Origin of the sequence: Escherichia sp. E2748, assembly GCF_005781125.1 — a bacterium.
GTDB lineage: Bacteria > Pseudomonadota > Gammaproteobacteria > Enterobacterales > Enterobacteriaceae > Escherichia.
The window spans coordinates 1-115,343 of record NZ_VATP01000022.1; the positions used below are offsets into that span (position 1 = coordinate 1).

At 50.3% G+C, this 115,343-nt stretch carries 100 protein-coding genes, 1 tRNA gene, 1 rRNA gene, 2 other RNA genes and 2 pseudogenes (1 of these 106 running past the window's edge); 65 read left to right on the plus strand and 41 right to left on the minus strand.

Annotation, left to right across the window (positions count from 1 at the left end):
* The first annotated feature begins 183 nt into the window (after positions 1-183).
* Positions 184-299: ribosomal RNA gene (gene rrf / locus FEK42_RS17455) — 5S ribosomal RNA — on the plus strand.
* 416 nt (positions 300-715) lie between these two features.
* On the opposite strand, the gene mobB is transcribed toward rrf, so the two are convergent.
* Together mobB and mobA are read right to left on the minus strand one after the other, a co-directional pair.
* On the minus strand, positions 716-1,234 hold the full coding sequence (gene mobB / locus FEK42_RS17470; RefSeq protein ID WP_130209950.1) for a molybdopterin-guanine dinucleotide biosynthesis protein MobB: 519 nt from the start codon (positions 1,232-1,234) through the stop codon (positions 716-718).
* Entirely contained in the window at positions 1,216-1,800 is a 585-nt protein-coding gene (gene mobA / locus FEK42_RS17475; RefSeq protein ID WP_130209952.1) for a molybdenum cofactor guanylyltransferase MobA, read from the minus strand. Before mobA ends, mobB begins: the two co-directional genes overlap by 19 nt.
* Positions 1,801-1,869: 69 nt before the next feature.
* Between mobA and FEK42_RS17480 the strand changes: the two genes are divergently transcribed.
* The 4 genes from FEK42_RS17480 to FEK42_RS17495 all read left to right on the plus strand — a co-directional run bounded on the left by FEK42_RS17480 (position 1,870) and on the right by FEK42_RS17495 (position 5,430).
* Positions 1,870-2,139, plus strand: a complete 270-nt coding sequence (locus FEK42_RS17480; RefSeq protein WP_001295263.1) for a YihD family protein — start codon at positions 1,870-1,872, stop codon at positions 2,137-2,139.
* 76 nt (positions 2,140-2,215) lie between these two features.
* Complete coding sequence (gene srkA / locus FEK42_RS17485; protein WP_138211902.1) at positions 2,216-3,202, plus strand: stress response kinase SrkA; 987 nt, start codon at positions 2,216-2,218, stop codon at positions 3,200-3,202.
* A 16-nt stretch (positions 3,203-3,218) separates the two neighbouring features.
* A complete protein-coding gene (dsbA, locus tag FEK42_RS17490) occupies positions 3,219-3,845 on the plus strand; it encodes a thiol:disulfide interchange protein DsbA (RefSeq protein ID WP_064527999.1) in 627 nt (208 codons plus the stop codon).
* A gap of 154 nt (positions 3,846-3,999) precedes the next feature.
* The gene (locus tag FEK42_RS17495; RefSeq protein ID WP_135493135.1) at positions 4,000-5,430 is read left to right on the plus strand and encodes a DUF945 family protein; all 1,431 of its coding nucleotides are present in this window, start codon (positions 4,000-4,002) and stop codon (positions 5,428-5,430) included.
* A gap of 40 nt (positions 5,431-5,470) precedes the next feature.
* Here the strand turns inward: FEK42_RS17495 and FEK42_RS17500 are convergent, their stop codons facing one another.
* Entirely contained in the window at positions 5,471-6,403 is a 933-nt protein-coding gene (locus FEK42_RS17500; RefSeq protein ID WP_130223070.1) for an acyltransferase, read from the minus strand.
* 363 nt (positions 6,404-6,766) lie between these two features.
* Between FEK42_RS17500 and polA the strand changes: the two genes are divergently transcribed.
* Positions 6,767-9,553, plus strand: coding sequence for a DNA polymerase I (gene polA, locus FEK42_RS17510; protein WP_130209966.1), 2,787 nt, complete (start codon positions 6,767-6,769; stop codon positions 9,551-9,553).
* A gap of 390 nt (positions 9,554-9,943) precedes the next feature.
* On the opposite strand, the gene yihA is transcribed toward polA, so the two are convergent.
* On the minus strand, positions 9,944-10,576 hold the full coding sequence (yihA, locus tag FEK42_RS17515; RefSeq protein ID WP_130209968.1) for a ribosome biogenesis GTP-binding protein YihA/YsxC: 633 nt from the start codon (positions 10,574-10,576) through the stop codon (positions 9,944-9,946).
* A 296-nt stretch (positions 10,577-10,872) separates the two neighbouring features.
* On the opposite strand from yihA, the pseudogene FEK42_RS17520 reads away from it, so the two are divergent.
* From FEK42_RS17520 to hemN, 3 genes and pseudogenes are all read left to right on the plus strand, one after another.
* A pseudogene (locus FEK42_RS17520) lies at positions 10,873-11,039 on the plus strand (hypothetical protein).
* 118 nt (positions 11,040-11,157) lie between these two features.
* On the plus strand, positions 11,158-11,667 hold the full coding sequence (yihI, locus tag FEK42_RS17530; RefSeq protein WP_130209972.1) for a Der GTPase-activating protein YihI: 510 nt from the start codon (positions 11,158-11,160) through the stop codon (positions 11,665-11,667).
* A 188-nt stretch (positions 11,668-11,855) separates the two neighbouring features.
* Positions 11,856-13,229, plus strand: a complete 1,374-nt coding sequence (hemN, locus tag FEK42_RS17535) for an oxygen-independent coproporphyrinogen III oxidase (protein ID WP_135493134.1) — start codon at positions 11,856-11,858, stop codon at positions 13,227-13,229.
* Positions 13,230-13,419: 190 nt separating this feature from the next.
* Here the strand turns inward: hemN and FEK42_RS17540 are convergent, their stop codons facing one another.
* From FEK42_RS17540 to glnA, 4 genes are all read right to left on the minus strand, one after another.
* Positions 13,420-13,530 carry a YshB family small membrane protein gene (locus tag FEK42_RS17540; RefSeq protein ID WP_064527982.1) on the minus strand — a complete coding sequence of 37 codons (111 nt, stop codon included), beginning with the start codon at positions 13,528-13,530 and terminating at the stop codon, positions 13,420-13,422.
* A 113-nt stretch (positions 13,531-13,643) separates the two neighbouring features.
* Complete coding sequence (gene glnG, locus FEK42_RS17545) at positions 13,644-15,053, minus strand: nitrogen regulation protein NR(I) (RefSeq protein ID WP_088563506.1); 1,410 nt, start codon at positions 15,051-15,053, stop codon at positions 13,644-13,646.
* 11 nt (positions 15,054-15,064) lie between these two features.
* Positions 15,065-16,114, minus strand: a complete 1,050-nt coding sequence (glnL, locus tag FEK42_RS17550; protein WP_000190577.1) for a nitrogen regulation protein NR(II) — start codon at positions 16,112-16,114, stop codon at positions 15,065-15,067.
* Between the two features lie 286 nt (positions 16,115-16,400).
* Positions 16,401-17,810: a glutamate--ammonia ligase gene (gene glnA / locus FEK42_RS17560; RefSeq protein ID WP_001271717.1), complete on the minus strand. Its 1,410-nt coding sequence runs from the start codon at positions 17,808-17,810 to the stop codon at positions 16,401-16,403.
* Between the two features lie 372 nt (positions 17,811-18,182).
* On the opposite strand from glnA, the gene typA reads away from it, so the two are divergent.
* The 9 genes and pseudogenes from typA (at position 18,183) to fabY (ending at position 26,651) form a co-directional block, all read left to right on the plus strand.
* The gene (typA, locus tag FEK42_RS17565) at positions 18,183-20,006 is read left to right on the plus strand and encodes a ribosome-dependent GTPase TypA (RefSeq protein WP_001514692.1); all 1,824 of its coding nucleotides are present in this window, start codon (positions 18,183-18,185) and stop codon (positions 20,004-20,006) included.
* 216 nt (positions 20,007-20,222) lie between these two features.
* Positions 20,223-20,933 (plus strand): GntR family transcriptional regulator, encoded by a 711-nt coding sequence (locus FEK42_RS17570; protein WP_000147433.1) that lies wholly within the window; start codon positions 20,223-20,225, stop codon positions 20,931-20,933.
* A gap of 7 nt (positions 20,934-20,940) precedes the next feature.
* Positions 20,941-21,921: a TIM barrel protein gene (locus tag FEK42_RS17575; RefSeq protein ID WP_135493133.1), complete on the plus strand. Its 981-nt coding sequence runs from the start codon at positions 20,941-20,943 to the stop codon at positions 21,919-21,921.
* A gap of 101 nt (positions 21,922-22,022) precedes the next feature.
* Complete coding sequence (locus tag FEK42_RS17580) at positions 22,023-23,288, plus strand: MFS transporter (RefSeq protein WP_138211903.1); 1,266 nt, start codon at positions 22,023-22,025, stop codon at positions 23,286-23,288.
* A gap of 103 nt (positions 23,289-23,391) precedes the next feature.
* Positions 23,392-23,626: pseudogene (locus FEK42_RS17585) on the plus strand (aldose 1-epimerase); the annotation flags it as partial.
* A gap of 139 nt (positions 23,627-23,765) precedes the next feature.
* Positions 23,766-24,365: a glucose-1-phosphatase gene (gene yihX, locus FEK42_RS17590; protein WP_130209984.1), complete on the plus strand. Its 600-nt coding sequence runs from the start codon at positions 23,766-23,768 to the stop codon at positions 24,363-24,365.
* Positions 24,359-25,231 carry a virulence factor BrkB family protein gene (locus tag FEK42_RS17595; RefSeq protein WP_130209986.1) on the plus strand — a complete coding sequence of 291 codons (873 nt, stop codon included), beginning with the start codon at positions 24,359-24,361 and terminating at the stop codon, positions 25,229-25,231. Before yihX ends, FEK42_RS17595 begins: the two co-directional genes overlap by 7 nt.
* A complete protein-coding gene (gene dtd / locus FEK42_RS17600) occupies positions 25,228-25,665 on the plus strand; it encodes a D-aminoacyl-tRNA deacylase (RefSeq protein WP_000560983.1) in 438 nt (145 codons plus the stop codon). Before FEK42_RS17595 ends, dtd begins: the two co-directional genes overlap by 4 nt.
* 44 nt (positions 25,666-25,709) lie before the next feature.
* A complete protein-coding gene (gene fabY / locus FEK42_RS17605) occupies positions 25,710-26,651 on the plus strand; it encodes a fatty acid biosynthesis protein FabY (protein ID WP_001297068.1) in 942 nt (313 codons plus the stop codon).
* Positions 26,652-26,658: 7 nt separating this feature from the next.
* On the opposite strand, the gene FEK42_RS17610 is transcribed toward fabY, so the two are convergent.
* From FEK42_RS17610 to FEK42_RS17620, 3 genes are all read right to left on the minus strand, one after another.
* On the minus strand, positions 26,659-27,114 hold the full coding sequence (locus FEK42_RS17610; protein ID WP_135493132.1) for a helix-turn-helix domain-containing protein: 456 nt from the start codon (positions 27,112-27,114) through the stop codon (positions 26,659-26,661).
* Positions 27,071-27,421 carry a type II toxin-antitoxin system HigB family toxin gene (locus FEK42_RS17615; protein WP_130209990.1) on the minus strand — a complete coding sequence of 117 codons (351 nt, stop codon included), beginning with the start codon at positions 27,419-27,421 and terminating at the stop codon, positions 27,071-27,073. The genes FEK42_RS17610 and FEK42_RS17615 overlap by 44 nt, the downstream gene beginning before the upstream one ends.
* 94 nt (positions 27,422-27,515) lie before the next feature.
* Entirely contained in the window at positions 27,516-28,424 is a 909-nt protein-coding gene (locus tag FEK42_RS17620) for an alpha/beta hydrolase (protein ID WP_135493131.1), read from the minus strand.
* Positions 28,425-28,626: 202 nt separating this feature from the next.
* Here FEK42_RS17620 and FEK42_RS17625 point away from each other — a divergent pair, with 202 nt between their 5' ends.
* Positions 28,627-28,845 (plus strand): CopG family transcriptional regulator, encoded by a 219-nt coding sequence (locus tag FEK42_RS17625; RefSeq protein ID WP_130209994.1) that lies wholly within the window; start codon positions 28,627-28,629, stop codon positions 28,843-28,845.
* A 213-nt stretch (positions 28,846-29,058) separates the two neighbouring features.
* Here the strand turns inward: FEK42_RS17625 and fdhE are convergent, their stop codons facing one another.
* Genes fdhE through fdnG form a run of 4 tightly spaced genes read right to left on the minus strand, consistent with a single transcriptional unit; the run spans position 29,059 to position 34,582 of the window.
* Positions 29,059-29,988 (minus strand): formate dehydrogenase accessory protein FdhE, encoded by a 930-nt coding sequence (gene fdhE, locus FEK42_RS17630; protein WP_000027708.1) that lies wholly within the window; start codon positions 29,986-29,988, stop codon positions 29,059-29,061.
* Positions 29,985-30,620: a formate dehydrogenase cytochrome b556 subunit gene (gene fdoI / locus FEK42_RS17635; protein WP_130209996.1), complete on the minus strand. Its 636-nt coding sequence runs from the start codon at positions 30,618-30,620 to the stop codon at positions 29,985-29,987. Before fdoI ends, fdhE begins: the two co-directional genes overlap by 4 nt.
* Positions 30,617-31,519, minus strand: coding sequence for a formate dehydrogenase O subunit beta (fdoH, locus tag FEK42_RS17640; RefSeq protein ID WP_000331381.1), 903 nt, complete (start codon positions 31,517-31,519; stop codon positions 30,617-30,619). Before fdoH ends, fdoI begins: the two co-directional genes overlap by 4 nt.
* A gap of 12 nt (positions 31,520-31,531) precedes the next feature.
* Positions 31,532-34,582: a formate dehydrogenase-N subunit alpha gene (gene fdnG / locus FEK42_RS17645; RefSeq protein ID WP_130209998.1), complete on the minus strand. Its 3,051-nt coding sequence runs from the start codon at positions 34,580-34,582 to the stop codon at positions 31,532-31,534.
* A gap of 193 nt (positions 34,583-34,775) precedes the next feature.
* Here fdnG and fdhD point away from each other — a divergent pair, with 193 nt between their 5' ends.
* The 4 genes from fdhD (at position 34,776) to FEK42_RS17665 (ending at position 41,457) form a co-directional block, all read left to right on the plus strand.
* Complete coding sequence (fdhD, locus tag FEK42_RS17650; RefSeq protein WP_135493130.1) at positions 34,776-35,612, plus strand: formate dehydrogenase accessory sulfurtransferase FdhD; 837 nt, start codon at positions 34,776-34,778, stop codon at positions 35,610-35,612.
* Positions 35,613-36,046: 434 nt separating this feature from the next.
* Positions 36,047-37,882, plus strand: a complete 1,836-nt coding sequence (locus FEK42_RS17655; protein WP_138211904.1) for an ATP-binding protein — start codon at positions 36,047-36,049, stop codon at positions 37,880-37,882.
* 1 nt (position 37,883) lies between these two features.
* Positions 37,884-40,190: a hypothetical protein gene (locus tag FEK42_RS17660; protein WP_135493129.1), complete on the plus strand. Its 2,307-nt coding sequence runs from the start codon at positions 37,884-37,886 to the stop codon at positions 40,188-40,190.
* 211 nt (positions 40,191-40,401) lie between these two features.
* A complete protein-coding gene (locus FEK42_RS17665) occupies positions 40,402-41,457 on the plus strand; it encodes a YiiG family protein (RefSeq protein ID WP_135493128.1) in 1,056 nt (351 codons plus the stop codon).
* Positions 41,458-41,538: 81 nt separating this feature from the next.
* Here the strand turns inward: FEK42_RS17665 and araD are convergent, their stop codons facing one another.
* The 9 genes from araD to yiaK all read right to left on the minus strand — a co-directional run bounded on the left by araD (position 41,539) and on the right by yiaK (position 49,594).
* Positions 41,539-42,234: an L-ribulose-5-phosphate 4-epimerase gene (gene araD, locus FEK42_RS17670; RefSeq protein ID WP_135408284.1), complete on the minus strand. Its 696-nt coding sequence runs from the start codon at positions 42,232-42,234 to the stop codon at positions 41,539-41,541.
* Positions 42,228-43,088: an L-ribulose-5-phosphate 3-epimerase gene (locus tag FEK42_RS17675; protein WP_135493127.1), complete on the minus strand. Its 861-nt coding sequence runs from the start codon at positions 43,086-43,088 to the stop codon at positions 42,228-42,230. The genes araD and FEK42_RS17675 overlap by 7 nt, the downstream gene beginning before the upstream one ends.
* Complete coding sequence (gene ulaD, locus FEK42_RS17680; protein WP_135491269.1) at positions 43,081-43,743, minus strand: 3-keto-L-gulonate-6-phosphate decarboxylase UlaD; 663 nt, start codon at positions 43,741-43,743, stop codon at positions 43,081-43,083. Before ulaD ends, FEK42_RS17675 begins: the two co-directional genes overlap by 8 nt.
* Positions 43,740-45,236 (minus strand): L-xylulokinase, encoded by a 1,497-nt coding sequence (gene lyxK, locus FEK42_RS17685; protein WP_138211905.1) that lies wholly within the window; start codon positions 45,234-45,236, stop codon positions 43,740-43,742. Before lyxK ends, ulaD begins: the two co-directional genes overlap by 4 nt.
* A gap of 3 nt (positions 45,237-45,239) precedes the next feature.
* Complete coding sequence (yiaO, locus tag FEK42_RS17690; protein WP_131161465.1) at positions 45,240-46,226, minus strand: 2,3-diketo-L-gulonate TRAP transporter substrate-binding protein YiaO; 987 nt, start codon at positions 46,224-46,226, stop codon at positions 45,240-45,242.
* 12 nt (positions 46,227-46,238) lie between these two features.
* A complete protein-coding gene (gene yiaN / locus FEK42_RS17695; RefSeq protein WP_130258798.1) occupies positions 46,239-47,516 on the minus strand; it encodes a 2,3-diketo-L-gulonate TRAP transporter large permease YiaN in 1,278 nt (425 codons plus the stop codon).
* Positions 47,517-47,518: 2 nt separating this feature from the next.
* Complete coding sequence (yiaM, locus tag FEK42_RS17700) at positions 47,519-47,992, minus strand: 2,3-diketo-L-gulonate TRAP transporter small permease YiaM (protein ID WP_130210018.1); 474 nt, start codon at positions 47,990-47,992, stop codon at positions 47,519-47,521.
* A gap of 124 nt (positions 47,993-48,116) precedes the next feature.
* Positions 48,117-48,584, minus strand: a complete 468-nt coding sequence (locus FEK42_RS17705) for a YhcH/YjgK/YiaL family protein (RefSeq protein WP_135493125.1) — start codon at positions 48,582-48,584, stop codon at positions 48,117-48,119.
* A gap of 11 nt (positions 48,585-48,595) precedes the next feature.
* Positions 48,596-49,594 (minus strand): 3-dehydro-L-gulonate 2-dehydrogenase, encoded by a 999-nt coding sequence (yiaK, locus tag FEK42_RS17710; RefSeq protein ID WP_130260104.1) that lies wholly within the window; start codon positions 49,592-49,594, stop codon positions 48,596-48,598.
* Between the two features lie 214 nt (positions 49,595-49,808).
* Between yiaK and yiaJ the strand changes: the two genes are divergently transcribed.
* Together yiaJ and FEK42_RS17720 are read left to right on the plus strand one after the other, a co-directional pair.
* Positions 49,809-50,642, plus strand: coding sequence for an IclR family transcriptional regulator YiaJ (gene yiaJ / locus FEK42_RS17715; RefSeq protein WP_130260105.1), 834 nt, complete (start codon positions 49,809-49,811; stop codon positions 50,640-50,642).
* Between the two features lie 101 nt (positions 50,643-50,743).
* Positions 50,744-51,217, plus strand: a complete 474-nt coding sequence (locus tag FEK42_RS17720) for a 4Fe-4S binding protein (RefSeq protein WP_135493124.1) — start codon at positions 50,744-50,746, stop codon at positions 51,215-51,217.
* Positions 51,218-51,358: 141 nt separating this feature from the next.
* On the opposite strand, the gene avtA is transcribed toward FEK42_RS17720, so the two are convergent.
* Both avtA and malS read right to left on the minus strand, forming a co-directional pair.
* Positions 51,359-52,612: a valine--pyruvate transaminase gene (avtA, locus tag FEK42_RS17725; protein WP_130260106.1), complete on the minus strand. Its 1,254-nt coding sequence runs from the start codon at positions 52,610-52,612 to the stop codon at positions 51,359-51,361.
* A gap of 174 nt (positions 52,613-52,786) precedes the next feature.
* Entirely contained in the window at positions 52,787-54,817 is a 2,031-nt protein-coding gene (malS, locus tag FEK42_RS17730) for an alpha-amylase (protein WP_138211906.1), read from the minus strand.
* A 320-nt stretch (positions 54,818-55,137) separates the two neighbouring features.
* Between malS and FEK42_RS17735 the strand changes: the two genes are divergently transcribed.
* Positions 55,138-55,962 carry a protein bax gene (locus FEK42_RS17735; RefSeq protein WP_032337158.1) on the plus strand — a complete coding sequence of 275 codons (825 nt, stop codon included), beginning with the start codon at positions 55,138-55,140 and terminating at the stop codon, positions 55,960-55,962.
* Between the two features lie 128 nt (positions 55,963-56,090).
* Here FEK42_RS17735 and xylR read toward each other — a convergent pair whose 3' ends face one another.
* The 4 genes from xylR to xylF all read right to left on the minus strand — a co-directional run bounded on the left by xylR (position 56,091) and on the right by xylF (position 61,117).
* Complete coding sequence (gene xylR / locus FEK42_RS17740) at positions 56,091-57,269, minus strand: D-xylose utilization transcriptional activator XylR (protein ID WP_130210034.1); 1,179 nt, start codon at positions 57,267-57,269, stop codon at positions 56,091-56,093.
* Positions 57,270-57,346: 77 nt separating this feature from the next.
* Complete coding sequence (gene xylH, locus FEK42_RS17745) at positions 57,347-58,528, minus strand: xylose ABC transporter permease XylH (RefSeq protein WP_130210036.1); 1,182 nt, start codon at positions 58,526-58,528, stop codon at positions 57,347-57,349.
* On the minus strand, positions 58,506-60,047 hold the full coding sequence (gene xylG / locus FEK42_RS17750; RefSeq protein WP_131161471.1) for a D-xylose ABC transporter ATP-binding protein: 1,542 nt from the start codon (positions 60,045-60,047) through the stop codon (positions 58,506-58,508). Before xylG ends, xylH begins: the two co-directional genes overlap by 23 nt.
* Positions 60,048-60,124: 77 nt before the next feature.
* Positions 60,125-61,117, minus strand: coding sequence for a D-xylose ABC transporter substrate-binding protein (xylF, locus tag FEK42_RS17755; protein ID WP_130210040.1), 993 nt, complete (start codon positions 61,115-61,117; stop codon positions 60,125-60,127).
* A 366-nt stretch (positions 61,118-61,483) separates the two neighbouring features.
* Here xylF and xylA point away from each other — a divergent pair, with 366 nt between their 5' ends.
* The 4 genes from xylA to yiaA all read left to right on the plus strand — a co-directional run bounded on the left by xylA (position 61,484) and on the right by yiaA (position 65,321).
* Positions 61,484-62,806 carry a xylose isomerase gene (xylA, locus tag FEK42_RS17760; RefSeq protein ID WP_135493123.1) on the plus strand — a complete coding sequence of 441 codons (1,323 nt, stop codon included), beginning with the start codon at positions 61,484-61,486 and terminating at the stop codon, positions 62,804-62,806.
* Between the two features lie 69 nt (positions 62,807-62,875).
* Positions 62,876-64,330 carry a xylulokinase gene (gene xylB, locus FEK42_RS17765; protein ID WP_131161473.1) on the plus strand — a complete coding sequence of 485 codons (1,455 nt, stop codon included), beginning with the start codon at positions 62,876-62,878 and terminating at the stop codon, positions 64,328-64,330.
* A 166-nt stretch (positions 64,331-64,496) separates the two neighbouring features.
* Complete coding sequence (gene yiaB / locus FEK42_RS17770) at positions 64,497-64,838, plus strand: inner membrane protein YiaB (RefSeq protein ID WP_135493122.1); 342 nt, start codon at positions 64,497-64,499, stop codon at positions 64,836-64,838.
* A gap of 45 nt (positions 64,839-64,883) precedes the next feature.
* Positions 64,884-65,321, plus strand: a complete 438-nt coding sequence (gene yiaA, locus FEK42_RS17775; protein ID WP_135410550.1) for an inner membrane protein YiaA — start codon at positions 64,884-64,886, stop codon at positions 65,319-65,321.
* Between the two features lie 36 nt (positions 65,322-65,357).
* Here yiaA and FEK42_RS17780 read toward each other — a convergent pair whose 3' ends face one another.
* Complete coding sequence (locus FEK42_RS17780; protein ID WP_135493121.1) at positions 65,358-66,353, minus strand: acyltransferase; 996 nt, start codon at positions 66,351-66,353, stop codon at positions 65,358-65,360.
* 174 nt (positions 66,354-66,527) lie between these two features.
* Between FEK42_RS17780 and FEK42_RS17785 the strand changes: the two genes are divergently transcribed.
* The 5 genes from FEK42_RS17785 (at position 66,528) to yidD (ending at position 70,917) form a co-directional block, all read left to right on the plus strand.
* A complete protein-coding gene (locus FEK42_RS17785; protein WP_135493120.1) occupies positions 66,528-66,827 on the plus strand; it encodes a YsaB family lipoprotein in 300 nt (99 codons plus the stop codon).
* A gap of 94 nt (positions 66,828-66,921) precedes the next feature.
* The gene (glyQ, locus tag FEK42_RS17790) at positions 66,922-67,833 is read left to right on the plus strand and encodes a glycine--tRNA ligase subunit alpha (RefSeq protein ID WP_001168544.1); all 912 of its coding nucleotides are present in this window, start codon (positions 66,922-66,924) and stop codon (positions 67,831-67,833) included.
* A 9-nt stretch (positions 67,834-67,842) separates the two neighbouring features.
* Complete coding sequence (gene glyS, locus FEK42_RS17795; protein WP_135408262.1) at positions 67,843-69,912, plus strand: glycine--tRNA ligase subunit beta; 2,070 nt, start codon at positions 67,843-67,845, stop codon at positions 69,910-69,912.
* Between the two features lie 323 nt (positions 69,913-70,235).
* Positions 70,236-70,388 (plus strand): type I toxin-antitoxin system toxin HokA, encoded by a 153-nt coding sequence (gene hokA, locus FEK42_RS17800; protein WP_001135725.1) that lies wholly within the window; start codon positions 70,236-70,238, stop codon positions 70,386-70,388.
* 157 nt (positions 70,389-70,545) lie between these two features.
* A complete protein-coding gene (yidD, locus tag FEK42_RS17805; RefSeq protein WP_135493119.1) occupies positions 70,546-70,917 on the plus strand; it encodes a membrane protein insertion efficiency factor YidD in 372 nt (123 codons plus the stop codon).
* A 53-nt stretch (positions 70,918-70,970) separates the two neighbouring features.
* On the opposite strand, the gene cspA is transcribed toward yidD, so the two are convergent.
* Positions 70,971-71,183: an RNA chaperone/antiterminator CspA gene (cspA, locus tag FEK42_RS17810; RefSeq protein ID WP_000014594.1), complete on the minus strand. Its 213-nt coding sequence runs from the start codon at positions 71,181-71,183 to the stop codon at positions 70,971-70,973.
* 281 nt (positions 71,184-71,464) lie between these two features.
* Positions 71,465-71,755, minus strand: coding sequence for an HTH-type transcriptional regulator (locus FEK42_RS17815; protein ID WP_130216258.1), 291 nt, complete (start codon positions 71,753-71,755; stop codon positions 71,465-71,467).
* Between the two features lie 419 nt (positions 71,756-72,174).
* Between FEK42_RS17815 and FEK42_RS17820 the strand changes: the two genes are divergently transcribed.
* Positions 72,175-72,885: a DUF3053 domain-containing protein gene (locus tag FEK42_RS17820; protein ID WP_130210058.1), complete on the plus strand. Its 711-nt coding sequence runs from the start codon at positions 72,175-72,177 to the stop codon at positions 72,883-72,885.
* Between the two features lie 48 nt (positions 72,886-72,933).
* On the opposite strand, the gene ghrB is transcribed toward FEK42_RS17820, so the two are convergent.
* On the minus strand, positions 72,934-73,908 hold the full coding sequence (gene ghrB / locus FEK42_RS17825) for a glyoxylate/hydroxypyruvate reductase GhrB (RefSeq protein ID WP_130210060.1): 975 nt from the start codon (positions 73,906-73,908) through the stop codon (positions 72,934-72,936).
* Between the two features lie 103 nt (positions 73,909-74,011).
* The gene (locus FEK42_RS17830; RefSeq protein ID WP_000747625.1) at positions 74,012-74,671 is read right to left on the minus strand and encodes an OmpA family lipoprotein; all 660 of its coding nucleotides are present in this window, start codon (positions 74,669-74,671) and stop codon (positions 74,012-74,014) included.
* A 152-nt stretch (positions 74,672-74,823) separates the two neighbouring features.
* Between FEK42_RS17830 and bisC the strand changes: the two genes are divergently transcribed.
* Positions 74,824-77,157 (plus strand): biotin sulfoxide reductase, encoded by a 2,334-nt coding sequence (gene bisC / locus FEK42_RS17835; protein WP_135493118.1) that lies wholly within the window; start codon positions 74,824-74,826, stop codon positions 77,155-77,157.
* Here bisC and FEK42_RS17840 read toward each other — a convergent pair.
* Positions 77,126-77,566, minus strand: coding sequence for an N-acetyltransferase (locus tag FEK42_RS17840; protein ID WP_130210064.1), 441 nt, complete (start codon positions 77,564-77,566; stop codon positions 77,126-77,128). The two genes, bisC and FEK42_RS17840, sit on opposite strands and share 32 nt — an antisense overlap.
* A complete protein-coding gene (gene tag, locus FEK42_RS17845) occupies positions 77,563-78,126 on the minus strand; it encodes a DNA-3-methyladenine glycosylase I (RefSeq protein WP_138211907.1) in 564 nt (187 codons plus the stop codon). The genes FEK42_RS17840 and tag overlap by 4 nt, the downstream gene beginning before the upstream one ends.
* Positions 78,127-78,283: 157 nt before the next feature.
* Here tag and FEK42_RS17850 point away from each other — a divergent pair, with 157 nt between their 5' ends.
* The 19 genes from FEK42_RS17850 (at position 78,284) to FEK42_RS17945 (ending at position 96,891) form a co-directional block, all read left to right on the plus strand.
* Positions 78,284-78,982 carry an autotransporter outer membrane beta-barrel domain-containing protein gene (locus tag FEK42_RS17850; protein ID WP_138211908.1) on the plus strand — a complete coding sequence of 233 codons (699 nt, stop codon included), beginning with the start codon at positions 78,284-78,286 and terminating at the stop codon, positions 78,980-78,982.
* A 228-nt stretch (positions 78,983-79,210) separates the two neighbouring features.
* Complete coding sequence (locus tag FEK42_RS17855) at positions 79,211-80,413, plus strand: MFS transporter (protein ID WP_135491247.1); 1,203 nt, start codon at positions 79,211-79,213, stop codon at positions 80,411-80,413.
* A gap of 322 nt (positions 80,414-80,735) precedes the next feature.
* The gene (gene lpfA, locus FEK42_RS17860; protein WP_138211909.1) at positions 80,736-81,269 is read left to right on the plus strand and encodes a long polar fimbrial major subunit LpfA; all 534 of its coding nucleotides are present in this window, start codon (positions 80,736-80,738) and stop codon (positions 81,267-81,269) included.
* 63 nt (positions 81,270-81,332) lie between these two features.
* Complete coding sequence (gene lpfB, locus FEK42_RS17865; RefSeq protein ID WP_135493115.1) at positions 81,333-82,019, plus strand: long polar fimbrial biogenesis chaperone LpfB; 687 nt, start codon at positions 81,333-81,335, stop codon at positions 82,017-82,019.
* A gap of 28 nt (positions 82,020-82,047) precedes the next feature.
* On the plus strand, positions 82,048-84,621 hold the full coding sequence (gene lpfC / locus FEK42_RS17870) for an outer membrane usher protein LpfC (RefSeq protein WP_135493114.1): 2,574 nt from the start codon (positions 82,048-82,050) through the stop codon (positions 84,619-84,621).
* 14 nt (positions 84,622-84,635) lie between these two features.
* Positions 84,636-85,697 (plus strand): fimbrial protein, encoded by a 1,062-nt coding sequence (locus FEK42_RS17875; protein WP_135493113.1) that lies wholly within the window; start codon positions 84,636-84,638, stop codon positions 85,695-85,697.
* A 4-nt stretch (positions 85,698-85,701) separates the two neighbouring features.
* Positions 85,702-86,232: a long polar fimbrial protein LpfE gene (lpfE, locus tag FEK42_RS17880; protein ID WP_135493112.1), complete on the plus strand. Its 531-nt coding sequence runs from the start codon at positions 85,702-85,704 to the stop codon at positions 86,230-86,232.
* Positions 86,233-86,489: 257 nt separating this feature from the next.
* Complete coding sequence (gene eptB, locus FEK42_RS17885) at positions 86,490-88,181, plus strand: kdo(2)-lipid A phosphoethanolamine 7''-transferase (protein ID WP_130260123.1); 1,692 nt, start codon at positions 86,490-86,492, stop codon at positions 88,179-88,181.
* Between the two features lie 91 nt (positions 88,182-88,272).
* Positions 88,273-88,349: transfer RNA gene (locus FEK42_RS17890), tRNA-Pro, on the plus strand.
* A gap of 34 nt (positions 88,350-88,383) precedes the next feature.
* A non-coding RNA gene (locus tag FEK42_RS17895) (RtT sRNA) lies at positions 88,384-88,518 on the plus strand.
* Between the two features lie 35 nt (positions 88,519-88,553).
* Positions 88,554-88,687, plus strand: a non-coding RNA gene (locus FEK42_RS17900) — RtT sRNA.
* Positions 88,688-89,348: 661 nt separating this feature from the next.
* Positions 89,349-90,956, plus strand: coding sequence for a dipeptide ABC transporter substrate-binding protein DppA (dppA, locus tag FEK42_RS17905; protein WP_016262652.1), 1,608 nt, complete (start codon positions 89,349-89,351; stop codon positions 90,954-90,956).
* A 150-nt stretch (positions 90,957-91,106) separates the two neighbouring features.
* Positions 91,107-92,126 carry a dipeptide ABC transporter permease DppB gene (gene dppB, locus FEK42_RS17915; protein WP_000938857.1) on the plus strand — a complete coding sequence of 340 codons (1,020 nt, stop codon included), beginning with the start codon at positions 91,107-91,109 and terminating at the stop codon, positions 92,124-92,126.
* Between the two features lie 9 nt (positions 92,127-92,135).
* The gene (gene dppC, locus FEK42_RS17920) at positions 92,136-93,038 is read left to right on the plus strand and encodes a dipeptide ABC transporter permease DppC (RefSeq protein WP_000084683.1); all 903 of its coding nucleotides are present in this window, start codon (positions 92,136-92,138) and stop codon (positions 93,036-93,038) included.
* Between the two features lie 10 nt (positions 93,039-93,048).
* Positions 93,049-94,032, plus strand: a complete 984-nt coding sequence (gene dppD / locus FEK42_RS17925; RefSeq protein ID WP_001196445.1) for a dipeptide ABC transporter ATP-binding protein — start codon at positions 93,049-93,051, stop codon at positions 94,030-94,032.
* Entirely contained in the window at positions 94,029-95,042 is a 1,014-nt protein-coding gene (gene dppF / locus FEK42_RS17930) for a dipeptide ABC transporter ATP-binding subunit DppF (RefSeq protein ID WP_130260125.1), read from the plus strand. The genes dppD and dppF overlap by 4 nt, the downstream gene beginning before the upstream one ends.
* Before the next feature lie 222 nt (positions 95,043-95,264).
* A complete protein-coding gene (locus FEK42_RS17935) occupies positions 95,265-95,588 on the plus strand; it encodes a helix-turn-helix transcriptional regulator (protein WP_130260126.1) in 324 nt (107 codons plus the stop codon).
* Positions 95,573-95,884: a HipA N-terminal domain-containing protein gene (locus FEK42_RS17940; protein ID WP_130210092.1), complete on the plus strand. Its 312-nt coding sequence runs from the start codon at positions 95,573-95,575 to the stop codon at positions 95,882-95,884. Before FEK42_RS17935 ends, FEK42_RS17940 begins: the two co-directional genes overlap by 16 nt.
* On the plus strand, positions 95,884-96,891 hold the full coding sequence (locus FEK42_RS17945; protein ID WP_135493111.1) for a HipA domain-containing protein: 1,008 nt from the start codon (positions 95,884-95,886) through the stop codon (positions 96,889-96,891). Before FEK42_RS17940 ends, FEK42_RS17945 begins: the two co-directional genes overlap by 1 nt.
* Before the next feature lie 16 nt (positions 96,892-96,907).
* On the opposite strand, the gene FEK42_RS17950 is transcribed toward FEK42_RS17945, so the two are convergent.
* On the minus strand, positions 96,908-98,179 hold the full coding sequence (locus FEK42_RS17950; protein ID WP_130210096.1) for an amino acid permease: 1,272 nt from the start codon (positions 98,177-98,179) through the stop codon (positions 96,908-96,910).
* A 474-nt stretch (positions 98,180-98,653) separates the two neighbouring features.
* Here FEK42_RS17950 and FEK42_RS17960 point away from each other — a divergent pair, with 474 nt between their 5' ends.
* Both FEK42_RS17960 and FEK42_RS17965 read left to right on the plus strand, forming a co-directional pair.
* Positions 98,654-98,761 carry a type I toxin-antitoxin system toxin Ldr family protein gene (locus FEK42_RS17960; RefSeq protein WP_002431793.1) on the plus strand — a complete coding sequence of 36 codons (108 nt, stop codon included), beginning with the start codon at positions 98,654-98,656 and terminating at the stop codon, positions 98,759-98,761.
* A gap of 356 nt (positions 98,762-99,117) precedes the next feature.
* On the plus strand, positions 99,118-99,225 hold the full coding sequence (locus tag FEK42_RS17965; RefSeq protein ID WP_074399497.1) for a type I toxin-antitoxin system toxin Ldr family protein: 108 nt from the start codon (positions 99,118-99,120) through the stop codon (positions 99,223-99,225).
* Positions 99,226-99,310: 85 nt separating this feature from the next.
* Here the strand turns inward: FEK42_RS17965 and bcsG are convergent, their stop codons facing one another.
* The 3 genes from bcsG to bcsE are packed head-to-tail and all read right to left on the minus strand — an operon-like array spanning position 99,311 to position 102,746.
* The gene (bcsG, locus tag FEK42_RS17970) at positions 99,311-100,990 is read right to left on the minus strand and encodes a cellulose biosynthesis protein BcsG (RefSeq protein ID WP_135493109.1); all 1,680 of its coding nucleotides are present in this window, start codon (positions 100,988-100,990) and stop codon (positions 99,311-99,313) included.
* Positions 100,987-101,178 (minus strand): cellulose biosynthesis protein BcsF, encoded by a 192-nt coding sequence (bcsF, locus tag FEK42_RS17975; RefSeq protein WP_135493108.1) that lies wholly within the window; start codon positions 101,176-101,178, stop codon positions 100,987-100,989. The genes bcsG and bcsF overlap by 4 nt, the downstream gene beginning before the upstream one ends.
* Positions 101,175-102,746 carry a cellulose biosynthesis c-di-GMP-binding protein BcsE gene (bcsE, locus tag FEK42_RS17980; RefSeq protein WP_130210104.1) on the minus strand — a complete coding sequence of 524 codons (1,572 nt, stop codon included), beginning with the start codon at positions 102,744-102,746 and terminating at the stop codon, positions 101,175-101,177. Before bcsE ends, bcsF begins: the two co-directional genes overlap by 4 nt.
* A gap of 273 nt (positions 102,747-103,019) precedes the next feature.
* Between bcsE and bcsR the strand changes: the two genes are divergently transcribed.
* From bcsR to hmsP, 7 genes are all read left to right on the plus strand, one after another.
* Positions 103,020-103,208 (plus strand): cellulose biosynthesis protein BcsR, encoded by a 189-nt coding sequence (gene bcsR, locus FEK42_RS17985; protein WP_064527810.1) that lies wholly within the window; start codon positions 103,020-103,022, stop codon positions 103,206-103,208.
* An 11-nt stretch (positions 103,209-103,219) separates the two neighbouring features.
* Positions 103,220-103,972 carry a cellulose biosynthesis protein BcsQ gene (gene bcsQ / locus FEK42_RS17990; RefSeq protein ID WP_135410540.1) on the plus strand — a complete coding sequence of 251 codons (753 nt, stop codon included), beginning with the start codon at positions 103,220-103,222 and terminating at the stop codon, positions 103,970-103,972.
* Positions 103,969-106,587, plus strand: a complete 2,619-nt coding sequence (gene bcsA / locus FEK42_RS17995; protein ID WP_130210108.1) for a UDP-forming cellulose synthase catalytic subunit — start codon at positions 103,969-103,971, stop codon at positions 106,585-106,587. Before bcsQ ends, bcsA begins: the two co-directional genes overlap by 4 nt.
* A 10-nt stretch (positions 106,588-106,597) precedes the next feature.
* Entirely contained in the window at positions 106,598-108,937 is a 2,340-nt protein-coding gene (gene bcsB, locus FEK42_RS18000; RefSeq protein WP_135493106.1) for a cellulose biosynthesis cyclic di-GMP-binding regulatory protein BcsB, read from the plus strand.
* Between the two features lie 6 nt (positions 108,938-108,943).
* Positions 108,944-110,050 (plus strand): cellulose synthase complex periplasmic endoglucanase BcsZ, encoded by a 1,107-nt coding sequence (bcsZ, locus tag FEK42_RS18005; protein WP_135493143.1) that lies wholly within the window; start codon positions 108,944-108,946, stop codon positions 110,048-110,050.
* The gene (gene bcsC / locus FEK42_RS18010) at positions 110,032-113,505 is read left to right on the plus strand and encodes a cellulose synthase complex outer membrane protein BcsC (RefSeq protein ID WP_135493105.1); all 3,474 of its coding nucleotides are present in this window, start codon (positions 110,032-110,034) and stop codon (positions 113,503-113,505) included. Before bcsZ ends, bcsC begins: the two co-directional genes overlap by 19 nt.
* A gap of 82 nt (positions 113,506-113,587) precedes the next feature.
* Positions 113,588-115,343: the 5' portion of a biofilm formation regulator HmsP gene (gene hmsP / locus FEK42_RS18015; RefSeq protein ID WP_130210114.1), read on the plus strand. It continues 233 nt past the right edge of the window; 1,756 of the gene's 1,989 nt are visible here — the first part of the coding sequence; its start codon is at positions 113,588-113,590; its stop codon lies off the right edge, out of view.

The following is a 115,343-nucleotide window of genomic DNA, read 5'->3' on the forward strand; positions in this document are numbered from 1 at the left end:
CCGAAGATGTTTTGGCGGATTGAGAGATTTTTCAGCTTAGATTCAGAGTCCGAAGGATTTTGCGCTGAGACAAGGCGGCAAATGAAGCGAAGGAAGGAGCATACTGAAGTATGTGACTGACTTTCGCGAATGCAGCCGACGCAGTATCAGTGCAAAAGACACAGGACAGAGCACAGGAATTTGCTTGGCGGCCTTAGCGCGGTGGTCCCACCTGACCCCATGCCGAACTCAGAAGTGAAACGCCGTAGCGCCGATGGTAGTGTGGGGTCTCCCCATGCGAGAGTAGGGAACTGCCAGGCATCAAATAAAACGAAAGGCTCAGTCGAAAGACTGGGCCTTTTGTTTTGTCTGTTGTTTGTAGGTGAACGCTCTCCTGAGCAGGACAAATCCGCCGGGAGCGGATTTGAACGTTGCGAAGCAACGGCCCGGAGGGTGGCGGGCAGGACGCCCGCCATAAACTGCCAGGCATCAAATTGAGCGAAAGGAGGCTGATGGCAAACGCAAAAACTGCCTGATGCGCTACGCTTATCAGGCTACGTGGTTTATGCAATGTATTGAATTTGCATGATTTTGTAGACCGGATAAGGCGTTCACGCCGCATCCGGCATGAACAAAGCGCACTTTGTCAGCAATCTGAAGGCCATCCACCAGGATGGCCTTTTTGCGTTGGTGCAGAAAAAAATGCCGGATGCGACGCTGGCGCGTCTTATCCAGCCTACTTTTGCATCCACTCCACCACAAAATCAGCCAGCCCCTCAATATCATTAATATCCAGTAACGCGACATCAAGATTAAGCGGCACATCACTGGCTACAGCAATAACATGTCTGTCTATCACTAATTCTTCTGGTCGATGTCCGGCACCATCGCGAAACAGCACAATCTTCGCGATCTCTTCATGCTTGAACCCTTCAACCAGAATCAGATCCAGCTTTGAGGTATCCATGCGACTTGCAAGAAAATTCAGATCCAACGCTTCTTCGTCTGGCGTCTCCGTTATTAGCGCCCAACGCTGCTGGCTGGCAACGATGGTTTGCGCCGCGCCAGCCTTGCGCAGCTCATAGCTATCTTTGCCCGGTTTATCGACATCCATATCATGATGCGTATGTTTAATCAGCCCCGGGCGGATCCCTCTGGCGCATAATACCGGGATAAGTTTTTTCAACAGCGTCGTTTTTCCGGTGCCGCTCCACGCGGCAAAGGCGAGTAGCGGTATCATTGTTTTTCCTGCCATCGGGCAAGCTCCTCTGGCGTATTCACGTTCACAAATGCTTCTTTACGGTCGCTAAAATCAACCGCGTGACCGCCAGCAAGATTCATAAATGCCATTACCCGGCGTTCTCCTGCTTGCAGATATTCCTGCAACAACGGCTCAATAGCGCGATTTACCAGAGCAATAGTTGGATGATCGCGTTCACCGTCATGGACCCACACAACAGGTGCATCTTTGCGCTGATGATTAAGCCGGGAGACTAAATCCTGGGGAATATAAGGCGTATCGCACGGACAAAACAGAAACCACTCACCTGCTTCCTGCTGCATTACCGAAAGCATTCCCGCCAGCGGGCCAGGATAATCCGCCAGTGAATCCGCTATTACTTTCAGACCACTTGCCTGATAGATTTCCTGATGACGATTGGCATTAACCACGACGTGAGACAGCTGCGTCATAAGCGCGTCAGCGACATGTTGCCATAATGGTTTGCCGTTTAATTCAAGCAATCCTTTATCTACGCCGCCCATTCGTCTGGCTTTACCGCCCGCCAGTATAACGCCTGTTATCGTCGTCATCAGATTCACCGATATCGCCTCTTTTATTGTGGGATTGACCCTGCTAACGTGTCTGTCTCAAGAGTAAGGAGCATTACTATGAAATGTAAACGTCTGAATGAAGTTATTGAACTCCTCCAGCCAGCCTGGCAAAAAGAGCCAGACCTTAACCTGCTGCAATTTTTGCAGAAACTGGCGAAAGAGTCAGGTTTTGACGGCGAACTGGCGGATTTGACGGATGACATTCTGATCTATCACCTGAAAATGCGCGATTCCGCGAAAGATGCGGTGATCCCAGGGCTGCAGAAAGATTATGAAGAAGATTTCAAAACGGCGCTATTACGTGCGCGTGGCGTAATTAAAGAGTAAAAGCTTGTAAGCGCTACCAACAAAATCATTGTGAAATGATATCCTTCATCATTCGTAATGTTTTCCGGATGATGGGATGAACAACAGCGCTTTTACTTTCCAGACACTACACCCGGATACCATCATGGACGCTCTGTTTGAGCAAGGGATCCGGGTGGATTCCGGTCTTACCCCGCTTAACAGCTATGAAAACCGAGTCTATCAATTTCAGGACGAAGATCGTCGGCGTTTTGTCGTCAAATTTTATCGCCCTGAACGTTGGACAGCAGATCAAATCCTCGAAGAGCATCAATTTGCGCTGCAACTGGTAAACGACGAAGTTCCTGTCGCGGCCCCTTTGGCTTTTAACGGCCAGACCTTATTGATTCATCAGGGATTTTATTTTGCCGTTTTCCCAAGCGTCGGTGGTCGTCAGTTCGAAGCCGATAATATTGATCAGATGGAAGCGGTTGGGCGTTATTTAGGGCGCATGCACCAGACGGGGCGCAAACAGCTTTTTATCCATCGCCCGACCATCGGTCTGAATGAATACCTCATTGAACCACGCAAGCTGTTTGAAAATGCTACGCTGATACCTTCTGGGCTGAAAGCGGCCTTCCTTAAGGCAACGGATGAGCTTATTACCGCCGTTACAGGACACTGGCGGGAGGACTTCACCGTTCTGCGATTACATGGTGACTGCCATGCCGGAAATATTCTCTGGCGCGATGGCCCAATGTTTGTCGATCTGGATGATGCGCGTAATGGCCCTGCAATTCAGGACCTGTGGATGTTGCTGAATGGCGATAAAGCTGAGCAGCGGATGCAGTTAGAAACTATTATTGAAGCTTATGAAGAATTTAGCGAGTTCGACACCGCTGAAATCGGACTGATTGAACCTTTACGCGCCATGCGTTTGGTTTATTATCTTGCCTGGCTAATACGGCGTTGGGCTGATCCCGCGTTCCCGAAAAATTTCCCGTGGTTAACCGGGGAAGATTACTGGCTGCGACAGACGGCGACTTTTATAGAACAGGCAAAAGTTCTACAAGAACCCCCTTTGCAATTAACACCTATGTATTAATCGGAGAGAGTAGATCATGAAAAAGATTTGGCTGGCGCTGGCTGGTTTGGTTTTAGCGTTTAGCGCATCGGCGGCGCAGTATGAAGATGGTAAACAATACACCACGCTGGAAAAGCCGGTTGCTGGCGCGCCGCAAGTGCTGGAGTTTTTCTCTTTCTTCTGCCCACACTGCTATCAGTTTGAAGAAGTTCTGCATATTTCTGAGAATGTGAAGAAAAAACTGCCGGAAGGTGTGAAGATGACTAAATACCACGTCAACTTCATGGGCGGGGAGCTGGGGCAATCTCTGACACAAGCGTGGGCTGTGGCGATGGCGCTGGGCGTAGAAGATAAAGTGACTGTACCACTGTTTGAAGGCGTACAGAAAACACAGACCATTCGCTCTACGGCCGACATTCGTGATGTCTTCATCAACGCAGGTATTAAAGGCGAAGAGTATGATGCAGCATGGAACAGCTTTGTTGTTAAATCTCTGGTCGCACAGCAAGAAAAAGCGGCTGCAGATGTACAATTGCGTGGCGTTCCAGCGATGTTTGTTAACGGTAAATATCAGCTGAATCCGCAGGGTATGGATACCAGCAATATGGATGTTTTTGTTCAGCAGTATGCCGATACAGTAAAATATCTGTCTGAGAAAAAATAATTTATTGTAATTTACATAAGGCCCGTGAATATTCACGGGCTTTTTTGTTGTTTAATCAATATAAATACTTTCTGATAATTCACCTCGTTTCTGGACATTTTAATATCAAGCGCGGATATTAAAAGTTTTGCTGTTTTATCAGGGAATAATAGAAATGATACGTAAGTCAGCCACAGGTGTTATTGTTGCATTAGCCATTATCTGGGGCGGTGGAACATGGTATGAAGGGACTCAAATCCAGTCTGGCGTCGAAAAATTTATTAAAGATTTTAACGACAGTAAAAAGAAGGGAGAGCATGCCTATGATATGACCGCCAGCTATAAAAACTTTGATAAAGGTTTTTTTAGCTCTCATTTTCAAATGCTTATTACCTTTGATAAAGGTGCGCCAGATCTCAATATCAAGCCAGGACAAGGTATTGCATTTGATGTGGATGTCGATCATGGCCCCTTGCCCCTATCAATGTTAAAAAGTGGCAATATCTTACCTGCTATGGCGGCAGCAAAAGTTAAATTAGTCAATAATGAACTGACACAACCGCTATTTATTGCCGCAAAAGATAGAGCGCCCGTCGAAGCAACATTGCGATTCGCCTTTGGCGGTTCTTTCTCTACAACTCTGGACGTTGCCCCAGCAGCGTATGGAAAACTCTCCTTTGGTGAAGGTCTGTTTACTTTTAATGGTGATGACAGTTCATTGTCTAATCTCGATGTTGAAGGCAAAGTCGAAGATATTGTTCTGGAATTATCGCCAATGAATAAAGTCACGGCGAAAAGTTTTACCATTAATTCTCTGACGCGATTAGAAGAAAAGAAATTTCCGGTTGGTGAAAGCGAGTCGAAATTTAATCAGATTAACATTGTCAATCACGGTAACGAAGTTGCCAAACTCGACGCTTTCGTCGCGAAAACCACACTAGAGCGCCTAAAAGATAAAGATTATATCAATGTCAATCTGACCTACGAACTTGATAAGTTAACAAAAGGGAATCAACAACTCGGTAGCGGTCAGTGGTCATTGATTGCTGAATCTATTGATCCCTTAGCAGTTCGCCAGTTTATCATCCAGTACAACATTGCGACGCAGAAGCAACTTGCAGCACACCCTGAGTTAGCAAATGATGAAGATGCACTGGAAGCAATGAATACTGCATTGTTCAAAGAGTATTTACCGTTATTACAAAAAAGTGAGCCGATCATTAAACTACCTGTAAGCTGGAAGAACGCTGTCGGTGAACTAAATGCTAATCTGGATATTAGTATTGTCGATCCAGCCAAATCTTCATCATCCACAAACAAAGATATTAAATCGTTCAATCTGGATATGAATGTACCGATTAATGTCGTCACTGAAATAGCTAAACAGCTTAATTTATCTGAAGGAATGGATGCTGAAAAAGCTCAAAAGCTGGCTGATAAACAAATCGGCGGAATGGCAACATTAGGTAAGATGTTTCAGTTAATCACAGTTGACAACAATATTGCCTCGCTGCAACTGCATTATTTGCCAGGTAAAGTTGTTTTTAACGGTCAGGAGATGAGCGAAGAAGAATTTATGTCTCGTGCCGGACGTTTAGTGCATTAAAATGATAACTCGCCTCTGCTAATACGGAGGCGAGTTATAACTACTTATCCTGATGCCGTGATGACATCAGTGAAGTCAGAAGTCGGTCTTTTTCCTGCCACAGTGTGTTCAGCCACTGCTGAAAATGACGTTTGAAGCTTTTGTCATTGATATAGTCGCCATGCAACTCTTCAGCAATGGGTTGTAAATCCACATGCACGACAATCCGCGTCAGTTTGCCACTTAACATATCGAAGAATGGCTGGCGGTTATTGTCCGGATAACACAGCGTAACATTGAGTAGTTTATCGAATTGTTTACCCAGTACATTCAGTGCCATCGCGATACCGGCGGCTTTGGGAGGCAGGAGATTTTTAAATGTCGAGTGGGTTTGCTGGTGTTTCTGTTCAGTAAAACGGGAGCCTTCAACAAAATTCACAATCGTGGTGGGATGCAGGCGAAACTTTTCGCAAGACCGACGAGTGGTTTCAACATCTTTACCGCGCCGTTCCGGATGACGTATCAAATAAGCGCGGGAATAGCGCTTCATAAACGGCATATCCAGCGCCCAGCACGCCAGGCCCAGGAAAGGCACCCAGGCCAGTTGCTGCTTGAGAAAATATTTGTTCATTGGAATATGCTTACGAAACAACACGCATAGTACAACAATATCAGCCCAACTGCGGTGGTTACAAATAAGCAGATACCAGTTCTTCTTACTTAGCCCTTCCAGTCCGCGAACTTCCCATTGCAGGTGTGGGTTAAGGTGCAGTAATAGCGCTAATCCTTCACACCAGCAATACATCATAAAATCACAAAAAAGCGATACCTTTCGCCAAATCACTGGCACTGGTAACAATAGTTTTACGATCCCGGCAATGATGATCGGGACAGAACAAAAAATGGTGACCAAAATGGTCAATACGATACTCACCAAAAGTGTTATCGCAGCGAGTATTCTCGTCATAATTAAATTATTCAAAAGGTTAGCCATAGACAGTGCGCTAAAGAAGCGCAAGGCGCAGATTTTAGCAGAAAACGGCCCAAATAACGGATGATCCTTAAATAGAAAAATAATTCATATCTATCCACATTAGAAAAAATCCCTATTACTCAATCACCAGCAATGCTTTTATTTTTAACTTTATGAAAAACAACAACAAACCTAATGCTGTAACAAGCATGATAATAAATTAAAAGTGATGTAAATAATTTATACACAAAGTTATCCACATGACGATTTGCGAGCGATCCACAAGATCTACAAAAGATTTTCACGAAAAGCGGTGAAAAACTCATGTTTTCATCCTGTCTGTGGCATCCTTTACCCATAATCTGATAAACAGGCACGGACATTATGGTTCAGATCCCCCAAAACCCACTTATCCTTGTAGATGGTTCATCTTATCTTTATCGCGCATATCACGCGTTTCCGCCGCTGACTAACAGCGCAGGCGAGCCAACCGGTGCGATGTACGGTGTCCTCAACATGCTGCGTAGTCTGATCATGCAATACCAACCGACGCATGCAGCGGTGGTCTTTGACGCCAAGGGAAAAACCTTTCGTGATGAACTGTTTGAACATTACAAATCACATCGCCCGCCAATGCCGGACGATTTGCGCGCGCAGATCGAACCCCTGCACACAATGGTAAAAGCGATGGGGCTACCTCTGCTGGCCGTTTCTGGCGTAGAAGCAGACGACGTTATCGGTACTCTGGCGCGCGAAGCCGAAAAAGCTGGGCGTCCGGTATTGATCAGCACCGGTGATAAAGATATGGCGCAGCTGGTGACGCCAAATATTACGCTTATCAATACCATGACGAATACCATCCTCGGCCCGGAAGAGGTGGTGAATAAGTACGGCGTACCGCCAGAACTGATCATCGACTTCCTCGCGCTGATGGGCGACTCCTCTGATAACATTCCTGGCGTACCGGGCGTCGGCGAAAAAACCGCGCAGGCACTGCTACAAGGTCTTGGAGGCCTGGATACGCTGTATGCCGAGCCGGAAAAAATTGCTGGATTGAGCTTCCGCGGCGCGAAAACAATGGCGGCGAAGCTTGAGCAAAATAAAGAGGTGGCCTATCTCTCTTACCAGCTGGCGACGATTAAAACCGACGTTGAACTGGAACTGACCTGCGAACAACTGGAAGTACAACAACCGGCGGCTGAAGAGTTGTTGGGGCTGTTCAAAAAGTATGAGTTCAAGCGTTGGACTGCTGATGTCGAAGCGGGCAAATGGTTACAGGCCAAAGGGGCAAAACCAGCCGCGAAGCCGCAGGAAACCATTGTTGTCGACGAAACACCCGAAGTGACTGCAACAGCGATTTCTTACGATAACTACGTCACTATTCTGGACGAAGAAACTCTAAAAGCATGGATTACGAAGCTGGAAAAAGCGCCTGTATTTGCGTTTGATACCGAAACCGACAGCCTCGATAACATCTCCGCCAACCTGGTAGGGCTTTCTTTTGCTATCGAACCTGGCGTAGCGGCCTATATTCCGGTTGCTCATGATTATCTTGATGCGCCCGATCAGATCTCCCGCGAGCGCGCACTCGAGCTGCTAAAACCGCTGCTGGAAGATGAAAAGGCGCTGAAGGTCGGGCAAAACCTGAAATACGATCGCGGTATTCTGGCGAATTACGGCATTGAGCTGCGGGGGATTGCGTTTGATACTATGCTCGAGTCCTACATTCTCAACAGCGTTGCCGGTCGCCACGATATGGACAGCCTCGCGGAACGTTGGTTGAAGCACAAAACCATCACTTTTGAAGAGATTGCTGGTAAAGGCAAAAATCAACTGACCTTTAACCAGATTGCCCTGGAAGAGGCTGGACGTTACGCCGCTGAAGATGCAGATGTCACCTTGCAGCTGCATCTGAAAATGTGGCCGGATCTGCAAAAACACAAAGGGCCACTGAACGTCTTTGAAAACATCGAAATGCCGCTGGTGCCGGTGCTTTCACGCATCGAACGCAACGGTGTGAAGATCGACCCGAAAGTGCTGCACAATCATTCTGAAGAGCTCACCTTGCGTCTGGCTGAGCTGGAAAAGAAAGCGCATGAAATTGCAGGTGAAGAATTTAACCTTTCTTCCACCAAGCAACTGCAAACTATTCTTTTTGAAAAACAGGGTATTAAGCCGCTGAAGAAAACGCCGGGTGGTGCGCCTTCAACGTCAGAAGAGGTACTGGAAGAGCTGGCGCTGGACTACCCGCTGCCAAAAGTGATTCTGGAGTACCGTGGCCTGGCGAAGCTGAAATCGACCTACACCGACAAGCTGCCGCTGATGATCAACCCGAAAACCGGGCGCGTGCATACTTCCTATCACCAGGCAGTAACTGCGACGGGGCGTTTATCCTCAACCGATCCTAACCTACAAAACATTCCGGTGCGTAACGAAGAAGGCCGCCGTATCCGCCAGGCGTTTATTGCGCCGCAGGATTATGTGATTGTCTCGGCGGACTACTCGCAGATTGAACTGCGCATCATGGCGCATCTTTCACGAGACAAAGGCTTGCTGACCGCATTTGCAGAAGGAAAAGATATCCACCGGGCAACGGCGGCAGAAGTGTTTGGTTTGCCACTGGAAACCGTCACCAGCGAACAACGCCGTAGCGCGAAAGCGATTAACTTTGGTCTGATTTATGGCATGAGTGCTTTCGGTCTGGCACGGCAATTGAACATTCCACGTAAAGAAGCACAGAAGTACATGGACCTTTACTTCGAACGCTACCCAGGCGTACTGGAGTATATGGAACGCACTCGCGCGCAGGCGAAAGAGCAGGGATACGTTGAAACCCTGGACGGACGTCGCCTCTATCTGCCGGATATCAAATCCAGCAACGGTGCGCGTCGTGCCGCGGCTGAACGTGCAGCCATTAACGCACCAATGCAGGGAACCGCTGCGGATATCATCAAACGGGCGATGATTGCCGTTGATGCCTGGCTACAGGAAGAGCAACCACGCGTGCGTATGATCATGCAGGTACACGATGAACTGGTGTTTGAAGTTCATAAAGATGATGTCGATGCGGTAGCGAAGAAGATCCATCAGTTGATGGAAAACTGTACTCGCCTGGATGTGCCGTTGCTGGTGGAAGTGGGTAGTGGCGAAAACTGGGATCAGGCGCACTAAGATTTGCCTTAACAAGCCTTTTTTTCGTAACTAAGCAACATAACCAGCCACGATTTGTGATGGGTATTAGAAATTCCTATGCAACAACTGAAAAAAAATTACAAAAAGTGCTTTCTGAACTGAACAAAAAAGAGTAAAGTTAGTCGCGTAGGGTACAGAGGTAAGATGTTCTATCTTTCAGACCTTTTACTTCACGTAATCGGATTTGGCTGAATTTTTTAGCCGCCCCAGTCAGTAATGACTGGGGCGTTTTTTATTGTGCGAAAGAAAAGACCCGTATTGCCGGATACATTGTGCTTAACAGGCCTACGGTAGAAAATAGCTCATTGAATTTGCATGATTTTATGTGCCAGATACGCGATATCCGGCACATGCATAAGGGCTAGAAAATTATTCGCCGTCCTGCGTTTCTTCTACAGGCTGCATCTCGCTGAACCAGGTATCCAGTTTCTGGCGAAGCTTATCCACGCCTTGCTTCTTCAGAGAAGAGAATGTCTCTACCTGCACATCACCGTTAAACGCCAGCACTGCTTCACGCACCATATTCAATTGCGCTTTACGTGCACCGCTCGCCAGTTTGTCCGCTTTGGTCAGCAACACCAGTACGGCGATATTGCTGTCCACCGCCCACTCAATCATCTGCTGGTCGAGATCTTTCAGCGGATGGCGAATATCCATCAGCACGACCAGGCCTTGTAGACTCTGACGTTTTTCGAGGTACTCACCGAGCGCGCGCTGCCATTTGCGCTTCATCTCTTCAGGAACTTCCGCGTAGCCATAGCCAGGCAAGTCGACCAGACGTTTGCCCTCAGCCACTTCAAACAGGTTGATAAGCTGGGTACGTCCTGGTGTTTTCGAGGTACGCGCCAGGCTTTTCTGGTTAGTCAGCGTGTTCAGCGCGCTGGATTTACCTGCGTTGGAACGGCCTGCAAAAGCCACTTCGATCCCGGTATCGGAAGGTAAGTGGCGAATATCAGGCGCACTCATCACAAAATGCGTCTGTTGATAATTCAAATTAGTCAAAGCGGTCGTCTCCGTCAGTCAAAGCTTTGTGGCGATTATACCTGAACCACAATAAAAGACGGATTTTTCGGCGTGAACGGTGTAAGTAAATACCATGTACTTTGTGAGACATTGCCGATTGTTTTTATGCGAAATCGAAGAGAAATTTCTGCGACACATGTCAAATAGGCTAAATAAATCATGTGATTAGTTTTATACAATAATCTGAAAATGAGTAAATACTGATGATAGTTTATTGTTTGTTTAACACAGAAGCGTAAAGTAGCACCCATAGAGCGAGGACGCTAACAGGAACAATGACTCAGGATGAGGGTCAGGAGCGCCAGGAGGCGAAGACAGAGGATTGTCAGGAAGACAAACGTCCGGAGACGTCACTAAAGGGAAATGGAATCAACACGGAATGTTCCGGCTAATGGAAAAACAGGGTGTGTTGGCGGCCTGCAAGGATTGTAAGACCCGTTAAGGGTTGTGAGTCAGGAAAAAAGGCGACAGAGTAATCTGTCGCCTTTTTTCTTTGCTTGCTTTCTGTTAGATTCCGCCGCAAATCTATACTAAATAAAACGGCTAAAAGACGAATTGATATGAAACCATCATCTTCAAACTCACGCAGCAAAGGTCATGCAAAAGCGCGTCGTAAAACCCGCGAAGAGCTGAATCAGGAAGCTCGTGATCGCAAGCGCCAGAAAAAACGCCGTGGTCATGCACCAGGCAGCCGCGCAGCGGGCGGTAGCGCTACTTCGGGTAGCAAGGGCCAGAATGCACCGAAAGATCCACGTATTGGCAGTAAAACCCCTATTCCATTGGGCGTGACTGAAAAAGTCACCAAACAGCACAAACCGAAGAGTGAGAAACCTATGCTTTCACCGCAGGCGGAGTTGGAGTTACTGGAGACAGATGAGCGTCTGGATGCGCTGCTGGAACGTCTGGAAGCAGGCGAAACCCTGAGTGCCGAAGAGCAATCCTGGGTAGATGCCAAGCTGGATCGTATTGATGAGCTGATGCAGAAACTTGGCCTCTCTTATGACGACGACGAAGAAGAGGAAGAAGACGAGAAGCAAGAAGACATGATGCGTCTGCTGCGGGGCAACTAACGGATTGCCTGCGTGGGCCTTCCCGTTCTGCTGATAACCCTTCCGGTTATATGTTATCTGGTGTGGTTATTCGTTAAACTACAGCGGTTGTCGCGGCGACAAAAGTGGCTGCGCAACCGGCTGATGACCCGAAACGGGCATCCGCCGGTACGCCGTAGCCGCCAGAGACGCCATCGGAAGGAGTGAGCATGTCTGTACAGCAAATCGACTGGGACCTGGCCCTGATCCAGAAATATAACTATTCCGGGCCACGATACACCTCGTACCCGACCGCGCTGGAGTTTTCAGAAGACTTCGGCGAACAGGCGTTTTTACAAGCCGTGGCGCGCTACCCTGAGCGTCCCTTATCTCTCTACGTACATATTCCGTTCTGCCATAAACTTTGCTACTTCTGCGGTTGCAACAAGATTGTGACTCGTCAGCAGCACAAGGCCGACCAGTATCTGGACGTGCTTGAGCAAGAAATCGTCCATCGTGCACCGCTTTTTGCCGGGCGCAAGGTGAGCCAGCTGCACTGGGGCGGTGGAACGCCAACATACCTGAATAAAGCGCAAATCAGCCGCCTGATGAAGCTGTTGCGCGAAAACTTCCAGTTCAATGCCGATGCGGAAATCTCGATCGAAGTCGATCCGCGCGAAATCGAACTGGATGTACTGGAGCATTTACGCGCGGAAGGCTTTAACCGCCTGAGCATGGGCGTGCAGGACTTCAACAAAGAAGTACAGCGTCTGGTTAACCGCGAGCAGGATGAAGAGTTCATCTTTGCGCTGCTTAACCATGCGCGTGAGATTGGCTTTACCTCCACCAACATTGACCTGATTTACGGCCTGCCGAAACAGACGCCGGAGAGTTTCGCCTTTACCCTGAAACGCGTGGCGGAACTGAACCCTGACCGTCTGAGCGTCTTTAACTACGCGCATCTGCCAACTATTTTTGCCGCCCAGCGCAAAATCAAAGATGCTGACTTGCCGAGTCCGCAACAAAAACTCGATATTCTGCAGGAAACCATCGCCTTCCTGACACAATCGGGCTATCAGTTTATCGGTATGGATCACTTTGCCCGCCCGGATGACGAGCTGGCGGTGGCCCAACGTGAAGGCGTGCTGCATCGTAACTTCCAGGGCTACACCACCCAGGGCGATACCGATCTGCTTGGGATGGGCGTTTCCGCCATCAGCATGATTGGTGACTGCTACGCGCAGAACCAGAAAGAGTTGAAGCAGTACTATCAGCAAGTGGATGAACAAGGCAATGCGCTGTGGCGTGGTATTGCGCTAACGCGCGATGACTGTATTCGCCGCGATGTGATTAAGTCGCTCATCTGCAACTTCCGTCTGGATTACGCCCCCATTGAGCAACAGTGGGATTTGCACTTCGCTGATTACTTTGCGGAAGATCTCAAGCTGCTCGCCCCATTAGCAGAAGACGGGCTGGTGGATGTGGATGAGAAGGGAATTCAGGTGACGGCGAAAGGTCGCTTGCTGATCCGCAACATTTGCATGTGCTTTGATACTTATCTGCGCCAGAAAGCGCGAATGCAGCAGTTCTCACGGGTGATTTAAATAGTGAATGGCGCTTCGTTTACTACGGTGATAAACGAAAGCGCCATCAATACACTGAGAACAAGGTTGCCTGATGCGCTACGCTTATCAGGCCTGCAAAACCTGTTGAAATTATTGCTTTTGTAGGCCGGATAAGGCGTTCACGCCGCATCCGGCATGAACAAAGAGCACTTCATCAGCAATCTGAAACTCAGCTAAACAGCCCAATCATCGCGGCACACAGCACGGCAGCAACGGCAGTTTGCGGCGTGTGGCTGTTAACTGCGCCACTTGATAGCAGATTAATTATTGATTCCAGCATAATGACACTCCCCCCGTTTTTCGGGCATGATCATACTGAACTTACCGGAACAGTAAAGCGCAAAATAACAGCAATTTGCGCTCAATAATCAATCTTTACATGGCGAGCCTGAATCACTCCATTCCAAGCTCTTTTAACTTACGCGTCAGGGTGTTACGCCCCCAGCCAAGTAAGCGCGCTGCTTCCTGTTTATGTCCCTGCGTATGTCGCAACGCGGTAGTCAGTAATGTCCGCTCCAACTCTGGTTGCGCTTCAGACAGCAAGTTTTGATGACCGGAACGTAGCGCCCGATCTGCCCACTGTGCTAACAGCGTTGCCCAACTGTCCGGCTGCATTTGTGAAGTGCTTTCCGGTACGGTTGATTCAAACAGTTCGCCAGGCAAATCCTGAATCAGCACTTCCTGTCCGGCAGCCATTACCGTTAGCCAGCGGCAGGTGTTTTCCAGCTGGCGCACGTTGCCTGGCCACGCCAGACGCGTCAGAGCGGCTTCAGTTTCCGGATGCAGCAACTTTGCTTCTACGCCCAGCTCGCGAGCGGCAACTTGTAAAAAATGGCGTGCCAGACGGGGAATATCTTCTCGACGCTCACGCAGCGGCGGCAGATGAACACGGATAACGTTCAGGCGGTGGAACAAATCCTCACGGAACTTGCCTTCCTGCACCCGCTGTTCGAGATTCTGGTGGGTCGCAGCGATAATCCGCACATCCACTTTCACCGGCGCATAGCCGCCAACGCGATAAAACTGACCGTCTGCCAGCACGCGCAGCAAACGCGTCTGCACATCCAGCGGCATATCGCCAATTTCATCGAGGAATAATGTGCCGCCATCGGCCTGTTCAAAACGCCCCTGACGAATGGTATTCGCACCGGTAAACGCGCCTTTTTCGTGACCGAACAGTTCTGATTCGATCAAATCCTTCGGGATAGCCGCCATATTGAGCGCGATAAACGGCGCTTTGGCGCGCGGGCTGTGGCGATGCAGGGCATGAGCGACCAGTTCTTTACCGGTGCCGGATTCGCCATTAATCAGCACGCTAATCGAAGAACGCGAAAGCCGACCGATAATCCGGAACACGTCCTGCATGGCTGGCGCTTCGCCGATGATATCGGTCGTTGGGCCGTTAAGCTGAACATTACGCGGCTGCTGCTGTTCCTGGTAATGGCTGATGGCGCGCTCGACCAGCGCCACGGCTTCATCGATATCAAACGGTTTAGGCAGATAATCAAACGCCCCTTGTTGATAGGCGCTGACGGCAGCATCCAGATCGGAATGTGCGGTCATAATGATGACCGGAAGCATCGGATGGCGCTGTTTAATCTGCTTGAGCAGCGCCAGCCCGTCCATTCCCGGCATACGGATATCCGACAGCAGCACATCCGGCGTTTTGCTCGCCAGTGCTTCCAGCACCTCCGCGCCGTTCTCAAACGTCGTACAGGTTAAACCTGCCCCAGCGAGCGCACGTTCAAGCACCCAACGGATGGAACTATCGTCATCGACTACCCAGACTATCCCTCGTTGCATAAACGTCACCTTTATTTCCTGATAGGCAGGTAAACCGAGAACTCGGTATGGCCTGGCCAACTGGTAAATTCAATTTTGCCTGAATGCTGATCAATCAAATTACGGGCGATGGATAAGCCAAGCCCGGTGCCACCTTCGCGGCCGCTGACCATCGGGTAAAACAGCGTATCCTGCAAATGAGGCGGAATGCCCGGCCCGTTATCTTCCACATCAATTCGCGCCGCCAGCCGATAGCGCTCGCCGTGTAAGGTCAGTTGAAACGCGGTGCGGGTACGCAGAATGATTTCACCCCCCTCCGGCCCCAGCGCCTGTAGCGCATTGCGCACAATATTCAGCAGCACTTGCTCAATTTGATCCGGGTCGTGCGCCAGTTCCGGCAGGCTGGGGTCGTAATCACGAATCAACCGCACGTTGTCCGGCAGTTCCATCGACACCAGCGTCACCACGCGTTCAGCCACTTTGTGAATACTTTCGGTGACGCGTGTGCCAGGCAGCTGCGGCCCCAACAGACGGTCGACCAGATTTCGTAGCCGGTCCGCCTGTTCGATAATCACTTTGGTATATTCCAGCAGTGACGGGTCAGGTAATGCTTTGCTGAGCAGCTGCGCCGCGCCACGTAAACCGCCAAGCGGATTTTTAATCTCATGCGCCAGGCCACGTACTAAATCACGGGCAGCAACCTGCTGGGCGTGTTGTAGCTGTTCCTGACTTAAGCGGCGCTGGTTATCCATCGGTGCCATCTCCAGCAGGATCATGCCGTCTGGCATGCGCTGAGCCGTCACAGAAAGGATATGCGAGCGACCGTCGATGACCAGCGTCACTTCGTTATCGGTAAAACCTTGTCCCGCCTCCAGACTTTCTTGCATCAGCTCGATATTTAATGAGAAGTAGCTCAACAGTTCCGGTAATGGCGTACCAAACAATTTGCGGGAGCTTTGGGCGAGCAGTTGTTGCGCGGCGGGGTTGGCGTAATGGATCGCCAGATTGTCATCAATTAACAAAATACTGTTAATCAGCGAGTTGAGGATCTGCCCAGCATCGGGCTGCGTGCCTGTTGCCATAAAGCAGTCTCCTGAACAGGTTGCACCATTTTAGTGCATTATAGCTTTTTACGGATAAAAAGCGCGAAGCATCACAGAAGTTACGGAGAAAAAAGCCCATGCAGAGATGGGCTACAGATAGCTGACAAACTTCACGTTGAAGAGCGACTTCACCTGCTCCGGCCTACCACATCATCACCGTGTAGGCCGGATAAGACGCATTTGCGTCGCATCCGGCGTGATGTGCTTGCCATCGATCCCAAGCCTGCCAGAGACAGGCGAAAAGTTTCCACGGCAACTAAAACACTTAGACGCTGTAGTACAGCTCAAACTCTACCGGATGCGGAGTCATACGCACGCGGTCATCTTCTTCGCGACGCAGAGCGATGTACGCATCGATCGCTTCATCAGTGAACACACCACCGGCTTTTAGGAACTCGCGGTCCAGATCCAGTTCGTTCAGTGCTTCTTCCAGAGAGCCTGCAACCTGTGGGATCTCTTTCGCTTCTTCTGGCGGCAGGTCATACAGGTTTTTGTCCATGGCTTCGCCCGGATGGATCTTGTTTTTGATGCCATCAAGACCGGCCATCAGCAGGGCAGCAAAGCACAGGTACGGGTTAGCCGCCGGGTCCGGGAAACGGACTTCGATACGACGTGCTTTCGGAGAAGAAACCACCGGAATACGGATAGACGCAGAACGGTTACGCGCAGAGTAAGCCAGCATGACCGGTGCTTCGTAGCCCGGGACCAGACGCTTATAAGAGTTGGTGGTCGGGTTTGCCAGGGCGTTAATCGCTTTAGCGTGTTTGATTACGCCGCCAATGTAGTACAGCGCCTGTTCAGACAGACCTGCGTATTTGTCGCCCGCGAACAGGTTAACGCCGTTTTTAGACAGCGACATGTGGCAGTGCATACCGGAGCCGTTATCACCGAACATCGGTTTTGGCATAAAGGTCGCGGTTTTACCGAAGCGGTGCGCCACGTTGTGCACGACATATTTGTAGATCTGAATTTCGTCGGCTTTTTTGGTCATGGTATTGAAGCGGGTAGCCACTTCGTTCTGACCTGCAGTCGCTACTTCGTGGTGATGGGCTTCAACCACCAGACCCATCTGTTCCATCACCAGACACATTTCAGAACGAATATCCTGAGCCGAGTCTACCGGTGGAACCGGGAAGTAACCGCCTTTCACTGCCGGACGGTGACCTTTGTTACCACCTTCGTATTGGGTGGAGGAGTTCCATGCGCCTTCGATATCGTCGATAGCAACGTGAGAACCGGAGATAGATGATCCGAAACGGATGTCATCGAACAGGAAGAATTCAGGTTCTGGCCCGAACAGTACGGTGTCGGCAATGCCAGTAGAACGCAGGTAATCTTCAGCGCGCTTCGCGATGGAGCGCGGGTCACGGTCATAGCCTTGCAGGGTGCCAGGTTCAAGGATGTCGCAACGGATAATCAGGGTAGAGTCGGCGAAGAACGGGTCAATCACTGCGGTGGATGCGTCTGGCATCAGCACCATGTCGGATTCGTTAATGCCTTTCCAGCCGCCAATCGAGGAGCCGTCAAACATTTTGCCTTCTTCGAAGAATTCAGCATTCACCTGATGAGCAGGGATAGTGACGTGCTGTTCTTTACCTTTGGTATCGGTGAAGCGCAAATCAACAAACTTCACTTCGTGCTCGTTCAGCATCGTCAGTACGTGTTCAGCGGACATACTTTAACTCTCCTGGATTGGTCATTGTCGTCGTGGTAACGAAATCTGCAATTATTTTGGCCGTGTCGCCGTAAAAAAGATAAAGCGAAATCTGTGCCAACTTTTAAATTGCCCCTAAAAGGCGTTATCATGCTTAACATCGTGCAAAAGGGCTGCACCATGATGTGAATGTTGCACCAATATAGTGCTTCAATGGAAACATTAAGCACCATGTTGGTGCAATGACCTTTGGATAACCCTTTTTATGCTCCGTGAAAGCGATCACAAAGGGACTCTGCAATACTTGTTTGCGGAGGATGTTTGTGATCCTGTTTTGTAGTGCGATTAATCCGTGTACAATAACGCGCTATTTCTAATGCCTGAGGCAAAGTTGTGATCGAAAAATTGCGTAATATCGCCATCATCGCGCACGTCGACCATGGTAAAACCACCCTGGTAGACAAGCTGCTCCAACAATCCGGTACGTTCGACTCTCGTGCCGAAACCCAAGAGCGCGTGATGGACTCCAACGATTTGGAGAAAGAGCGTGGGATTACCATCCTCGCGAAAAACACCGCTATCAAATGGAATGATTACCGTATCAATATCGTTGATACCCCGGGGCACGCCGACTTCGGTGGTGAAGTTGAACGTGTAATGTCCATGGTAGACTCAGTGCTGCTGGTGGTTGACGCATTTGACGGCCCGATGCCGCAAACGCGCTTCGTAACCAAAAAAGCGTTTGCTTACGGCCTGAAGCCGATTGTTGTTATCAACAAAGTTGACCGCCCTGGCGCGCGTCCTGACTGGGTTGTGGATCAGGTATTCGACCTGTTCGTTAACCTCGACGCGACCGACGAGCAGCTGGACTTCCCGATCGTTTACGCTTCTGCGCTGAACGGTATCGCGGGTCTGGACCACGAAGATATGGCGGAAGACATGACCCCGCTGTATCAGGCGATTATTGACCACGTTCCTGCACCGGACGTAGACCTTGACGGTCCGTTCCAGATGCAGATTTCTCAGCTCGATTACAACAGCTATGTTGGCGTTATCGGCATTGGCCGCATCAAGCGCGGTAAAGTGAAGCCGAACCAGCAGGTCACTATCATCGATAGCGAAGGCAAAACCCGCAACGCGAAAGTCGGTAAAGTGCTGGGCCACCTCGGTCTGGAACGTATCGAAACCGATCTGGCGGAAGCTGGCGATATCGTGGCGATCACGGGCCTTGGCGAACTGAACATTTCTGACACCGTTTGCGACACGCAAAACGTTGAAGCGCTGCCGGCACTCTCCGTTGATGAGCCGACCGTTTCTATGTTCTTCTGCGTTAACACCTCGCCGTTCTGCGGTAAAGAAGGTAAGTTCGTAACGTCTCGTCAGATCCTGGACCGTCTGAACAAAGAACTGGTACACAACGTTGCGCTGCGCGTAGAAGAAACCGAAGACGCCGATGCGTTCCGCGTTTCTGGTCGTGGCGAACTGCACCTGTCTGTTCTGATCGAAAACATGCGTCGTGAAGGTTTCGAACTGGCGGTATCCCGTCCGAAAGTTATCTTCCGTGAAATCGACGGTCGTAAACAAGAGCCGTATGAAAACGTGACTCTGGACGTTGAAGAACAGCATCAGGGTTCTGTAATGCAGGCGCTGGGCGAACGTAAAGGCGACCTGAAAAACATGAATCCAGACGGTAAAGGCCGCGTACGTCTCGACTACGTGATCCCAAGCCGTGGTCTGATCGGCTTCCGTTCTGAGTTCATGACCATGACTTCCGGTACAGGTCTGCTGTACTCCACCTTCAGCCACTACGACGACGTTCGTCCGGGTGAAGTAGGTCAGCGTCAGAACGGCGTACTGATCTCTAACGGTCAGGGTAAAGCGGTTGCGTTCGCGCTGTTCGGTCTGCAGGATCGCGGTAAGCTGTTCCTCGGTCACGGTGCAGAAGTTTACGAAGGTCAGATTATCGGTATTCACAGCCGCTCTAACGACCTGACTGTAAACTGCCTGACCGGTAAGAAACTGACCAACATGCGTGCTTCCGGTACTGACGAAGCCGTTGTTCTGGTTCCGCCTATCCGCATGACTCTGGAGCAAGCTCTGGAGTTCATCGATGATGACGAACTGGTAGAAGTGACTCCGACCTCTATCCGTATTCGTAAACGTCACCTGACGGAAAACGATCGTCGTCGCGCCAACCGCGCACCGAAAGACGATTAATTTCGCTTTTCAGTCATAAAAAACCTGCCAGCGATGGCAGGTTTTTTTTTGCCTGTCGTGAGCGCTCACCAATGCGAGTATCTCCCTTATAAGTCTGTGGTTACGTCAATAGAGAGCTTTGTCACAATTATCTGCAAAGTCATACGCCGTTAATTGCTTTCTTTTTTGGCGTAAGCGTAAGATGCCTCATCTGGTTTAAACCAAAAGGATTAAACAATGACGGGAAATCAATCCACCGTAGAAAATGCAAAAGAGAAACTGGATCGGTGGTTGAAAGATGGCATCACCACGCCGGGTGGAAAACTCCCTTCAGAAAGAGAGCTGGGAGAGCTACTGGGCATTAAACGTATGACGCTGCGCCAGGCGTTGCTGAACCTCGAGGCAGAATCCAAAATCTTCCGTAAGGATCGTAAAGGTTGGTTCGTGACTCAGCCGCGATTTAATTACAGCCCGGAGCTGTCGGCGAGCTTTCAGCGGGCCGCAATTGAGCAAGGGCGGGAACCTTCCTGGGGGTTTACCGAGAAAAGCCGTACCAGCGACATTCCCCAGACGCTTGCGCCACTGATTGCAGTGACGCCATCAACCGAACTCTATCGTATTACCGGCTGGGGGGCGCTGGAAGGACATAAAGTTTTCTATCACGAAACATATATTAATCCTGAAGTTGCCCCAGGTTTTATTGAACAACTTGAAAACCACTCATTTTCTGCAGTCTGGGAAAAGTGCTACCAAAAAGAGACGGTAGTAAAAAAATTGATTTTCAAACCCGTCAGAATGCCGGGCGATATCAGCAAGTATCTTGGCGGTTCTGCGGGTATGCCTGCGATCTTAATTGAAAAGCATCGCGCCGACCAGCAAGGCAATATTGTCCAGATAGATATTGAATATTGGCGATTTGAGGCCGTAGACCTCATCATTAATCTGTAGGTGTTTTATGGTGACAACAAATAACGCAAGAAAGATTCTACAACGTGTCGATACTCTTCCTCTTTATTTACATGCCTATGCCTTTCATTTAAATATGCGGCTGGAAAGAGTATTGCCTGCTGATTTACTTGATATCGCGAGTGAAAATAATCTGCGGGGCGTCAAAATTCATGTTCTGGATGGCGAGCGTTTTTCTCTTGGCAATATGGACGATAAAGAACTCTCTGCCTTTGGTGATAAAGCCCGCCGTCTGAACCTTGATATTCATATTGAAACTAGCGCCTCAGATAAGGCATCTATTGACGAAGCCGTCGCCATCGCGTTGAAAACCGGGGCATCGTCCGTACGTTTTTATCCACGTTATGAAGGTAATTTGCGCGACGTATTATCTATCATCGCTAACGATATTGCCTATGTACGGGAAACGTATCAGGACAGCGGCCTGACTTTTACGATCGAGCAGCATGAAGATTTAAAAAGCCATGAGCTGGTGTCGCTGGTCAAAGAAAGTGAGATGGAATCTCTTTCCTTACTGTTTGATTTTGCGAACATGATCAATGCAAATGAGCATCCCATGGACGCTTTAAAAACGATGGCGCCGCATATTACCCAGGTGCATATCAAAGATGCATTGATTGTTAAAGAACAGGGTGGTCTGGGCCATAAAGCCTGTATTTCAGGTCAGGGAGATATGCCATTCAAAGCGTTATTAACGCACCTTATCTGCCTGGGCGATGATGAGCCGCAGGTGACGGCATATGGCCTGGAAGAAGAGGTTGATTATTATGCTCCGGCGTTCCGCTTTGAAGACGAAGATGATAATCCGTGGATCCCTTATCGCCAGATGAGTGAAACACCGTTGCCAGAAAAACATTTACTGGATGCGCGGTTACGTAAAGAAAAAGATGATGCAATTAATCAGATAAATCATGTGCGTAACGTACTACAACAAATCAAACAAGAGGCAAGCCATCTTCTGAACCACTAATAAGTTTTAACTCATACGCAGTTAATAAAACCATTCCATAAGAATGGTCGATATCTTATTGCCTTTAAAACAGTGATTTTAAAAATCGCTTAGGGGATGTTATGCTCACGAAAAAGAAATGGGCGTTATTTAGTCTATTAACACTGTGTGGCGGTACAATTTATAAATTACCGTCGCTGAAAGATGCGTTTTATATCCCGATGCAGGAATATTTCCATTTGACTAATGGTCAAATTGGTAATGCTATGTCGGTAAACTCATTTGTCACCACAGTGGGCTTTTTTCTGTCTATTTATTTTGCCGATAAACTACCGCGCAGATACACCATGTCATTCTCCCTCATTGCGACGGGATTACTGGGTGTTTATTTGACGACAATGCCAGGTTATTGGGGCATCCTCTTTGTCTGGGCGCTATTTGGCGTTACCTGCGACATGATGAACTGGCCGGTCTTGCTCAAGTCGGTAAGTCGACTGGGCAATAGCGAACAACAAGGTCGTTTGTTTGGCTTCTTCGAAACAGGGCGTGGCATTGTTGATACCGTGGTGGCATTTTCTGCGTTGGCAGTATTTACCTGGTTTGGTAGTGGCTTGTTGGGCTTTAAAGCGGGTATCTGGTTCTATTCCCTTATTGTGATTGCCGTGGGCATTATCATTTTCTTTGTACTGAATGACAAAGAAGAGGCACCGTCCGTGGAGGTGAAAAAAGAAGACGAAGCATCGCAAAACACCAGTATGACCTCGGTGCTGAGAGACAAAACCATTTGGCTTATCGCTTTCAACGTTTTCTTCGTTTACGCGGTTTACTGTGGCCTGACATTCTTCATTCCATTCCTGAAAAACATCTATCTGCTACCCGTTGCGCTGGTGGGGGCTTACGGCATCATTAACCAATACTGTCTGAAAATGATCGGTGGACCGATTGGTGGCATGATTTCAGATAAGATCCTGAAATCACCGAGTAAATATCTATGCTACACCTTTATCATCAGTACCGCTGCGCTCGTACTGTTGATTATGCTGCCGCACGAAAGCATGCCGGTCTATTTAGGGATGGCATGTACGCTGGGCTTTGGTGCGATAGTCTTTACTCAGCGCGCCGTATTTTTTGCACCTATTGGCGAAGCAAAAATTGCTGAAAATAAAACAGGCGCGGCGATGGCGTTGGGTAGCTTTATCGGTTACGCCCCGGCGATGTTCTGCTTCAGTCTGTATGGCTACATTCTGGATTTAAATCCGGGGATTATTGGCTACAAAATCGTGTTTGGCATTATGGCCTGCTTCGCATTCTGTGGTGCGGTGGTTTCCGTAATGCTGGTTAAGCGAATTAGTCAACGTAAGAAAGAGATGCTGACGGCTGAAGCTTGATTAATGGCCGGATGTGCTTAATCCGGCCATTGAAAACAATACCAGCCTTATCAACCGTAGCCCGTATCCAGCAAAACAAAATTTTTTGCACCAGACTGATTGAGCTGGCCCTTGGGACGACTGTTTTGTCTTTTATGACGGGGTGAAGGTTAAGTTACGGTGGCTTGGTTAACTCGCGATGACCATGACCTCTTCTGCAAACAGTCTGGTGGTATTTGATAAACAGCCTGATGCCACCTGTGTTAATCCACTTACCCAGGCAACTAACGCCGGAATTAGCGGCACCAGATAAGCCACTGCTCATTGAAACCCATTGGCAATTTATGCCTGAATCTTAACCATCATCTATTGCGAAAAAGCCAGTGAAATTACTCTGCTTTTTCGCAATCAGCGTCACAAGATTACCCTTATTGCTGCATAGCCAAACTCATCCTTTCCCGCTACAGTTAATTTCTTGTGGCGAGAAAGGAGGCAAAAATGCTCTATATCTTTGATTTAGGTAATGTGATTGTCGATATCGACTTTAACCGTGTGCTGGGAACCTGGAGCGATTTAACGCGTATTCCGCTGGCATCGCTTAAGAAGAGTTTTCATATGGGGGAGGCGTTTCATCAGCATGAGCGCGGGGAAATTAGCGACGAAGCGTTCGCAGAGGCGATGTGCCATGAGATGGCTCTACCGCTAAGCTACGAGCAGTTCTCCCACGGCTGGCAGGCGGTGTTTGTCGCGCTGCGCCCGGAAGTGATCGCCATCATGCATAAACTGCGTGAGCAGGGGCATCGCGTGGTGGTGCTTTCCAATACCAACCGCCTGCATACCACCTTCTGGCCGGAGGAATACCCGGAAATCCGTGATGCTGCTGACCATATCTATCTTTCGCAAGATCTGGGCATGCGCAAACCTGAAGCACGAATTTACCAGCATGTTTTACAGGTGGAAGGTTTTTCACCCAGCGATACAGTCTTTTTCGACGATAACGCCGATAATATAGAAGGAGCAAATCAGCTAGGCATTACCAGTATTCTGGTGAAAGATAAAACCACCATCCCGGACTATTTCGCGAAGGTGTTATGCTAAAAACCATCCATGAAAAAGCCAGGTATCGTACCCGTCCGCTATGGGCCTGGCTGAAACTACTCTGGCAACGCATTAATGAGGACAACATGACCACCCTGGCAGGTAATCTTGCCTATGTGTCGTTGCTCTCATTAGTGCCGCTGGTTGCCGTTGTTTTTGCGCTTTTCGCCGCTTTTCCCATGTTTTCCGACGTCAGCATTCAGTTGCGTCACTTTATTTTTGCCAACTTTCTGCCTGCCACTGGCGACGTTATCCAGCAATATATTGAACAGTTTGTTGCCAATTCCAACAAGATGACCGCCGTCGGGGCATGTGGCCTGATCGTCACGGCGTTATTGTTGATGTATTCCATTGATAGCGCATTGAATGCCATCTGGCGAAGTAAACGGGTACGGCCAAAAATTTACTCTTTTGCTGTGTACTGGATGATCCTGACGTTAGGGCCGCTGCTGGCAGGGGCCAGTCTGGCGATCAGTTCCTATCTGCTCTCCCTGCGCTGGGCGAGCGATCTCAATACTGTCATCGACAATGTGCTGCGTATTTTTCCGCTGCTGTTGTCGTGGATCTCCTTTTGGTTGCTTTACAGCATCGTTCCCACCATCCGCGTACCCAACCGCGACGCGATTGTCGGCGCGTTTGTTGCTGCGCTCCTGTTCGAAGCAGGAAAGAAAGGTTTCGCGCTTTATATCACCATGTTCCCGTCATATCAGCTCATTTACGGCGTGCTGGCGGTGATACCCATTCTCTTTGTCTGGGTCTACTGGACATGGTGTATCGTCTTGCTTGGCGCGGAAATTACTGTCACTCTCGGGGAATACCGCAAACTAAAACAAGCAGCTGAACAAGAAGAAGACGACGAACCATGATTGCATTAATTCAACGCGTAACCCGTGCCAGCGTCACCGTGGAGGGAGAAGTGACGGGCGAAATTGGCGCGGGACTTTTGGTGTTATTGGGTGTCGAAAAGGATGACGACGAACAGAAAGCAAACCGTCTGTGCGAGCGTGTGCTCGGCTATCGTATCTTCAGCGATGCCGAAGGCAAGATGAATCTCAACGTGCAACAGGCGGGCGGCAGTGTGCTGGTAGTTTCCCAGTTTACCCTTGCCGCAGATACCGAACGAGGGATGCGCCCAAGCTTCTCCAAAGGCGCATCACCGGATCGCGCAGAGGCGTTATATGACTATTTCGTCGAACGCTGCCGTCAGCAGGAGATGAACACGCAAACAGGACGCTTCGCTGCGGATATGCAGGTATCGCTGGTCAATGATGGTCCCGTGACATTCTGGTTGCAGGTATGAGCCAGCTTCCAGGGGTGTCACGGGAAACAAGAGAGAGTATCGCTATGTATCACCTTCGGGTTCCACAAACAGAAGAAGAATTAGAGCGCTACTATCAGTTCCGCTGGGAGATGTTGCGTAAACCCCTGCATCAACCAAAAGGTTCGGAACGCGACGCGTGGGATGCGATGGCGCATCACCAGATGGTCGTCGACGAGCAGGGTAATCTGGTGGCAGTAGGGCGGCTGTATATTAATGCCGATAACGAAGCGTCCATTCGCTTTATGGCCGTTCATCCCGACGTGCAGGACAAAGGGCTGGGAACGCTGATGGCGATGACCCTGGAGTCTGTAGCGCGCCAGGAAGGCGTTAAGCGCGTGACCTGTAGCGCCCGTGAAGACGCAGTAGAGTTTTTTGCCAAGCTGGGGTTTGTCAATCAGGGAGAGATCACCACTCCAACCACCACGCCAATCCGCCATTTTTTGATGATTAAACCCGTCGCCACTCTGGATGACATTCTGCATCGCGGCGACTGGTGCGCGCAGTTGCAACAAGCGTGGTACGAACATATCCCGCTGAGTGAAAAAATGGGCGTGCGCATTCAGCAATATACCGGGCAAAAATTTATCACCACCATGCCGGAAACCGGCAATCAGAATCCGCACCATACGTTGTTTGCCGGGAGTTTATTCTCTCTGGCAACGCTCACCGGTTGGGGGCTAATCTGGTTGATGCTGCGCGAACGCCATCTCGGCGGAACGATTATTCTTGCCGATGCGCATATCCGCTACAGCAAGCCGATTAGCGGCAAACCCCATGCGGTAGCCGACCTTGGTGCGTTAAGCGGCGATCTTGACCGTCTGGCGCGCGGACGAAAAGCGCGCGTGCAGATGCAGGTCGAAATCTTTGGCGATGAGACGCCGGGTGCAGTGTTTGAAGGCACGTATATCGTTCTGCCCGCGAAGCCATTTGGCCCGTATGAAGAGGGCGGGAACGAAGAAGAGTAGGGGCGTTTTACCCATCAATAAACGCTTCAGCCGGGAGATTAAAACGCTCGCTTAACGCCTTGATATGACGAACGGTGAGCGCCCGGCGACCATTAAGAATATTACTCACATTGGATTTAGAGCCAAGTTCTTGTGCCAAATCAGCCGCCTTAAGCCCATGTTGATCCATGAGGATCCGTAACAGACTTACGCCGCGTGGGGTCGATGCTAACCGCTGATTGAAATGCTGAAATTCCGGAGCGTTATTTTCATATTTGCGGATCCGCGCGCTGAGCAATTCAAATAAAGGGTTTTCCAGATCGTCACGATCGACTAAAAACTCGATCAGTTTCAGCGCATTATGGTATTCCTCTTGATCTGCTTTAGGGCCACATAATGGGATGCCTTTTACTGCGTGGGCGAAGGTACTGACGAGCGTTTCAAAATTGGCCGAGTCTTCTGCTGGTGTGTGATGTGTTCTCATTTTTATGGCTCCGATACCAGGTGGTGAGTCGGTCGTATTCATTGTGGGTAACAATATGTTTGACAAAACATTTTTGGAGCCTGAAATCTATATAGGCTATAAGTCGTAAATGATTGCCTGCAATATTAATCACCCACCATTTATCTCTGTACTTAAAGTTATCCAGAGAGGAAATATATCTTTTCATCTCACCCGGATCGCTAAACGTTGTTTTTTCAAGAAGATTTAATAAATCAATAAGGGCATCTTCATAAAGTGGAAAACGTTTTATCGCCTCGTTAAAAGGCTTGTGGCTGATAACATGCATGGTGTAATTCCATTACGAGTTTTCAACCTGAAAACACTGTAAGGCAGACCTGTGATGTTTTCAAGTTGAAAATAATTTTTATCTGAATCCGGAGCTACCTTCCCGCTCTCCAGGCCACATCCCGTAGCGCCGTACGCGCGGCCTCGCTGATACCACCTAACTGAAAAAATCCGTGGATAACGCCAGGGTAGCGTTGGCAGGTACATTGCACTCCTTGCTCGGTCATGTGGTGATACAACGCTTCGCCTTCATCACAAAGCGGATCATATTCTGCGGTAATGATATGAACAGTCGGCAAGCCATTAAAATCATCGCGCCATAGAGGACTGGCTTCAGGATGCTTGCGATCAATATCTGGCAGGTACATCTCAAAGCCGCTCAGTAGAGTATCGCGTGTAATGATGTAATCGTGACCATTGCGGATATAGCTTTCGAAATGCGCAGTCGCATCAAGCATGGGATAAATTAAAATGAGTTGTGCCGGTTGCCACTCGCCAGCACGCTTTAATCGCAAAGCGGTCACCAGCGCCAGATGCCCACCTGCGCTGTCGCCTGCAAGGGTTATCCGTTGTTTATCAACGCCGAGTTGTTCGGCGTGCTGCCAGACTAATTCTGCACCTCGTTGCGCATCATCATGGGCGGCGGGGAAAGTATGTTCCGGTGCCAGCCGATACTGGACGGCAATAACCCGACATTGCCCGTAATAGGCTAACTGGCGCAGTTGGTTGTCGTGAGTTGCGAACCCGCCGCTAACAAAACAGCCACCGTAGTAATAAATTATCGTCGGGAGTAATGTCGGGGCATTCAGCGGTGACACTATTCGTAAGGTCATCCCTTCAAGTTCGATAGTCTGAATATCTACCCGCGTTTCTGTCTCACCCGCAAGGACAGCGCTGGCGATATAGCCCTCCCTGCGTTGCGCAATACTTTGTTGACGCGATGAGGGGCGACCCGCAGCGATAAACTCTGCGACTAACTCTGCAATTCCTTTTTCCAGTGCCATAGTAGAATTCGTTTTGCTGTATGAATGTACAGCTTTATACGCCCGTTTTTGCTGGATGGATACAGGGAAATTCACGGGCGTGAAAAATCTGGAAAGCGTCTCGCAAAAACAAAACAACATGCAAAAATCCGCTTTTTTTTAATGATTTTCCGGCGTAATTTTCGCACATACATTAATGAGTAATATATGTAAGGTGGTGGCAATGGCGATGAATACGGTTTTTCTTCATTTATCAGAAGAGGCAATTAAACGGCTGAATAAACTCAGGGGCTGGCGTAAGGTTTCACGATCTGCAATTTTACGCGAAGCGGTAGAGCAATATCTGGAGCGGCAGCAATTCCCGGTGCGTAAAGCAAAGGGTGGCAGGCAAAGGTGTGAGACAGTAGGTGTTGATGATCAGTGTAAGGAGCATAAGGAATGACAAAAATATTTTATTCTTGAATATAAAAAACCAGATGCCCTTATTCTGGTATTAATACAAGATTGTTTTACCTGAACTTATAATAACTGCAACTGTTACATCATATCTGGAAAACGCCTCGCAAAATACGAGAGATTTTGCGGGAATAGCGGTGTCGTCACACCCTATGAGCTGTAATCCGGGCGACCAGCGCCACCCGGAAAACGTCAGAGATTACTCCCCTTCACCCGGAAACAGGAACGGGTTAATGGAACTGCGGGCGTAGCCTTCTTGCTCCATTCGCGCGTCCAGTACCAGAGAGGCGAGGTCATCTGCCACGGCTTCAACTTTCGGCTCTTTTTCCTGATAAAGAATCTTCAGGTAAGTGCCGCAGTCATCGCAGCTTTCGGCTTTAATCGCGGCCTGTTCGTCATCCAGCGACCAGTAATGCAGTTTGCCGCTCTGCTCGCAGTTGCTGCATTTTACGCGCACCACGTGCCATTCGGTTTCACACAGGTTGCAGTGCAGGTAACGCAGCCCCTGAGTGGTGCCAATTTGCACCATGCTGGACACCGGCATAGAACCACAAACCGGGCAATATTGACGCTGTTCGCCGTATTCAGCGCGGGCTTTGCCGGGGATCAGATTGGCCATCTGCGCCCAGTAGAGCGACAGTGCAGCCCAGATAAACGGCGCTTTATCGCTGCTGACGGAAGAGAAATCAGAGGCAAACAGTGCGCTGGCCATATCTTCCAGCTCCTGGGTCGATGCCTTCTCCAGATTCTCAATCACCGCCAGCGCCGGGCCGCTCATTTCAGGTTTCAGTTCAGCAATCAGCGCCATCAGCAGTTTTTGCCAGTGCTTATCACGCGGCAGAACGTGAATATCCAGCGGTGGCTTGCCCTGTGCGCTGGCTTCTTTAATGCGCGCGGTCAGATCCATCTCCAGCGGATGGTCGTACAGCACCACTTCCTGGGCGTGGGCGATAAGCGCAGCAAAGCGCAGGTAATCACCCAGCGGATTATTTTCTGCCAGCTCGCGCAGACGCTCGGCGCGGCGGTTGTATAAATTTTTGAGCCGAGGGAACAATAACGGCGGAATCATATCCGCCGTACGTTTCTCGCTCGAACCCAGCTCATCTTGCGGGATTATGCGAATACTCATTCAGCTTTCTTTTCCGTTGTCTTGCGGACCTCACGGTACCAGCGCGGGTGATGTTTCTTCGCCCAGGCGCTGGTAACCCATCCTTCCACCATGGCGGTAATCGTGCCTTTCACCCAAAGGGCGGCGTAGATATGCACCATGATAACCACAATTAACGCCACTGCGGCAAATGAATGCAGCATTAACGCGAATCGGATCACCGGGATTGAGAAAGCAGGCGCAAAATAAGGACGCCAGATAATCACGCCGCTCACCAGCAGCAGGACCAGGAAAATAATCGCCGCCCAGAAAACGCATTTCTGACCGAAGTTATAACGCCCGGTGTCACCTACTTCCTCGTTGACGACGATCTTACGAATATTCTTCGCCCAAAAGATATCATCCCGATTGATTAGGTTGTGATGCCAGTAACGGAAAAACATGATGATGAACGAGGCAAACATAACCACGCCGACAAACGGGTGCAGAATGCGCGCCAGCTGCGGTGTGCCCATGATTTGCATCAACCAGTTGAAGGAGGGGAAGAAAAACCCCAGCCCGCTCACCGCCGCCAGGATGAAACAGAAGGCGGTGACCCAGTGGTTGATACGTTCCGGCGCGGTGTAGCGCACGATGGTGTCACGTCGTTTCATTTGCGCTCCTCGTCTTTCTCTTCGTGCAGATTGTTCTCTTCCTCATCCGCACGGTTCGGACCGACACCCACGTAGTGGAAGATACTGGCCGCAAAGGTAGCCGCAAAGCCAACAGCCGCGAGCGGTTTCCAGATGCCTTTCCAGAATTTCACGGTTTGGCTGATTTCCGGGTTCTCCGGCAAGCCATGATACAGATTCGGCTTGTCAGCATGGTGCAGCACGTACATGACGTGTGTACCACCAACGCCAGCCGGATCATACAGACCCGCATTGTCGTAACCACGGGTTTTCAGCTCAGCCACGCGCTCGCTCGCCAGCGTTTTCATCGACTCTTTCGTACCGAAGTGAATCGCACCCGTCGGGCAGGTTTTCACGCAGGCCGGCTCTTGCCCAACCACCACTCGGTCAACGCACAGCGTACATTTGTAGACGCGGTTGTCTTCCGGGTTGAGGCGCGGAATATCGAACGGGCAGCCCGCAATGCAATAACCGCAGCCAATGCACTGCTCGGACTGGAAGTCGACGATACCGTTGGCATACTGAATAATTGCCCCTTCCGCCGGGCACGCTTTCAGGCAGCCTGGATCGGAACAGTGCATACAGCCGTCTTTGCGGATCAGCCATTCCAGTTTGTCGTTCTGCTCCACTTCCGAGAAGCGCATTACCGTCCACGATTTGGCGCTTAAATCATTGGGGTTGTCGTACACCCCAATGTTATTGCCGACGGTATCGCGAATGTCGTTCCACTCTGAACACGCCACCTGACAGGCTTTACAGCCGATGCAGGTGGTTACGTCGATGAGTTTCGCCACTTCTTCCTGGAAGTCCCGCGCCTGAGGCGCGGGGGTCAGACCGTTAGTCGCGGAGCGACGAATAATGTCTTGCGATTGATAAGCCATATGTCGTCTCCGTTATACCTTTTCCACATTCACAAGGAAGGACTTAAACTCCGGCGTCTGCGTGTTCGCATCACCAACGAATGGCGTTAACGTATTGGCAATAAAGCCTTTTTTTGCAACGCCTTCATAGCCCCAGTGAATTGGAATACCGATGGTATCGATATCTTTGCCGTTCGCTTTCAGCGTGCGAATACGTTTGGTCACCACCGCTTTGGCTTTGATATAGCCACGGTTGGAGGAGACTTTCACGGTATCGCCCTGGGCAATGCCAAGTTTATTCGCCAGCGACTCACCGATTTCCACAAACTGCTCTGGCTGCAAAATCGCGTTCAACAGCGCGTGTTTGGTCCAGTAGTGGAAGTGCTCGGTCAGACGATAGGTGGTTCCGACATATGGGAACTTATCGGCTTTACCCAGAGCTTCGGCGTCGTCTTTAAAGATACGCGCAGCCGGGTTCGAGATAACGTTTGGATGCAGTGGGTTAGTTCCCAGCGGCGTTTCAAACGGCTCGTAGTGTTCCGGGAACGGACCTTCCGCCATCTTATCGAGGGCAAACAGACGTCCCATGCCTTCCTGCTGCATGATAAACGGCCCGACGCCACTGCCCGGAGGCGCTGCGCTGTAGTCCGGAATATCCCAGCCGGTCCACTTAGTGCCGTCCCATTTCAGCAACTGACGCTTCGGATCCCACGGGTTACCCTGCGGGTCTGCGGAGGCGCGGTTATACAGAATGCGGCGGTTAAGCGGCCATGCCCATGCCCAGCCCAGCGTGTTACCGAGGCCAGACGGATCGGCGTTATCACGACGCGCCATCTGGTTGCCTTCTGGCGTCCAGCTACCGGCGAAAATCCAGCAGCCACAGGAGGTCGTACCGTCATCGCGCAGTTGGGCGAACGAGCTAAGTTGTTGGCCTTTCTTGACGATAACCGCACCGGTTGCCGGATCGGTAATATCGGCCAGCGCCTTACCGTTACTCTCCATCGCCACTTCTTCTGAAGATGGCTCATGCGGAATGGCGTAGTTCCAGGTCATGTTCAGCACCTGGTCCGGGTTCGCGCCACCCTGTTCGGCATACATCTTGCGCAAGCGCAGGAAGATACCGGAGAGGATCTCGCCGTCAGTCAGCGCAATCCCCGGGGCGTCCGCACCTTTCCAGTGCCACTGCAACCAGCGACCGGAGTTAACGATTGAACCGTTCTCTTCCGCGAAGCAGGTCGATGGCAGACGGAACACTTCGGTCTGGATCTTCGACGAGTCAACTTCGTTCAGCTCACCGTGGTTCTGCCAGAAGTTGGAGGTTTCAGTATTCAGTGGGTCGATGGTCACGAGGAACTTCAGTTTCGACAGACAACCGATCACTTTGTTTTTGTTCGGGAATGAGGCAACCGGGTTAAAGCCCTGGCAGATATAGCCATTGACCTTGCCCTCTTTCATCATCTCGAAGTATTGCAGGACGTCGTAGCCTTTATCCCACTTCGGCAACCAGTCAAAGCCCCAGCTATTTTCCGCCGTTGCTTTATCACCAAAGAAGGCCTTCATCATGGAGACGAAGAATTTCGGGTAGTTGCTCCAGTAGTTAACCTGTCCTTCCAGCAGCGGTTTCGGCGTGCTGGCGGCGAGGTAGGTTTGCAGATCAGTCTGCTTCTCGCTTGGCAGCGTCATGTAACCTGGCAGGCTCTGCGACAGCAGCCCCAGGTCCGTCAGCCCCTGAATGTTGGAGTGACCGCGCAGGGCGTTAACGCCGCCGCCTGCCATGCCCATATTGCCGAGTAGCAGCTGGATCATCGCCATCGTACGAATGTTTTGCGCGCCAACGGAGTGTTGCGTCCAGCCGAGCGCGTAGAGGAACGAGGCAGTTTTATCGTGAGCACTGGTTTCGGCGATATATTCGCAGACTTTCAGGAACGCGTCTTTTGGCGTACCACAGATGTTTTCAACCACATCTGGCGTGTAGCGGGAAACGTGCTGTTTCAGCAAGTTCCACACGCAGCGCGGATGTTGCAGCGTGGTATCGCGTTTGGCGAAGCCGTTTTCGTCCAGTTCGTAGGTCCAGCTGGATTTATCGTACTTGCGTTTTTCCGCGTCGTAGCCGGTGAACAGGCCATCTTCAAAGCCGTAATCCTCACGCACGATCAGGCTGGCGTTGGTATAGGCTTCGGTGTATTCGCGGTTGAATTTTTCATTGTTCAGCAGGTACAGCAATACGCCTGACAGGAAAGCAATGTCAGTACCGGAACGAATAGGGGCATAGTAGTCAGCCACCGCCGCCGTACGCGTAAAGCGAGGATCGATCACAATCAGCTTCGCGCCGTTGTGAATTTTGGCTTCCATCGCCCAGCGGAACCCTACCGGGTGAGCTTCAGCGGCGTTACCGCCCATCACCACGACGAGGTTGGCGTTCTTGATGTCGACCCAGTGGTTGGTCATCGCACCGCGACCAAATGTTGGAGCAAGACTTGCTACCGTTGGTCCGTGTCAGACACGCGCCTGGTTGTCGACCGCGAGCATACCCAGCGCGCGGGAGAATTTTTGCGTTAAATAGCCGGTTTCGTTACTCGACGCGGAAGCACACAGCATCCCGGTGGAGAGCCAGCGGTTAACAGTCACGCCTTCGGCGTTTTGCGCAATGTAGTTAGCATCGCGGTCTTCTTTCATCAGTTTGGCGATGCGATCAAACGCCTCTTCCCAACTGATTTGCTGCCATTTATCAGAACCTGGCGCACGGTATTCCGGGAACTTCAGACGGCTTTCGGAGTGGATGAAATCCACCAGGCCAGCGCCTTTCGGACAAAGTGCACCGCGGTTGACCGGGTGATCCGGATCGCCTTCGATATGGAAGATAGATGCTTTGGCGTTTTTTGCTCCGTCACCGAGGCTGTACATCAACAGCCCACAGCCTACGGAACAATAGGTGCAGGTATTACGGGTTTCGCGGGTGCGCAGCAGTTTATACTGCCGGGTTTCCGCGAGTGCTACGCTGGGTGCAAAACCCAGTGCCGCTGCCGTGGTGCCTGCCATACCGCCAGCGCAGATCTTAAAGAACTGCCTTCTGCTGACCTGCATGGATTGCTCCTTGTTTCGACATTGTCACGTCCCATTTACATTCGCTTGCTGCGTGTGCAGGGAGTGGGAGTTATTTTTCTTTGCGGAAGGGGCCGCAAAGGTCCAGAATTGGCTCAATTTCCCTCCATCCAGGAAGGGTTTGTAACAGAATACCATAATGTTGGTGTGTGTGTTCTTATCTGGTTAAGAGAAAGTGAAAAAAACACAGCAAAAAGAAACCAAAAATGTGACAAATATCACAGGTGTTCGTCAAATTGAGTTATGGCGGCGTGACGATTTACAACACCCACGGTTAGATGAGGTGGCGGAAGAAGTTCCCGTTGCGCTGGTCTACAACGGTATTTCGCATGTGGTGATGATGGCATCGCCCAAAGACCTTGAACTGTTTGCGCTCGGTTTTTCGCTTTCCGAGGGGATTATCGAAAGTCCGCGCGATATCTTCGGCATGGATGTTGTTCCTTCCTGTAATGGTCTGGAAGTGCAAATCGAACTTTCCAGTCGCCGCTTTATGGGGTTGAAAGAGCGTCGTCGGGCGCTGGCGGGGCGCACGGGCTGTGGTGTATGCGGCGTGGAACAGCTTAACGACATCGGAAAACCGGTGAAGCCGCTGCCGTTCACCCAGACGTTTGATCTCAACAAACTGGATGATGCATTACGTCATCTCAATGATTTCCAGCCAGTGGGGCAACTGACCGGTTGTACCCACGCCGCCGCCTGGATGTTGCCATCTGGCGAACTGGCAGGCGGACATGAAGACGTGGGCCGCCATGTGGCGCTGGATAAACTGTTAGGCCGCCGGGCGCAAGAAGGTGAAAGCTGGCAGCAAGGTGCGGTGCTGGTTTCCAGTCGTGCCAGTTATGAAATGGTGCAAAAGTCGGCGATGTGTGGCGTAGAGATTTTGTTTGCGGTGTCTGCCGCGACCACACTGGCCGTAGAAGTGGCTGAACGCTGTAATCTGACGCTGGTGGGCTTTTGTAAACCGGGTCGGGCAACGGTTTATACCCATCCGCAGCGTTTGATTCATAATTAAAGAAATACCGCAATTCTGATTCTGGATTGCGGTTTTATTTTTCTATTAAATCATCCTCAATATATTATTCAGCATTTATACTCGTCATACTTCAAGTTGCATGTGCTGCGACTGCGTTCGTTCACCCCAGTCACTTACTTTAGTAAGCTCCTGGGGATTCACTCGCTTATCGCCTTCCTGCAACTTGAATTATTTAGAGTATAAATAATATTTCACCACAAGAAATTATCTCGTTAACTTCGGTTTATATCGATATACTCCAGTCGCATTAATCCTTTAAGAATTAATCATTATTTATATAAAACATTTTGTTTTAATCATCGCGTCAATAAATAAATGTTTCCGATGCGTGAATGAAAATAACAAACCTTGCACCGGTTGTAAAAACAGCAATGTATTTTCAATAGTAGGTGATGGATTATGAGTATTGAAAAATGAGTACATTACAGTTACCTGGCAGTTCATATTCTACAGAAGTTAATTTAAACGGCTTAATTGAGGTGCTCAGTAAGCATCTTTACTCCACACCCGTGGTTGCCGTGCGCGAGCTGGTGCAGAACGGCCATGATGCGATTGTGCGCCGCAGGATTGAGCAGCCCGATGCGCCAAAGGATAACCAAATTCGTGTGGTGGCTGACGTGGCGAAGTCCACCATCACCATTACCGATACCGGCGCGGGTCTGACAGAAAGCGAAATACACGGCTTCCTGGCGACAGTGGGCGTGGGTTATACCCGAATGTTGCGCCAGCAGGATGACAACACCGGTTTAATTGGTATGTTCGGCCTCGGTTTTTTGTCGGCCTTTGTGCTGGCTAAAGAGGTTACGGTGTTGACCACATCCTGGCAAACGCCGGATCAGAGCTGGAAATACCACTCTACTGACGGGCAAAAATATACCGTTACGCCGCATCAGTCCTCGGAAACGGGTACGCAGGTGATTCTGACGCTCAAAGAAGAGTACAGCCATCTGGCGAGTAACAATTTGCTGAACCGCGTTCTTTCCCGCTACTGCATATTGCTGCACGAACCGGTCTATGTCGGCGATGCCAGCGAGCCGGTAAATAAACTTCAACCACCGTGGCGTGAAGTTGCCCCCGAAGGCGTAACCATGCACCGTGCGCTAGTACAGCGTAAAAATCTCGCCTTTGCCGCGCAGTTTGAGTCCTCCTTCGAACCGATTTGCACCATTCCGGTGGTGCCCGCGGGAATGAGCGACGCGGTCGGGATTTTATGGATTCAGGATGGCGCGACCTACGGCACCAGCGATAACCGCAACCTGTCGTTGTTTTTGCGCGGTATGTTACTGGATGATGAAGCGCGTGAATTGTTACCGCCCTGGGCCGGATTTATTGGCGGCGTGATTGAGTCATCGAAACTGACGCCGACGGCGAGCAGGGAAGATCTCCAGCGGGACGAAACCTGGGTCGCGGTGCAGGAGGCGTTAAAAGAGGCGCTGATCTCTGGTTTGTCCGATCTTGCACAAAACCAGCCAGAAATCTGGCGGCGTGTGTTAGCGCGCCATAACGAAGCGTTGCTGGGTGCGGCATTGTGTGATGACCGCCTGTTTGATTTGCTCAAAGATCGCTTGCAGGTGCCAACGTCAAAAGGCGCGCTGCTGGCGAAGGATTTACGCGTTAATAACAGTATTCATATTCTGTTAAGTCGCGACGGCGGTTTTGAAGAGATGTTGTTCCATATTCTGCAACGGCCTGTAGCCCGTGGCGATCGCTATGCGGTGGTGCCATTTTTACGCCATTGGGCGCTGTTATATCACTGCCGGATTATCGAAGTCGGTACACAAACAGGTAATGAGCAGTTGTTCAGCCTGGCAGAATTACCCGAAGAGCAGGTGGCTTATCTGGAAGAGCATCTCTGCGATGGCGAGCAATTAATTATCTCCCGCTTCGAACCAGCGGTTTTACCGCTCGTGGTCACGCCAGACCGCGAAGCAGAATTAAAACAAATACTCGAACAGGATGACGCAGATAAACGCATCAGTACCGCAGCGTTAATGCTGGCGCGGCAATTTACCTCGCAAATCCAAAAAACGAAAACTTCAAGTCTGTATATCAATCTTAATAACCCCTGTGTCATGCAACTGGTGACGGCCTTACAACAGCATCAGCAGCCCGCGGCAGCATTACGGTTATTAAAATCGCTGAAAGTGATTTTGTGCTCCAGCGGCAATAAAGAACAGCAGTGGGATTTACATCAGGCACTGGAAGATTTTACTCAGGTTATTCCCGTTTTAATTAATCAAGGAAAATAAAATGGATATATGGGAGTGGTACCACAAATATACTAAGGAGTTGCGCGATGCCGGGCAGGAATATATTCCGCAACTTATCGATGATTATTCGGAAGGCGTTATGCACCTGCAAATGGAAAAGTGCGATTCGCTATTACCTGAAGTAAAAGCGCTTACCCAGGTGGCAAAAAATCCGTGGCTGGAGATTTTTATTGGTCACTGGGAAATGCGCCATCGTCTCACTAACCGCGAAGAAGGCGAAAAAGTACTGCCAGACGTGGTGGCGCTGTTTGAAAAAGCGCATCGGGAAGAGGCGAAAGATTGCCCGCAATCCATTTGTGTTACCCAGGATTTATCAGCCTGCTACGAAAATATCGATGGCCCAGGCTGGGCGAATGAACGCATGGCAGTATGTGAGGAAACCATCGCGCGCATTGATCCGACCTGGAGCTGTTTTATGTGTTTATCCTGCGAGTATGCCAGTGCACTGGTGGACTCCAACAAAACAGAAGAAGCGTTGGTTTATATCGACAGGCAAATCGAGGCGGTGAAAGCATCGGGGAGTGAATATTTAGAAGCGCTGCTGGCAACACGCGCTGATATTTTGGTTGCCCTTCAGCGCTACGATGAAGCTCGTGAACTGATTGATGAACTGGCAAAAGAGAATGATTACTGGGGCCGTGATCGCATCAATTATCATCTCAAAAAACTGTACATTATGGCGTTATGCGGGCAGGACGAAGAAGTCTGGGAAGAATTACCGCGTTGGTCAGATCTGACCCCCTATTCATGGGGCATGTGGGTAAAGATTATTACCGTACTGCTTCCTCGCCATCCACAGAGAAACCACTGGCAGCTGGCGCGCATCATCCAGACAATGCTGGATCAACGTTCGCAGGCCGGGGCGCACCGCAAAGCGGTTGATCTGGCAAAACTGCAAATCACTCTGGCGCTGGAGCGTGAATCCGTCTGGGTGGCCAAAATGGCGATGAAACAGGCCCAACGGCACATGCCGAAATTACGTTCGTTAGTGGGCGTTGATCGCGAGTTTCTCGAACTTAGTGAAAAAATCGCCGCCAAAGAGGCGGAGTTGCTTGCTCGTCCGGTTGTAGAAGTACCTGAAAATAGCGATGAAGAAACGCAGCCAGATCCAGAAAAAGACGTAGAGATATTCCGTCGCGCTTATCTGAACACGCCAGATGATGCGGAATTGCTGGGCAAACTGGTCAATGCGTTAAACGCCTGTAATGCGATTAATGAGTCGATCGAACTTCTGCAACGCCACGTTGAAATCCATCTTCAGGAAGATAACGGCCTTTGCTTCGATCTACTGGATCTCTTGCTTAACCGTGGCGATCAGCAAGCGATCGAGCACCTGGCGAAGCTGTATGAACAGGCGGGTCTGCTACATATGGCACTGTGGTTCCGTGCGCGGGTGATCAACCAACAGGAAGACTGGAGTGAACTGGAGTCGATTGGGCAACAGTTGCTGCAACACGAAAAAGGGCGTGAGTGGGTTGGCGTTTATCGCATGTGCTCCTGGGCAGCACAAAAACAGGAAGCCTGGGATCGACAACTGGATTATTTACAGCAATTACAGCAACTGATGATTAGCCGTGAAGAAGATATTCGAAATCTCCAGTGGGATATCATGGCGACCGCCAGCATCCTGCAACAATGGGATTTGGTTCGTGCTATTGCTACTGAACTGGAAATCGAACTCACGGAAGGCGAAGGTTTTATTGATGAAAAATGGGGGCTGTTAAACATCCGCTTCCGGGAAAATTATGAATACCGCTATTACTATGCTCAACGTATTGGGCCGGTAACAGCAAGGATCATTGAGCCAACTTACCGCACTGATTATCCGCAACATGTTGATGAGGTTGTGGTTTTCGATGCAGAAATGTTGAACACCCGACCTGAAGACGAAGAAGAGCAGAAGAATTTCACGCCACTTTATGCCTGCCTGCAAACCATTATTCCGACCGAATACGGCGAGTCCTGGTTCTGCGAAGGTGTCATGCCTGGTGAAGAACAGTTTAATGCCTTCCGTGAGGCGCTCCGCGAACGAAACTGGTACTACTGGAGCAACAGTAATGACGACTATACGTTAACGGACAGTCATCAGGGTGAAGATGCGCAGCCACTTCCCGCATTCTACTTTGTTATCAGTGCGCCGCGTTCAGTTTCTAAAGGTGATATCGACAAGACCTTGCACGAATTGACCGCTGACTGGGAACATCCGTTGTGCTGGTGGCGTCTTGCCAAAGAAGCCGGGGCGAATGAAGAGAAGCATGCCGCTATTGCCGAACGCTACGGGATGTAGTGCGTGATTAATGGCGGGGGGAGATGACACTCCCTCTCGCCAGGGTTGTGCCGTTAATTAAAATAAGTCCTGTGATTTAGAGATTAAATTACAGGACTCATTCATTTTGTGGATATTATAGATTTATTTATAAACAAAACACGCGTAGTGACATTTTCTTTTTTCCTTTATTATATTCACTCTCTTATCTATATATTTATAAGGCAATTAAATGAAAAGGAATTTATTATCTTCAGCTATTATTATCGCTATAATGGCCCTCGGTATCACCGGATGTGATGATAAAAAAACTGAAACAGAAACTCCCCAGCCCGCCAATAGTCAACCTGCCGCACCAGCCCCTGAAGCGAAACCTACTGAAGCTCCCGTTGCAAAAGCAGAAGCTAAACCTGAAACGCCTGCGCAACCGGTGGTGGATGAACAAGCGGTTTTCGATGAAAAAATGGATGTCTATATCAAGTGCTACAACAAGTTACAGATCCCTGTACAGCGCAGTCTGGCGCGTTATGCCGACTGGCTGAAAGATTTTAAACAGGGACCAACGGGTAAAGAGAGCATTGTTTATGGCATCTACAGCATTAGTGAATCCAATCTCTCTGAGTGTCAAAAAGGAATAAAAAGAGTCGTGGCGTTAACGCCTGCGCTGCAACCTATTGATGGCGTGGCGGTGAGTTATATTGATGCTGCCGTGGCGTTGGGTAATACCATTAACGAAATGGATAAATATTACACCCAGGAAAATTATAAAGACGATGCGTTTGCCAAAGGGAAAACGCTGCACCAGACATTCTTAAAAAATCTTGAAGCCTTTGAACCTGTAGCAGAATCTTATCATGCGGCAATTCAGGAAATTAATGATAAGCGTCAGCTTGTAGAACTGAAAAATATTGAACAAAGAGAAGGGAAAACATTCCACTACTACTCTCTGGCTGCCATGATTTCAGCGAAACAAATTAATAACCTGATATCGCAAGAGAAGTTTGATGCAGAAGCGGCAATGAAGAAAGTGGCTGAACTTGAAACGCTGGTGGCGCAAGCCAAAGAAGTGAGTAAAGACAGTATGAATTCTCTCTTCACAGGGGCAGCAGACCGATATCAAATTGCATCTAAAAAATATGTTCGTCGTATCAGAGATAAAGTCCCGTATTCTGACTGGGATAAAAAGAAACTTCAGGACGCAAACACAAGCTGGATGGTCGAGGACTCATATCCGAAATCATTACAAGCTTATAATGAACTGGTCGGTAACTATAATCGCCTGCGTTAAACGTTTCTGATTTTTGTGCGCAATGTAATCGGGAGCATATCAATTCATAGTACCGGGGCGATGAAGCCCCGGCGTGAGAGATTATTGCCCGTAATAAGCATTGGCCCCATGCTTACGCAGGTAGTGCTTATCTAAGAGTTCGTTTTGCATGGCAGGAAGCTGCGGCGCGAGCTGGCGTGAGAACAGGCCCATATAGGCGCATTCTTCCAGCACTACGGCATTATGCACCGCATCGGCGGCGTTTTTACCCCATGCGAACGGACCGTGAGAATGCACCAGTACCGCCGGAATTTGTGCCGGACTCCTGCCACGTTCTTCGAAAGTTTCAATGATCACTTTGCCGGTCTGGTATTCATACTCGCCGTTGATCTCCTCTGCGGTCATCTGGCGTGTGCAGGGGATGGCACCATAGAAGTAATCAGCGTGCGTGGTGCCCCAGGCGGGGAGATCCAGCCCGGCCTGTGACCAGATGGTGGCGTGGCGCGAGTGGGTATGCACAATGCCGCCAATCTCCGCATAGCGACGGTAGAGCGCCAGATGCGTTGGTGTGTCGGACGAGGGCTTTTTGCTGCCTTCCACCACCTTGCCGCTGGCTATCTCAACCACCACCATATCATCGGCGGTCATCACGTCGTACTCGACACCGGAAGGCTTGATTACCATCCATTGCCGCGTGTTGTCTACCGCGCTGACATTGCCCCAGGTGAACGTCACCAGATGGTGAGCGGGAAGCGCCAGATTCGCCGCCAGCACGTCGGCTTTCAGTTGCTCTAACATGTAAATCCCGCCTCCTGCATACGCGCTTCAATCCAGCGCCGCGCCTGAATAATCTCCAGCACCGGCTCTTTGGCTTTTTCGGTCCACATCTCAATCAGAAATGATCCGCGATAGTTCAGCTCATGCAGCGTTTTGAAGATGCCAACAAAATCGACACAGCCTTCGCCAAACGGCACGTCGCGGAACTGTCCGGGGCTTTGTTCGGTAACGGGTTGAGTGTCTTTCAGGTGGATTGCGGCAATACGGTCAATGCCCAGTTTTAGTTCAGCGGGAACATCATTGCCCCAGGCACTGAGGTTGCCGACGTCCGGGTAGACGGTGAACCACGGCGAGGCGAGCATCTCATCCCATTTTTTCCATTTGCTGATGGAGTTCATAAATGCGGTATCCATAATCTCCACCGCCAGCATCACTTGCGCGGCAGCAGCCTGTTCGACCGCCCACGCCAGCCCTTCAGCAAAGCGTTGCTGCGTGCCTTCGTCATGGTCTTCGTAATAGACGTCGTAACCAGCCAGTTGAATGGTGCGAATGCCGAGATCACGCGCCAGGCGAATCGCTTTACTCATGATCTCCCGTGCCCGCTGGCGTACCGCGTCGTCACGGCTACCAAAAGGAAAGCGACGATGTGCGGACAGGCACATCGACGGGATCCCAACACCCGTTTCGATCATCGCGGCAACCAGCGAAGCCCTTTGTGCGGCGCTCCAGTCAAGACGTGAAAGCCGTTCGTCGGTTTCATCCACTGACATTTCGACAAAATCAAAGCCGCAGCTTTTTGCCAGCACCAGCCGCTCCGGCCAGGAGAGATCTTTCGCCAGCGCTTTTTCATAAATCCCTAACGGATGATTACGCACGCGCGCCTCCCCAGATAGCATCGATTTGCGCATGGAAATCGCCAGCCACCTGCGCCGGATTTGCTGCGCCCGCCAGGGCCCGCCCAGCAATAAACGCCTTCACGCGGATCTCTTTAAACAGCGGCAGGTCAGCAGGGGTAATCCCGCCAGTAATGGAAAGCTCAAGGCCGATATCGGAAAGCGCCTTCATGCGCGCCAGATCGGCCTCGCCCCACTGTTGCCCGCTGGCCTGTGCATCACGACCACGATGATAAATGGCCTGCCGCACGCCAATACGATGCCAGTCACGGGCGTCGTCCAGTGTCCAGTTACCAAACAGCTCTATCTGGATTTCACCGCCGCAGCGTTGCGCCATCGCGTGGCCTTTTTCTACCGTGGCGAGCGGCGCGGCGCAGATGATGGTCATCCAGTTAGCGCCTGCGCCAAAAGCCTGTTGCGCGAGTGTTTCACCAGCGTCGGCGACCTTCCAGTCAGCAACGATGATTTTGTCCGGGCATTGTTCGCGCAAGGCTTTCACCGCGCCAAGCCCTTCGTTTAAGCAGAGAATGGTACCCGCTTCAACAATATCGACGCTGTCTTTTAACAGCGTCACGTCGCGCTGCGCGGCTTCAAGTGATGAGTGGTCGAGGGCCAGTTGCAGAAGTGGTCGGCTCATAATGTGTGCTCCTTAATGCGGGCGTGATAACCCTGAAGTGCGGCAATGAGATGCTGATAGCGTTGGTATTTTTGTTGGTAAAGTTGATGCGCGGTCATATCCGGCAGCAGGGTGCGTACCGGGTGCTGTAAGTCACGTTGGGCTTCGCTGAAATTGCGATAAACCCCGGTGCCGACGCGGGCGGCAAGTGCTGCGCCAAAACAGCCGGTTTCTTCCACCTGCGGCAGCTCGATACGTAAGCCGCTAACGTCCGCCAGCATTTGCATCCAGACATCGGAGTGCGCCGGGCCGCCAGTCACGCGCAGGGTGTGAACATCAGTAAAACGTTCGCGCATTCGGTTGAGGTGAGTCATATGGCTGAACACCACGCCTTCATAGATGGCCTGCAACAGATGCGCGCGGGTGTGAATGGCCTGCATCCCGTAGAAACCGCTGGTCATCTCGAGTCCGGCGTTGCTGCCGTACAGGAACGGCAGGAAAAAGAGATCGCCACCGGCTTTCGGCAAGCTGGCAACCGCCTGGTTGATCTCTGCAAACGAGATTTCTCCCCACTGTGCGGTAAACCATTCGAGGTTGCCGGAAGAAGTAGGGCTGGCTTCGTGCACGATAAATTCACCATCGTTAACGTAGCGACCATAGACATACGGATGCGCTTCACCGTCACGTAGACCGCTGGTTATGCCGCTGGTCACCGCCCAGGTGCCCATCACCGCATTGAGGGTAAATTCGTCTTCGATCCCGGCGCAGAGTGCGGTAGAAACCACATCAAACAGGCCGCCGACAACGGGCGTACCCGCTTGCAGACCTGTCAGTGCGGCTGTCTGAGCGGTGATTTCCCCGCAGATTTCGGCAGATCCCACAACAGGCGGCAGGGCGGGGTTGATTTCACCGATCCCCAGCCAGTCGGTGAGACACGGGTCATATTCCCCAAGACTCATGTTGTAAAGATTGGACTCGGAAATATTGCTCTCTTCGCAGCCTTTCACGCCAGTTAAACACCAGCGCAGGTAGTCGTGCGTCATCATCACGCAGCCAATTTGCGTGTAGCGTTCCGGTTCGTGCGCTTTCAACCAGCGTAACAATGACACCGGATGCCCGGTCCACAAGGTTTGTCGGGTCAGCGGGTAGAGTTTTTCCGGGATACCATCTTCCTGCCAGCAACGAACGATTTCCATCGCCCGGCGATCCGAAGACAAAATAGCATTACCGAGCGGCTTGTCGTTTTTATCCAGTAAAAACAAACCTTTTCCCTGAGCGGAGATACCGATGCCAACAATTTGTTCCCCGCTGACGCCGGAATGGGTAAGCAGGGCGCGAATGACAGCAGTGCAGCATTGCCACAGTTCTGCCATATCGCGCTCTGCCCAGCCTGGCTGCGGGCTTAATGCGCATAGCGGCAGGCGCTGCACGCCTGCCTCCCGGCCTTCGCGGTCATACAGCCCGGCTTTCAGCCAGCTACCGCCACAATCTAACCCCAGCCAGTATTGCGTCATGGTTTATTGCACCTCATCCACGGCTTTCAGCAGGTCGGCGCCCTGCGGAACATCTTTAACAAACATGTCGCGAACCTGAGTACCCAGTGCGTCGCTAAAGGCTTTGCGATCGAGATCGGTAATAACTTCAACGCCAGCCGCTTTCATGCCATCGATGATTTTTTGCTGATTTTCGGCGACCAGTTTGCGCTGGTAATTGCCCGCTTCTTGCGCGGATGAGATAAGCACTTGCTGGAACTCCGGGCTTAAGCCATCAAACTTCGCTTTGTTGATTACCACCAGAAGCGGTGAATAGGCGTGGTGTGTCAGAGAAAGATACTTCTGCACTTCATAAAATTTTGCCGACCAGACGACGTTGATCGGATGCTCCTGGGCGTCGATGGTGCGGGTTTCCAGCCCGGTATAGACTTCGGCAAACGGCATCGGGATCGGGTTAGCGCCAAAGACTTTGAATGCTGCGATATTCATCGGGCTATTGTTGGTGCGGATTTTCAGCCCTTTCAGGTCGGCAGGCGTTTTAACCGGTGCGCGCGAGTTGGTGACATCGCGCCAGCCGTTTTCCCAGTAGGCCAGTACTTTCAGTCCTTTACCTTCAAGGGAGGCTTTCAGGTCATCACCGACTTTACCATCAAGCGTTTTATGCGCATGGGCGGTGTCGCGGAACAGGAAAGGAACGTCGAGCAGGTTCATCACCGGCGACAACCCGGCGAAGTTATTCGAGCCGGACATCTCCATATCAATAGTGCCGCCGCGCACGCCGCTAATCATCGCCTGTGCGTTACCGAGAGTGCTGTCCGGGAACAGTTTTAATTTCAGTTCGCCTTTGGTTCTCTCCTGTAATAATTCATTGAATTTTTTCGCCGCAATATGTTGTGAATCGGTTTGTGAGGTTTCATAACCGAAACGTAATGATTGCGCCGCCAGTGAAGATGTACTGAATGCAGCCAGGCCAGCAATGAATAATGCGTAGGTTACAGAGCGTAATTTCATAATATTTTCCTTTTAATTAATCCATTTCGAAGGGAGGATGATGAGATCGGGAATAAAAATAAATGCGGCTAATAAAGAATATAAAACCAATACGTAAGGGAAAACGCCTCTGACTGCATCATCAAATTTTAATCTCGCCACACCTGAAATAACGTTAAGTACATTACCGATGGGGGGTGTAATTAAGCCGATTGAACAGTTGATGATAAACATGACACCGAAATAAATCGGATCAATGCCAGCCTCTTTAACTAAAGGCATTAATACCGGAGTGAGAATTAACACGGTTGGTGTTAAATCCATAACCATGCCAACGATCAAAATTGCCAGCATAATCACGATAAACAACAAACGTGGTGAATCGACCAACGGTTGCAGTAAATCAGAAACCATCATCGGCAGTTCAGCAATGGTAATCAGCCAGGCGGAAACTTGTGCCGAGGCCACCAGAAACATGACCACTGAGGTCGTTTTCGCCGCGCCAATTAGCACATGCCAAAGTGTGGCGAAGGTCATTTCACGGTAAATAACTGTGGCGACAAACAACGCATAGAAAGCAGCAACGGCCCCGGCTTCGGTAGGAGTAAACAGACCGGAGCGAAAACCCCCAATAATGATGACCGGAAGAAACAGCGCCCAGATACCGGAGACAAAAGAGTGCCAGATTTCCTGCATTGTCGCTTTTTGCTGGCGGGGTAAATTAAGACGACTGGCCTGCCACCACCAGGTGAGCATCAGCGTTGCGCCCATCATAATGCCTGGGGCAATTCCTGCCATAAACAGTTTGCTGATGGACAAACCACTGGAAACGCCAAAAATAATAAATGGAATGGAAGGTGGAATAATGGGAGCGATAATCCCGCCTGAGGCAATTAGCCCCGCGGCCCGGTTGACCGGGTAGTTGGCGCTGCGCATCATCGGCACTAATAGCGCGGCAACGGCGGCGGTATCCGCAACGGCAGAACCGGAAAGACTTGCCATAATCATTGCCGCCAGAACACCCACGTAGCCTAACCCGCCAGGTTTATGCCCAACCAGTTTCATCGGCAGGTCAACAATGCGTTTTGACAAGCCGCCCGCATTCATGATTTCACCCGCCAGCACAAAGAATGGTATCGCCAGCAGGGAGAAACTGTCGGCTCCGTTCACCAGCGTTTGCGCCATAATCTGGACATCAAACATCTCCAGCCAGAACATTAACGCTGCGCCACATAACAAAAGTGCCCAGGCAATAGGCAAACCGATAGCAATGCCACCCAACAGGCAGCCCAGAAAAATCAGCACAGCCATGATTAAGCTCCTTGCGGTGGTGGCGTAACAGAATCGCTGCGCGAGATGAGTTGATATAAATGACGCAGTTCAAAGAAAGCGATAACAAGGCTGGTGGGCAGGCAAGCGGCATACATCAGGCCGATGGGCAAACCGAGGATCGGTGAATAATCGCTCCAGTCCTGAATTGTTTTTAGCGTTGCGCCCCAAGCCAGTGCACCACAAATAAATAAGATTAAGGAATGGGTGACCAGAGCGACTCGTCGCTGCCATGCGGGAGAGAGTTTCTCTACCAGAAAGGTGACCTGAACGTGGGCGTTATCCATAAAAGCCACAATTGCGCCAATAAATGTTAACCAGACAAATAAATAACGCGATAATTCATCTACAGATAAAATACTTGTCTGAAAACCATATCTTAAAATAATATTTACAAACACAATACAGGAGAGCACGGCGAGATTAATCGCCAGTATTGCTTCAAGTATTTTCTTCATAGCTATTCCTTTAGGCTATACTCGTCATACTTCAGATTGCATGTGATGCGATTTGAAATATTTAGGATATATATATTTAGCGCAATGACATTACCTTGTCGTTCTGGCGTAGAAGAGTCTTCGGTTAATCCAGCGCCGTTAATGCGACCTTAACCACAACTTTTCGTATCTCAGAGGCTGCTTCCAGAATACAACCTGGTCGATGAACATCCTGAGGGAAGAAAATAGCGTAACTGCCGGGCGTCATTTGAATAAATGATTCTTTTTCACAATGGTGATAAAAAATAATATCGCGCTGTTCTAATAGGGATTCGCTGACTTTATTATTTCCGGTATCAATAGCAATGCCGATTTTCTCTTCGCCCCATGCCAGATATTGAATATCAATATAGCGACGATGTACTTCTGGGTGATTTTCCTCCACCTGGCGCGTCGTTAAGTCGATAATTTGCGCAAAAATATTCTTGCCGTCGATTTCGACAACGCCCGGTTCCAGGGCGTTAAAGTCGGTAGCGCGCAGAAAATCGAGCGCCTTTTCAATGGCAGCGGGTAAACGGCACGGATTAGGCTGCGTGATATGTCCAGATATCATGGTCTATCTCCTTATAACGCCTGAATTTTTGCCCATACGCTGTCGTCAACGGTAATACCGTTACGGCGGTTTTCTGCCAGCAAAGTAGTAAATTCGTGTCCGGGTAAACGAATAGCCTGGTTTTCGTCAGCGCGTTCGGCGGTGGTAACGTAATCCATGATGCGTTGCAGCTTGGCGTCGCGGGTGGTGCCTTCGATCAGTTTGTCTACTTCAATGGCGATAAAGATTTGCGAAATACCGTATTCGTCGCTGTTATCCTCGGTGACTTCAGCAACCGATGCGCCATCAGAAAGGAGAGTAGCGATCATATCCAGCACAATCGACATGCCCGAACCTTTCCAGTAGCCCATCGGCAAAATGCGGCGATTTTTCTCGATAACGCCAGGTTCTTTGGTCAAATTGCCCTCATCATCAAAGCCACCATCTACCGGGAGCTGACGACCTGCCAGGCGGTTAACTTCTAACATGCCGTAGGAAAACATCGACATCGACATATCGACCATCGTAATGGGTGAGGAAGGAATGGCTACGATCAGCGGGTTAGTGCCGATGCGACACTCTTTTGCGCCCCACGGCGGCATCACGGCGATGGAGTTGGTCCAGCAAATGCCAATATAGCCTTTTTCCGCCGCCTGCCAGCCGTAGCTGCCGCCGCGCATCCAGTGATTGGCGTTACGTAACGCCACCAGGCCAATTCCGTGACTGGCAGCCAGTTCGATGGCGCGATCCATCATCTTTTTCGCCGTCAGGTTGCCGATTGAGCGCTGAGCGTCCCACTGCTCAATCGCACCGAGGCTGGTCACGCGTTTGGGTTGGGCGTCAGGAATGATATCGCCGTTATCCAGTTGTTGAATGAAACGGGGGAAACGATTTACACCGTGGGAATAAACGCCGGACTCGGTGGTGCGGGCGAACATTTCCGCGCAGGCATCGGCAGTTTCGCTGCCAACGCCACGTGAAATTAAGACCTGATTAAAGGCCGCTTTTAACTGCTCAAATGTCACTTTCATCCCTGGCTTCCTTGTTTTTTTGAACGCTTTTTTAGCTTAAAATTCCACTATGCGAAATTTGATTTCAAATATATCGATCGCTTTTTAACAAAGCAATCCGCGCCATGATTTTCAAAAATCATATAAATCAAAATGTTATAAATTATCTGTCGAGATCGTGAACTACGACACACTTTGCGCTACCATCAGGACGCGACAAAATGGGGAAAAAGCGATGGGAAAAAATGAGAACGAGATGGCACAGGAAAAAGAGCGTCCAGCCGGAAGTCAGAGCCTGTTTCGTGGGTTGATGCTGATTGAGATTTTGAGTAACTATCCAAACGGTTGCCCACTGGCGCATCTCTCAGAACTGGCAGGTTTAAACAAAAGTACCGTCCATCGTTTATTGCAGGGATTACAGTCCTGTGGCTATGTGACCACCGCGCCTGCCGCAGGGAGTTACCGCCTGACCACCAAATTTATTGCCGTCGGTCAAAAGGCTTTGTCTTCGCTGAATATCATTCATATCGCAGCCCCGCATCTTGAGACGCTCAACATCGCCACCGGCGAAACCATTAATTTCTCCAGTCGCGAAGATGATCACGCTATTTTGATTTATAAACTGGAACCCACCACGGGTATGCTGCGTACTCGCGCCTATATTGGTCAGCATATGCCGCTCTACTGTTCCGCAATGGGCAAGGTCTACATGGCGTTTGGTCACCCGGACTACGTGAAGTCGTACTGGGAAAGCCATCAGAATGAGATCCAACCGTTAACCCGCAATACCATTACCGAGTTACCTGCGATGTTCGACGAACTGGCGCACATTCGTGAAAGCGGAGTAGCGATGGACAGAGAAGAAAATGAGCTCGGTGTCTCCTGTATTGCTGTTCCGGTATTTGATATTCATCGACGAGTGCCGTATGCCGTGTCGATTTCGCTTTCGACATCACGGTTGAAACAGGTAGGGGAGAAGAATCTTCTGAAACCACTGCGTGAAACCGCTCAGGCCATCTCTAATGAACTGGGATTTACTGTCAGAGACGACCAGAGTGCAATCACATAACGCTTTAGACAGGTGACAAAACTTTAACATTTCCTTCGTTGGATCAAAGCAGTAGAGGGGCGCTCTCTGGCACTCTGCTGTTTTAGTGCAAAGGAGTGATCATGAACCGGTTTATTATTGCGGATGCGACGAAATGTATCGGTTGCCGTACCTGTGAAGTGGCTTGCGCGGTGTCGCATCAGGAAAATCAGGATTGCTCTGCGTTGTCGCCGGGCGAGTTTATTTCGCGAATTCGAGTCATCAAAGACCATACCTGGACCACTGCAGTAGCCTGTCATCAGTGTGAAGATGCTCCGTGTGCGAATGTCTGCCCTGTGGAGGCGATTCGCCGCGAACATGGGCATATCTTTGTTGAACAATCACGTTGTATTGGCTGTAAAAGCTGTATGCTGGCTTGCCCGTTTGGTGCGATGGAGGTGGTTTCGGCGCGCAAAAAGGCGAGGGCGATTAAGTGCGATCTGTGCTGGCATCGGGCGACGGGACCGGCCTGTGTTGAAGCCTGCCCGACACAGGCGTTGCAATGTATGGATGTCGAGAAAATCCAGCGGCATCGGCTACGGCAGCAGCCTGTTTGAAACGTTTTTCCGGCGTTATTCAACGCCGGAATTGTGCGCTTTGTTTATGCCGGATGCGGCGTAAACGCCTTATCCGACCTACAAATTCAATTGATTGCAGAAATTATGTAGGTCTGATAAGCGCAGCGCATCAGGCAATTTTTAATGGCTTTCAGCCCAGGCGCGTTCAATCTCTTCCGCCAGAATCTTCACACCCGCCTCAATTTTCTCCGGCTCTGGTACGTAGTTCATGCGCATACATTGATGTGTATGCGGCCACGGTTTATCCAGCCCTGGGAAGAAGTTGTGGCCCGGCACCATCAGCACGCCGCGCGCTTTCAGGCGCTGATAGAGCTGCTCGGTGGTAATCGGCAAATCCTTAAACCATAACCAGAGGAATATTGCCCCTTCGGGTTTATGAATCAGGCAGCGATCTTCCGGTAAATAGCGGCGAATGATAGCGATAGTCTCCTGAACACGCTGGTAATAGAACGGCTTGATGACCGTTTCTGACAGGCGCAGTAGATCGTTACGCTTAATCATTTCACACATTATCGCCGGACCAATGCCGCCAGGCGCGAGGCTGATAATGCCGTTCATATTGGTGATGGCGGTGATGATTTTTTCATTGGCGATGATAATGCCGCAGCGCGAACCTGGCAGACCCAGCTTGGAAAGGCTCATGCATAGCACGATATTCGGATTCCACAGCGGGCGCGCTTCGCTAAAGATGATGCCCGGGAACGGGACGCCATAGGCGTTATCAATCACCAGCGGGATCCCGTGCTGATTCGCCAGCGCATCCAGCTTCAGCAACTCTTCATCGGTTATCACATTACCTGTTGGGTTCGTCGGTCGCGAGACGCAAATCATCCCCGTCTCTTCGCCAATGCGCAGATGTTCGAAATCGACGTGATATTTAAACTGGCCCTCTGGCAGTAGTTCGATATTCGGACGCGTAGAGACAAACAGATCCTCTTCCAGCCCGGCATCCGCGTAGCCAATGTATTCCGGTGCCAACGGGAACAGTACTTTTTTGATCCGGCCATCGGCACGGCGTCCGGCAAACAGGTTAAATAAGTAGAAAAACGCGCTCTGGCTACCGTTTGTTAGTGCAATATTCTGTGGTTCGATATCCCAACCTAGTTTCTCACGTAGCATCCCGGCAAGTAGCGACAGTAGCTCCGTCTTTCCTTGCGGGCCGTCGTAATTGCACAGCGCATCCGTTGCTTTACCGCTTTCCAGCATGTCGGTCAGCAGTGTCTGGAAGTAATCCTGCATTTCCGGGATCTGCGCCGGATTGCCGCCACCGAGCATAATCGCGCCGGGCGTGCGTAAACCGTCGTTCAGATCTTCCATCAGCAGCGTAATGCCGGAGTGGCGGGTAAATTTGTCACCAAAAAGGGAGAATGTCATAGCGGGATATCTGTCGAACTCTGTAGCAAGGAAGGTAACAATAACGCTACATTTGCCAGGGTGCAAATCACGCTGTTGACGGTGGATTGACACTTTATGCTGTGGTTTTCGGTTAGGATGGTATTTTAGTCTGGGTGGCTTCCCGACGTACTGCCGCACGGGAAGCCGGAAAAGTTACTGTTGCCCCGCCCAGACGACCATCACTTTATCGTCGCCGTGTTCACGGACAAATCCGTAGCCCTGCTTCAGCGAAAGCGCCGTTTGTTTGCCTGCGCCAATGGCTGGATGCCGTGCGCGGAACTGACTGATGCGCTGCCAGTGCGCGACGCTGGTGGCAGATTTACCACTGATATCCTGCCAGTTCATATCAGAACGTGTGCCTTGTAGGGGATCAGAACCGGTGGGACCGAACGGACGTAAGGATTCATCACCGTAAAAGATTTGCACTGCACCTGGCGCGAGTAACAATAACTCTGCTGCTTTGTCGCCCCCTTCGCGGAACAAGCGGGTATCATGCGAGGAGAGATAGCTCAACACATTGAAATCTTGCAATTTCTCGGCCATTTGCTGCCAGGTGGTATCCATCTGCGCCAGGCAATCGACCGCTTTCGCCGCCTGTTCCTGATAATCAAAATTGATCATCGCGTCGAATCCGTGGCGATAGTAGTCGCTTTGCATTACACCATGGCCCCAGGCCTCGCCGGTCATCCAGAAAGGTGTGTCATCTAATGCTTTCTCGGGGTTAGCTTTTTTCCATTCGCGAAGTGCGGCGCTGGCCTGAGTTTTCAGTTGCTGCCAGGCGGGCAACTCAACATGTTTGGCGGTATCGACCCGAAAACCATCAATACCGTAGTCGCGGACCCATTGGCTTAACCAGTGGGTTAAGTAATCGCGCGGCGTATAGCCGTCAATGGCTTTGGCGTGGGTATCCGGTTTGTTTTTATAGAATATCGGCAGACCAGAAGCGGTAGTTGATTCGGTTTTGATATCCGGCAAAAAGGCTAGCGACATGGTGAGATCGTCGAATCCAGGATTGTCGTAATCGCCGATATCGGTACGGATCCAATTTTTCCCCCACCATTTATCCCAGCCTGTTTTGTCGCTGAAATTAATGTAATCGTTAAAGCTATGCCAGGTTTGCCCGGCGGTAGGTTTCCAGTCGCTCCAGTGGTCGCCCAGCGTTTTTTTCAGCTCGTCACCAGAAAGATATAACGCGCCGAACTGAAACTCCTGCATATCCGCCAGCGTGGCATAGCCGGTGTGGTTCATCACCACATCAAAAATAATGCGGATACCGCGCTGGTGCGCGCTATCAACCAGCGTCCGTAGATCGGCTTCGTTGCCCATATTGGCATCAAGATTCGTCCAGTCCTGTGTGTAATATCCGTGGTAGGCATAATGTGGGAAATCGCCTTTTGTACCGCCGCCGACCCAGCCGTGAATTTGCTCAAATGGGGCGCTTATCCATAAAGCATTGACGCCCAGCTGCTGGAGATAATCCAGTTTGTTGGTCAGGCCGCGTAAATCACCGCCGTGGAAAGTGCCAATTTCCTCCATGCCGTCTTTATGACGTCCGTAGCTCTGGTCATTGCTGGGATCGCCGTTTTCGAAACGGTCTGTTAGTACAAAATAAATCGTGGCGTTATGCCAGTTGAAGGGGGCGGATGTGGCGGTTTCTGCCCGTTCCAGCAGTAGCAAGCCGTTACTGGTGGCGGCAGGTTGTAACGTTATTTGGCCATTCTTCACCGTCGCGATTTGCTGGCTGTAATAATCCCGGACTACCGTACCTTCCGGGAAAGTGCCGCTGACATTAAGCGTCAGTGGTTTTCCATCCCATTTGGGGCATTCACGAGCCAGATTCGCTACCGGTTCGGTGGTGTTCTGGACCGAAATCATCAACGTTGGTGTGCCGGAGCGGGTATCTATTTGCAGCGTATATTCACCGTTCCTGAACAATCGCCACTGAGGGGGCGTGCTGTCGCAAGGTTTGAGAGAAAGCATCTGATTGAGTTTTATCGCATCCGCAGGCTGCCAGCATTGTTGGTTAAAATTTAGCGTCAGCGGTCGCGTACCTTTGGTCAGCTGCGCATGACTAACAAATGTTCCTGCACTTTGTTCAGCAAAGGTGGGAAATCCCTGAGATGTCCAGTCGGTGGCAATGGCAACATTGGGCAGGAGTATCAGAAAACAGGCGGCAAGTTTCATAATGGATGAGTCCTTGTTGCTGCGAATTTCACCAGTTTGCCAGTGATAATACTGGTAAAACTCCTCCCTGATGAGGATTGCGCCAGGATGAGACGAAAGGGGGAGTATTTCACCTGAGATTTAAGCTTATTTTTTGCGATAAACCCCACATTTTCTGCGATTTAGCGCCAATCTGAACGGTTAACACGTGACATAGTTTCAGATTTGGACTATTCCTTGGGGTGCTCTTGACAGCTATTTTTGATATGATTTGAGATTCAACTCTCAAATTTGTGAAAAATATAAGGTGTTGGAATGATTAAATCCGACCAGGAGAACTGATGATTTTGACTCCCATACGACGATATGGGGCGATGATTCTTATGTTACTCACTCTGATGTTTTCGAGTGAGGTGTTAGCGAAAACGCACACGACAACAGCGAGTCAAAAGTCCCACATAACCAAAGCTAGTAATAAACAGGTAAGCAGTAAACAAGAGTATTCTCGCAATAGTGCAAAGAGCAGTTCACTTCCTGATTTGCGAAAATACCCTTCCGGAACACCAAGGAAAAAAGCGTTTCTCCGGACCGTAATGCCTTACATTACCAGCCAAAATGCTGCCATTACGGCGGAACGTAACTGGCTGATTTCAAAACAGTACCAGGGCCAATGGTCGCCTGCAGAGCGTGCGCGTCTGAAAGACATCGCCAAACGCTATAAGGTGAAGTGGTCTGGTAATACACGAAAAATCCCGTGGAATACGCTGCTTGAACGCGTAGACATTATCCCGACCAGTATGGTGGCGACGATGGCTGCGGCAGAAAGTGGTTGGGGTACGTCGAAGCTGGCGCGTAACAACAACAACCTGTTTGGCATGAAGTGCATGAAAGGGCGTTGTACCAATGCACCGGGTAAAGTGAAAGGCTACTCACAGTTCAGTTCTGTCAAAGAATCGGTGAGCGCCTATGTCACTAACCTGAATACGCACCCGGCGTACGCTTCGTTCCGTAAATCACGTGCACAATTGCGTAAAGCTGATCAGGAAGTCACCGCCACAGCGATGATTCACAAGCTGAAAGGTTATTCAACGAAGGGACAGAGTTATAACAACTACCTGTTCGCGATGTACCAGGATAACCAGCGGTTAATCGCTGCGCATATGTAATTGCATTCCCTCGAACCTTATCCGACTTGTTGGTCGGATAAGGCTTTTGCTCGCATCAGGTGGTTGTGCTGCGTTACCTGATGCGACGCTGGCGCGTCTTATCATGCCTGGCGGCTTTTCTCCTCCTGCTACAGCAGGACCTCGCTGTTTACATCGCGATACTCTTTCGGCGTTGTGTCATATGCTTTTTTAAATACAGAGTAGAAATATTGCAACGATGGATAACCGCACATTTGCGATATCTCGTTTATTGATAAGGTTGTTGAAATTAGCAGGCTGCGCGCTTTCTCCAGCTTCTCGGCATGAATCATTGCGTGTATGGTTTCGCCCACCTCTTCTTTAAAACGCTTCTCAAGATTGGAGCGTGATATGCCGACAGCGTCCAGTACCTGATCCACTTTAATCCCTTTGCAGGCGTGATTGCGGATGTAATGCATGGCCTGAATAACAGCCGGGTCGGTCAACGAACGGTAATCCGTAGAACGTCGTTCAATGACGCGTACTGGCGGGACCAAAATCCGCTGCAACGGCATCGCTTCTTTATCTAACAACCGATGCAGAAGTTTTGCCGCCTGATAGCCCATTTGCCGAGCCCCCTGGGCAACCGAAGAAAGCGCGACGCGAGAAAGATAGCGGGTCAGCTCTTCGTTATCGATGCCAATTACGCATAATTTTTCCGGTACGGGAATATGCAGATGCTCGCAAACTTGCAGAATATGCCGCGCCCGGGCGTCAGTAACGGCAATAATCCCGGTTTGCGGTGGCAGCGTTTGCAACCAGTCGGCCAACCGGTTTTGCGCGTGCTGCCAGTTTTCTGGCGCAGTTTCCAGTCCCTGATAAACGACACCACGGTACTTTTCTTCGGCAACAAGCTGGCGAAAAGCATATTCGCGTTCGGCTGCCCATCTTTTGCCACTCGACTCCGGCAGACCATAAAAAGCAAAGCGGTTAACGCCTTTTTCTTTTAAATGCAAAAATGCGCTTTCGACCAGCGCATAGTTATCAGTGGCAATGTAATGTACGGGCGGATAGCTTTCTGCCAGGTGATACGAGCCGCCAACCCCGACAATGGGGACGTCGACATCAGCCAACGCTTGCTCGATTTGTTTATCGTCAAAGTCGGCAATAACTCCATCTCCTAACCAGTCCTTGATTTTATCAATGCGGGCGCGAAAATCTTCTTCAATGAAAATATCCCATTCCGATTGTGACGCCTGTAAATATTCCCCCACACCTTCTACAACTTGACGGTCATAGGCTTTATTAGCATTGAACAGTAATGTGATTCGGTGACGTTTAGTAAACATGGTTCTTTTCCTGCTGAATCATGCAAAAACTCAAAACCGGCAACACGTTACCGGTTTTGAGAAAATTTTTATCAAAATCAGGAACGGCGTTTGGTTGCGGAGTCCATCCATACTGCCAGCAACAGAATCGCACCTTTGACGATATACTGCCAGAAGGTCGGAACATCCATCATACTCATGCCGTTATCCAGCGAAGCCATGATGAATGCCCCCATCACAGCCCCCGCAACACTCCCTACGCCGCCAGCCAGACTGGTGCCGCCAATCACGCAGGCTGCAATGGCATCCAGTTCGGCGATATTACCGGCAGAAGGCGAGCCTGCACCAAGCCGTGAACTGAGGATTAACCCCGCGATGGCCACCATCAAACCGTTGATAGCAAACACGACAAGTTTGGTGCGTTCTACGTTAATCCCGGAGAGTCGCGCCGCTTCCAGATTGCCGCCAATAGCGTAAATGCGCCGCCCGAAAGCTGTCCTTGTTGCCATAAACATGCCGCCGAGTAACAGCAACGTCAGCAGCAGGACAGGAGTAGGAACGCCACGGTAATCATTCAGTAGCCAGATTGCGCCTAATACGATGATGGCGGTCAAAGCCTGGCGACCGACCACCGCTGTAGATGCCGGAGACTGTAAACCCAAAGCTTGTCGGCGCATTCTTCCACGCCACTGCCAGCCGACAAAAGCCATTAAGCCAAGCGCGCCAATAATGAAACCGGTGCTGGCGGGTAGATAACTCTGTCCAATTTGTGACATCGCGGCGCTGGTGGGGGAAACCGTCGTACCGTTGGTGATGCCAATGAGGATGCCGCGAAATGCCAACATGCCCGCCAGAGTGACAATAAATGAAGGCACTTTGCGGTACGCGACCCACCAACCATTCCATGCGCCGAGAAGCAGGCCCAGAACCAGCGTCACAATAATGGTGAGCGGCAGAGGCCAGCCTAACCAGACGTCGCAGATAGCGGCGACGCCGCCTAATAGCCCCATCATCGAGCCGACCGAGAGGTCGATTTCGGCAGAAATTATGACGAACACCATCCCTACCGCAAGGATGCCGGTAATCGCGGTCTGGCGCAGCAAGTTGGAGACGTTACGGGCGCTTAAATAGGCGCCGTCAGTAGTCCAGGTAAAGAACAGCATGATGGCGATGATTGCTGCAATCATCACGAAGACTTGTAAATTCAGTGACTTCAGCACAGAGAAGCCACCGGATGTCGGTACGGCTAATTTCACTTCAGACGGATTGCTTTTCGACATGATGTTCGCTCCTCAATGCGGCTTCCATCACCTGCTCCTGAGTCAGGTTATGATTTATCAGGTTGGCTTTTAGTTTTCCTTCATGCATCACCAGTACGCGATCGCTAAGACCAAGTACTTCAGGTAATTCAGAAGAGATGACAATAACGGCGATACCCTGCTGGACGAGTTGGTTAATTAATTTGTAGATCTCGTATTTCGCGCCAATATCGATACCCCTGGTAGGTTCATCAAGAATGAGAATGCGCGGGTTGAGTAACAGACAGCGTGCCAGGATCGCTTTTTGTTGATTGCCGCCGCTTAAACGTCCAATAGCAAGTTCCGGAGACGACGTTTTCACTTTGAGTCGCTGGATTGATTCCAGAATACATTTTTGCTCTGCGGCATCATCAAGCTGGCTAATACCCCCGGTAAATTTACTGAGTGCGGCGAGGGTAATATTTTTACCAACTGCCATTACCGGAACGATGCCATCACGCTTTCTATCTTCTGGCACCATTGCAATACCCTGGGAGATGGCGTGCTGGCAATTACGAATATCCACTTGTTTGCCATCAATATAGATTTTCCCTTCCCATTGTCCGGGCCAAACGCCAAAAAGGCATTGAATAGTTTCGGTGCGACCAGCGCCGACCAGTCCAGCAATCCCCAGTATTTCGCCACGTTTCAGGGAAAACGAGACATCGTTAACCCGTTTAATATGACGATTAACCGGATGCCATGCCGTCAGATGTTCTATGCGTAATATTTCATCGCCAGTGGTATGTGGTTCGTTTGGGTACAGTGCCGTTAATTCTCGCCCAACCATCATGGTGATAATATCGTCTTCGCTCATTCCGGCTGCATCACGCGTACCTATGTGCTGACCGTCGCGAATAACACAAATTGTGTCGGAAATCGCTTTGACTTCGTTGAGCTTGTGAGAAATATAGATACATGCGATGCCGTGTTGTTGCAGATCGCGAATAATATCCAGTAAAACTGTGGTTTCCAGCTCAGTTAATGAGGCTGTTGGTTCATCGAGAATTAATAAACGCACCTGTTTATTTAGTGCCTTGGCAATTTCAACGAGTTGTTGTTGCCCAAGCCCTAAATCACCCACGCGGGTATCTGGTGAAATGGATAAGCTGACTTGCGCTAACAGTTTCTGACAGCGTAGCGTCATCAGGTCATAATCCATGACTCCATTGCGTGTTATCTCATTGCCAAGAAAGATATTTTCCAGCACGGTCAACTCTTTCACCAATGCTAATTCCTGGTGAATGATGGCAATACCTTTGCGTTCGGTATCGCGGATGTGACTTGCCTGTATTACTTCACCAGCAAAAGTAATTTCGCCTTCGTAACTGCCAAAGGGATAAATTCCGCATAGCACTTTCATTAATGTTGATTTACCAGAACCGTTCTCACCGCAAAGTGAGACGATCTCACCAGCATTTAGCCGTAAACTGACGTTATCTATCGCCTTTACGCTGCCGAAAGTTTTGGTAATGCTCTTCATTTCAAGTAGATAAGACATAACGACTCCACCTAAGCCAATCAGTTCATGCGGCATGGAGAGAAATCACGTCCCCGTTGTCGACAGGGACGTAACGCTTAAAGCTCGCTCTCCTTGTGGAAACCGTCTTTAATCACCGTGTCTTTGATGTTGTTTTTATTCACATCAATAGGTGTCAGCAGGCGGGATGGAACATCTTTCAGCCCATTATTCAGCGTGGTATCTGCTTTAGGTTGTTGATCGTTACCCAGTTCAACGGCAATTTCCGCGGCAGTATTTGCCAGAAGAGTAATCGGTTTATACACCGTCATGGTTTGCGTACCCGCAGCAATACGTTTAATGCCGGCGAGATCCGCATCCTGACCGGAAATGGCGACTTTCCCTGACAAACCTTGCGCGCTTAATGCCTGAATAGCCCCGCCAGCAGTAGCATCGTTAGAAGCAACAACAGCGTCAATTTTGTTATTGTTGGCGGTCAACGCGTTTTCCATAATTTTCAGCGCGTTTTCTGGTAACCAGCCATCAACCCATTGGTCGCCTACGACTTTAATTTTCCCGGAGTCGACGTAAGGTTTTAATACTTTCATTTGCCCGGCGCGGAAAAGCTTAGCGTTGTTATCCACCGGAGAGCCGCCCATCAGGAAATAATTTCCTTGCGGGACGATATCGACCAGCGCTTTTGCTTGTAGTTCGCCCACTTTTTCGTTATCGAAAGAAATATAAAAGTCGATATCAGCATCATTAATCATGCGGTCGTAAGCTAATACTTTAATGCCTTCTTGTTTTGCTTCTTTTACAACGTTACTTAATACCTGTCCGTTATACGGAATAATGACAAGAACATCGACTCCCCGGTTAATCATGTTTTCAATCTGCGACATTTGAGTTTCTTCGTTGCCATTTGCAGACTGCACAAATACTTTTGCGCCGAGAGATTCAGCTTTTTTCACGAAAATATCCCGGTCTTTCTGCCAGCGCTCAAGACGGAGATCATCAATAGCCATACCAATTTTGACTTCTTTAGCATGTGCCGCAACGTTGGTTAGCAGAAGTGAGGTGCACAGGGTGAGTAAAATGTTCTTTATTTTCATGGTTCAGAGGCCTTCTTTTGTTAGAGGGTAGCTTTAAAAAGTAACAATCACCGCGTTAAACGTGACCAATTTTTAGCAACTAAATGGGGGAAAACAATTACAGATTTTTATCTTTCGATTACGATTTTTCGTTTATTTCTTGATTTATGACCGAGATCTTATTTTTGTTGGTTAATCGAATTTGTTGCATTTTTCTCTTCGAGTAATTACCCAATTTCATCATTCCATTTTATTTTGCGAGCGAGCGCACACTTGTGAATTATCTCAATAGCAGTGTGAAATAACATAATTGAGCAACTTAAAGGGAGTGCCCAATATTACGACATCATCCATTACCCGCGGCATTACCTGATTATGGAGTTCATTATGCAAGCTTATTTTGACCAGCTCGATCGCGTTCGTTATGAAGGCCCGAAATCCTCTAACCCGTTAGCATTCCGTCACTACAACCCCGACGAATTGGTGTTGGGTAAGCGTATGGAAGACCATTTGCGTTTTGCTGCTTGCTACTGGCACACCTTCTGCTGGAACGGGGCGGATATGTTTGGCGTAGGCGCGTTTAACCGTCCCTGGCAGCAACCTGGCGAGGCGCTGGCATTGGCGAAGCGTAAAGCAGATGTCGCATTTGAGTTTTTCCACAAATTACATGTGCCTTTTTATTGTTTCCACGATGTGGACGTTTCCCCGGAAGGCGCATCGTTAAAAGAGTACATCAATAACTTTGCGCAAATGGTCGATGTGCTGGCAGGTAAACAAGAAGAGAGCGGCGTGAAACTGCTGTGGGGAACCGCTAACTGCTTTACTAACCCACGTTATGGTGCGGGCGCAGCTACGAATCCCGACCCGGAAGTTTTCAGCTGGGCAGCAACACAAGTCGTTACGGCGATGGAAGCGACGCATAAACTGGGTGGTGAAAACTATGTATTGTGGGGCGGTCGCGAAGGTTACGAAACGCTGCTGAATACCGATTTGCGTCAGGAGCGTGAACAGATTGGCCGCTTTATGCAGATGGTGGTTGAGCATAAACATAAAATCGGTTTCCAGGGTACCCTGCTTATCGAACCGAAACCGCAAGAGCCGACCAAACATCAATATGATTACGATGCCGCGACGGTCTACGGCTTCCTGAAGCAGTTTGGCCTGGAAAAAGAGATTAAACTGAATATTGAAGCAAACCATGCAACGTTGGCGGGTCACTCTTTCCACCATGAAATTGCCACCGCCATTGCGCTTGGTCTGTTCGGTTCTGTCGATGCTAACCGTGGTGACGCGCAGTTGGGCTGGGATACCGACCAGTTCCCGAACAGCGTGGAAGAAAATGCGCTGGTGATGTATGAAATTCTCAAAGCGGGTGGTTTTACCACCGGTGGTTTGAACTTCGATGCCAAAGTACGTCGTCAGAGCACCGATAAATATGACCTGTTCTACGGTCATATTGGCGCGATGGATACGATGGCACTGGCGCTGAAAATTGCAGCACGCATGATTGAAGACGGTGAGCTGGATAAACGCGTAGCGCAACGTTATTCCGGCTGGAATAGCGAACTGGGCCAGCAAATTCTGAAAGGCCAAATGTCACTGGCGGATTTAGCAAAATATGCCCAGGAACATAATCTTGCACCGGTGCATCAGAGTGGTCGCCAGGAGCAGTTAGAAAATCTGGTAACCCATTATCTGTTCGACAAATAACGGCTAACTGTGCAGTCCGTTGGCCCGGTTATCGGTAGCGATACCGGGCATTTTTAAGGAACGATCGCTATGTATATCGGGATAGATCTTGGCACATCGGGCGTGAAAGTCATTCTGCTCAACAAACAGGGTGAGGTAATTGCTTCACAAACAGAAAAACTAACCGTTTCGCGCCCACATCCCCTCTGGTCGGAACAAGACCCGGAACAGTGGTGGCAGGCAACTGATCGTGCAGTGAGAACACTTGCGCGACAATGTTCTTTGCAAGAGGTTAAGGCGTTAGGTATTGCCGGACAGATGCACGGAGCAACGTTACTTGATGCTCGGCAGCAGGTATTACGTCCAGCGATTTTGTGGAATGACGGGCGCTGTGCGCAAGAGTGCGCTTTGCTTGAAGCACGAGTCCCGGATTCGCGCGCTATAACCGGCAACCTGATGATGCCCGGATTTACCGCGCCTAAGCTGCTGTGGGTGCAACGCCATGAGCCAGATATATTCCGTCAGGTAGACAAAGTTTTATTGCCAAAAGATTATTTGCGTCTGCGTATGACCGGAGAGTTTGCCAGTGATATGTCTGATGCGGCAGGCACCATGTGGCTGGATGTCGCGAAGCGTGACTGGAGTGATGTCATGCTGCAAGCTTGCCAGCTGTCCCGTGACCAGATGCCAGCATTATACGAAGGCAGTGAAGTTACTGGGACTTTGCTACCCGAGGTGGCAAAAGCATGGGGAATGGCGGCAGTGCCCGTTGTAGCGGGCGGCGGCGATAATGCGGCTGGCGCGGTTGGTGTGGGTATGGTTGATGCCAACCAGGCAATGCTGTCGCTGGGAACTTCTGGTGTTTATTTTGCGGTGAGCGAAGGGTTCTTAAGCAAGCCGGAAAGCGCCGTACACAGCTTTTGCCATGCATTACCACAGCGTTGGCATTTAATGTCGGTGATGTTGAGTGCGGCATCGTGTCTGGATTGGGCCGCGAAATTAACCGGCCTGAGCAATGTTCCAGCCTTAATTGCAGCTGCGCAACAGGCAGATGAAAGTGCCGAGCCAATCTGGTTTTTGCCTTATCTTTCCGGCGAGCGTACCCCGCACAATAATCCACAGGCGAAGGGGGTTTTCTTTGGCCTGACCCATCAACACGGCCCTAATGAACTGGCGCGAGCAGTGCTGGAAGGCGTGGGTTATGCGCTGGCCGACGGCATGGATGTCGTGCACGCCTGCGGTATTAAACCGCAAAGTATTACCCTGATTGGTGGTGGAGCGCGTAGTGAGTACTGGCGTCAGATGCTGGCGGATATCAGCGGTCAGCAGTTGGATTACCGCACGGGTGGTGATGTAGGACCTGCACTGGGCGCAGCAAGGTTGGCGCAGATTGCGGTGAATCCAGATAAATCACTCAGTGAATTGTTGCCGCAACTGCCGTTAGAGCAGTCGCATATGCCGAACGCGCAGCATCATGCCGCTTATCAGCCACGACGCGAAACATTCCGTCGTCTCTACCAGCAACTTCTGCCACTAATGGCGTAAACTTATCCCCTGCCTGACCGGGCAGGGATAATTCCTGTCTATATAAATTATCAATTCATTAGTATTCAATATGAATTTATTCTGAAAATCATTTGTTAATGGTATTTTTCAGTTTTGTCTTTCGTTGGTTAATCGTAATGTATCGCTGGTAGATACGGAGATCATTATGAAAACCTCAAAGACTGTGGCAAAACTATTATTCGTTGTCGGGGCGTTGGTTTATCTGGTTGGGCTATGGATCTCATGCCCATTGTTAAGCGGCAAAGGCTATTTTCTCGGTGTGTTAATGGCGGGAACGTTTGGCAATTATGCTTATCTTCGTGCTGAAAAACTCGGGCAACTGGATGACATGTTTATTCGCATCTGCCAGTTAGTTGCGTTAATCACTATCGGTCTGTTGTTTATCGGTGTTTTAAATGCACCTATCAATGCTTATGAAATGGTGATCTACCCCATCGCCTTTTTTGTCTGCTTGTTTGGTCAAATGCGTTTGTTTCGCTCGGCATGAGCAACATAAAGCTCTTACACATTCAGGAATGAAAGGAATACTGTGATGGAAAACAAAATATCAACCTATTCTCCAGCATTTAGCATTGTGTCATGGATAGCGCTTGGCGGCGGTATTGTTACCTATTTATTAGGGCTATGGAATGCGGAAATGCAGTTAAATGAAAAAGGATATTACTTTGCTGTTCTGGTGTTAGGACTATTTTCAGCCGCATCTTATCAAAAAACTGTGCGGGACAAATATGAAGGCATCCCCACTACATCCATTTATTATATGACCTGCCTGGTTGTCTTTATCATTTCTGTTGCATTACTGATAGTTGGTCTGTGGAATGCAACATTATTACTCAGCGAAAAAGGGTTTTATGGTCTGGCCTTCTTTTTAAGTTTGTTTGGTGCAGTAGCAGTGCAGAAGAATATTCGTGATGCTGGAGTTAATCCATCAAAAGAAACTGTGGTTGTTCAGGAAGAATATAGCGAATAATCCTTGTAAGCCCGGTCAGTGTGACCGGGCTTTTGCTCAACTTACGAATCTGTTGCGGTCGATTCGTTGCACCAGCACAGAAAGTAATAAGCTTGTGGCCAGCGTGGCGCAGAAGATCCAGATAATATCCAGTATTGGCCAGTTTTTAAGCTCAATCCCCCGGGTACGCAGCGCATGGATAATCAATGCGTGGAACCCGTATATACCTAAAGAATGGCGTGATATCAGCCCAAGCCCGGGAACAGTGCGTGTATCCAGCGTATTTTTTACCAGCGTCAGTAACGCGATTGCACAGATAAAAACCATCGGTCCGCAATAGAGATACCAGGTATCGGCAAAATTTCCTCGCCACTGTAATTCATATAATGTCCCGCGAGAGATAATAAATACCCCCGCAACAAACAGCGTGGCGCTCACCCACGACAGTGATTTATGTTGCGTATCCATCATGCCAATGGCGCGGCCCAACATGCCATACAGGATGTAGTAAAAAGTATCGCCATTGATATATAAGTTAATCGGTAGCCATTCGAAGCCGTCAATCTTCTGTGGCACTGTGTTTGGGTTAGCGATGATGCCAATCACCACCATGAGTACCAGCAACATTTTACCGCTAACATTTTTCACCTGAACCAGCGGCGAAACCAGATAAATCACCGCAATCGCGAAGAAAAACCATAAGTGATAAAACACAGGCTTTTGTAGCAGGTTTCTCAGCGCTAACTCCACATTGATAGCGGTAAAAAGCGCAATGTAGATCAACGCGATGACACTATAAAACAGCAGGCATAAGCCAATACGCAAAAAATGACGCGGCTGGGCACTACGTTCGCCAAAAAAGAGATAGCCGGAAATCATGAAAAATAGCGGCACGCTGACACGGGAGGCAGAATTTAGAACATTCGCGATACCCCAGGTTACGGGGCTAACGCTATGGGCGTTGATTACATACCAGGTGGTGGTATGAATCATCACCACCATTAAACAGGCTATCCCTCGCAGGTTATCAATCCAATAAATTTTGGGCTGCATCTGTGTCTCTGTAACTGGTTAAAAAAAGGTCTGACCGATAAATCATTCAGCTGGTGCACTGGAATAATCCGAGTTTTATCTCTACAGCTTATAGAGGCTTGAGGAAATTCGTTAGATTCAGCCACTATACCGATATTAATAATAAGACTCACCTGCAAATAAGACGGTAATTTAATGATGATGAACTCTTTCTTTCCAGCAATGGTACTTATTGTGTTAGTGGGATGCTCGACACCGCCACCCGAGCAGAAAGCACAGCGGGTAAAGGTTGAGCCGCTGCGTTCATTGAATATGGAAGCATTGTGCAAGGTTCAGGCAGCAAAACGTTATAACACCGGTGAGCAAAAAATCGACGTCACCGCCTTTGAACAGTTCCAGGGAAGCTACGAAATGCGTGGTTATACCTTCCGGAAAGAGCAGTTTGTCTGTTCTTTTGACGCAGATGGCCATTTTTTGCATCTTTCCATGCGTTAAGCCCTGCTTTTTCCCGTTTCGTACTGTATATCTTCCATCCAGCGGGTATACTGATCCCTTCCTTTAAATCCACACGTATCCAGCACGAAATAATATGCAAAAGTTTGATACCAGGACCTTCCAGGGCTTGATCCTGACCTTACAGGATTACTGGGCTCGCCAGGGCTGCACCATTGTTCAACCATTGGACATGGAAGTCGGCGCGGGAACCTCTCACCCAATGACCTGTCTGCGCGCGCTGGGGCCAGAACCGATGGCGGCTGCTTATGTTCAGCCTTCTCGTCGCCCGACCGATGGTCGCTACGGCGAAAACCCCAACCGTTTACAGCACTACTATCAGTTCCAGGTGGTGATTAAGCCATCGCCGGACAATATTCAGGAGCTGTACCTCGGTTCTCTGAAAGAGCTGGGCATGGACCCGACTATCCACGATATCCGTTTCGTGGAAGATAACTGGGAAAACCCGACGCTGGGTGCCTGGGGGCTGGGCTGGGAAGTGTGGCTGAACGGCATGGAAGTGACGCAGTTCACTTACTTCCAGCAGGTTGGTGGTCTGGAGTGTAAACCGGTTACCGGCGAGATCACCTACGGTCTGGAACGTCTGGCAATGTACATTCAGGGCGTAGACAGCGTTTACGACCTGGTCTGGAGCGACGGCCCGCTGGGTAAAACCACCTACGGCGACGTGTTCCATCAGAACGAAGTGGAGCAATCCACTTACAACTTCGAATACGCGGATGTGGACTTCCTGTTCACCTGCTTCGAGCAGTACGAGAAAGAAGCGCAGCAGCTGCTGGCGCTGGAAAATCCGCTGCCGCTGCCAGCCTACGAACGTATTCTGAAAGCCGCCCACAGCTTCAACCTGCTGGATGCGCGTAAAGCCATCTCCGTCACCGAGCGTCAGCGCTACATTCTGCGCATTCGCACCCTGACCAAAGCAGTGGCAGAAGCATACTACGCTTCCCGTGAAGCCCTCGGCTTCCCGATGTGCAACAAAGATAAGTAAGAGGCGGCTATGTCTGAGAAAACTTTTCTGGTGGAAATCGGCACTGAAGAGCTGCCACCAAAAGCACTGCGCAGCCTGGCTGAGTCCTTTGCTGCGAACTTTACTGCGGAGCTGGATAACGCTGGCCTCGCACACGGCACCGTTCAATGGTTTGCTGCTCCGCGTCGTCTGGCGCTGAAAGTAGCTAACCTGGCGGAAGCACAGCCGGATCGTGAAATCGAAAAACGCGGCCCGGCGATTGCCCAGGCGTTCGACGCTGAAGGCAAGCCGAGCAAAGCGGCAGAAGGTTGGGCGCGTGGTTGCGGTATTACCGTTGACCAGGCTGAGCGTCTGACTACCGATAAAGGCGAATGGCTGCTGTATCGCGCCCATGTGAAGGGCGAAAGCACCGAAGCACTGCTGCCGAATATGGTTGCGACTTCGCTGGCGAAACTGCCGATCCCGAAACTGATGCGCTGGGGCGCGTCTGACGTACACTTCGTGCGTCCGGTACACACCGTGACCCTGCTGCTGGGCGACAAAGTCATTCCGGCAACCATTCTGGGCATTCAGTCCGATCGCGTGATTCGCGGTCACCGCTTTATGGGCGAACCGGAATTCACTATCGACAATGCCGATCAGTATCCGGAGATTCTGCGTGAGCGCGGGAAAGTCATCGCCGATTATGAAGAACGTAAGGCGAAGATTAAAGCCGATGCCGAAGAAGCAGCGCGTAAGATTGGCGGTAACGCTGACTTAAGCGAAAACCTGCTAGAAGAAGTGGCTTCTCTGGTTGAATGGCCGGTTGTGCTGACTGCGAAATTCGAAGAGAAATTCCTCGCGGTGCCATCTGAAGCCCTGGTTTACACCATGAAAGGTGATCAGAAGTACTTCCCGGTGTACGCGAACGACGGCAAACTGCTGCCGAACTTTATCTTCGTTGCCAACATCGAATCGAAAGATCCGCAGCAAATTATTTCTGGTAACGAAAAGGTTGTTCGTCCACGCCTGGCGGATGCCGAGTTCTTCTTCAACACCGACCGTAAAAAACGTCTGGAAGATAACCTGCCGCGCCTGCAAACCGTGCTGTTCCAGCAACAGCTTGGCACACTGCGTGACAAAACTGACCGCATCCAGGCACTGGCTGGCTGGATTGCTGAACAGATTGGCGCTGACGTTAACCACGCTACCCGTGCGGGCCTGCTGTCTAAGTGTGACCTGATGACCAACATGGTCTTCGAGTTCACCGACACCCAAGGCGTAATGGGGATGCACTACGCGCGTCACGATGGCGAAGCGGAAGATGTCGCGGTAGCGCTGAACGAGCAGTATCAGCCGCGTTTTGCCGGTGATGACCTGCCGTCTAACCCGGTAGCCTGTGCGCTGGCGATTGCTGACAAGATGGACACCCTGGCGGGTATCTTCGGTATTGGTCAGCATCCGAAAGGCGACAAAGACCCGTTTGCGCTGCGTCGTGCCGCACTTGGCGTGCTGCGTATTATCGTTGAGAAGAACCTCAACCTTGATCTGCAAACGCTGACCGAAGAAGCGGTGCGCTTGTACGGTGATAAGCTGACCAACGCCAACGTGGTTGATGACGTTATCGACTTTATGCTTGGTCGCTTCCGCGCCTGGTATCAGGACGAAGGTTACACCGTTGACACCATCCAGGCGGTACTGGCGCGTCGTCCGACTCGTCCGGCAGATTTCGATGCTCGTATGAAAGCAGTATCGCACTTCCGTACGCTCGATGCGGCTGCAGCACTGGCGGCGGCGAACAAACGTGTATCTAACATTCTGGCGAAATCTGACGAAGTGCTGAGCGATCGCGTGAATGCCTCTACCCTGAAAGAGCCGGAAGAAATTAAGCTGGCGATGCAGGTTGTGGTGCTGCGCGACAAACTGGAGCCGTACTTTGCTGAAGGTCGTTACCAGGATGCGCTGGTCGAACTGGCCGAGTTGCGTGAACCGGTAGATGCTTTCTTCGATAAAGTGATGGTCATGGTTGATGACAAAGATCTGCGTATCAACCGTCTGACCATGCTGGAAAAACTGCGCGAATTATTCCTGCGCGTTGCGGATATTTCGCTGTTGCAGTAATAACACTGTTATTAAATAGCCTGCCACTTGGCAGGCTTTTTTTATAGCTAAATAATACAGCTACCTTTAATAATTTTCTGCTGAATAAAAATTATCTCATATATTAATTTCATGAGATTTTTTTAGGATTTTATTAAGGAGAGGAAAGGAATTTATTACGCTAGAATAGCTGTGGGTGCTTGAGACTGTTTGTCTCAGGTATTCACCGAAAGGCAGACAGAGAAAAGCCCCACCTGACTATAAATCAAAGTGAGGCTACCTCTATGCCTGAACACCATAAGGTTAGCCTCTTACTCGTTGGAAATCAACACAGGAGGCTGGGAATGCCGCAAAAATACGGATTACTTTCTTTAATAGTGATTTGTTTCACGCTTTTATTTTTCACCTGGATGGTAAGAGATTCACTGTGTGAATTGCATATTAAACAGGGGAGTTATGAGCTGGCGGCATTTTTAGCCTGCAATTTGAAAGAGTAAGAGTCTTCGGCGGGAAGTTATTCCCGCCTTTCTTACGGTGTTGGGTATTCTCAATGCACCCTAATTTATTTCCTTGATGAATATTATTTAAAAAATGCGAATGGATTTGGCTATTAAATAGGTTTTTAATTGAGAGCATGAATGGTTCGGAGCCTTCATGAATAAACTGCTTTTACTGTTGATAATGCTTTATCAACGACATCTTTCTCCTCGCAAAGGATATCGCTGTGCTTACAGTGTGTTGCACCAAACGCAGGGATGTTCGGGAGCGGTCAAAGAGATTATTCAACAGAAAGGTGTTATTGCAGGCTGGGGCGAGATACGTCAGCGTTTTGCAGATTGCCGACTTGCGGCACAGACAATCAGGCAGAAGCAACACCTGAACGAGGTTATACGTAAAAAGAAGAATAATGATTGTGATTGTTCCGGGTGTGATGGTGCGGTCTGTCGTGATTGCCACATCCCGGTGCCGGATCTGGATTGTTCCTGGGACTGTTTTTCTCTACATATAAAGCGGTTTTTCCAATAAAAAAATCCCCGCCAAATGGCAGGGATCTTAGATTCTGTGCTTTAAAGCAGAGATTACAGGCTGGTTACGTTACCAGCTGCCGGGCCTTTAGCGCCGCTTTCGATGGTGAAGGACACTTTCTGACCTTCGTCCAGAGATTTGTAACCATCGTTCTGGATAGCAGAGAAGTGTACGAACACGTCTTTAGAACCATCGTCAGGAGTGATGAAGCCGAAGCCTTTGTCAGCGTTGAACCATTTTACGATACCAGTCATTTTACCGGACATAGTGTATTACCTTTAATAATTAAGTGTGCCTTTCGGCGATATGGCGTGCTTTACAGATTTTGAAGCGTTAAAGGAAATGTGCACTACGAGGGGTATCAACGATAACTCTTGAAGGGACTTGCCTTACTACACTGCTTTAATGGTCTGTACGTCAAACCGTTGATGTGCATTAAGCCACGCATTGGAGGTGGATGCAACAATTATTTTTCAAATTTATGATTAATCGGTCGGAAAACGGCCCTGTCATCAGGACCGTAAACATCAAAAAAGTTAATAAAACTCTATTCCATCAACTGCTTACTTAATGCCGGATTGGCCTGAATCAGACGCATTAATTTTAGTTCAGCACTGGAAGGCTTCACTCGTCTGGATTCCCATTCCTTTACCATCGCAACGGATACGCCCAAAACACGAGCGAAATCATCAATTTTTAACCCCGTTCCTTTGCGTAATTGCTCAATCTCAGTACAGGGTGTAGGTCTGTGCGTCAGGGTAATCTTCTGTGTTTCATCTTTAAAAACAATTTGTTCCAGGCTGCTCAACAGCTCAAGCATTGGATCTTTATATTCCATTGAAAACTCCTCAAATCACACTGCGGGATCGTGAATTGCATTGAAGCTCATTAAGAATAGTCGGGAAACACAGACTCAGCGGGAAGCAACCAGAGTGTGATTCGATTCAGCCTATCAATAACTGTGACTTATAGTTGCCTAACGATATGATTAATGCCGATATATTTCTCAGAATCCCGGATTGTAAAGATTCCGAAAATTTCACCTACCTAAGAGAAGTAAAGTCCTGGCTAAAAAACGCAATAGCAATGCCTGTTTTTAACAATGAAACAACAAATTAACCTTCCTTCATTTTCTACATCATTTTCCCAGGAAGATTATGCATAAAGGGTATCTTGCAAGCTTGTCCTGGACTATCCTTGTCACGTCAGACACGCGTGTGTCGTTGTGCGCTTTTTTTGGGTGAAAGGAGTAAGAAAATGGCGACAGGAAAGTCCTGCTCTCGCTGGTTTGCGCCTCTTGCGGCGTTATTAATGGTAGTTAGCCTGAGTGGGTGTTTTGATAAAGAAGGCGATCAGCGTAAAGCGTTTATCGACTTCCTGCAGAATACAGTGATGCGTAGCGGTGAACGTCTACCAACCTTGACTGCCGATCAGAAAAAACAATTTGGTCCTTTTGTCTCTGATTACGCGATTCTGTATGGCTATTCCCAACAGGTGAATCAGGCGATGGATTCCGGTCTACGTCCGGTTGTAGACAGCGTTAACGCAATTCGTGCACCACAGGATTATGTCACGCAAAGTGGTCCGCTGCGTGAAATGAACGGTTCGCTGGGTGTACTGGCGCAACAGCTACAAAATGCGAAGTTGCAGGCCGATGCTGCGCACTCTGCGCTGAAACAGACTGATGATCTGAAGCCGGTCTTTGATCAGGCATTCACCAAAGTGGTGACGACACCGGCTGATGCGTTACAACCGTTGATTCCGGCGGCACAAACCTTTACACAACAACTGGTAATGGTTGGGGACTATATTTCCCAGCAGGGTACTCAGGTAAGCTTTGTGGCGAATGGCATTCAGTTCCCGACTTCGCAGCAGGCGAGTGAATATAACAAACTGATTGCGCCATTACCGGCACAACATCAGGCGTTTAATCAGGCCTGGACCGCAGCAGTAACTGCAACCCAATAAAGAGTAAAAGCCCGGGAGATTTTCGGGCTTTTCTCCACGCAGTCGCGGTTATTCCGCGACTTGCGGATTCACACAGTTCTTCTCGACATTCCCTTGTAACGCATTAATCAAATTATCCACCGCACAGGCGGCCATGCCATAACGCGTCTCATGAGTAGCAGAACCAATATGTGGGACTGCGACGACATTTGCCATTGAGAGCAGCGGTGAATCTACTGACAGTGGCTCTTGTTCGAAGACATCCAGTCCGGCGGCGTGAATTTCCCCTTTCTGCAATGCCGCAATCAGTGCATTTTCGTCAACCACCGGTCCACGTCCTGCATTAATGAAGATGGCGGAGGATTTCATTTTGGCGAATTGTTCAGCGCCAAACAGGTGATGCGTTTCTTCAGTTAGCGGCAGGATCAGGCAAACGAAATCCGATTCTTGTAGCAGCGTATCCAGATCGCAATAACGGGCGTTAAAGCGTTCTTCAGCTTCTTTATGGTGGCGGCGAGCGTTATAGAGAATCGGCATGTTGAAGCCAAAGTGCGCCCGTTGTGCCAGTGCCATGCCAATCCGTCCCATCCCGACAATGCCAAGAGTTTTATGATGCACGTCGCTGCCGTACCAGTCCGGGCCAATGCTCGCGGTCCATTCGCCTGCTTTTACGCGTTCTGCTACCTCGACAACCCGACGCGCGGTACACAGCACCAATGCCATCAGCGTATCGGCCACCGTTTCCGTTAATACGGTTGGCGTATGCATTAGCAGGATTTTTCGGGCGGTAAGCGCATCGACATCGAAATTGTCGTAGCCTACAGAGATAGTTGATGTGGCACGCAGTTTCGGCATTTTGTCCAGCAACGCGGCATCAACATTTTCATTTGAACCTAACAAGCCCTCGGCTTCGGCAAAAATTTCCGCGTTTTGCGCAACGGTCTGTGGAGTGAGGTCTGTCACCTGGTGAACGGTGAAATGTGCTTGCAGGCGTTGCAGTAAATCATCAGGTAAGGCTTTGTAGAGGATAACGGACGGCTTCATGCTTCTCTCCATTCACTGATAAGGCGATCACCTTAGCCTGAAAAATGAAGCAGGAAAACCTAAGAATACCAGGTGATTGAATCACCACCTGGCATGAAAGTGATTACAGCGGGCTTAAGGTAATTTCTACGCGACGGTTTTGGGCTTTGCCTTCTGCGGTGCTGTTGCTGGCGATCGGGTTAGCCGGACCAAGACCCTGGGTACGAATACGGCTGGCGTCAACGCCCTGGGTGATCAACGCGCTGGCAACGGAATCTGCACGCTGCTGCGACAGACGCATGTTCAGGTCATGACCACCAGTGCTGTCGGTGTAGCCAATCACGTTAACCGCCGTTTTCGGGTACTCTTTCAGTACCATTGCAACACCGGTCAGGGTGTTAGCACCTGCTGGTTTCAGAGTGGCGCTGCTGCTGTCGAAGGTCACATTGTTCGGCATGTTGAGGATAATGTTGTCCCCGCTGCGCGTTACGCTAACGCCGGTGCCGCGCATTTTGTCGCGCAGTTTCGCTTCCTGCACATCCATGTAATAGCCAACGCCGCCGCCCAGTGCCGCGCCTGCTGCTGCGCCAATCAGTGCGCCTTTACCACGATCTTTCTTCGAAGAAGAGAGTGCGCCAATGCCCGCGCCAACGAGAGAGCCCAGACCCGCGCCAATAGCAGATTTACCCGCTTCGCGTTCGCCGGTGTAAGGGTTAGTTGTACAGCCAGATACCGCCAGAGCGCCACTCACAACGGCGGCAATAAGATAAACACGTTTCTTCATTGTTAATCCTTAATAACCTTTTTATTCTTTGCCACGGGTTTCGTGGCGGAAGATTATGCCGTGTGAATATGAAGATTATTCCTGGGAATACTCGGAAATTTGTAAGTAATATTTAACTGCTCAATACATCTAACTTTTCAGGAGCCTTTGGTTTGGCCAACTCATCCTCACGTTATTCTGTTCTTACTGCCGCCCACTGGGGCCCAATGCTGGTTGAAACCGACGGTGAAACAGTTTTCAGCTCGCGTGGTGTGTTAACCACAGGAATGGAAAACTCTTTGCAGAGTGCGGTTCGCGACCAGGTTCATAGCAATACGCGGGTGCGATTTCCGATGGTGCGTAAAGGCTTTCTTGCGTCACCAGAAAATCCACAAGGAATTCGCGGGCAAGACGAATTTGTTCGCGTGAGTTGGGATGAGGCACTGGATCTTATTCACCAACAACACAAACGCATTCGCGGAACTTATGGTCCGGCGTCGATTTTTGCCGGTTCCTACGGTTGGCGTTCAAATGGCGTGCTGCATAAAGCGTCAACCTTGTTACAACGCTATATGGCGCTGGCAGGCGGCTATACCGGCCATCTGGGGGATTATTCGACCGGCGCAGCACAGGCGATCATGCCGTATGTTGTGGGCGGCAGCGAAGTTTATCAACAGCAGACCAGCTGGCCGTTGGTACTGCAACACAGCGATGTGGTGGTGCTGTGGAGTGCTAACCCTCTAAATACGCTGAAAATTGCGTGGAATGCGTCTGATGAGCAGGGGCTTTCTTACTTTTGTGCACTGCGTGACAGTGGGAAAAAGCTGATCTGCATTGATCCAATGCGATCGGAAACCGTCGATTTCTTTGGCGACAAAATAGAGTGGGTAGCTCCACATATGGGCACCGACGTAGCACTGATGCTGGGGATCGCCCATACGCTGGTGGAAAATGGCTGGCACGACGAGGCATTTCTGGCACGTTGTACCACAGGTTATGACGTCTTCGCCGCTTATTTGCTGGGCGAGAGCGATGGCATTGCGAAAACTGCCGAATGGGCAGCAGAGATTTGTGGTGTTGGCGCAGAGAAAATCCGCGAACTGGCGGCTATTTTCCATCAAAATACCACCATGCTGATGGCTGGTTGGGGAATGCAACGCCAACAGTTTGGCGAGCAGAAACACTGGATGCTCGTCACGCTGGCGGCAATGTTGGGGCAAATCGGTACACCAGGTGGCGGTTTTGGGCTTTCTTATCATTTTGCCAACGGTGGTAATCCCACGCGCCGCGCTGCGGTGCTTTCATCCATGCAGGGCAGTTTGCCGGAGGGCACCGATGCGGTAGATAAAATCCCCGTAGCTCGCATTGTTGAAGCTCTGGAAAATCCTGGCGGCGCGTATCAACACAACGGCATGAACCGACATTTTCCGGATATTCGTTTTATCTGGTGGGCGGGCGGTGCCAACTTTACCCACCACCAGGACACTAATCGCTTGATCCGCGCCTGGCAAAAACCGGAGCTGGTGGTGATATCGGAATGTTTCTGGACGGCGGCGGCGAAACACGCCGATATCGTCCTCCCCGCGACCACCTCGTTTGAGCGTAACGATCTCACTATGACTGGTGATTACAGCAATCAGCATCTGGTGCCGATGAAGCAAGTCGTGCCGCCGCGTGACGAAGCGCGTAATGATTTTGATGTTTTTGCTGAGTTAAGTGAGCGCTGGGAGAAGGGCGGCTATACACGGTTTACGGAAGGGAAAAGTGAGCTGCAATGGCTGGAAACGTTCTATAACGTTGCGCGGCAACGTGGGGCAAGTCAGCAGGTACACTTGCCGCCGTTTGACGCGTTCTGGGAAGCCAACCAGTTAATTGAGATGCCAGAAAACCCAACCAGCGAACAGTTTATTCGGTTTGCTGATTTTCGCCGCGCCCCACAGGCGCATCCGTTAAAAACTGCCAGTGGTAAGATTGAAATCTTCTCGCAGCGTATCGCGGATTACGGTTACCCTGATTGTCCAGGGCATCCCATGTGGCTGGAGCCGGATGAGTGGCAGGGCAACGCCGAACCGGAACAGTTGCAGGTACTTTCTGCTCATCCGGCGCATCGTCTGCACAGTCAGTTGAATTACAGTTCCCTGCGCGAATTGTACGCGGTGGCAAATCGAGAACCTGTCACCATTCATCCTGTAGATGCACAGGCGCGCGGTATACAAGATGGTGATACTGTTCGGTTGTGGAACTCACGCGGGCAAATCCTTGCCGGAGCGGTGATTAGCGAAGGTATCAAACCCGGTGTGATGTGCATTCACGAAGGGGCATGGCCGGATCTGGATTTTACTGCTGGCGGGATTTGTAAGAACGGTGCGGTGAATGTACTGACCAAAGACCTCCCAAGCTCGCGGCTGGGGAATGGCTGTGCAGGTAACACGGCGCTGGCGTGGCTGGAAAAATACACCGGCCCTGAACTTACGCTTACGGCGTTTGATCCGCCTGCCAGTCCATAATCCAGGTAGGGAGTTGAGTTTCCTCCTGCCATGCGCAGTCGACAATGCGAAAGCCTTGCGCATGATAAAAACTTATCGCTGGTTGGTTTTTCTGGTAAACCTCCAGCAATAAATGGGGATGGCGTTGTTGCATATGTTGCATTAACGCCTTGCCGATACCGCGCCTGACAGCCTTCGGTGCGACAAACATCGCTGCCAGAAATCGCCCTTCCATTACGCTGACAAAACCGAGAAATTCACCGCTTTCTTCCCACACCCAGTTTTGTGCGTTAGCAAGATATGCATCACGCACCAGTGGAATGCAGTCACGCCAATAACTCTCTTCTATAAAGGGATGTCCCCAGGTTGTGCTTTCCAGCCACAGTTCAAGGATCGCGGGCAGCTCAGAACGTTGCGCTTGTCTAATCATGCCTTATTCCCCGGATGGCAACAGCAGCCAACCACATGATCGTTCACCAGCCCACTCGCCTGCATAAAGGAGTAACAAATCGTCGAGCCTACAAATTTAAAGCCACGTTTTTTCAATGCCTTAGAGAGTGCGTCGGAGGCAGGTGTCGACGAGGGGATTTCGCTCAACGTTGTGGCTTGTGTTACCTGTGGCTGATGATTTACGAACGACCAGACAAAATCGGCAAACGGTTCGCCGTTCTCTTCCATTTGCAGGTATGCACGCGCATTGCCAATAATGGCCTGAATCTTCCCGCGATGGCGGATAATCCCGGCGTCCTGAACCAGTCTTTCGACATCCTCTTCCTGCATTGCCGCAACTTTTACTGGATCGAACTGATGAAAACAGGCGCGATAATTTTCTCGTTTTTTGAGGACGGTAATCCAGGACAGCCCCGCTTGTTGACCTTCAAGGCAGATCATTTCGAACAGTTTTTTACTGTCAGTTTCAGGCACGCCCCACTCTTCATCGTGGTAGGCAATATAAAGCGGGTCCTGACTCACCCAGCCGCAACGTTCCATACTTTCCCTCGCTATGTACCTGTTCGTAAAAATTTCACCGGCTTTTCTTGACGCACCGGTGAAAAAGTCAATATTTAATACAGGACTACTATGCCCGATATCTTTCATACAATGACAATAATAATGCCGAATTCGGCTCTTCCCTGGAGTCGTGTTAATGATCATAAAAAAATGTGGTGGTTGCCAGACGTTAAGTCTACTGGCGAGCGTGGTAATCAATTCCTTTTTTCTCAACACAGCTTACGCCTGGCAACAAGAATATATCGTTGATACGCAACCCGGACATACCACGGAGCGTTACACCTGGGATAGCGATCACCAACCGGATTACAACGATATTTTGTCGCAACGTATTCAAAGCAGCCAAAGAGTGCTGGGACTGGACGTTAATCTGGCGGAAGAAACGCCTGCGGATGTAACCAGCAGCATGAGTATGGGCTGGAATTTCCCTTTATATGAACACGTTACGACTGGCCCGGTTGCCGCATTGCATTACGACGGTACGACCACTTCGATGTATAACGAGTTTGGCGACAGCACGACAATGCTGACCGATCCGTTATGGCATGCCAGCGTCAGTACGTTAGGCTGGCGTGTTGATTCCCGACTTGGCGATTTCCGCCCCTGGGCGCAAATCAGCTACAACCAGCAATTTGGTGAAAATATCTGGAAGGCTCAATCAGGCCTAAGTCGCATGACAGCGACAAATCAGAATGGTAACTGGCTCGATGTGACCGTAGGAGCCGATATGTTGCTTAACCAACATATTGCCGCCTATGCCGCGTTATCCCAGGCGGAGAATAGCGCCAATGATAGTGATTACTTGTATACCATGGGTGTTAGCGCCAGATTTTAACGAATTAGTCACAATCAAAGCCCGGCAATAACAATCATTGTAATGATAGTGGGTGCTAACTCACTCAAATAATAATTTTAATGAATGTTTGTCATGTCATTCATTCCTTAGTTAAAGCATTTCATTCCGTTCTGATGGCATTTCATGCCGTTTTTCCCCTGGCATAAAATGCACTTCGTTATGGTTGTCGGCAGAGAATCTTCCAATTTACTACTGCAGGACACTGCCATGACACCTTCAAACTATCAGCGTACCCGCTGGCTAACCCTTATCGGTACCATTATCACCCAGTTTGCGCTGGGGTCAGTTTATACCTGGAGCCTGTTTAATGGCGCGCTCTCTGCCAAACTGGATGCGCCGGTCAGTCAGGTTGCTTTCTCCTTCGGCCTGTTGAGTCTGGGGCTGGCAATTTCTTCTTCTGTGGCTGGCAAGTTACAGGAACGTTTTGGTGTCAAGCGCGTCACAATGGCTTCCGGTATTCTGCTGGGATTGGGGTTCTTTCTTACCGCGCACTCCAACAGCCTGATGATGTTGTGGTTGAGCGCTGGTGTGCTGGTTGGTCTGGCAGATGGCGCAGGTTATCTGCTGACGCTCTCTAACTGTGTGAAGTGGTTCCCGGAGCGTAAAGGGCTGATCTCCGCGTTTGCCATTGGTTCCTATGGTTTGGGTAGCCTGGGATTCAAATTTATCGACTCGCATCTGCTGGAGACGGTGGGTCTGGAAAAAACCTTTGTGATTTGGGGCGCGATTGCGCTGGTGATGATTGTCTTTGGCGCGACGTTAATGAAAGATGCACCGAAACAGGAAGTCAAAACCCATAATGGTGTAGTGGAAAATGATTTCACTCTGGCCGAGTCAATGCGTAAACCGCAATACTGGATGCTGGCGGTGATGTTCCTCACTGCCTGCATGAGCGGCCTGTATGTGATTGGTGTAGCGAAAGATATTGCTCAGAGTCTGGCGCATCTTGATGCAATTTCCGCGGCCAACGCAGTGACGGTTATTTCTATTGCTAACCTTTCTGGTCGTCTGGTGTTGGGCATTCTGTCTGACAAAATCGCCCGTATCCGCGTCATCACTATTGGACAGGTGATTTCGCTGGTGGGTATGGCAGCACTGCTGTTTGCACCATTGAATGCAGTGACGTTCTTTGCGGCGATTGCCTGTGTGGCGTTTAACTTCGGTGGCACGATTACTGTGTTCCCGTCACTGGTCAGTGAGTTTTTCGGTCTTAATAACCTGGCTAAAAACTACGGTGTGATTTACCTCGGTTTCGGTATCGGCAGCATTTGCGGCTCGCTTATCGCCTCACTGTTTGGCGGCTTCTATGTGACTTTCTACGTCATTTTTGCCCTGCTGATTTTGTCTCTGGCGCTTTCTACTACCATTCGCCAGCCAGAGCAGGAAGTATTGCGTGAAGCACATATTTAGAAATATGTGGCTACTGAAATAAATTCCACAGGGAGACGTCAGCGTCTCCCTTTTTTATAATTGAATATTAAATGAGCAATAATATTCATATGAAGAATATGTTTTGTTATTTAATATAAATCATAAATATAAATATATTCCTAAAAACACAGTGGCTATTTGATGTGTTATTTGTAATGCATTGAAGTTGAAGTAAGTTTAACTTTTTTACAAAAATACATTCTCAGTAAAATAATTTTATTTTTTAGCACCATTTGTATAATCTGCCCCCCGTTGTTATGAACAACATCAAGCATATTTATCTATATAAATGGAGTTTTACATGAAAAAGGTCGTTTTTGCCTTGTCAGTGCTGGCGTTGACTTCTGGTTCCGTATTTGCGGCGGAGTCTGGTGATGGTACTGTCAAATTTATAGGCGAGATCGTCGATGCACCTTGTGTGTTGTCAGTTGACTCTCAGAAACAGGAAGTTGTTTTGGGTCAGGTAAATAAATCTGTCTTTACTGCAATTGGGGCAAAATCTCCGTCCAAACCGTTCGAAGTTAAACTGGAAGAGTGTGATACCGGTGCCGGCAAAACTAAAGTGAAAGTTGGCTTTAGTGGTGTTGGTGATAGCGATAGCACGAATGGTAGCCTGGTGTCTCTGAGCACTGAAGCAGGTGCAGCAACTGGCGTGGGTATTGGCATTTATGACAATTCCAATACATTAATTCCGTTGAATTCTGGTACTGCTGAAACTGAAATTAAAGACGGTCAGACCGTTCTTTATTTTACTGCTAACTATGTTTCTACTAAAGACGTAGTTACTACCGGTTACGGTAATGCTGAAGTAGATTTCAACCTGACTTACGAATAATTGTTTGTCAACTGGCGGTGAGAAATCACTGCCAGAGTCATTCATTAATTCAGGGACCGAGTGATGAAAATAATTTTTTTTGCCTTGTTATTATCTATATTTGCTTCTCAATCTAGCCTGGCTGGTGGTATTGCATTAAGTTCTACTCGTGTGATCTACGACGGTAATAAGAAAGAAGCATCATTGACGATTAATAATAAGAACAAAACGGAAGAGTTTCTGGTTCAGTCATGGATAGATGACATGGCTGGTAATAAAAAAACACCATTTATTATTACCCCGCCACTGTTCAAACTTGATCCCGAAAAAAACAATGTATTACGTATTGTTAATATTAATCCAGGCCTGCCACAGGATCGCGAATCGGTCTATTGGGTTAATGTGAAGGCGATTCCTTCCAAAAGTGATGACAGTGAAAATAAAAACGTTTTGCAGATTGCTGTTCGCACCCGGATAAAACTTTTTTATCGTCCGGTAGGACTAAAAGGAGACGTGAAAACAGCACCTCATGAGTTACATTTCACACGTAGCGGCAATCAGATTCGTGTAGATAACCCAACAGTATTCAATATTACGTTTAATCAATTTTTCGTGAATGAAAGAGAAATTGAAAAATCCGGCATGGTACCTGCTAAAGGGTCATTAAATATTACATTGCCTGCTGGGGTAAGTACGATTTCTAAAATTAAATTCAATACAATCAATGATTTTGGTTCGTCTGCGGAAATGCTGACTAAAAATATTAATTGATTAATATCTTGCCTGGAGAAATTGCTTAATGTCACGGAAGACCGTTTCACATTCTTTCTCTTCCTTTTCCATCTCTGTGTTGGCGATCGCAGTTGCCAGTACGTTCTCTGTTAATGCAGGGAAATTTAACCCTCGGTTTCTTGAAGATGTACAAGGCGTTGACCAGCATGTCGATTTAACGATGTTCGAAAAAGGTCGAGAAGAGCAATTACCCGGTACTTATCGTGTCTCTGTATATGTTAATGAGCAGAGAATGGAAGCACGTACGCTTGAGTTTAAAGCGGCGACGGAGGCACAGAAAAAAGTATTGGGTGAGTCGCTGGTACCGTGCCTTAGCAAGACGCAATTGGCGGAGATGGGAGTGCGCGTTGAGAGTTTCCCTGCTCTTAATTTGGTGCCCGCAGAAGCCTGTGTAGCGTTTGATGAAATCATTCCGCTAGCGTCCAGCCGTTTCGACTTTAGCGAACAAAAACTGATATTAAGTTTTCCTCAGGCGGCAATGCAGCAAGTAGCGCGCGGCACCGTACCCGAATCTTTATGGGATGAAGGTGTCCCGGCAATACTGTTGGATTACAGTTTTAGTGGTAGCAACAGTGAATATGACTCTTCGGGTTCTTCAGGCAGCTACGTTGATGAAGAGGGGGCGGTTCATCATGATGACGGTGACGATACGCTAAAAAGCGATAGCTATTATCTTAACCTACGCAGCGGATTAAACCTTGGTGCGTGGCGGTTACGTAATTACAGTACCTGGAGTCATTCGGGTGGTAGAGACCAATGGGATAATATCGGCACTCATTTAAGCCGGGCTATTGTGCCATTTAAAGCCCAATTAACATTAGGAGATACTGCAACGCCTTCTGATATTTTTGATAGCGTTCAGATGCGTGGTGCTATGTTAGCCTCTGATGAAGATATGCTTCCTGACAGCCAGCGAGGCTTTGCGCCTATCGTTCGTGGTATTGCCAAAAGTAATGCAGAAGTAAGCATTGAACAAAACGGATATGTTATTTATCGTACCTATGTTCAACCGGGTGCCTTTGAAATTAATGATCTTTACCCTACCTCAAACAGTGGCGACCTTACGGTTATTATCAAAGAGGCTGACGGAAGCGAACAACGCTTTATTCAGCCATTTTCATCCGTTGCCATTTTCCAGCGCGAAGGCCATCTAAAATATAGCCTTGCTGCCGGTGAATACCGGGCCGGGAATTATAACAGTGATACTCCGCGTTTTGGGCAACTCGATCTTATTTATGGTTTACCGTGGGGGATAACCGCCTACGGTGGTGCATTAGTGTCTAATAATTACAATGCATTTGCGCTTGGTGTAGGTAAAAACTTTGGTTACATCGGGGCTATATCAATTGATGTCACACAGGCGAAAAGCGAACTGAATAACGATCGTGATAGCCAGGGACAATCTTATCGCTTCCTGTACTCCAAGAGCTTTGAAAGCGGTACTGATTTTCGCCTGGCTGGCTACAAATATTCTACCAGTGGTTTCTATACTTTCCAGGAAGCCACAGATGTACGCAGTGATGCTGACAGTGACTATAGCCGCTATCACAAACGTAGCGAAATTCAGGGTAACCTGACGCAGCAATTAGGTTCATATGGCTCAGTCTATTTAAATTTAACCCAGCAAGATTACTGGAACGACGTAGGTAAACAGAACTCGGTGTCAGCGGGTTATAACGGCCGTATTGGCAGAGTCAGTTACAGCATTGCGTATAGCTGGAATAAAAGTCCTGAGTGGGATGAAAGCGACCGCTTATTGTCTCTTAATATTTCGGTACCACTGGGTCGAGCCTGGAGTAACTATCGCGTTACTACCGACCAGGATGGTCGGACAAATCAACAGGTTGGGGTAAGCGGCACGCTGCTTGAGGATCGCAACCTGAACTACAGTATCCAGGAAGGCTACGCAAGCGATGGCGTAGGTAATAGTGGCAATGCGAACGTCGGGTATCAGGGTGGTTCCGGCAATGTCAACGTAGGCTATAGCTACGGGAGAGATTATCGGCAACTCAACTACAGCGTTCGTGGCGGCGTAATTGTTCACAGCGAAGGCGTGACACTTTCTCAACCGTTAGGCGAAACCATGACACTTATCTCCGCGCCCGGTGCGCGCAATGCCCGCGTGGTGAATAACGGCGGCGTTCAGGTTGACTGGATGGGCAACGCGGTTGTGCCTTACGCCATGCCTTATCGTGAAAACGAAATCTCACTGCGTAGCGATTCGTTGGGGGAAGATGTTGATATAGAGAATGCTTTTCAGAAAGTGGTCCCGACTCGCGGAGCCATTGTCAAAGCTCGGTTTGATACTCGTGTCGGTTATCGTGTGTTAATGATACTACTCCGCTCAACAGGTAGTCATGTTCCTTTCGGCGCAACAGCGACATTAATGGACGATGAAAAGGCCGGAGTAAGTAGCATCGTAGGTGAAGAAGGGCAACTCTATATAAGTGGGATGCCAGAAGAAGGGCGTGTACTGATTAAATGGGGTAATGACACAGCACAGCAATGCATTGCGTCATACAAATTATCCGTAGAATTAAAACAGGGCGGAATTATTCCTGTGTCGGCTAATTGCCAGTAAGCAAGGAGAGCGAAATGAAAGCGGCAATAGCATTATCCTTATTAGGATGTGTATCAGGATTTTCAGGTGAGGCATTTGCTGCGGACTGGGGGGCATGCGCTGCCGAAGGCGGCATGGTGTATGACTATCCTGTGGCGGTAAATGTTGATGTAAACGATGCAAGTAAAAATACCGCAGGTACAGAGTTAAAACTCGCGACGACCTGGGCAAATGGAACACGTTTCAATATGGTATGCGAATGTCCGGATCCATCAACCTATACAAAAGAAGTTGATACCTATGTATGGGGGCAAAGCTTGCTCAGTGTAACCACCAGGAAAATAAATGGTGAGCAATACTACCGGCTTGTACCTGAACTGGAAGTGATGACGATGATTCAGGCTCCTAATGTAATGGTTCATGTACCCCAAAAAAATGTTCAAATTCCAAATAACTATAATGCTCATGACTGCACAGGTGGAAACAATGGGCAATATGGTTCGAATGGATATTTATCCTTTGTGATTAGTAAACCTATTGAGGGTGAAGTTGATATTCCAAAAACAACCGTTGTGGCTTTATATGCAACCAAGAAAAAAGGAACCTACAGTTCACAACCTATATCGACGGTAAGTATTTCCGGACGGCTAACGATTACTCAGGGTTGTGAAATTAAACCAGGAACTGTTCTGGATGTGCCATTTGGTGAATATCCCTCCTCGGCATTTAAAAATAGACGTGGACAGGCACCTGTCGGCGGTACGGAGCACGAAATTAACCTCGGCTTTGACTGTAATAATATCTCTGATGGCATCAAGGTATCGTTAAGGCTAGAAGGGACAACAAATAGTGCCGATAACCGAGCTGTAGATATGGGGAATCCCGATATCGGTGTGTTGGTAAAAGACTCCAGTGGCAAGGTTCTTATACCTAATGATGCCAATAGCACCACGTTATTAGATTTGAGCCGTCTGGACACAGCAACGCACCGAAATGCGACGATCAGGCTACTGGCAATACCTATTAGTACAACCGGCAATGCTCCACAAGGTGGGACATTTGAAGGTGTTACGACTGTGCACCTGGAAATGGAGTGATGCTATGAAACTCCAATTATTGCTGAATAGTGGTATCGTCGGTATGAGTCTGTTTATCTGCGGGGTGAAGGCGGCGACGGATCTTGGCCCGGTAGGGGATATTCATTTCTCCATCACTATTACCACTAAAGCTTGCGAGATGGAAAAGAGTGATCTTGAAGTCGACATGGGAACAATGATGCTGCCAAAACATGCAGCAGTCGGTACGGTATTAAGTAAAAAGGATTTCACCATTGAGCTCAAAGAGTGCGATGGGATATCTAAAGCAACGGTTGAAATGGACAGTCAGCCTGATACAGATGATGATTCCTTTTTCGCGCTGGAGAGTGGTGGTGCGACAGGCGTTGCGTTAAAAATTGAAGACGATAAAGGAACTCAACAAATCCCCAAAGCTACAGGTGGTACACCTATTGAATGGGCAATTTCTGGCGAAACGACTTCGCTTCACTATCAGGCAAGCTACATTGTTGTAAACAGCCAGCCTAAAGGGGGCACGGCAGACGCTCTTGTGAATTTTTCTATAACGTATGAATAATTTACAGGGTCATTTATTGGGCCAGGAAACTGGCCCTTTCTACTGCTTTTTGTAACGCTAAAGTCTTTTTTCATACTTGTATTTTTGTAAATTTGTGCTTCAAGTACACTCTTTCCCCACACTTTTTCCCTTTGCTGTGGTCTACTTATCAGCGTGTGCAGATTTTCCTTATCTGACGACCTTCGCACTTTTCCCTTGCCTGGCTTGAAAGGCCATAATGCAGGGTGTTATCACCTGTTTTTCCAGGGTTTGTTTGCATGAGATATATCAAAACGATAACGCAGCAAAAGCTAAGCTTTTTGCTCGCTGTCTATATCGGTCTGTTTATGAATTGCGCAGTCTATTTCCGTCGGTTTGACGGTTACGCGCATAACTTCACTTTTCTTAATGGCGTCTCGGCGGTTATCGAACTGGCAGGGACGGTTCTGGCAACCTTCTTCTTTTTGCGCTTAATTTCACTCTTTGGCAGAACGGCCTGGAAAGTGCTGGCTTCATTGCTGGTGCTGATTTCTGCCGGGGCCAGCTACTACATGACATTTATGAACGTCATGATTGGCTATGGGATAGTCGCTTCGGTGATGACCACCGACATTGACCTGTCGAAAGAAGTGGTTGGCTGGACGCTTATCGCATGGGTTGTACTGGTGAGTATTATCCCGTTGCTATTTATCTGGATGAACCGCTCACAAGACACCTTCTGGCGCCAACTTTGTACCCCGAAAACTCGCTGGCGTAGTGCGCTTACCGTGCTTTTGGCGGGCTTGTTGGTATGGGGTCCAATTCGTCTGATGGATGTAGTGCAAAAGCGTGCAGACCGTTTGGCCGGAGTGGATATGCCAAGCTACGGCGGCGTGCTGGCGAACTCTTATTTGCCTTCGAACTGGCTTTCTGCGTTGGGGCTGTATGCCTGGGCGCAAGTGGATGAATCGTCAGACAATCGGTCGCTGATGAATCCGGCAAAAAAATTCACCTATACCCCGACGCAAAATCTCGACGATACCTATGTGGTTTTCATTATTGGCGAAACTACGCGTTGGGATCATATGGGGATGCTGGGCTACGAGCGGGATACCACGCCGAAGCTGGCCAAAGAGAAAAACCTGGTGATGTACCGTGGTTATTCTTGTGATACCGCGACTAAATTATCACTACGCTGTATGTTTGTGCGTGAAGGCGGAACGGAAGATAACCCACAACGTACGCTTAAAGAGCAGAACGTATTTGCGGTTCTCAAACAGCTGGGCTTTAGCTCTGATTTGTACGCCATGCAGAGTGAGATGTGGTTCTACAGCAACACCATGGCTGACAACATTGCCTATCGCGAGCAAATTGCAGCAGAGCCGCGTAACCGTGGGAAAGCGGTAGACGATATGTTGCTGGTCAATGAAATCGAGCGTTCTCTGGAGAAAAAACCAGAAGGTAAGCATCTGATTGTGCTGCATACCAAAGGTTCGCACTACAACTATACTCAACGTTACCCTCGTGAGTTTGCCCAGTGGAAGCCAGAGTGCTATGCCATTGATCGCAAATGCCCACGAGCGCCGATGATTAACTCATACGATAACTCCATCACCTATGTTGATCATTTTATCGACACAGTTATCGACAAATTCCGCGATAAGAAGGCCATTATTTTCTATGCAGCGGACCACGGTGAGTCAATTAACGAGCGTGAACACTTGCATGGCACACCACGCGAATATGCGCCACCGGAGCAGTTCCGCGTACCGATGATGGTCTGGATGTCGGATAAATATCTGGAGAATCCGGCCAACGCGCAGGCATTCGCGCAATTGAAGAAAGAAGCGGATATCAAAGTGCCACGCCGTCATGTAGAACTGTACGACACCATTTTAGGTTGCCTTGGTTATACTTCACCGGACGGTGGTATCAACGAAAACAACAACTGGTGTCGAATCCCTCAGGCGAAGAAAGCAGAAGCTAACTAAATGCACTGCTGAGTTTCTCGCCGATCAAAAAGCATTTTGCTATTAAGGGATTGACGAGGGCGTATCTGCGCAGTAAGATGCGCCCCGCATTCGGTGATTGGCGCAGCCTGGTAGCGCACTTCGTTCGGGACGAAGGGGTCGGAGGTTCGAATCCTCTATCACCGACCAAATTCGAAAAGCCTGCTCAGTGAGCAGGCTTTTTTGAATCTGTAGCCTAATGAGGATGAGAACCTCCGGGGGCAGGGAGGTTCGACTCGAGCGAAGCGAGAGAACGTTGCGTCAGCAACGGCCCGCAGGGCGAGCCACGAAGTGGCGAGTAATCCTCTATCACCGACCAAATTCGAAAAGCCTGCTCAGTGAGCAGGCTTTTTTGCATTTGTAGCCTCATGAGGATGAGAACCTCCGGGGGCAGGGAGGTTCGACTCGAGCGAAGCGAGAGAACGTTGCGTCAGCAACGGCCCGCAGGGCGAGGCACGAAGTGGCGAGTAATCCTCTATCACCGACCAATTTAGAAAAACCAGCCTACGGGCTGGTTTTTTGCTTTCTGTAACCCGCTCGAACGTAGGCCTGATAAGACGCGGCAGCGTCGCATCAGGCAATGGCAGCACACATTTCCCTGCCAAATTTGCGCCCCATATCTCACTATCCATTAACGGATTTGTGACAGAAACCATTGTCTTTTTTTATATTTGCTTAAATCTTTTTTTGCGTTACTTATGGCTGGCGCTGGCATTTTCCGCTGTGCGTTTTAGCGTTCATGGTATTAATCGCTCAGATATCCACCTTTCCCTCAGATTTTTTTCATTAAATGCATAAAACTTAATCACCAATTGTTGCTAAATATTAAGCTGATTGTTCTGGTTATGTTGGCGTAGCACAAATTTCTCTGCTGCAAATAGTTGTTTGAAGTTTTTTTAATCTTTGTTTGTGGATTCTCACCGTTGGTGTAAATCCCGGTGGGCTGTATTGACGTTTTCACATTCTGTTGACAGATTGTAGGTCACGAGGGGCATTTTATGGAGGATCCGCACTGTAACACTGATGTTAATTAGTACGGCATCCCCACCTCATAACGTTGACCCGACCGGGCAAAAAACAAAAAAGGTCAGGCAGCGACAACCCACTGCAAAGGGTTAAAACAACAAACATCACAATTGGAGCAGAATAATGCGTATTTCCTTGAAAAAGTCAGGGATGCTGAAGCTTGGTCTCAGCCTGGTGGCTATGACCGTCGCAGCAAGTGTTCAGGCTAAAACTCTGGTTTATTGCTCAGAAGGATCTCCGGAAGGGTTTAACCCGCAGCTGTTTACCTCCGGTACCACCTATGACGCCTCTTCCGTACCGCTTTATAACCGTCTGGTTGAATTTAAAATCGGCACCACCGAAGTGATTCCGGGCCTCGCTGAAAAGTGGGAAGTCAGCGATGACGGTAAAACCTATACCTTCCATCTGCGTAAAGGTGTGAAGTGGCACGACAACAAAGAATTCAAACCGACGCGCGAACTGAACGCTGATGACGTGGTGTTCTCGTTCGACCGTCAGAAAAACGCGCAAAACCCGTACCATAAAGTTTCTGGCGGCAGCTACGAATACTTCGAAGGCATGGGTTTGCCGGAGCTGATCAGCGAAGTGAAAAAGGTGGACGACAACACCGTTCAGTTCGTGCTGACTCGCCCGGAAGCGCCGTTCCTCGCTGACCTGGCAATGGACTTCGCCTCTATTCTGTCAAAAGAATATGCTGATGCGATGATGAAAGCCGGTACACCGGAAAAACTGGACCTCAACCCAATCGGCACCGGTCCGTTCCAGTTACAGCAGTATCAAAAAGATTCCCGTATTCGCTACAAAGCGTTTGATGGCTACTGGGGTACCAAACCGCAGATCGATACGCTGGTCTTCTCTATTACCCCTGACGCTTCCGTGCGTTACGCTAAATTGCAGAAAAATGAATGCCAGGTAATGCCGTACCCGAACCCGGCAGATATCGCTCGCATGAAGCAGGATAAATCCATCAACCTGATGGAAATGCCGGGGCTGAACGTCGGTTATCTCTCGTATAACGTGCAGAAAAAACCACTGGATGACGTGAAAGTTCGCCAGGCTCTGACCTACGCGGTGAACAAAGACGCGATCATCAAAGCGGTTTATCAGGGCGCGGGCGTGGCAGCGAAAAACCTGATCCCGCCAACCATGTGGGGCTATAACGATGACGTTCAGGACTACACCTACGATCCTGAAAAAGCGAAAGCCTTGCTGAAAGAAGCGGGTCTGGAAAAAGGTTTCTCCATCGACCTGTGGGCTATGCCAGTACAACGTCCGTATAACCCGAACGCTCGCCGCATGGCAGAGATGATTCAGGCTGACTGGGCGAAAGTCGGCGTGCAGGCCAAAATCGTCACCTACGAATGGGGTGAGTATCTCAAGCGTGCGAAAGATGGCGAGCACCAGACGGTAATGATGGGCTGGACTGGCGATAACGGGGATCCGGATAACTTCTTCGCCACCCTGTTCAGCTGCGCCGCCTCTGAACAAGGCTCCAACTACTCAAAATGGTGCTACAAACCGTTTGAAGATCTAATTCAACCGGCGCGTGCCACCGACGACCACAACAAGCGTGTTGAACTGTACAAACAAGCACAGGTGGTGATGCACGATCAGGCTCCGGCACTGATCATCGCTCACTCCACCGTGTTTGAACCGGTACGCAAAGAAGTTAAAGGCTATGTGGTTGATCCATTAGGCAAACATCACTTCGAAAACGTCTCTATCGAATAATTAAAAGCCATACCCGGTGGCGCAGTGCCTCTGCGTGCAGCGCCATCCGGCAGCAATACTTCATTACCTGCCCGACCTGGGCGGGAATTGATTTGTGAGCAATACAGACACGCAGTTCCAGGCTGCGGGTCACTACAGAGAATCCGGGTTATGTTGCAGTTTATTCTCCGACGTTTGGGACTCGTCATCCCCACGTTTATCGGTATTACCCTTCTCACATTTGCCTTTGTCCACATGATCCCGGGCGATCCGGTGATGATCATGGCGGGCGAGCGTGGGATCTCCCCAGAGCGTCACGCGCAATTGCTGGCAGAACTCGGCTTAGATAAACCGATGTGGCAGCAGTATCTCCATTACATTTGGGGCGTAATGCACGGCGATTTAGGCATTTCGATGAAAAGCCGCATCCCGGTTTGGGAAGAGTTCGTGCCGCGCTTCCAGGCCACGCTGGAACTTGGTGTCTGCGCGATGATTTTTGCTACGGCAGTCGGTATTCCGGTTGGTGTGCTGGCTGCGGTTAAACGCGGTTCCATTTTCGATCACACTGCGGTTGGCCTGGCGCTGACCGGCTACTCGATGCCGATCTTCTGGTGGGGCATGATGCTGATCATGCTGGTTTCGGTGCACTGGAACCTGACGCCTGTCTCCGGTCGCGTGAGCGACATGGTGTTCCTCGATGATTCCAATCCGTTAACCGGTTTTATGCTGATCGACACCGCTATCTGGGGTGAAGACGGTAACTTTATCGATGCCGTCGCCCATATGATCTTACCGGCGATGGTGCTGGGCACAATTCCGCTGGCGGTTATCGTTCGTATGACGCGCTCCTCAATGCTGGAAGTGCTGGGTGAGGATTACATCCGCACCGCGCGCGCTAAAGGGCTAACCCGGATGCGGGTGATTATCGTCCATGCGCTGCGTAACGCGATGCTGCCGGTGGTGACTGTTATCGGCCTGCAGGTGGGAACATTGCTGGCGGGGGCGATTCTGACCGAAACCATCTTCTCGTGGCCCGGTCTTGGGCGCTGGTTGATTGACGCACTGCAACGCCGCGACTATCCGGTAGTGCAGGGCGGCGTATTGCTGGTGGCGACGATGATTATCCTCGTCAACCTGCTGGTCGATCTGCTGTACGGCGTGGTGAACCCGCGTATTCGTCATAAGAAGTAAGGGGACATCATGTCACAGGTTACTGAAAATAAAGTGATTACCGCACCGGTGCCGATGACCCCGTTACAGGAGTTCTGGCACTATTTTAAACGCAACAAAGGCGCGGTTGTCGGGCTGGTTTACGTCGTCATCGTGCTGTTTATCGCGATCTTTGCCAACTGGATTGCGCCGTATAACCCGGCGGAACAGTTCCGCGATGCGCTACTCGCCCCGCCAGCCTGGCAGGAAGGCGGCAGCATGGCGCACTTGCTCGGTACAGATGACGTCGGTCGTGACGTTATGTCGCGCCTGATGTATGGCGCGCGCTTGTCGCTGCTGGTTGGCTGTCTGGTGGTGGTGTTATCGCTGATTATGGGCGTTATTCTCGGCCTGATCGCCGGTTACTTTGGCGGCCTGGTCGATAACATCATCATGCGCGTGGTCGATATCATGCTGGCGCTGCCAAGTCTGCTGCTGGCGCTGGTGCTGGTGGCGATTTTCGGCCCGTCGATTGGTAACGCCGCGCTGGCGCTAACCTTCGTTGCCTTGCCGCACTATGTGCGCTTAACTCGCGCCGCCGTGCTGGTGGAGGTGAATCGCGATTACGTCACCGCGTCTCGCGTGGCAGGTGCCGGGGCGCTGCGCCAGATGTTTATCAATATTCTTCCCAACTGCCTTGCACCGTTGATTGTTCAGGCGTCGCTCGGTTTCTCTAACGCCATTCTCGATATGGCTGCTCTTGGTTTCCTCGGCATGGGGGCGCAGCCGCCAACACCGGAGTGGGGCACCATGCTCTCCGATGTGTTGCAGTTCGCGCAAAGCGCCTGGTGGGTCGTGACCTTCCCGGGTCTGGCGATCCTGCTGACGGTGCTGGCATTTAACCTGATGGGTGACGGTCTGCGTGACGCGCTCGATCCCAAACTGAAGCAGTAAGAGGTTCGAGATGGCGTTATTAAATATAGATAAATTATCGGTGCATTTCGGCGACGAAAGCGCACCGTTCCGCGCCGTAGACCGCATCAGCTACAGCGTAAAACAGGGCGAAGTGGTCGGGATTGTGGGTGAGTCTGGCTCTGGTAAGTCGGTCAGTTCACTGGCGATTATGGGGCTGATTGATTATCCAGGCCGCGTGATGGCAGAAAAGCTGGAGTTTAACGGCCAGGATTTGCAGCGTATCTCAGAAAAAGAGCGCCGCAATCTGGTGGGCGCCGAAGTGGCGATGATCTTCCAGGACCCGATGACCAGCCTTAACCCGTGTTACACCGTGGGTTTCCAGATCATGGAAGCGATTAAGGTGCATCAGGGCGGCAACAAAAGTACCCGCCGTCAGCGGGCGATTGACCTGCTGAATCAGGTCGGCATTCCTGACCCGGCCTCGCGTTTAGACGTTTATCCGCATCAGCTTTCCGGCGGCATGAGCCAGCGTGTAATGATCGCTATGGCAATTGCCTGTCGGCCAAAACTGCTGATTGCCGATGAGCCGACCACCGCGCTGGACGTGACCATTCAGGCGCAAATCATCGAACTGCTGCTGGAGTTGCAGCAGAAAGAGAACATGGCGCTGGTGTTGATCACTCATGACCTGGCGCTGGTGGCGGAGGCGGCGCATAAAATCATCGTGATGTATGCAGGCCAGGTGGTGGAAACGGGTGATGCCCACGCCATCTTCCGTGCGCCGCGTCACCCGTATACTCAGGCATTGCTGCGTGCATTGCCGGAATTTGCTCAGGACAAAGAACGTCTGGCATCGTTGCCTGGCGTCGTTCCAGGCAAATACGACCGCCCGAACGGCTGCCTGCTTAACCCGCGTTGCCCCTATGCGACAGACAAATGCCGCGCTGAAGAACCGGCGCTGAATATGCTCGCGGACGGGCGTCAGTCCAAATGCCATTACCCACTTGATGATGCCGGGAGGCCCACACTATGAGTACGCAAGAGGCCACCTCGCAACAACCATTGTTGCAGGCTATCGACCTGAAAAAACATTATCCGGTGAAGAAAGGCATGTTCGCGCCGGAACGTCTGGTTAAAGCGCTGGATGGCGTTTCGTTTAACCTTGAACGTGGCAAAACGCTGGCAGTAGTGGGCGAATCTGGCTGCGGTAAATCGACCCTCGGTCGGTTGCTGACGATGATTGAAACGCCCACCGGCGGCGAGCTGTATTACCAGGGGCAGGATCTGCTTAAGCACGATCCGCAGGCGCAGAAGCTGCGTCGGCAGAAAATCCAGATTGTCTTTCAGAACCCTTACGGTTCGCTGAATCCACGTAAAAAAGTCGGGCAAATTCTCGAAGAGCCGCTGCTTATTAACACCAGCTTAAGCAAAGAACAGCGTCGGGAAAAAGCGCTGTCGATGATGGCGAAAGTCGGCCTGAAAACCGAGCATTACGACCGCTATCCGCACATGTTCTCCGGCGGTCAGCGTCAGCGTATCGCCATTGCCCGTGGTCTGATGCTCGACCCGGATGTGGTGATTGCCGATGAGCCGGTTTCCGCGCTGGACGTTTCGGTGCGCGCGCAGGTGCTGAACCTGATGATGGATTTGCAGCAGGAGTTGGGGCTGTCTTATGTCTTTATCTCGCATGACCTGTCGGTGGTGGAGCACATTGCTGATGAAGTGATGGTGATGTACCTGGGCCGCTGCGTGGAGAAGGGAACGAAAGACCAAATCTTCAATAACCCGCGTCATCCGTACACTCAGGCACTGCTCTCTGCGACGCCGCGCCTGAACCCGGACGATCGCCGCGAGCGCATCAAGCTCACCGGTGAACTGCCAAGCCCGCTGAATCCACCGCCGGGCTGCGCCTTCAACGCCCGCTGTCGTCGACGCTTCGGCCCCTGCACCCAGTTGCAGCCGCAGCTAAAAGACTACGGCGGTCAACTGGTAGCTTGTTTTGCTGTTGATCAGGATGAAAATCCGCAGAAGCCTGCTGTATAACCCACCCGATGAGACCGGCTTTCATGCTGGTCTCATGTCAAATATGACCTTCTTGTGCGTTAACTATCACTTATAGATCTTTTTTGACCATTTTTGTTGCGAATGGATTATATATGAGCTAAACTATAATAATTAATAAAAAATGGTTCATTTGTGATGCTTAACGAACTTCTTTAACCATAAATGATCTTTTTTGTCTTTAATCAATTGAAAGGTTCTTTAATGATCTACACGGGGTCACAGAATCTGGCTCAAGAGTTGAAAGCGATCGGCGACCAGCTCCAGGAGTTGCAGAAGAAACTTATTCAGGGGCCGAATATTAGTCAACCACGCCCCCTCCGGACCATTGAGACTCCTCGTCATTTGGGGGAACAACTGAACGCACGTCGCAAAGAATTGGGCATTGATTTATACACCCTTGAACTACAAACGGGGATCTCAACGTCCACGTTAAAGCGACTTTTTAAGGATCCTGAACAGGTTAAATTCGGCAGTGTGTTTGCGGTGGCGAACGTTCTTGGAGTGAAACTATGCATCGACGAGTGAAAGTGTTGCTCTATGGTCAGGTAGTGGGTGAACTCTCTCAGAACGACAGTGGTTTTTTGTTTCAGTACGCCCCGGATTACCACGGACCGGCAATCTCAATCAGTCTGCCCGTCGCACAGCGTCAGTTTCCCAGTGAGACGTTGCATCCTTATTTTGCCTCACTGGCGCCAGAAGGATGGCTGCGTCAACGCTACAGCCAGATACAGCATCGTGACGAAAACGATCCGCTGGGAATGCTTATTGATAACGGCAAGAATCTGCTGGGGGCAATCCAGATTTTACCTTGGGAGGAATAATGGCGAATTGTCGCATTCTGTTAACGCCGCTGAATGAACGTGACGAACAGCGCGGATATTCGACACAAGGGTTGAAGCGCCTGAGCGGCACTGCAAAATTGAATCCTCGGCTGGGGTTTACGCGAACTCAGTTTGTGCAGGAACTTCCGCGTCAACAAAAAGGGATGAGTATTTCCGGTTACCAGCCCAAATTGCAATTAGTGCTGGATGAAGGAGAGTTCCGCGTCGTAGATCATCAGGGAAATTTTATCCTTAAGCCCTCTCCAGCCGACTTTCCCGGTTTGGCCGAAAATGAACATGCAACAATGACATTGATGTCTCGTTTGGGATTTGACGTACCTGTGCATGGCCTGCTGAGTTTTGCACCACAATCAGAGGAAGAGCTTGAATACGCGTTTGTTATCCGGCGCTATGACCGGGATGACAAGGGGCAGCCAGTGCATCAGGAGCAGCTTGATGGTGCGATGCAGATTACAGATAAATATGGCAAAACGGGAAATGATAACGAGCAATACGTCAGCTATGAAACGCTGGCCCGATTTTTAATTGCCCATGTTAACGACAACATCGCATTTAAAATCGATCTCTTTCGTCGCATTGTTTACGCCTGGTTGCTGGGTAATAACGACATGCATTTACGAAACTTTGGCTTAGTGTACTCCGATGGTTTGACGCCAGCGTTAGCGCCGGTGTATGACTTTGTTTCTATCGCTCCCTATCCGGAATATTTTCTCTCAAACTATCTGGCGCTGCCGTTATTGATGCGAGAAGAAGGCGGTCGGGAACTGGCTCCTGGATTTGAAAGTGATTATGGCGAGTATATCGGGCAGGACTTTTTGCTGTTGGGTGAATCGATGGGATTAGCGCCCAGATTGCTGGAAAAACTCATTCAGGATATACGTAAAGAAAATGCCATTGTTATGGAAACGTATGAACAGTCCTTTATGACTCAGGAGCATATCCAGGCTGTACTGAAATGCTATCGACATCGTCTGGGGCTGCTGTGAGCAGCCCCCGTTACTTTTACTCAATCAGCTTCAACAGCGGCGAAAAGCACAGCAAAATGCCATAAAACAGGATAAGCCATGTTTTTAGCCCGCGTAGTTTTTTCAGTTGTGAAACTTTAGAGATCAGGAAAAACGGAATCAGGCACGACACAATGCCATATAACGGGCTTCCTAACTGAAAGAACACCAGCACCGATACACGAAACGAAACCCAAATCGTCAACGTAATGACGATAAAAGCGCAAATTGCCAGAGTCAGCATACGCGAGTTAATTTTCTGGGTATCAATAATTCGGCTTAACAGATTGAGAATAATGCCTTTAATGGCCTCGTGGAAACCGAGGTAAATGCCAAAGAATGCGGTCAGTACGGCAAAGATATTCAGCACCGTAGAGGTGATATGAATGATATGCCCGGGGATCACCTGCGCGGCTAGTGCCAGTGCCGAGATATTTTGTTCAAAGGCAGAAACGGCTTCTTCGTGGCTAATTGAGAAGGTAAACGAAAAGGCAAAAAACAGGATCACCGCGATGAGCGTGATATAGCTAATCCGGTGGGTACGCAGCGCGAGCCGAGTTGCCAGTACTTTATCTGTTTCCCGTTTACGATAGGCAATATTCATCGGGTTAAGCACCTGAATAAATACCGCAGAGAAGAAACAAAATGGAATGGTGAGCAGGACGTCGCGGAAAAATACGGAGGCTTGTGGGAAGGCGGTTATATTGGCGAAATTCCAGTGCGGGATCATCGCAAAACCGAACACGACAATAATGCCGACTTTGACCACCACCATTGGCCCGGAGATCTTAAATAGCAACCTTTCACCACCAGACGCAATTGCCACCAGTACGGCGAAAATAGCGACTTTATAAAGTAGAGATTGTGAAAGATCGGCATCGGTTAAACCGAAGGTTTTCAGGTATGAGGCGCTGTCGAAAACCACGGAGAGAGAGTAGATAAAAATCCCGTGGATAATCATCAAAAAGTAGATAACCCCGAGGAAAATTCCCCAGTTTTTGCCCAGGTAATGACTGATAATATCTGTATAGTCATTACAGGAATCACTTTCCGAAAGTGTCTTTAAATAAATGTCCTGCACTATCCAGGTTGCCGGATAAGCAATGATTGCAGCGGTAATAAATACCCAAATCCCCTTCAGGCCAATTTGTACCGGCATCAGCACGGTTCCGGCACCAATCGCCATTCCTATACATAATAAAACCCAGCCGAAGTCATAGCGCGTAAACGGCAATTTGTGATCGTGTAATGGTTGTGTGTTGTGCTGCATAAAGTCCTGTCCAGAAAGAAGTCAGCCTCGTAAAAATGAATAACCCCAGCTTCTCTTGCGCAACTGGTAGAGAAGTTGAATACGCAGTGTGTAACGAATGAGACAACAGATTCACTGGGGAGATTGCGAGGAGGCGCAATTCTACAAAATTGCGCATTTCACTACCAGTCTGGAGTCAGCTCGGATATGAACTGCAACTATTGTAAACAAGAAATTAAGCTGAAAGGCATCACGCAATGAGGAAAATTGCCAGATGCTGACGGTAAAACGCAATCGTAGAATCAGCGGCAAGCCGGAAGGATTCCGGTGAGGCGCAATGTTGCGGGGGCTTTATCCCCGGCGGCATTGGTTGCTGGAAAGAGAAAACCCCCGCACGTTGCAGGTATGCACCTGACAACATCACGGGGGCCATTCTTGATAGTAGACAACTCAAGGATAGCCGCGAAACGTTGTCATTACAACAGAGGCGGCTATATGACGCTCGCAGAGTTGGGCATGGCCTTCTGGCACGATTTAGCGGCTCCGGTCATTGCTGGCATTCTTGCCAGCCTGATCGTGAGCTGGCTGAATAAGCGGAAGTAATATGCCATGCGGGCGTCAGGCTGCCGTAATGGCAATTTGCGCCCGGACCAGGCCGCAGGGGGAAACTCTGCGGCCTTTTTCGTAAGAAAAATGCAACGGTTGCAAGTGGATAATATTCTGCGGAATGCGCAGCACAGAGTGAAGAAGTGATGGATTTCGAAGCACAAAAATGGTCGTAGAATCAGCGGCAAGCCGGAAGGTTCCGGTGAGCTTGATCCCTGGTGGCATTGGTTGCTGGAGAGAGAAAACCCCCGCACGTTGCAGGTATGCACCTGACAACATCACGGGGGGCATTCTTGAAACTAGACGACTCAAGGATAGCCGCGAAACGTTGTCATTACAACAGAGGCGGCTATATGACGCTCGCAGAGTTGAGCATGGCCTTCTGGCATGATTTAGCGGCTCCGGTCATTGCTGGCATTCTCGCCAGCCTGATCGTGAGCTGGCTGAATAAGCGGAAGTAATATGCCATGCGGGCGTCAGGCTGCCGTAATGGCAATTTGCGCCCGGACCAGGCCGCAGGGGGAAACTCTGCGGCCTTTTTCGTAATTACTGCGGATAAGGCACCCAGTCGCCACCGTTCAGGCGAACATACGGTTTATTTTGATATTGAATGACCACCGCATTCGAGTTCTCGGAAACAGGCGCAGTCTGTGGTAATCCACTAGTGAGTTTTTTCCAGTCAACATTGTCTTCGGTGAAAATCTTGCCGTCGAGAACGCGAACCACCAGATCAGAGATTGCCAGGAAGCTGCTTGGTTGGTCGATGACAATTGGTGCGCCCTGATGTGGTGTTTTCATGCCGAAGAATTTCACGCCAACCGGTACATCAGTGATTGCCGGGCTGGGGATATCACGCAAACCAGAAACTTGCATTCTGTCACCTTTCAACGCGCCACCGTGTTCCGGTACTACGACGACCATCACTTTACGACCCGATTTCTCCAGTTCAGTAAAGAAGGCGTCCAGTTCATCAAAGAACTTCTGCGCTCGCGCTTTGTAATCCGCTGTTTTGCTGACGCCCGGATAATGGTTGCCGTCATGCAGTGGAAGCGTGTTGTAGAACGTGGCGCTACGGCTGTTTTTATCTTTTTCGGTAACGTCCAGCCAGCGGTTAAGCACGGCAGTATCGTCATAAACCGGCGAACCATCAAAGCCCAGCAAAATGACGGGAAGATTTGTTTGATCCATCAATTCGGTCTGCATACCGCCGTTTTCGCGAACTTCTTTCAGGAAGCCGCCAAACTGGCCGTTATGTCCCATCATCAGGTGCTGGGTAAAGCCCAGTTTTGACAAGTTATCGAACAGATAGCAGTCATTATTTGCTGGTTGATACAGATTGGTGTGCGATGGCTGACCGCAACTGGCGCGCAGCAGACGAATCGCCGCCGGACCGCTGTATGAGGTTGCAGAGTTGAAATTCTTGAACTCAATATCAAAATGCGACCACAACGGATGTGACATTAATCCGGCAGCTTCAATATCCGACCATGAAAGCGAACAGATATTAATCACCAGAAGCTCAAATGGCTGCGCATCCGCTGGCAGCGCGGATGGGAAGGTCGATTTACGTTTTGCCTCGGCGTTATAGAAATTATTCAGCCAGGCATTGAGGTTTGCGGTTGTCGGTGGTGCAGTTTGCGCTGGCATATCTCCAACTACTGGCGTGCCGCCGGTTGCCGCGACTGTTGCCGCAGCGTTGCCGCCCGTCGTTGTTACCGTGGTGGTCGGTTGACCGGCTGGCCACAGGGAGAAACTTGGACCAGCCAGCGTAAGTACGTTCAGCCATACCAGAATGGCGACCACAAAAACGGTGATGCGAATCCATTGCGACAAGAATAACCAGGCCACTAACAAAACAAAGACAGCACCAATCATCTGCCAGTTAATAAAGCGCGTGACCAGATCGATTAAATAATCGGGACTAAAGCCTGCCACTTGTGACCCTTGGCTCATAATACTTTCCGGGCCAGGTAGCCAGGTATCATGCCAGAAGAGGGCAAAGCCGATTGGCAGGGCGATCCAGTGGCGCAGGCGATGCAGGCTGTAGCGCGGAATCGGCACCAGCAGGAACGCGGCAAATACCAGATTGAGTAGCGGATGGAAGTTAAGGTAGCCCGCCCACAACAGGCCGAACTTAACCAGAAAATAAAAGTTCCAGCCAGAAAGGCCGCGCCAGTATTGCCAGAGTGAAGAAGGCATGGCGGTATTTTGGGTAAATTGAGTCATTTTTGGGTAGCCCTGGCTTTTTCTGCACGGCGTAACGTACCGGCCGGTTTTACATAACGAGGTTTCGCAAATAACAAACGCAGGGTGTCACGAATGCGCCGTAGGGAATGGCGCGCCAGATAGCCCAGCGGGAAAAAAACAAGCGCACAAACGACAATGATTTCAATGATATCGCTGATGGTCATCATGATGAATGCTCCACAGGATCACTCAACAGTCGCAGCGGTTCCGGTATTCGTCGCCAGTTACGCCCATCATGCTCGGCATTGATTACCGGCATGGAGGCCTGAGTTAAAGGCAGTGGCACCCCCCATTGTTCCGGGGCCAGCAGACGCATTTGCACCAGCTCGGCGCTGATTTGGTCATCTTCAAACCAGACCATGCGGTTAGAGAAAATATCGCCGGTAGGTAACGGGAAAATGTGATTCAACGCAGTATCCAGATCGTTGATCCTGCAGAATGAGAGGAACAGGACCAGTCGATTTCCACCAACGGTCATAATGTCGCCAGTGCGATTTGGACGGCACAGCGTCAGGGCTTGCTCAACGCGGATGCCCGGTACTGGGCGTAAAGCGACCAGCACGCCTTTACCATGAGCAGGCAACAACGTGTTATTCATCATGTTATTGACCGCCTCACAGAACACATCCCACTTTTGAAAACCGCGCAGTTTCAGCGGTTGGGTCATGGATAGCAGGGTAGTGATATCTTCCGGAACATAGCGGCTGAACTTCTGCCCTTGCACGCTTTCAATCATCGTCAGACAACGGGAGAGCGGAGCATTCCACGGAATCACCATATTCGCACCGCAGGCCAACAACAAACGTTCATCCGTGGCGCGTAGGCTGGCGGTATTTTCCCGCACGAGGATCTTCATCGCACTACCACGCTGGCGACGCAGGGTATGAATGCTGCGGGCCAGTGGTTCAATTTGCCCATTTTGCTGTAAAGAGAAAACGACGGTTGCAGCCTGTGCAGTCCGGGCTTCATTGAACAGAGTTTCGTTGTTGTCGAACAGTTGCCAGTGTTCTGATAAAGGGGGGGCGCCTTCCAGCACAGCAATATTGCTAAGAATGCGTTTTTCATCGCTGCGTGGTTGGATCTCCGCTTCTTCACGCTGAACTAACGTCCAGATACCCTCTTGCTGCTGAACGATGAGTTGCTGACGGGCGCTAACCCCTTTTTCGTTGCACCAGAAGGCGATATCCAGCAGATGTTGATCGCCCTGAAAACGCAAACTGGCAAGCCCAAAAAGTGAACGGTATTCCTCCAGCAACAATGAAAATTGTTTATCGTTATTATTTCCTGGATTAATTACCAGCAGTGAGCAATGGTATAATCTGCTCCACTTGTTCATTTTATCCAGCCATGAACGAAGCCGCTCAGTTGGAATGTTTTGCCATGCATTATTGGCACAAACAAGAATGAAAAGATAATTTTCGGGATCAATAGAACATTGTAAATCACGGGGCAAATAGTATAGCCCCTTTTCATGATTTAGCATTGAAAATAATTTTATTTTTTCCGGTCCGTGAGAATCATCTAATTTGAAGGTTTTTTCGGGATCGTTATCCATGCTAATGACCGCGACTTTCGCGGTTTCAGCTTGAGAAGCCATCGTTTGATTCACAAGGCTGATAGCATCTTCTTGACGATCGACGTTAAACCACCAGACGCCGCCTGCTGGCATATGCCGCAACTCATCCCACAAAGATGAGATACCGATAGAGAATACAGGGTCCACAACGTCCCTCAAGTCACCATTTTGTCTGATTATTAGTTTACTAGCGAAAGCTAAGAAATAAACCTACCATTGAAATTAAAACTTATCAGATTTAGCATGTGAATCAATTTAGCAGGCTGGAAGCCTTATGATATCAGTCTTTTCGTTTTTTACTTTCGTTAGTTGCGTACATGAAAGTTAAAAAATGAACGGATTACGTATTGCCGTCTGGCATTATACGGGCAAAATTCTGTCGATTAGAATTGACTGATGCGTGGCGGGTATATTTTATCGAGATTAAGCATAATGAATAACAACGAACAGGATACTCTGCCTGATCCCGCGATAGGCTATATCTTTCAGAATGATATTTTGGCGTTAAAGCAGGCGTTTTCACTGCCTGATATCGATTATGCCGATATTTCTCAGCGTGAGCAGTTAGCAGCGGCGTTAAAACGCTGGCCATTGTTGGCTGAGTTTGCGCAACAGAAGTAGGGGAGTAGTGAATGGCCGTACTGGGATTACAGGGGGTGCGGGGAGGTGTGGGTACAACAACCATCACCGCCGCGTTGGCCTGGGCATTGCAAATGTTGGGAGAAAATGTCCTGGTGGTTGATGCCTGCCCGGACAATTTGTTGCGCTTGTCGTTCAACGTTGATTTTACCCATCGTCAGGGCTGGGCCAGAGCCATACTGGATGGTCAGGACTGGCGAGATGCCGGGATGCGCTATACCTCGCAGCTCGATCTACTGCCTTTTGGTCAGTTAACCATTGAAGAGCAAGAGAATCCCCAGCACTGGCAAACTCAGTTGGGTGCAATTTGCGAAGGCTTGCAGCTGCTGCAGGCCAGCGGGCGTTATCAATGGATTTTGATCGACTTACCGCGCGACGCCTCGCAGATAACGCATCAAATCCTGAGCCTGTGCGATCACTCGCTGGCAATCGTTAAAGTGGATGCTAACTGCCATATTCGGCTGCATCAGCAAGCACTGCCTGCTGGCGCGCATATATTGATTAATGATTTCCGCATTGGCAGCCAGGTACAGGAAGATATTTACCAGTTGTGGTTGCAAAGCCAGCGCCGGTTACTGCCAATGTTGATTCATCGCGATGAAGCGATGGCTGAATGCCTGGCGGCGAAACAGCCGTTAGGTGAATACCGCAGTGATGCGCTGGCGGCGGAGGAAGTTCTGACGCTGGCAAACTGGTGCCTGTTGAACTATTCCGGTCTGAAAAAGCCAGTCGGGAGCGCGTCATGAGTATCTTGACCCGGTGGTTGCTTATCCCGCCGGTCAACGCGCGTCTTATCGGGCGTTATCGGGATTATCGTCGTCACGGCGCATCGGCTTTCAGCGCGACGCTTGGCTGTTTTTGGCTGATCCTGGCCTGGGTGTTCATTCCGCTTGAACACCCGCGCTGGCAGCGTATCCGCGCAGAACATAAAAACCTTTACCCACATATCAACGCTTCGCGTCCGCGCCCGTTGGATCCAGTCCGCTATGTCATTCAGACTTGCTGGTTGTTGATCGGCGCTTCACGCAGAGAGACGCCAAAACCACGCTGGCGGGCATTTTCTGGCCTGCAGAATATCCGTGGGCGTTACCATCAATGGATGGACAAACTGCCAGAGCGTGTCAGCCAGAACACGCAACATCTTGATGAGAAAAAAGAACTGGGCCATCTGAGCGCCGGAGCACGGCGTTTTATTCTTGGTGTTATTGTGACTTTCTCGCTGATTCTGGCGCTAATTTGCGTCACTCAGCCTTTTAACCCGTTGTCGCAATTTATCTTCCTGATGTTGTTGTGGGGCGTGGCGCTAATGGTGCGGCGTATGCCAGGGCGCTTCTCGGCGTTGATGTTGATTGTGCTGTCGCTGACTGTCTCGTGTCGCTATATCTGGTGGCGATATACCTCGACGTTGAACTGGGATGATCCGGTCAGCCTGGTATGTGGCTTAATCCTGCTATTTGCGGAAACTTATGCGTGGATTGTGCTGGTGCTTGGCTACTTCCAGGTGGTATGGCCACTGAATCGTCAGCCAGTACCGCTGCCGAAAGACATGTCGCAATGGCCGTCGGTGGATATCTTTGTACCGACCTACAACGAAGATCTCAGCGTGGTGAAAAACACCATTTATGCTTCGCTGGGTATCGACTGGCCGAAAGACAAACTCAACATCTGGATCCTCGATGACGGCGGCAGGGAAGAGTTTCGCCAGTTTGCGCAAAACGTGGGGGTGAAATATATCGCCCGAACGACGCATGAACATGCGAAAGCAGGCAACATCAACAATGCACTGAAATATGCCAAAGGCGAGTTCGTGTCGATTTTCGACTGCGACCACGTTCCCACACGCTCGTTCCTGCAAATGACCATGGGCTGGTTCCTGAAAGAAAAGCAGTTGGCGATGATGCAGACGCCTCACCACTTCTTCTCACCAGATCCGTTCGAACGCAACCTGGGGCGTTTTCGTAAAACGCCGAACGAAGGCACGCTGTTCTACGGTCTGGTGCAGGACGGTAATGACATGTGGGATGCCACTTTCTTCTGCGGTTCCTGTGCGGTGATTCGTCGTAAGCCGTTGGACGAGATTGGCGGCATCGCGGTCGAAACCGTGACTGAAGATGCGCATACTTCTCTGCGTTTACACCGTCGTGGCTACACTTCCGCTTATATGCGTATTCCCCAGGCGGCGGGGCTGGCGACTGAAAGCCTTTCGGCGCACATTGGGCAACGTATCCGTTGGGCGCGCGGAATGGTGCAAATCTTCCGTCTTGATAACCCGCTTACTGGTAAAGGGCTGAAGTTCGCTCAGCGGCTGTGCTACGTCAACGCTATGTTCCACTTCTTGTCGGGGATTCCACGGCTGATCTTCCTGACCGCACCGCTGGCGTTCCTGCTGCTGCACGCCTACATCATTTACGCGCCTGCGTTGATGATTGCCCTGTTTGTGCTGCCGCATATGATTCACGCCAGCCTGACCAACTCGAAGATTCAGGGTAAATATCGCCACTCCTTCTGGAGCGAAATCTACGAGACGGTGCTCGCCTGGTATATCGCCCCGCCGACGCTGGTGGCGCTGATTAACCCGCACAAAGGCAAATTTAACGTCACCGCCAAAGGTGGTCTGGTGGAGGAAGAGTACGTCGACTGGGTGATCTCGCGACCGTACATCTTCCTCGTATTACTCAACCTGGTCGGTGTTGCTGTCGGCATCTGGCGTTACTTCTATGGCCCGCCGACTGAAATGCTCACCGTGGTCGTTAGTATGGTTTGGGTGTTCTACAACCTGATTATTCTCGGCGGTGCAGTAGCGGTATCGGTAGAAAGCAAGCAGGTACGTCGTTCGCACCGTGTTGAGATGACCATGCCAGCGGCGATTGCCCGGGAAGATGGGCATCTTTTCTCCTGCACCGTTCAGGACTTCTCTGACGGCGGCCTGGGGATCAAGATCAACGGTCAGGCGCAGATTCTGGAAGGACAGAAAGTGAATCTGCTGCTCAAACGCGGTCAGCAAGAGTATGCCTTCCCGACTCAGGTTGCGCGCGTGATGGGTAACGAAGTGGGGCTGCAATTGATGCCGCTCACTACCCAGCAACATATCGATTTTGTGCAGTGTACGTTTGCCCGTGCGGATACATGGGCGCTCTGGCAGGACAGCTACCCGGAAGATAAGCCGCTGGAAAGTCTGCTGGATATTCTGAAGCTCGGCTTCCGTGGCTACCGCCATCTGGCGGAGTTTGCGCCTTCTTCGGTGAAGGGCATTTTCCGTGTGCTGACTTCTCTGGTTTCCTGGGTTGTTTCGTTCATTCCGCGTCGCCCGGAGCGGAGCGAAACGGTACAACCATCGGATCAGGCTTTGGCTCAACAATGATGATAACGCGATGAAAAGAAAACTATTCTGGATTTGTGCAGTGGCTATGGGGATGAGTGCGTTCCCCTCTTTCATGACGCAGGCGACACCGACGACGCAACCACTGATCAATGCTGAGCCAACTGTGCCTGCCCAGGCGGAGCAAAATCCGCGGGTCGGACAGGTGATGCCAGGCGTGCAGGGCGCGGACGCGCCCATCGTGGCGCAGAATGGCCCTTCGCGCGATGTGAAGCTGACCTTTGCGCAAATCGCGCCGCCGCCGGGTAGCATGGTACTGCGTGGCATTAACCCGAACGGCAGCATAGAGTTTGGTATGCGCAGTGATGAAGTAGTGACGAAGGCGATGCTTAACCTTGAATATACGCCGTCGCCATCACTGCTGCCGATACAGTCGCAGTTGAAAGTCTATCTGAACGATGAGTTGATGGGCGTGCTGCCAGTGACCAAAGAGCAGTTGGGTAAAAAGACGTTGGCGCAAATGCCGATTAATCCGCTGTTTATCACCGACTTCAACCGCGTGCGGCTGGAGTTTGTTGGTCATTATCAGGATGTCTGTGAAAACCCGGCCAGCACAACGCTCTGGCTGGATGTTGGACGCAGTAGCGGACTGGATCTGACATATCAATCACTGAATGTGAAAAATGATCTGTCGCACTTCCCGATTCCGTTTTTCGACCCGAGGGATAACCGAGCCAATACGTTGCCGATAGTTTTTGCTGGTGCGCCGGATGTTGGTCTGCAACAGGCTTCGGCGATTGTTGCGTCGTGGTTTGGTTCGCGTTCTGGCTGGCGCGGACAGAACTTCCCGGTACTCTATAATCAGCTTCCGGACCGCAATGCGATTGTCTTTGCGACCAATGACAAGCGACCGGACTTCCTGCGCGATCATCCGGCAGTAAAAGCCCCGGTGATTGAGATGATCAACCATCCGGAGAATCCTTACGTCAAATTGTTGGTGGTCTTTGGGCGTGATGACAAAGATCTATTGCAGGCGGCGAAAGGCATTGCTCAGGGCAATATTTTGTTCCGTGGTGACAGCGTAGTGGTGAACGATGTTAAACCGCTATTGCCACGTAAACCGTACGATGCGCCAAACTGGGTGCGAACCGATCGTCCGGTCACCTTTGGTGAGCTGAAAACCTATGAAGAACAGTTACAGTCCAGCGGGCTGGAGCCGGCAGCGATTAATATCTCGCTGAACTTGCCGCCAGATCTCTACCTGATGCGTAGCACCGGTATCGATATGGATATCAACTATCGCTACACCATGCCGCCGGTGAAAGATAGCTCGCGGATGGATATCAGCTTGAACAACCAGTTCCTGCAATCTTTCAACCTGAGCAGTAAACAGGAGGCGAACCGCCTGCTGCTGCGGATCCCGGTGTTGCAAGGTTTGCTGGATGGTAAAACCGATGTCTCCATCCCGGCGCTGAAACTGGGGGCGACCAACCAGTTGCGTTTCGATTTTGAGTATATGAACCCAATGCCGGGTGGTTCGGTGGATAACTGTATTACCTTCCAACCGGTGCAGAATCACGTCGTGATTGGTGACGACTCTACCATCGACTTCTCGAAGTATTACCACTTCATCCCGATGCCGGATCTGCGCGCGTTTGCTAATGCGGGCTTCCCGTTCAGCCGGATGGCGGATTTGTCGCAAACCATTACCGTGATGCCAAAAGCACCAAACGAAGCGCAGATGGAAACACTGCTTAATACGGTGGGCTTTATTGGTGCACAGACGGGCTTCCCGGCGATCAACCTGACGGTGACCGATGATGGCAGCACCATTCAGGGGAAAGACGCCGATATCATGATAATTGGCGGTATCCCGGACAAGTTAAAAGATGACAAGCAGATCGATCTGCTGGTGCAGGCTACCGAAAGTTGGGTGAAAACGCCGATGCGCCAGACTCCGTTCCCCGGCATTGTACCTGACGAAAACGACCGCGCAGCAGAAACTCAGTCCACGCTGACCTCTTCTGGTGCGATGGCGGCGGTGATTGGCTTCCAGTCACCGTATAACGACCAGCGCAGCGTAATTGCGTTACTGGCGGATAGTCCACGCGGTTACGAGATGCTCAACGATGCGGTGAACGACAGCGGTAAACGCGCCACTATGTTTGGTTCCGTAGCGGTGATTCGCGAGTCCGGTGTTAACAGCCTGCGCGTTGGCGACGTCTATTACGTCGGTCATCTGCCGTGGTTTGAACGTTTATGGTACGCACTGGCGAACCATCCGATTCTGCTGGCGATACTGGCGGCAATCAGCGTGGTGCTGCTGGCATGGGTACTGTGGCGTCTGCTGCGCATCATCAGCCGTCGTCGCCTTAATCCGGATAATGAGTAATCGATGATGAAAGTTTTGCGTAGTGGGATCGTGACGATGCTGCTGTTGGCTGCCTTCAGTGTTCAGGCAGCCTGCAACTGGCCTGCCTGGGAGCAGTTCAAAAAGGATTACATCAGTCAGGAAGGGCGCGTCATTGACCCCAGTGATGCACGCAAAATTACCACCTCTGAAGGGCAAAGCTACGGCATGTTCTTTGCCCTGGCGGCTAATGATCGTGCGACATTTGACAACCTACTTGACTGGACTCAGAACAATCTTGCTCAGGGGTCCTTAAACGAACATTTACCTGCCTGGCTGTGGGGCAAAAAAGAGAACAGCAAGTGGGAAGTGCTGGACAGCAATTCGGCCTCTGATGGTGATATCTGGATGGCCTGGTCGTTGCTTGAGGCGGGGCGATTGTGGAAAGAGCAGCGTTATACCGACATCGGCAGCGCATTGTTAAAACGCATTGCGCAAGAGGAAGTGGTGACGGTGCCGGGGCTGGGGTCCATGCTGTTACCGGGAAAAGTCGGCTTTGCCGAGAATAACAGCTGGCGTTTGAACCCGAGTTATCTACCACCGACGCTGGCGCAGTATTTCACCCGCTTTGGCGCGCCCTGGACTACGCTGCGCGAAACGAATCAACGTTTGCTGCTGGAAACTGCCCCGAAAGGTTTTTCGCCTGACTGGGTGCGTTATGAAAAAGATAAAGGCTGGCAGCTGAAAGCTGAAAAAACGCTGATCAGCAGCTATGACGCCATTCGCGTTTATATGTGGGTCGGCATGATGCCAGATACTGATCCGCAAAAAGCACGGCTGTTAGCGCGTTTTAAACCGATGGCGACATTTACTGAGAAGAACGGCTATCCGCCGGAGAAAGTTGATGTCGCGACGGGTAAAGCGCAGGGGCAAGGGCCGGTAGGTTTTTCTGCGGCTATGTTGCCGTTTCTTCAGGACCGTGACGCGCAGGCTGTACAGCGCCAGCGTGTGGCAGATAACTTTCCTGGCAGCGATGCCTATTACAATTATGTGCTGACCCTGTTCGGACAAGGCTGGGATCAACACCGTTTCCGCTTCTCGACAAAAGGTGAGTTATTACCGGACTGGGGCCAGGAATGCGCAAATTCACACTAAACATCCTCACACTTTCCCTCGGTCTGGCTGTGATGCCGATGGTCGAGGCGGCGCCAACCGCCCAGCAACAGCTACTGGAGCAGGTACGAGTTGGCGAAGCGACTCACCGCGAAGACCTGGTGCAGCAGTCGCTGTATCGTCTGGAACTTATTGATCCGAATAACCCGGACGTCGTTGCTGCCCGTTTTCGCTCTCTGTTACGGCAGGGTGATGTTGATGGGGCGCAAAAACAACTCGACCGATTGTCGCAATTAGCGCCGAGTTCAAACGCTTACAAATCGTCGCGGACGACGATGTTGCTTTCCACGCCGGATGGTCGTCAGGCATTGCAACAAGCACGATTGCAGGCCACCACCGGGCATGCGGAAGAAGCCGTGGCGGGTTACAACAAACTGTTCAACGGGGCGCCGCCGGAAGGTGACATTGCCGTCGAGTACTGGAGTACCGTGGCGAAAATTCCGGCTCGCCGTGGCGAAGCGATTAATCAGCTAAAACGCATCAATGCGGATACGCCGGGCAATACGGGCCTGCAAAACAATCTGGCGCTATTGCTGTTTAGCAGCGATCGCCGTGACGAAGGTTTTGCCGTACTGGAACAGATGGCGAAATCTAACGCCGGTCGTGATGGTGCCTCTAAAATCTGGTACGGGCAGATTAAAGACATGCCTGTCAGCGATGCCAGCGTGCAGGCGCTGAAAAAATATCTCTCAGTATTTAGCGATGGCGACAACGTGGCTGCTGCACAATCGCAACTGGCAGAACAACAAAAACAACTGGCCGATCCTGCTTTCCGTGCCCGTGCGCAAGGTTTAGCGGCGGTGGATTCAGGCATGGCGGGTAAAGCTATCCCCGAGTTGCAACTGGCGGTGCGTGCTAACCCGAAAGACAGTGAAGCGCTGGGGGCGCTGGGCCAGGCGTATTCTCAGAAAGGCGATCGCGCCAATGCGGTGGTGAATCTGGAGAAAGCCCTCGCGCTGGACCCGCACAGCAGCAACAACGACAAATGGAACAGCCTGCTGAAAGTGAACCGTTATTGGCTGGCGATCCAACAGGGCGATGCCGCGCTTAAAGCGAACAATCCTGATCAAGCGGAACGGTTATTCCAGCAGGCGCGCAATGTAGATAATACTGACAGCTATGCGGTGCTGGGGCTGGGTGATGTGGCGATGGCGCGCAAAGATTACCCTGCAGCCGAACGTTATTATCAGCAGACGCTGCGGATGGACAGCGGCAACACCAACGCCGTGCGCGGTCTGGCGAATCTTTATCGCCAGCAATCGCCGGAAAAGGCTGAAGCATTTATTGCCTCGCTCTCTGCCAGCCAGCGGCGCAGCGTTGACGATATTGAACGTAGTCTGCAAAACGACCGTTTGTCACAGCAGGCCGAAGCGCTGGAAAAACAGGGCAAATGGGCGCAAGCAGCAGCACTTCAGCGCCAGCGACTGGCACTGGACCCCGGCAGTGTGTGGATTACTTACCGACTTTCGCAGGATCTCTGGCAGGCCGGACAACGCAGCCAGGCTGATACTCTGATGCGCAATCTGGCGCAGCAGAAGCCGAACGACCCGGAGCAGGTTTACGCCTACGGGCTGTATCTCTCCGGTCATGATCAAGACCGGGCGGCACTGGCGCATATCAACAGCCTGCCGCGCGCGCAGTGGAACAGCAATATTCATGAACTGGTGAACCGACTGCAAAGCGATCAGGTGCTGGAAACAGCCAATCGCCTGCGTGAAAGCGGCAAAGAAGCCGAAGCGGAAGCGATGCTGCGTCAGCAGCCGCCTTCCACACGCATTGATCTCACCCTGGCCGACTGGGCGCAGCAACGGCGCGATTACACCGCCGCCCGCGCGGCTTATCAGAACGTCCTGACGCGCGAGTCGAATAACGTCGACGCCATTCTTGGTCTGACGGAAGTGGATATCGCTGCTGGTGACAAAGCGGCGGCACGTAGCCAGCTGGCGAAACTGCCCGCCACCGATAACGCCTCTCTGAACACTCAGCGGCGCGTGGCGCTGGCGCAGGCGCAGCTTGGCGATACCGCAGCGGCGCAGCAGACATTTAACAAGCTGATCCCGCAGGCAAAATCTCAGCCGCCGTCGATGGAAAGCGCGATGGTACTGCGCGATGGTGCGAAGTTTGAAGCACAGGCGGGCGATCCAAAGCAGGCGCTGGAAACCTACAAAGACGCGATGGTCGCATCAGGTGTGACCACGACGCGTCCGCAGGATAACGACACCTTTACCCGACTGACCCGCAACGACGAGAAAGATGACTGGCTGAAACGCGGCGTACGTAGCGATGCGGCGGACCTCTATCGTCAGCAGGATCTTAACGTCACCCTGGAGCACGACTACTGGGGATCGAGCGGCACTGGCGGATACTCCGATCTGAAAGCGCACACCACCATGTTGCAGGTAGATGCGCCCTATGCGGACGGACGAATGTTCTTCCGCAGCGATTTCGTCAATATGAATGTCGGCAGTTTCTCCACCAACGACGACGGCAAGTGGGACAACAACTGGGGGACCTGTACGTTACAAGATTGTAGCGGCAATCGCAGTCAGTCGGATTCTGGCGCAAGCGTGGCGGTCGGCTGGCGAAATGACGTCTGGAGTTGGGATATTGGCACCACGCCGATGGGCTTCAATGTCGTGGACGTGGTCGGTGGCGTTAGTTACAGCGATGATATCGGGCCGCTTGGCTACACCGTTAACGCCCATCGCCGACCTATTTCCAGTTCATTACTTGCCTTCGGCGGACAGAAAGACTCTCCGAGCAATACCGGGAAAAAATGGGGCGGCGTACGTGCCGATGGTGTGGGGTTAAGTCTGAGCTATGATAAAGGCGAGGCAAACGGCGTCTGGGCATCACTTAGCGGTGATCAGTTAACCGGAAAAAATGTCGAAGATAACTGGCGCGTGCGCTGGATGACGGGCTATTACTATAAAGTCATCAACCAGAATAATCGTCGCGTCACTATCGGCCTGAACAACATGATCTGGCATTACGACAAAGACCTGAGTGGGTACTCACTTGGGCAGGGCGGCTACTACAGCCCGCAGGAATATCTGTCGTTTGCCGTACCGGTGATGTGGCGTGAGCGCACGGAAAACTGGTCATGGGAGCTGGGCGCGTCTGGCTCATGGTCGCACTCGCGCACTAAAACCATGCCGCGTTATCCGCTGATGAACCTGATTCCGAATGACTGGAAAGACGACGCCGCTGACCAGACCAACGGTGGCAGTAGCAGCCAGGGCTTTGGCTATACGGCGCGGGCGTTACTTGAACGACGCGTTACATCCAACTGGTTTGTCGGCACGGCGATTGATATCCAGCAGGCGAAAGATTATGCGCCAAGCCATTTCCTGCTCTACGTACGGTATTCTGCCGCCGGATGGCAGGGCGATATGGATTTACCGCCACAGCCGCTGATACCTTACGCCGACTGGTAAGTTTTCAGATAGCGCCTCTCTTAATGCCGCTGCGATCGGGTATACTCGGGCGGCAGTCTGGGATTTCCGGGGGAGAGATAATTTGCGCGTTAGTCGTTCGTTAACAATCAAGCAGATGGCAATGGTGGCGGCCGTTGTTCTGGTGTTTGTCTTTGTTTTTTGCACCGTTTTGCTGTTCCACCTGGTACAGCAGAATCGCTATAACACGGCTACGCAACTGGAAAGCATTGCTCGTTCTGTCCGCGAACCCTTGTCCTCAGCCATCCTCAAAGGGGATATTCCCCAGGCGGAGGCCATTCTCTCCAGCATCAAACCTGCAGGCGTGGTCAGCCGCGCAGATGTGGTGCTGCCTAACCAGTTCCAGGCGCTGCGTAAAAGTTTTATTCCTGAACGCCCGGTGCCGGTAATGGTTACCCGACTGCTCGAACTACCGGTGCAAATCTCGCTGGGCGTCTACTCGCTGGAGCGCCCGGCAAACCCGCAACCGATTGCCTATCTGGTGTTACAGGCGGATTCCTTCCGCATGTATAAGTTCGTGATGAGTACGCTCTCCACGTTAGTGACCATTTACTTACTTTTGTCGCTCATCCTGACAGTGGCGATTAGCTGGTGTATTAACCGACTGATATTACATCCTTTACGCAATATTGCTCGTGAGCTGAACGCCATTCCACCGCAAGAGATTATCGGCCATCAGCTGGCGCTGCCGCGTCTGCATCAGGACGATGAAATAGGTATGCTGGTGCGCAGTTATAACCTTAACCAGCAACTGTTGCAGCGTCATTATGAAGAGCAGATCGAAAACGCGATGCGCTTCCCGGTGTCGGATTTGCCAAACAAAGCCCTGCTGATGGAGATGCTGGAACAGGTGGTGACGCGTAAACAGACTACTGCGCTGATGATTATCACCTGCGAAACCCTGCGCGACACCGCCGGTGTGCTGAAAGAGGCGCAGCGGGAAATCCTGCTACTTACGCTGGTGGAAAAACTCAAGTCGGTGCTGTCGCCGCGCATGGTTCTCGCGCAGGTCAGTGGCTATGACTTCGCTGTTATCGCCAACGGTGTGCAGGAGCCGTGGCACGCTATTACGTTAGGTCAGCAAGTACTCACTATCATGAGCGAGCGCTTGCCTATTGATCGCATTCAACTGCGCCCACACTGTAACATCGGCGTGGCGATGTTCTATGGCGATATCACCGCCGAACAACTTTATGGTCGTGCTATTTCTGCGGCGTTTACCGCGCGTCATAAAGGGAAGAATCAGATTCAGTTCTATGATCCGCAGCAGATGGAAGCCGCTCAACAGCGGCTGACGGAAGAGAGCGATATCCTTAATGCGCTTGAAAATCATCAATTTGCGATTTGGCTACAACCACAAGTTGAGATGACCAGCGGCAAGTTAGTCAGCGCGGAAGTGTTATTGCGTATCCAGCAACCGGATGGGAGTTGGGACCTACCGGATGGGTTAATTGATCGTATTGAGTCTTGTGGACTGATGGTTACCGTCGGTCACTGGGTGCTGGAAGAGTCATGCCGACTGCTTGCCGCCTGGCAGGAGCGCGGCATTATGCTGCCATTATCGGTGAACATCTCAGCGCTGCAACTGATGCATCCGAATATGGTGGCGGATATGCTGGAACTGCTAACGCGCTATCGTGTTCAGCCAGGAACGCTGATTCTGGAAGTGACAGAAAGCCGACGCATTGATGACCCTCACGCGGCGGTGGCAATCCTTCGTCCGCTGCGCAACGCCGGAGTACAGGTGGCGCTGGATGATTTCGGTATGGGCTATTCAGGGTTGCGTCAGTTGCAGCATATGAAATCTCTCCCGGTGGACG

Bases quoted from the DNA above. Each gene is read 5' to 3' on its own strand.
- mobB (WP_130209950.1), bottom strand. From the start codon at position 1,234: ATGGCAGGAAAAACAATGATACCGCTACTCGCCTTTGCCGCGTGGAGC.
- FEK42_RS17480 (WP_001295263.1), top strand. From the start codon at position 1,870: ATGAAATGTAAACGTCTGAATGAAGTTATTGAACTCCTCCAGCCAGCC.
- srkA (WP_138211902.1), top strand. From the start codon at position 2,216: ATGAACAACAGCGCTTTTACTTTCCAGACACTACACCCGGATACCATC.
- dsbA (WP_064527999.1), top strand. From the start codon at position 3,219: ATGAAAAAGATTTGGCTGGCGCTGGCTGGTTTGGTTTTAGCGTTTAGC.
- FEK42_RS17495 (WP_135493135.1), top strand. From the start codon at position 4,000: ATGATACGTAAGTCAGCCACAGGTGTTATTGTTGCATTAGCCATTATC.
- FEK42_RS17500 (WP_130223070.1), bottom strand. From the start codon at position 6,403: ATGGCTAACCTTTTGAATAATTTAATTATGACGAGAATACTCGCTGCG.
- polA (WP_130209966.1), top strand. From the start codon at position 6,767: ATGGTTCAGATCCCCCAAAACCCACTTATCCTTGTAGATGGTTCATCT.
- yihI (WP_130209972.1), top strand. From the start codon at position 11,158: ATGAAACCATCATCTTCAAACTCACGCAGCAAAGGTCATGCAAAAGCG.
- hemN (WP_135493134.1), top strand. From the start codon at position 11,856: ATGTCTGTACAGCAAATCGACTGGGACCTGGCCCTGATCCAGAAATAT.
- FEK42_RS17540 (WP_064527982.1), bottom strand. From the start codon at position 13,530: ATGCTGGAATCAATAATTAATCTGCTATCAAGTGGCGCAGTTAACAGC.
- glnG (WP_088563506.1), bottom strand. From the start codon at position 15,053: ATGCAACGAGGGATAGTCTGGGTAGTCGATGACGATAGTTCCATCCGT.
- glnL (WP_000190577.1), bottom strand. From the start codon at position 16,114: ATGGCAACAGGCACGCAGCCCGATGCTGGGCAGATCCTCAACTCGCTG.
- glnA (WP_001271717.1), bottom strand. From the start codon at position 17,810: ATGTCCGCTGAACACGTACTGACGATGCTGAACGAGCACGAAGTGAAG.
- FEK42_RS17570 (WP_000147433.1), top strand. From the start codon at position 20,223: ATGACGGGAAATCAATCCACCGTAGAAAATGCAAAAGAGAAACTGGAT.
- FEK42_RS17575 (WP_135493133.1), top strand. From the start codon at position 20,941: ATGGTGACAACAAATAACGCAAGAAAGATTCTACAACGTGTCGATACT.
- FEK42_RS17580 (WP_138211903.1), top strand. From the start codon at position 22,023: ATGCTCACGAAAAAGAAATGGGCGTTATTTAGTCTATTAACACTGTGT.
- yihX (WP_130209984.1), top strand. From the start codon at position 23,766: ATGCTCTATATCTTTGATTTAGGTAATGTGATTGTCGATATCGACTTT.
- FEK42_RS17595 (WP_130209986.1), top strand. From the start codon at position 24,359: ATGCTAAAAACCATCCATGAAAAAGCCAGGTATCGTACCCGTCCGCTA.
- dtd (WP_000560983.1), top strand. From the start codon at position 25,228: ATGATTGCATTAATTCAACGCGTAACCCGTGCCAGCGTCACCGTGGAG.
- fabY (WP_001297068.1), top strand. From the start codon at position 25,710: ATGTATCACCTTCGGGTTCCACAAACAGAAGAAGAATTAGAGCGCTAC.
- FEK42_RS17610 (WP_135493132.1), bottom strand. From the start codon at position 27,114: ATGAGAACACATCACACACCAGCAGAAGACTCGGCCAATTTTGAAACG.
- FEK42_RS17615 (WP_130209990.1), bottom strand. From the start codon at position 27,421: ATGCATGTTATCAGCCACAAGCCTTTTAACGAGGCGATAAAACGTTTT.
- FEK42_RS17620 (WP_135493131.1), bottom strand. From the start codon at position 28,424: ATGGCACTGGAAAAAGGAATTGCAGAGTTAGTCGCAGAGTTTATCGCT.
- FEK42_RS17625 (WP_130209994.1), top strand. From the start codon at position 28,627: ATGGCGATGAATACGGTTTTTCTTCATTTATCAGAAGAGGCAATTAAA.
- fdhE (WP_000027708.1), bottom strand. From the start codon at position 29,988: ATGAGTATTCGCATAATCCCGCAAGATGAGCTGGGTTCGAGCGAGAAA.
- fdoI (WP_130209996.1), bottom strand. From the start codon at position 30,620: ATGAAACGACGTGACACCATCGTGCGCTACACCGCGCCGGAACGTATC.
- fdoH (WP_000331381.1), bottom strand. From the start codon at position 31,519: ATGGCTTATCAATCGCAAGACATTATTCGTCGCTCCGCGACTAACGGT.
- FEK42_RS17655 (WP_138211904.1), top strand. From the start codon at position 36,047: ATGAGTACATTACAGTTACCTGGCAGTTCATATTCTACAGAAGTTAAT.
- FEK42_RS17660 (WP_135493129.1), top strand. From the start codon at position 37,884: ATGGATATATGGGAGTGGTACCACAAATATACTAAGGAGTTGCGCGAT.
- FEK42_RS17665 (WP_135493128.1), top strand. From the start codon at position 40,402: ATGAAAAGGAATTTATTATCTTCAGCTATTATTATCGCTATAATGGCC.
- araD (WP_135408284.1), bottom strand. From the start codon at position 42,234: ATGTTAGAGCAACTGAAAGCCGACGTGCTGGCGGCGAATCTGGCGCTT.
- ulaD (WP_135491269.1), bottom strand. From the start codon at position 43,743: ATGAGCCGACCACTTCTGCAACTGGCCCTCGACCACTCATCACTTGAA.
- lyxK (WP_138211905.1), bottom strand. From the start codon at position 45,236: ATGACGCAATACTGGCTGGGGTTAGATTGTGGCGGTAGCTGGCTGAAA.
- yiaO (WP_131161465.1), bottom strand. From the start codon at position 46,226: ATGAAATTACGCTCTGTAACCTACGCATTATTCATTGCTGGCCTGGCT.
- yiaN (WP_130258798.1), bottom strand. From the start codon at position 47,516: ATGGCTGTGCTGATTTTTCTGGGCTGCCTGTTGGGTGGCATTGCTATC.
- yiaM (WP_130210018.1), bottom strand. From the start codon at position 47,992: ATGAAGAAAATACTTGAAGCAATACTGGCGATTAATCTCGCCGTGCTC.
- FEK42_RS17705 (WP_135493125.1), bottom strand. From the start codon at position 48,584: ATGATATCTGGACATATCACGCAGCCTAATCCGTGCCGTTTACCCGCT.
- yiaK (WP_130260104.1), bottom strand. From the start codon at position 49,594: ATGAAAGTGACATTTGAGCAGTTAAAAGCGGCCTTTAATCAGGTCTTA.
- yiaJ (WP_130260105.1), top strand. From the start codon at position 49,809: ATGGGAAAAAATGAGAACGAGATGGCACAGGAAAAAGAGCGTCCAGCC.
- FEK42_RS17720 (WP_135493124.1), top strand. From the start codon at position 50,744: ATGAACCGGTTTATTATTGCGGATGCGACGAAATGTATCGGTTGCCGT.
- avtA (WP_130260106.1), bottom strand. From the start codon at position 52,612: ATGACATTCTCCCTTTTTGGTGACAAATTTACCCGCCACTCCGGCATT.
- malS (WP_138211906.1), bottom strand. From the start codon at position 54,817: ATGAAACTTGCCGCCTGTTTTCTGATACTCCTGCCCAATGTTGCCATT.
- FEK42_RS17735 (WP_032337158.1), top strand. From the start codon at position 55,138: ATGATTTTGACTCCCATACGACGATATGGGGCGATGATTCTTATGTTA.
- xylR (WP_130210034.1), bottom strand. From the start codon at position 57,269: ATGTTTACTAAACGTCACCGAATCACATTACTGTTCAATGCTAATAAA.
- xylH (WP_130210036.1), bottom strand. From the start codon at position 58,528: ATGTCGAAAAGCAATCCGTCTGAAGTGAAATTAGCCGTACCGACATCC.
- xylG (WP_131161471.1), bottom strand. From the start codon at position 60,047: ATGTCTTATCTACTTGAAATGAAGAGCATTACCAAAACTTTCGGCAGC.
- xylF (WP_130210040.1), bottom strand. From the start codon at position 61,117: ATGAAAATAAAGAACATTTTACTCACCCTGTGCACCTCACTTCTGCTA.
- xylA (WP_135493123.1), top strand. From the start codon at position 61,484: ATGCAAGCTTATTTTGACCAGCTCGATCGCGTTCGTTATGAAGGCCCG.
- xylB (WP_131161473.1), top strand. From the start codon at position 62,876: ATGTATATCGGGATAGATCTTGGCACATCGGGCGTGAAAGTCATTCTG.
- yiaB (WP_135493122.1), top strand. From the start codon at position 64,497: ATGAAAACCTCAAAGACTGTGGCAAAACTATTATTCGTTGTCGGGGCG.
- yiaA (WP_135410550.1), top strand. From the start codon at position 64,884: ATGGAAAACAAAATATCAACCTATTCTCCAGCATTTAGCATTGTGTCA.
- FEK42_RS17780 (WP_135493121.1), bottom strand. From the start codon at position 66,353: ATGCAGCCCAAAATTTATTGGATTGATAACCTGCGAGGGATAGCCTGT.
- FEK42_RS17785 (WP_135493120.1), top strand. From the start codon at position 66,528: ATGATGATGAACTCTTTCTTTCCAGCAATGGTACTTATTGTGTTAGTG.
- glyQ (WP_001168544.1), top strand. From the start codon at position 66,922: ATGCAAAAGTTTGATACCAGGACCTTCCAGGGCTTGATCCTGACCTTA.
- glyS (WP_135408262.1), top strand. From the start codon at position 67,843: ATGTCTGAGAAAACTTTTCTGGTGGAAATCGGCACTGAAGAGCTGCCA.
- hokA (WP_001135725.1), top strand. From the start codon at position 70,236: ATGCCGCAAAAATACGGATTACTTTCTTTAATAGTGATTTGTTTCACG.
- yidD (WP_135493119.1), top strand. From the start codon at position 70,546: ATGAATAAACTGCTTTTACTGTTGATAATGCTTTATCAACGACATCTT.
- cspA (WP_000014594.1), bottom strand. From the start codon at position 71,183: ATGTCCGGTAAAATGACTGGTATCGTAAAATGGTTCAACGCTGACAAA.
- FEK42_RS17815 (WP_130216258.1), bottom strand. From the start codon at position 71,755: ATGGAATATAAAGATCCAATGCTTGAGCTGTTGAGCAGCCTGGAACAA.
- FEK42_RS17820 (WP_130210058.1), top strand. From the start codon at position 72,175: ATGGCGACAGGAAAGTCCTGCTCTCGCTGGTTTGCGCCTCTTGCGGCG.
- ghrB (WP_130210060.1), bottom strand. From the start codon at position 73,908: ATGAAGCCGTCCGTTATCCTCTACAAAGCCTTACCTGATGATTTACTG.
- FEK42_RS17830 (WP_000747625.1), bottom strand. From the start codon at position 74,671: ATGAAGAAACGTGTTTATCTTATTGCCGCCGTTGTGAGTGGCGCTCTG.
- FEK42_RS17840 (WP_130210064.1), bottom strand. From the start codon at position 77,566: ATGATTAGACAAGCGCAACGTTCTGAGCTGCCCGCGATCCTTGAACTG.
- tag (WP_138211907.1), bottom strand. From the start codon at position 78,126: ATGGAACGTTGCGGCTGGGTGAGTCAGGACCCGCTTTATATTGCCTAC.
- FEK42_RS17850 (WP_138211908.1), top strand. From the start codon at position 78,284: ATGATCATAAAAAAATGTGGTGGTTGCCAGACGTTAAGTCTACTGGCG.
- FEK42_RS17855 (WP_135491247.1), top strand. From the start codon at position 79,211: ATGACACCTTCAAACTATCAGCGTACCCGCTGGCTAACCCTTATCGGT.
- lpfA (WP_138211909.1), top strand. From the start codon at position 80,736: ATGAAAAAGGTCGTTTTTGCCTTGTCAGTGCTGGCGTTGACTTCTGGT.
- lpfB (WP_135493115.1), top strand. From the start codon at position 81,333: ATGAAAATAATTTTTTTTGCCTTGTTATTATCTATATTTGCTTCTCAA.
- lpfC (WP_135493114.1), top strand. From the start codon at position 82,048: ATGTCACGGAAGACCGTTTCACATTCTTTCTCTTCCTTTTCCATCTCT.
- FEK42_RS17875 (WP_135493113.1), top strand. From the start codon at position 84,636: ATGAAAGCGGCAATAGCATTATCCTTATTAGGATGTGTATCAGGATTT.
- lpfE (WP_135493112.1), top strand. From the start codon at position 85,702: ATGAAACTCCAATTATTGCTGAATAGTGGTATCGTCGGTATGAGTCTG.
- eptB (WP_130260123.1), top strand. From the start codon at position 86,490: ATGAGATATATCAAAACGATAACGCAGCAAAAGCTAAGCTTTTTGCTC.
- dppA (WP_016262652.1), top strand. From the start codon at position 89,349: ATGCGTATTTCCTTGAAAAAGTCAGGGATGCTGAAGCTTGGTCTCAGC.
- dppB (WP_000938857.1), top strand. From the start codon at position 91,107: ATGTTGCAGTTTATTCTCCGACGTTTGGGACTCGTCATCCCCACGTTT.
- dppC (WP_000084683.1), top strand. From the start codon at position 92,136: ATGTCACAGGTTACTGAAAATAAAGTGATTACCGCACCGGTGCCGATG.
- dppD (WP_001196445.1), top strand. From the start codon at position 93,049: ATGGCGTTATTAAATATAGATAAATTATCGGTGCATTTCGGCGACGAA.
- dppF (WP_130260125.1), top strand. From the start codon at position 94,029: ATGAGTACGCAAGAGGCCACCTCGCAACAACCATTGTTGCAGGCTATC.
- FEK42_RS17935 (WP_130260126.1), top strand. From the start codon at position 95,265: ATGATCTACACGGGGTCACAGAATCTGGCTCAAGAGTTGAAAGCGATC.
- FEK42_RS17940 (WP_130210092.1), top strand. From the start codon at position 95,573: ATGCATCGACGAGTGAAAGTGTTGCTCTATGGTCAGGTAGTGGGTGAA.
- FEK42_RS17945 (WP_135493111.1), top strand. From the start codon at position 95,884: ATGGCGAATTGTCGCATTCTGTTAACGCCGCTGAATGAACGTGACGAA.
- FEK42_RS17950 (WP_130210096.1), bottom strand. From the start codon at position 98,179: ATGCAGCACAACACACAACCATTACACGATCACAAATTGCCGTTTACG.
- FEK42_RS17960 (WP_002431793.1), top strand. From the start codon at position 98,654: ATGACGCTCGCAGAGTTGGGCATGGCCTTCTGGCACGATTTAGCGGCT.
- FEK42_RS17965 (WP_074399497.1), top strand. From the start codon at position 99,118: ATGACGCTCGCAGAGTTGAGCATGGCCTTCTGGCATGATTTAGCGGCT.
- bcsG (WP_135493109.1), bottom strand. From the start codon at position 100,990: ATGACTCAATTTACCCAAAATACCGCCATGCCTTCTTCACTCTGGCAA.
- bcsF (WP_135493108.1), bottom strand. From the start codon at position 101,178: ATGATGACCATCAGCGATATCATTGAAATCATTGTCGTTTGTGCGCTT.
- bcsR (WP_064527810.1), top strand. From the start codon at position 103,020: ATGAATAACAACGAACAGGATACTCTGCCTGATCCCGCGATAGGCTAT.
- bcsQ (WP_135410540.1), top strand. From the start codon at position 103,220: ATGGCCGTACTGGGATTACAGGGGGTGCGGGGAGGTGTGGGTACAACA.
- bcsA (WP_130210108.1), top strand. From the start codon at position 103,969: ATGAGTATCTTGACCCGGTGGTTGCTTATCCCGCCGGTCAACGCGCGT.
- bcsB (WP_135493106.1), top strand. From the start codon at position 106,598: ATGAAAAGAAAACTATTCTGGATTTGTGCAGTGGCTATGGGGATGAGT.
- bcsZ (WP_135493143.1), top strand. From the start codon at position 108,944: ATGAAAGTTTTGCGTAGTGGGATCGTGACGATGCTGCTGTTGGCTGCC.
- bcsC (WP_135493105.1), top strand. From the start codon at position 110,032: ATGCGCAAATTCACACTAAACATCCTCACACTTTCCCTCGGTCTGGCT.